Raw genomic sequence first — 103,640 nt, 5'->3', positions numbered from 1 at the left:
TCTCTCTTCTTTTGTGGGGTTTGGGGGGGTTTTTTTTTTTTTCACCCCGCCGGGGGGGGGGGGGGGGGGGGGGCCGCGGCGGCCGCCCCCCGGGGCCGGGGTGCCGGGTGGGGTCATCCCACTCTCACCGCCTTGGAGACGGTGCTGCCGTTGCCGTAACCGGACCGCTTCGCGGTGACCAGGACGGAGATCAGGTGCTTGCGGTCGGACTTGGTCAGGACGTACGACGAGTGCGTGGCGCCCTTGATGGTGTGGCCGTCACGCCGCCAGACGTAGCTGTAGGAGGTGCCCGACGGCTTCCAGGTGCCGACCTTGGCGGTGACGCGCTTGCCGACCTTGGCGGTGCCGGAGACCGAGGGCTTGGTGACGTTCTTGAGGGCCGGGCCGACGCCCACGGTCAGCGCGGGGCTGGTGGCCGTGGTCTTGCCCGTGCTGTTGGCCCCGGTCGGACGGCAGGAGATCTTGTGCTTGTAGTCCGTGGAGGTCAGGCCCAGGGTCTTGGCGGTCTTGCCGGAGACCGTCTTGCCGTCCTTCAGCCACGCGTAGGTCACCGAGGTGGCGCCGCCGAAGGTCACGGAGCAGGTGACGGTCGAGGCGACCTTGACGGTGCCGGTCACCTTGGGGGCCGTCACGACCGTCGGGGGCTTGATCTTGACGGTGTAGGACAGGGCCGCCGAGGTGGACGGCCCGTACGCCACCGTGTCGGCGGGGGTGAAGGCGGCCTTCAGCGAGTGGGTGCCCGCCTTGAGGGCGCTGGTGCTCAGGGACGCCGTGCCGGACGCCACGGTGACCGGAGAGCCGATCTGCGTCGCGCCGTCGAGGAAGCGGACGGAACCGGCGGCCCCGGCCGGGGCGACGGTGGCGGTCAGCTTCACGGCGGAGCCCTCGACGACCGGGCTCGCCGGGGAGGCGGCCAGGGTGGTCGTGGTGGCGGCCTGGGGCGGGGTGCTCTGGTACGTGGTGTTGGAGGTGAACCAGATCGGCGCGGTGAAGTCGCCGTAGGTGGTTTCGCCGAAGGGCCTGCGGCAGGTCACGGTGAAGTCGTAGCGGCCCTGCAGCGTCGTGATGCCCGCCTCGTTGGCGTAGTCGCGCATCGTCTCGCTCAGGGGCACCTCGAAGCCCTCGGACGTCGGGTTGTAGATGTCTATCGGCGAGTTGCCCACGAGGTTCTGGCCCTCTGCGGGGAAACCGGCGCCCTTCACCCAAAGGATGATGTTGGTCGCGGGCTCCGGGCAGAGGCCGTGGGTCTTCACGGACATGAGAGCGGTGTCGGACCCGGTGGCCGGGGTCACCGTCATCGTTCCCAGGACCTCGGCGCCGGCACCCGAGGTGCCGAGGACGAGCGCGCCCGCGGCGAGCAGGGTGGCGACACCGGCCGACAGGCAGCGGCGTGCGGTGGTGGACATCATGGTCGTCTCCGGCCTCAGTCGTTCGGGGTGTCGTGGAAGGTGAGCAGTCCGCGCCGGCGCGCGATCCGCACCGCGGCGAATCCGGCCGCGACCAGGGCGGCGGCGGTGCCGCCGAGAATGGCCGCGTTGGCGCCGGTGGCCGCGAGGGCGCCGCCGCCCGAACCGCCGCCGCTCACGTCGGTGGAGATGCCCTCGGTGCCGCCGTCCGCGGAACCCCCGTCCGTGGAACCGCCGTCCGCGGAGCCGTCGGTCGGGGTGGTGGTGTCGGTCGGCTCGCCGGTGTCGGTGGGCTCGCCGGTGTCCGTGGGCTCCGGGGTGTCGGTCGGCTCCGAGGTGTCGGTCGGAGTCGCCGTGTCCGTCGGCGTGGTGGTCGGCGTCGTGCTGGGCGTCGTGCTCGGCGTGGTGCTCGGGGTCGTGCTGGGCGTCGTGCTCGGACCGGCCGGGTCGTTGGCCTGGTACGTGGTGTTGGAGGTGAACCAGATCGGCGCGGTGAAGTCGCCGTAGGTGGTGTCGCCGAAGGGCCTGCGGCAGGTCACAAAGAAGTCGTAGCGACCCTGCAGCGTCGTGATGCCCGCCTCGTTGGCGTAATCGCGCATCGTCTCGCTCAGGGGCACCTCGAAGCCCTCGGACGTCGGGTTGTAGATGTCTATCGGCGAGTTGCCCACGAGGTTCTGGCCCTCGGCGGGGAAGCCGGCGCCCTTCACCCAAAGGATGATGTTGGTCGCGGCCTCCGGGCACAGGCCGTCGGTCTTCAGGGACATGAGCGCGGTGTCGGACCCGGTGGCCGGGGTCACCGTCATCGTTCCCAGGACCTCGGCGTGGGCGGTGGTGGCGCCCAGCAGGCCCACAGCGCCCCCGGCGAGTACCAGGGCCCCGAGGCCGGCCGCTGCCGTCCGGGACAGGCTTCTGATCGGCACGATCTTCTCTCCTCTTGCGTAGAGCTTCCGATGTGGTGACAGGCGCTCAGTCGTCCGAACCGGCGCGGGCGGCGCGGCCCTTGCGGCCGCGCGCCCACTGGGTCGCACCGGCGGCGACCACCAGGAAGGCGACGACGAAGCCCGCGAGCGACCAGGCGACGAGCGCGGAGTGCGAGCCGGATGTGTCCGCCGCGGCGACCAGAGGGGCGTCGGAGGTGCCGCCCTGAGCGTTCGACACCGCGGAGCCGGCCGGCGCGCCGCTCGGCGCGCCCGTGCTCTGGCCGGCGGGGGCGGCGGGGGCCGACGGTCCGCCCTGGCCCGTGCCGCCCTGCATGCCCTGCACCTCCTGGCCGCCGCCGGGCGTGCCCGCGGCGGGGTTCTCGGGCTTGGCCTGCGTGCCGTCGCGGTAGGTGTCCCTGGAGACGAAGCGCACCGACCCGGTGAAGTCCCGCAGGCCCTTCTCGTCGAAGGGCGCCTTGAGGCAGGTCGCCGTGAAGGTGTAAGTGCCGTGCAGGGCGCGGAAGCCGGCCGTGGCGGCGTAGTCCTGCATGGTGAACGTGAGCGGGATCGCCAGGCCGCCGCCGGGCCCCTGCGGGTACGTGGTGAGCGGGGCGTTGCCGACGACGTTCTGGCCGTCCTTGGGGAAGCCGGCTCCGTGCACCCGGACGATGACGTACGTGGCGGCCGCCGGGCAGGGGGCGGCCGCGGTGAGCGTGATCGGCTGTGTGGCGACGCCGCGGGCCGGCGTGACCGTGAGGCCGCCGGGCGCGGCCGCGGCGGCGCTCGGGGCGCCCGCCCAGCTCACCATCGCGGCCAGCACCATGGCCACCGGCGCGGCGGCCTTCGCCGTGGGCGTCCGCTTGGTCTTGCCGGACTTGGTGCTGACGGGACCCCGCACCGCGGCGGTCGGGCCCGGACGGCGGCGGCGCCGGCGGCGGATCCAGGCGACCAGGACGGTGCCGGCGACGGCCAGCACGACGGCCGCCCAGATCCACGGCACGGCCCAGAAGCCCTGGGTGCGGGTCACGCGGGGCAGGATGGGGTGCTTGATGTCGCCGCGCACGGAGACCGGGTCGATCTGCACGGTCGCGGTGCCGCGCACCGTGGGCAGGACGCCGGTGGCCTTGGCGGTGAACCGCAGCGAGGTACCGGGCAGCAGCTCCGCCATGTCGTGCACGCCGGAGATCTTGGCGGTGCCGCCGAACAGGTCGCGGACCCGCACGATCTGACGGGCACCCAGCCGCACGTTCCCGATGTTGCGCACGGTGTACGTGACGGTGGCGGAGCCGGTCCCGAAGGGGTTGGCCGTGCCGTGGTAGCTGGTGTGCACGCCCTCCACGGTCAGCTGCGGCTTGAGCTCGCCGGCCACGCGTACGTAGACACGGGCGCCGACCCGCTGGTCGACCTTGACCCGGTCGCCCTTCTTGTCGGTGCGGACCCCCGCCAGCGACGCGACGATGCCGGCGACGTGGTCGCCGGGGGTCACGGTGGCCGGGACGGTCAGGGTGAAGGGGACGATGACCCGCGAGCGGCGCGGAATGGTCACCCGGGTCTTGCCGATCTTCACCCACGATCCGGCGTCCTTGGACTTGGCGCCGCCCGCGAGCAGGTCGAAGCCGCCCTCGGCGGTGTTGATGGCGTCGGCGGCGTACACGCTCACCGTGAGCGGATCGTTGCCGTAGTTCCACACGGCGATGTGGTCGCGCACGGCGGCGCCCGGGGTCACGCCGTACGAGAAGTTCGGCCGGGCGTCGGGCTTCTTCGCGGACGAAGGCTGGACGCCGAAGGTGGTGCGCCCGTGGGGGTCCGCGGCCGGCCGTGCGTGGGACGGCTGTGCGGGGGCGGCCGAAGCGGCTTCGGCGGCCGGGAGGACGGCGAGGAGGCAGGCGGCCAGGACGGCGGCCAGCCGGCGGGCGGAACGAGTGATCATGTCAGGTCGTCCGTTCGGGCGCGGGCAGTACGGGAGGAGTGAGGGCGGCCGGAGGCCGGGACGGGCATCGCTGCCCGTCCCGGCCCGGGGGCGGCCCCGGGGGGCGGCACCGCCCCATGACCATCTGCCAGCTCAGATGGCCGTCAGGGTGAGGGTCGCGGTGTAGGTGCCGGCCACGGTCGAGGTCGGAGCGTTCAGGGCGAGGTCCGCCCCGAAGTGCGCCGTGCCGAGACCGGTGCCGATCGCCAGCGAGCGGGAGGACTTCAGACCCGCCGTACCCGCGTCCTCGGGAGAGGCACCGTGCGCCGGGTCGACCGCGGAACCGGCCGTCACGGACTGCGCCGGGGAGTGGTCGATGACGTTCGGGGTCCAGCCGAGGTTCTGGCCGTTGATGGCGTGGGTGCCGCCGTCGGAGAAGTCGGTCACCTGGCCGCTGGCGGACCAGCCCGGGTTGCCGGCGCGGGTGTCGGTCAGCGTGACCGGGTTGATCTTGCCCGCGGTGGCGAGCAGGTCACCGTCGGCGTTGAGCACCGGCGACGGCAGCGTGACGTGCGGGTTGTCCACGCTGATGACCAGCGCACCGGACTCGACGGTGGTGGTGATGTCCTCGGAGGCGGAGACACCGCTGAAGGCACCGATCACGTAGGGGATCGCGCCGGAGTCCGAACCGAGGTAGTCCGCCGTGTCGGCCGGGACGAAGGTCGCCGAGAAGGCGTGGTCGCCCTTGGGCAGGCTGCTGGTGGTGAAGGAGGCCTCGCCACCGTTGACCGGCACCGTGGCCAGCGTGGAGGTGGTGCCGCCCACGGTGTCCTGGAACTTCACCGAGCCGGCCGCGGCGGCGGGCGCCACCGTGGCGCTCAGCTTGACCGGGCTGAACTGCGGCGCCGTGCCGGACGGGGAGACCGCCAGCGAGGTGGTGGTGGACGTCGCCGGGGCGGCGTTCACCTGGTAGTCGACCGCCGAGGAGTGCGACGCGGCGTAGGCCGTGTCCGACGGGGTGAACTCGGCCGTCAGCGAGTGGCTGCCCGAGGACAGGTTGCTCGTGGTGAGGGTCGCGGTGCCGCCCGTCACGGACTTCGGGGTGCCGAGGGCGGCGCCGTTGTCCTTGAACTGCACCTCGCCCGCCACGCCGGCCGGGCCGACGGTCGCGGTCAGGGTGACCGGGGTGCCGGCGGTGGCCGGGCTGGACGGGGAGACCGCCAGCGCGGTGGTCGTGTCCGTCTTCACGTCCGGGTCGGTGCTCTGGTACGTCGTGTTGGACGTGAACCAGATCGACCCGGTGAAGTCACCGTAGGTCGTGTCACCGAAGGGCTTGCGGCAGGTGACGGTGAAGGAGTACTCGCCCTGAAGCGTGCTGAAGCCCGCCTCGTTGGCGTAGTCGCGCATCGTCTCGGTCAGAGGCACCTCGAAGCCGCCCTCGGGCGTCGTCGGGTAGATGGCGACCTCGGAGTTGCCGACGACGTTCTGGCCCTCGGCGGGGAAGCCCTCGCCCTTCACCGACATGATGATGTTGGTGGCCGGCTCCGGGCAGGAACCGTTGGTGATGAAGCTCATGCTCTGGGTGTCGAAGCCGCGCGCGGGCGCGGCCGTGAGGCTACCTATCTCTTCGGCGTGCGCCGCGGGGGCTACCAGCAGCCCGGCCGTCAGCACGGCCACCGTGCCCGCGAGACCGCCCGCCAGGGCTCGCGAGATCTTGTTCTTCAACACAGTCGTGCTCTCCCTCTGGGAAGGATGAGAAAGTGGCGAAAGCGATGGTTCGGACATCCATGGGGGGATGAGAAGCGACCGCGTCAGGGGGTCTGCTTGCTGGTGTCACCGCAGTTCGCGTTGGCCGCGAAGCCGTAGGTGTTGATCACGCTGGTCTGCTGGCAGACGAGCGAGTTCGACCCGACGAACACGGTGCTCCAGGGCGCCGTGCCGATCTTGCTGGTCGGGATGACGTTGTAGACGTCGCGCTTCACACCGAAGTTGGTGTTGAGCACGGTCGGGGCGAGCCCGTCGATGGTGCCCAGGATCGCCCGGCCGCGCAGGTCGGCGACGGTCTGCGACGACTGCGAGTTGTACTGGGCGATGGAGAACGGAACGATCGACTTGTCGTCGAGCACACGACCGTCGTGCTCCTGCACCGGGGCGCCGGCCTTGGTGTCCTTGATGCAGGGGTAGACGCCGGCGACCACGTCGGCCTCGGTGATGCCGACCTGGGACTCCCAGAAGGAACGGGTGCCCGAACCCGCCTGCGGCAGGAGCGCCGTCAGCTTGAAGTTCGGGGCGGTGCCCACGAAGTCCTTGTCACAGTGGTAGATCGCCTTGAGGTCGGCCAGGCCGAGCTTGCGCGGCACGGTGCTGCTGGGGGTGATCGCGTAGCTCACACCGTCCACGGCGAACGGCACGTAGGTCAGACCCGGGTTCGCGGCGGTCAGCGTGAGGCTGGAGGAGCGCGCGAAGTCCAGGCAGCCGTTGCCGGCCTGCAGCGAGGTCAGCAGGGTGGAGCGGCCGGCGCCGGAACCGTTCGGGCGGGGAAGGGTGCAGCCCGGGGTCGTGGCGGGGTCCTTGGTCGTGATGTTCGCGGTGCCGGTGGCGTTGTACGAGCCGATGACCTTGACACCGTTGATGGTGACGGCGTTGGCGATGCCGTTCATCACGTCCTGGGTGGTGTCGGAGCCCACACCGGACAGCTGGCGGAAGGCCGGCGAGCCGGACGGGTCGGCAACGGCGACACTGCCGCAGATGGTGCCGGTGAGAAGGCCGGCGGCACCGATGGCCGCGACGACGATCTTTCGGATGTTCACTTGACATTACCTCTCGGCTAGGCTTGTGCCGGGTGATGCCCGGCGCGATGGTTCAGACAGTTCGTTGGCGCGGACCTGTCGATGAGTTGAGTGCGGGCATCACCCCTTTCCTTGGGGCGGGTTCGGGCCACCCCTCGTGAGCAGGGCCCGGACACCGGTCGCGGCCCTCGGTGCCAATCTCGGCAGCAGGGGGCCGCAGACGGCCGCGACAAGGCCGGCCACGAGGGCGATCAGGAGGGCGAAGCGCGTAGCGCCGAGCGCCCAGTCGGGTGTGGGCGGCAGCGGACTGCCGGCGGCCACCGGAGCGACCGAGGGAGGCGCGCCGGAGGGCGCGGCGGGCGCCGAGGGCGCCGGCGAAGCGGACGGAGTGGCGCTGTCCACGGGGGTTCCCGGCACGCCGGCGCCGCCGTCACCGCCGCCGTCACCGCCGCCGGACCCGGATGTGCCCCCGCTCCCGCCGTTGCCGCCCGTGCTCCCGCCGGTACCGCTGCCGGGGTCGGGATCGGGGGTCGTGGCGCCCGACCTGGAGACGATCTCGGAGGCCACCTTCAGGGTCTGGGAACGCAGGGCCTGCGGCAGCGGAGCGTAGCCGTCCGGCAGCGTGCCGGCGGAGACACCCGGGCGCTGGCCCGAACCGGCCGCGTACCGCAGCAGTTCGGCGTACTCCCGGCCTTCCGCCTTCCCGAGCTTCTCGGGCACGGTGGCCGCGTAGTTGAGCAGCGGGATCGGGTAGGCCGCCGGGTCCTTGGAGGCCGGGTCGTTCTCCAGCACGCCGGTGACACTGCTGGGCTTCATCGCCTTCTGCGCCGCCAGGAGGGACTCGGTGGTCGGCGCCACGAATCGGCCCGCGGCGTTCTGCAGGGCGGCGGTCACCAGCCCGTAGCGGTGCGCGGTCGCGGTGTCGGTCACCGCGAGGACGGCCCGCTGACCCGTGGACTGCGGGAAGTCCTTCTTGTAGGCGGGCGGGTGGGTGGTCCCGTCCCAGGTCGTGCGGGCCAGGGTGTCGCCGCGCGCGGCGGCGCGGGCGCCGGCGTGCATGTCGGTGGCGTAAGGGTGCTTGTCCTGGATGCACAGGGGGTTGTCCGGGTGGTCGGCGAACTCCTGGCAGAAGGGGTCGCTCTTGGGGAAGTCGCTGATGGGCAACTTGATCCCCTTGTAGTGCGGGTTGACGGTCATCCCGGAGAAGCCCGGTTCGCCGTGGGCGCCGGTGTTGTCGGCGGTGCCGTCCAGGAACTCCCGGGCGGCCGGGTCCTGCTCCACCCAGTTCCACAACTGCCACGTGGCGTCGGAGAGCGGCTCGGCCACGAGGGCGTCGCCGAGCGCGCTGACGAAGTCGAGGTCGGCGTAGTCAGGGTTGTACTTCTGGAACTCCGGGTCGACGGCCAGGTTGACGGGGTTGTTCTTGGTGCTCTCCGCCAGGCGGGAGTTGCCGTTCTGGTAGGACTCGGTGAGGAGTTTGGCGACCAGCCGGGGGGTGAGATTCAGCGAGGTGAGCCGGGTTCCGTTGCGGGCCTTGACTTCCGCGGGGGCACTGGTGCCCGCCTGGCTCTCGATGAAGTAGCCGAAGGTCAGCCCCGACAGGGCCACCGGCGCGTAGACCGGCCGCTGGTCCGCGGGGACCTGGTCGCCGGTCGGCGGACGGTTGAGGAAGACCATGCCGGGCTTGCCGGACACCAGCTTGGCGCGGGCCGTGTCATCGGTGATCTGCGCGTAGCCGTAGATGGTCTTGGAGCCGCTCTGGCACAGCGTGGGCTGCCAGCGCACGATCGCCTCGGCGACGGCCTCGCCGCCGAGCGTGCCGCGCTCGTCGGCGCCGATGGGGCAGAAGTTGCCGATCGACTCGAACTTCAGCGGGACGACGATGCGCTGCTTCCAGTTGGTCGCGCTGAGCGGCGAGGACTGCAGCAGGCCGCTGGACTGGGCGAGGTACCCGCTGCCGTCCACCTCGGTCTCGCCGCGCGGCACGACGACCAGCCAGCAGCTGCGGCCGGTGGCGGCGGTGTGGCCTTCGGGGACTTCGCCGCAGCCGAGGCCGGGGGCCTCCAGCGCGGTCTGGGTCTCGAAGAAGACCTCGCCCGTGCCGCTCGGGCCGCTGCGGGCGTAGGGAATCTCGTTCGAGGTGCTGACGTCGTAGAAATCGTTCCAGTTCCCGGGCAGGCTCGGATCGCCGGTCACCGAGTGGAAGGGAACGTAGTAGTTGCCCGACTCGGTCGGCGGTGGCATCTGCTGATCGGGGTCCTTGAGCAGCGCGCCGTAGTTGAGCTGGCGGGTGTTGGTGTACGCGCCGGCGGTCTGGTTGCCCGTCCCGGCGCCGAGCGCGGAGGAGCCGCCGAACTGGCACTGCTCGGGGTCCGGCCCGGTGGACGCGTCGCCCCAGCACTGCATGATCTGCAGGTAGTCGGCCGCGTAGTTGGTGTCCGAGATCGTCGGGGTGGCGCCCGTCCAGGAGACCTTGACCACCTGGTTGACGAGGTCCTTGGTCTGGCTGACCGTCACCTTGAGGTCGGCGAAGGCGTCATGGCCGGAGACCGTCACCTGCGACCCGGACCCCGCGGCCGCCATCGGGACGGAGGCCGGGGCCGCGGCCCCGGTGAGCGCCAGGGCGAGCACCGCGAGCAGACCGGCCAGCGGCCGGCGGAAGGCGGTCATGACCGCCCCTTGCGGCCGAGGCGGGAGTTGAGCAGCGGCGGCACGATGGTGAGGGCCAGCAGCAGCACCGCGGCCAGGACCATCAGGGTCGTCTGCGTCCCGTTACCGATGTCGCTCGCGGTCGTCACGGGCATCGGATACGCGCCGTTGCCGCCGTCGGCCGCGGCCGCGCCGTTGTCGATCACCTGACCGGTGTCCGGGTCGCGCGAGGGCGAGGCGCTGCCGCCGCCCGTCGCGCCGCCGGCGCCGCCCGTGTCACCGCCGCCGGTGCCGGACGTGCCCCCGCTGCCACCACTGCCGCCACTGCCGCCCGTGCCACCGGAGCTGCCACTGCCGCCGGAGCCGCCGGAGCCACCGGAGCCGCTTCCACCACCGCTGCCGCTCGTGCCACCCGATCCGCCGGAGCCACCGGAACCGCCGACGTTGGTCGGGGTCTTCGCGCCGCCGGTGCCGGTGGCGCACTGCGTCGCGCCCTTCTTGTCACAAGCGGGCGGGTACGGGGCGGTCTTGGCGAGGGTGTTGGTGCCGTTGGTGGAGAAGGTGGGATTGTGGCAATTCTTGATGTCGATCGACTCGACGCTGACGCCGGGGATCTTGCGGACCTGCTTCAGACCGGCCTTGACGAGGTTGATCGGCAGCGGCGAGTAGCCGAGGTCGGCGACGCTCTGCTGGCCCTGGCAGAGGAAGTAGTACGCGAAGGCCCCGAGCGTCTTGCCCTTCTGGGCGTTGAACTTGTACTCGATCCCGGTCGGAATGATCATGTAGCTGTAGCTCGACAGCGGATAGGTGCGCCGGTCGCCATCGGTGTAGACCTGGTCGAGTCTCTGCGTGAGGTCCGGGTTGATCTGCGCCTGAAGCAGTGCCACCGCGACGTTGGTGGCCTTCGGCTCGACGTAGTAGCCCGCCGCGTTGAGCACCTTCACCACCGGGAAGCCGGTGGTGTACACGGCGTACGAGTACTCGACATAGGTGATCGTGCCGACGTTGCCCCCCTGGGCGACGTAGCCGGAGACTCCGTTGGAGCCCGCCTGGGCGACGAAACGGCTGCCGGGCACCAGGGGGAAGTTGGAGGTCTGCCCGCAGGGGGTGCTGCGGCCGGCCTTGCGGCAGTAGTCGTCCCACAGCGAGCCGTACCGCTTGGCCATCCAGGTCGTGAACTGCGCCGTGGTGCCGGATCCGTCGGAGCGGACCACCGGGACGACGGGGAGCGCGGGAAGGGCCCTGGCCAGCGCGGGGTTGTCGGCCTTGATCGCCGGGTCGTTCCAGGTCTTGATGACCCCGGTGAAGATCTTGGTGATGACGTCGCCGGACAGCCGCAGATTGGTGACCCGGCGGCCACCGATCTTGAGGTTGTACATGAAGGAGGTGCCGCCCGCCACGATGGGCATGTAGGCGTACTTGCGCGAGGGCGGCGGGTCGACGACGCCGGAGTCCTTGATGCCGTAGGGGATCTCGGAGACGCCGTAGTCCACCGTGCCGTTGCGGTACTGGTTGCGGCCGTCCGAGGAGCCGGTGCCGTTGTAGTTCACCGTCATGCCGTACTGCTTGACGTTGGCCCGCCACTGGTCGAGCGCGTTCTGGCTCCAGGTGGATCCGGCGCCCGAGATCGGGACGTACGTCACGGCGGCGGCGTTGTCGGGCGTCGGCAGCACGGCCGTGAACAGCAGGGCGGCCAGCAGCGCGAGGAGTCTCACGGCTCGGGAACGGGAACGTGCGGGCGGTGCCGGACGGGCTCCGGACATGACGGGCGGCTCCTGATCGGTACGGGTGGTGCGGTCTGGGCGGCGGGGTGTCACAAGTCGGCCGCATCGGGATCGGTGGGAGCGGCGGCGGGCTCCGGGGCCGGCGGCCGGCGGGCACTCATGCGCGCCACGTCCCGCTGGGAGGCCAGCACGCGCCGGTGCTGCTGACCGCGGCTCAGCTCACCCGGGCCGCGGCCGCCGATGGCGCGGGCCAGGACGAAGAGGAAGACGACCAGGGCCATCAGCAGCGCCGCGGCACCGAATCCGCGGGCGATCAGGTTCGGCTGGGGCGACCCGACGAGCGAGAAGGTCGCCAGCGGCAGCGAGATCTGCGCGTCCTTCAGCGGGTTGGTGTTGAGGCTGGCGGTGAACCCGGCGGTCAGCAGCACCGGCGAGGTCTCGCCGATACCGCGGGCGGTGCCGAGGATCACCGCGGTGGTGAGGCCGGACCGCGCGGTCGGCAGCACCACGGTCCACACCGTGCGCCACTGGCCGGCCCCGAGCGCGTACGACGCCTCGCGCAGCGAGCTCGGCACCAGCCGGATGACCACGTCGGCGGCGCGGATGATGATCGGGAGCATCATCACGCTCAGCGCGAGCGCGGCGGCGAAGCCGGACTTCTCCAGGCCGAGGATGAGGATGACGGTGGCGTAGATGAACAGGCCGGCGACGATCGAGGGCAGGGCCGTCATCGCCTCCACGATGGTCCGCACGAAGCGCGCGTAACCGCCCGGCACCTCGTTGAGGAACACCGCGCAGGCAAGGCCGAGCGGCACCGTGATGGCCAGGGCGATCGTGATCTGCTCCAGGGTGCCGACGATGGCGTGCAGCACACCGCCCTGGGTGAGCGGCTCGAGCGGACCGGTTTCGGACAGGTCCTCGGTGAAGAACTTCGGGTGCACCAGGGCCCGGTGGCCGCGCCACAGGGTGTAGCAGACCACGAAGACCAGCGCGGCCAGGAGCAGCAGGGCCAGGCTCTGCCACACCACCGCCGCCACCCGGTCCCGTACCGCCGCGGCGTTCTGGTCGAAGGAGACGAGCACGGCGTACAGGGCGAGGAAGCACACGTACGTGACGGCCACGAAACCCAGAAGGGAATCGAAGGGGGCGACCCAGAAGAACAGCAGCGAGGTCAGGGCCACCGCGCCGACGAGCGCTCCGGCCAGCGCCAGCAGGTCGGTCAGATGCACGCCGGAGGTGTTGCGCCGGATCTCGGCGGGCTCGTCGGAGCGAGCGGCCGGGGCCGTCCGCTCCTTGGTGAGGAGGTCGCTCATCTCAGGCCTCCACCCCCGCGCCGGAGCGACTGCGCGCCACGATCGAGGAGGCGATGAAGTTGACGACCAGCGTCATGAGGAACAGGGCCAGGCCGGCGGCCATGAGGGCCGACATGCCGAAGGTGCTCGCCGAGCCGTAGCGCAGGGCGATCAGCGCCGAGACGGAGTTGGCGCCGTTCTGCAGGATGTGCGGCTGAATGGCGAAGACCGGGGAGATGATCATGTACACCGCGATCGTCTCGCCCAGGGCCCGGCCGAGGCCGAGCATCGTGCCGCCGATGATGCCGCCGAGCCCGAAGGGCAGGACGACGGTGCGCACCATGCCCCATTTGGTCGCGCCGAGCGCGTACGCGCCCTCCCGCTCGCCCACGGGTGCCTGGGAGAAGGCCTCCCGCATCACCGAGCAGGCGATCGGCGTCACCATCAGCGCCACGACCATCCCGGCGATGAAGGTGGAGGACGTGAAGACCGTGGCCGAAGCCAGCGGGTCTTCGAGCTTGGTCCGCACCTTGAAGATCGGGATCCAGCCGAAGTACGTGGCCAGCCACCGGGACAGTCCGACGACGTGGGCCTGGAGGAAGAAGGCCCCCCACAGGCCGTACACCACGCTCGGCACGGCCGCCATGAGGTCCACGAGGCTGATGAGCGTGCGCCGCAAGCGGCGCGGCGCGTACTCGGAGATGTACAGCGCGGTGCCCACCGCCAGCGGCAGCGCGAAGGCGATCGCCGTCAGGCCGATCAGCACCGTGCCGGTGAGCACGGCCGCGATGCCGAAGTGATGGGAATCCGGCTCCCAGGCCGCCGTGGTGAGGAACGAGAAGCCGGCGACACTGAGCGCCTGCCACGCCCGGTAGGTGAGGAAGACGCCGACCAGCAGCATGATGACGAGCACCGTGGCGCCGCTCCCCCGCGCCACGGTGCGGAAGGCGAGGTCGGCGGGCTCGGCACTGCCGCGGATGTCACGGGGTGCGTCGTCCGTCGGGTCGGGACGGGGCTCGGGCCGGCGCCCGAATCCGGGAATCGCGAGGGTCATCGGATCCCCGCCCCGGCGCGCAGCCCGGTGGGCGGCGTGGTGTCCCGCGGACCCCGGGCGACCTGACGGTCGCGGGCGTCGCGGCTGTCACGGCTGTCACGGGCGTCACGGCTGTCACGGGCGTCACGGCTGTCACGGGCGTCACGGCTGTCACGGGCGTCGTCGGAGTCTTCTCGCGTAGACCCCGGCTGAGCTGCGGCACGCAGACCACGCAGCCGCGGCCGGTGGGCCGTCCCCTCGGTCATCTCCGCGACCGTGACAGCCGCCAGGAACAGGCCCAGGTTCTGCTGGCACTCACGCTGGCGCTGGTAGGTACGGCCGGACACGGCGACGTCCTTGCCGCCGAGCGTGACCCGCCACGTCCAGGCGCTGCCGGCATCGGCCATCGCCAGCTGCGCGCGGACCTGCCCGATGTGCTCGCGAAGCCGGAGCACGGCGGCCTGACACTCGGTCAGGGAACCGTACACGCGGGCGCTGCGGCCCAGTTCACGGTTGTTGGCGCCGACCAGGCGCCAGCCGACCGCGGCAGCGCGGTCCTCGGAATGCTCCGGCCGCTCGGGCCGGTCCTGTCTCTCGGGTCTTGCCGGTCTTTCGGGTCTATCGGGTCTATCGGGTCTTTCGGGTCTTTCAGGTCTCGCGGTACGCGGTGACCCCTCCGGGGAGAGGCCCGGGTCTCCCGGATTCCCCGAACGCACATGCTGCGCCCCTGGCAGGTACCTGCCATCCCCCTGGGCCAACATGTACAGAACGCGCGGCCGGACCATAGGGCCGACCTCCCTCCCCTTTGTGTTTCGCGCAACAGGCCGAAATACATCCCCAAGCGGTCCTGACAGTCGCGGCACATGAGGGGGTTGCGTTCAAGGACGAGCGAACGCCGAACGGATGGAAAATGAACGAGACGTGCAGATCCACGCAAGGTGATGATGATCAAGGCCGCAGTGACGCTCCGCTCTTTCAGCCACGGCATGGCGCAGGGGATCTCGCGCAGAAGCGGTAGACATCGAGCGGCACTTGCATCAGAACAGTCGTCAACAGTGCTCATGGGGACGACAGTTGAGACCAGAGGCGCGGGATCACGCCAGTAGGCACCGGCCGCGCGGCGCGCATGCGGAACCTGTTCAGAGGACGTTTCTCGCCAGTTCGCCGACCGCCGCGAGGCGTTCACGCCGCGGTCCGGCACATTTCCCGGCCCGGTCCGTCAGCCGTCCCATCCGGCGCCGCGGAGCATGATCCGGCGCGCGCCGAAACACCGCCGGCGCGCCATCCGGACGGAATACCCGCGGCTCCCGGCCGCGGGTCCGCAATGCGAAACGGAGTCACCGGCGTCGAAAAGGCCGGCGAGAATGGCCGCCTTGGCCATTCCCTCCGGCGGCGTGTCAGTTCGCCGGGGTACGGCCCACTTCGACCACCTTGCAGGTGATCTCGCCCACCGCCGGTTCGGATCCCTGTGCGCTCTCCTCCGCGGACTCCCCCGCGGCCAGTCCCGTGGTCGTCGCCACGCCCTGGGCGATCCGCGTCCCCGACGCGTCACTGAAGTCCACGCGCACCTGGTAGTCGGCGGCCCCCTTCCCGCGGTTGGTGATGGTCACCTCGGCGTCGGGCGACTTGGTGAAGTCCGCGAGCCCGCAGGAGGTGACTTTCACGTCGGCCTTGAACTGCTCCTGCGCGATGGCGTCCTGCGTCGGGGAGGTGCTCGCCGCCGGGGCGTTTCCGCCGGACTTCCCGTCGTCGCCGGTGTGGAGCGCGAAGGCGACGCTGCCGGCTATCACGACGAGGATGGCGACGATGCCGAAGCCGAGTATCTTCCCGGCACCCGGCTTCTTCGGCGGCTGGACCCAGCCGGGTCCTTGGGACGGGTGCGAACCCGGTGGTTGCGTGTGCGACGACTGTGTCACAGGAGCCCCCTGAGGCTTGAGTGTGGGGGACACCGTGACACCACCCTCACGGTCCGCGCAGACATGCGAGCGGTCCGTGATGTTGCCGTGACCGATCCGGTACAGATCATTCCCCTGGTCCACACCAACTCACCGCCGGACGTTTCCCAAGGCACACTGGGGACCCGTGGCCGCGCGACGCCCGACCGGAGGAGCCATGTCCTCGTACGAGCAACTGGCGGTGCTGGCCGCGCTCCTGGACGAGGCGGTGGCCGCCCAGCCGGAGGCCGACCGCCTGGTGGCGGCATGCGGCGAGCCGGGCCCGGTACCCGCGGAAGTGGCCCGTGACGGCAGCCGGCAGGCGGCGTTGCTCCAGGGCATCGCCCAGCGGCTGCGGGAGCTGCCCGTCGGCCGGGAGCAGGTGGACGTGCGCGACGAGGCCGTCCGGCTGCTGACGTACGACCACTGGATGGTGCGTCAGGCGCTGAATCTGGCCTTCACCGGCAACGCCGACACCCGCACGGAGGCCGCCCGCCTGAGTCTCAACGGACTGGGCGCCCCCGCCGACCGGCTGCGGGCGCTGCGCGAACGGGTCCGAAGGGCGGCGGAGGCGGCGGCCGACCGCGGCACGGGGCCGGGCTGACCGGGCGGCCGGCTCCTCAAGCCCCGTGATGGATCAGGCGGGCGTGCGGATCGGGGAGGCCGGCCGCCGGGGCCGGATCGGGATGGACGAGGGCGGCGCTCAGCCGGGGAACGGCGTGCAGCAGGGCGTGCTCGGCGTCCACGGCGACCTGGTGGGCCGCTCGCAGGTCGAGCGAACCGTCCATGACGACGGCGACTTCCGCCCGCAGCCGGTGGCCGATCCAGCGCAACCGCAGTTCGGCGACGTCCAGGACACCGGGCCGGTCCCGCAGCGCACGCTCGGCGGCGTCGACGAGCGCGGGGTCGACGGCGTCCATGAGGCGGCCGAACACCTCGCGCGCCGCGTCGCGGAGCACGAGCAGGATGGCGGCGCCGATGAGCAGCCCGACAACCGGGTCGGCCCCGCGCCAGCCGAGCGCCGCGCCGCCCGCGCCGAGCAGCACGGCGAGCGAGGCGAAGCCGTCGGTGCGGGCGTGCAGCCCGTCCGCGACGAGCGCGGCGGAACCGATCCTGCGCCCGGTGCGGATGCGGTAGCGGGCCACCCATTCGTTGCCCGCGAATCCGGCGAGGCCCGCGGCGGCGACGGCCGGCAGATGGGAGACGTCCCGCGGGTCCAGCAGACGGTCGACCGCCTGGTACCCGGTGACGACGGCGGACGCCGCGATCGTGGCGATGATGACGATCCCCGCCAGGTCCTCGGCCCTGCCGTAGCCGTAGGTGAAGCGCCGGGTGGCGGCGCGGCGCCCGAGCAGGAACGCCAGGCCCAGCGGGAGGGCGGTCAGCGCGTCGGCGGCGTTGTGCACGGTGTCGCCGAGCAGGGCGACCGATCCGGACAGCACGACGACGGCCGCCTGCGCGGCGGCGGTGGCGCCGAGGACCGCGAGGGAGATCCACAGGGTACGGATGCCCTCGGCGGAGCCTTCGAGGGCGCGGTCGAGCTTGTCGGTGGCGGTGTGGGAGTGGCGGCGGGAGCGGGTGTGGCCGTGGCCGTGGTTGCGGTTGTGGTCATGGCCGTGACCGTGGTCGTGCGCCTGGCCGTGACCGTCCTGCGGGTGGGGGTGCCGGTGCTCGTCCATGCCTGCCATTATGTGCGTATGAGCGCACGCATGCACCTATCACCTGCACAGGATGCGCACCCGCGAGAGCCGGGCGCCGAGCAGTACGCCCTCGCCGCCGAGACGCTCGGGCTGCTCGCCGACCGCACCCGGCTCCGCCTGCTGCACGCGCTGGGGCGCCAGGAGGCGGACGTCGGCACGCTGACCGGGCTGTGCGGTGCGGCCCGCCCGGCCGTCAGCCAGCACCTGGCGAAACTGCGGCTGGCGGGACTGGTGACCGTGCGCAAGGAGGGCCGCCGCATGATCTACGGGCTGGCCGACGGGCATCTGCGCCGGGTGGTCGACGAGGCACTGAACCTCGCCGACCACCGCCTCAGCGGGGCACGGCCGCACGACTGACCCGGCGGCGCCTCGGCCGGCTCCTCCTCGGCCGGGCCCCCTCGGCCGAACCCTCCTCAGCCGGCCAGGCCGCGGCGGGTCAGCAGCGGCCCGATCTCCGGAGCCCGTCCCCGGAAGCCCTCGAAGGCCGCGAGCGAGTCGACGCTGCCGCCACGCGAGAGCAGTTCGCGCCGGAAGGTGTCGCCGTTCTCCCGCCGCATGCCGCCGTTCTCCTTGAACCACTCGACGGTGTCGGCGTCCAGTACCTCACTCCAGATGTAGGAGTAGTAACCGGCGCTGTAGCCGTGGGCGAAGATGTGCGCGAAGTAGGTGGTGCGGTAGCGCGGCGGGATCGCCGGCAGGGCGAGCCCCGCCTCCTTCAGCGCGGCCGCCTCGAACTCCTCGGCGTCGCCCGGGTCGTGGCCGGCCGGGATGGAGTGCCAGGCCCAGTCGAGCACGGCCGCCGCCAGGTACTCCACCGTGCGGTAGCCCTGTCCGAAGCGCTCGGCGGCCTCCATGCGGGCCACCAGGTCCGCGGGCATCGGCTCGCCGGTCTCGTGGTGGTGTGCGTAGTGGGCCAGCACCTGCGGCCAGGTCGCCCACATCTCGTTGACCTGGGAGGGGTATTCGACGAAGTCGCGCGGGACGGCGGTGCCGGAGAAGAAGGGGTACCGGACGTCGGAGAGCAGCCCGTGCAGGGCGTGGCCGAACTCGTGGAAGAGGGTGTGGACCTCGTCGAAGGTGAGCAGCGCCGGTTCCCCCGCGGCGGGCTTGGTGATGTTGAGGTTGTTGACGACCACGGGCTTGCGGCCGAACAGGTGCGACTGCTTGACCAGGCTGTTCATCCAGGCGCCGCCGCGCTTGGAGGCGCGGGCGAAGAAGTCGCCGAGGTAGAGGCCGAACGGAGTGCCGTCGGCGTCGGAGACCTCGAAGACCCGTACGTCGGGGTGGTAGCCGCGCAGGTCGGGGCGCTCGGTGAAGCTCAGCCCGTAGACCTGGCCCGCGGCGTGGAAGACGCCGTCCTTCAGCACCCGGTCGAGCTCGAAGTACGGACGCATCTCGGCGGCGTCGATGTCGTAATCGGCCTTGCGGACCTTCTCCGACCAGTACGACCAGTCCCATGCGGCGAAGTCCGCCAGGCCGGAGGCGGCGGCCAGAGCGGCGGCCTCGCGCTCGGCGTTGGCGACGGCGGCCGGGACGAGACGGGCCAGCAGGGTCGTGACCGCCTCGGTGCTGCCCGCGGTCTGGTCGGCGACGACGTACGCGGCGTGCGAGGGGTACCCCAGCAGTGCGGCGCGATCGGCCCGCAGCCGGGCGAGCCTCACCACCAGGGCGCGGTTGCTGGTGAGGCCGCGGCCCAGGGATGCCTCCAGGAGCCGGCGGCGCAGGACGCGGTCCTCCAGGGACGCCAGTTCGGTCTGGTTGGAGAAGTTCTTCAGGCTCAGCACATAGCGGCCGTCGTGGCCGAGGGCGGTGGCGTTGGCCGCGGCCGAGGCGATGGCGTCCGCGGACAGGCCGGCGAGTTCGTCCGCGCTGTCCAGGACGATCGCGGCGCCCTTGGTGTCGGCGAAGAGGTTCTGCTCGAAGGCGGTCGAGGCCTCGGCGATCTCGCCGTTCAGCTCGCGCAGCCGCTCGCGGCCCTCGGCGGTGAGTTCGGCCCCGGCGCGGACGAAGCGGGTGTGGTACCGCTCCAGCAACCGCAAAGACTCCGCGTCCAGGCCGAGTTCGTGCCGGGTGTCGTGGAGCGCCTTGACCCGCGCGAAGAGGTCCGGGTCGAGGTGGATGGCGTCGGCGTGCGCGGCGAGCTCGGTGTTGACGCGCGCCTCGATCTCCTGCACGGTCTTGCTGGTGTCGGCCGCGGTGCGGTTGAAGAAGACGCTCGAGACGCGGCCCAGCAGGTCGCCGGAGCGCTCCAGGGCGACGATCGTGTTCTCGAAGCCCGGCGGCTCCGGGTCCGCGGCGACGGCCCGCGCCTCGGCGAGTTGCTCGGCCATGCCCTGCTCGAAGGCCGGAAGATAGTGCTCGTCCCGGATGTCGGCGAACGGCGGCAGCTCGTAGGGGAGGGTGCTCGGGCTGAGGAAGGGATTCGTCGAGGTCACGCGCTCGACCCTACGCCTGCCGCATTCCGGGCGGACGAGACCTTTCGTAGGATGGCCGGGTGACAGCCCCCCGTACGGACAACCGGGTCCGGCGCGGCAACGAGACCCGCCGCCTGGTCCTGAGCCGCACCACGGCCCTCGCCTCGGTCGAGGGCCTCGAAGGGCTGTCCCTGGGCCGGCTGGCGGCCGAACTCGGGCTGAGCAAGAGCGGGGTGTTCGCCCTCTTCGGCTCCAAGGAGGAACTGCAACTGGCCACCGTCCGGGCGGCCCGCGAGCTGTACGTCGACCATGTGGTGCGGCCCCCGCGCGAACTGCCCCCCGGTATCGCCCGGGTGTGGCGGCTGTGCGAGGCATGGCTGGAGTACTCCCGCAGCCGGGTGTTCCCCGGCGGATGCTTCTTCCTCGCCGTCGCGGCCGAGTTCGACGCGCGGACCGGTCCGGTCCACGACCTGGTCGCCGACGCCCGCCTGGAGTGGATCACCTACGTCGAGATCACCCTGGAGAAGGCCCGCCGGACAGGGCAGTTGCGGGCCGATCTGGATGTGCCTCTGCTGGCCTTCGAGCTCATCGCGCTGATGGAGTCCGGCAATCTGCAGTCGGTGCTCTTCGACGACTCCTCCGCGTACACCCGGGCGGGCACCGCCATCCTCGCGCGACTGCGCGCCGCCGCCTCGGCGGAAGCGCCGCCCCTGCCCGCCAGGTTCGGGAACTGAGGGCACTTCCTGCCTACGTCGGGGCGGCGTCGCGGTGGGCGTCGCGGTCGGCGTTTCGCACACCGTCGCGGCCCCCTCCGCCGGACGGGTGTCCGATCATCACCCCCTCAGCCAGGTTTGTCACCGTTACGCGGGCTTCGCGTAACAGCTGATCAACAGGCCCTTTCACCGGTCATCCCATGTCGTTGACCCGGCGAGGCTGACCGCTCGAAGCCAGCGCGAGGAGGTGTGTGTGAGATGACGGATCGGACCCTCTGGTCGTACGCCGAGATCGCCGCTCACATCGGGGTCCAGGTCGACACGGTGCGCTCGTACCGGAAACACGGGCACCTGCCGCCGCCCGACGTCGTGGAGGCCGGCAAACCCTTCTGGTACGCGGACACCATCCGCCTGTGGAGCTCCCGGCGGCCGGGCAACAGGGGCCGCCGGGAGCTCGGCTGACGCTCAGCCGGTGGCGGCGGGCTCCGGGTCCCGCGCGGGCTCCTCCCGCGGCGGGGCCCCGGCCGGCCCCTCCCCCTCGCTCAGCCCGAAGCGGCAGTGCAGCCGCTTGAGCGGCCCGGGGGCCCACCAGGTCGCCCGTCCCGTCAGCCGCATCACGGCCGGGACGAGCAGCGTGCGCACGACCATCGCGTCCATCAGCACGGCCAGCGCGATCCCCAGGCCCAGCATCTTGGTGTTGGCGACCCGCGAGGTGCCGATGGCCACCATCACCACCGCCAGGATCACCGCGGCCGCGGTGATGAGCCCGCCGGTGCGGCGCACCCCGAAGACCACGGACGACCGGTGGTCACCGGTGTGGTCGTACTCCTCCTTGATGCGCGACAGGAGGAAGACGCCGTAGTCCATCGACAGCCCGAAGGCCACACAGAACATCAGCACCGGCAGGGTGGTCTCGATGCTCCCGGTCGCGGTGAAGTCCAGCACCCCCGACAGGTGGCCGTCCTGGAAGACCCACACCACCGCGCCGAACATCGCGGTCAGGCTCAGTGCGTTGAGCAGCACCGCCTGCAAGGGTATGACCACGGATCCGGTGAGCAGGAAGACCAGCAGCAAAGTGACCGCCGCGATCATCCCCGCCGCCAACGGCAGACGGTCCGCGATGACGTCCTTGGTGTCCACCAGTTGGGCGGCCGTACCGGTCGCCGAGGTCTTGAAGGGGGCGTGCACCGCCCTGACCCTGCCGACCAGGTCCTGCCCGGCCGCGTCCACCGCGGCCGCCTTCGGCAGCACCGTCAGATAGGCCGCGCCGCCGGCCTGGCGGGCCGCCTCGGCCGGGCCGGGCGCCGCGCTGCGCTCGCCGGCCGTGTACTGCCCGGCGGGGCCGTCGACGACGACCACTCCGGGCAGTTCGGACAGCCGGCTGCTGTAGGCGCCGAGCTGGGCGGCGGTGGGGCTGCCCTCGGCGAGCACGGTGATCTCGTCGCCCGGGTTGCCCGGGAAGTCGTCGCGGATGTGCTGCTGCACGACGTGGGCCTCGGCCGTCGCCGGGAGCTGGCGGTCGTCCGCCGTGCCGAACTGCACTTGCAGGAAGGGGACTCCCAGCAGCACCAGTCCCGCGATCGTGCCGACCGCGAAGAGCGGCGCCCGGCGCATCACCAGGGTGGCGAGCCGCGCGTACCCGGCGCCGGGCTCCCGTGCGGCCCGCCTGCGCGGCAGGATCCTGCGCAGGTCGAGCGCGTTGACCCGGTGCCCCAGCAGCACCAGCGCCGCCGGCAGGATCACCAGGGCGGCACCCGCCGCCAGCAGCACCACCGCGATGCCCGCGTAGGCGAACGAGCGCAGGAAGTACTGGGGGAACAGGAACATCGCCGCCAGGGCGGCGGCCACGGTGAGCGCCGAGAAGAGCACCGTGCGGCCGGCCGTACGGAGCGTCGCGCCCACCGCGGCCCTCGGGTCGGCCCCGGCGTCCAGTTCCTCCCGGAAGCGCCGCACGATGAACAGCGCGTAGTCGATGGCCAGTCCGAGCCCCAGGGCGGTGGTGAGGTTCTGGGCGAAGATCGAGACGTCCGTGAAGGCGGTGATGCCGCGCAGTACGGCGTTGGTGCCCAGGATCGCGACGATGCCGACACCGAGCGGCAGCATCGCCGCCACGGCGCTGCCGAAGACCATCACGAGCAGCAGCAGGGTCACGGGCAGCGCGATGATCTCGGCGCGGGCCAGATCGTCCTGGATGGTGGTCTGCAACTCGTGCCGGAAGGCGGCCATCCCGCCGACCCTGACCTCCACCGGGCCGTGCTCCCCGCGGTATTCGGGGGCGAGGCGCTCGACGGTGGCGGCTATCGCGTCGTCGTCGCCGGCGATGCGGGCGGCGATCATGGCCTCGCCGCCGTCCTCGGCGCGCAGGGCGGGCGCCGAGGTGGTCCAGTAGGAGGTGACACCGCTGATGTCCTTGTCCGCGGCGAGCCTGCGGCCGAGTTCACGGCCTTCGGCGGCCACGGCCGGGGAGTCCACCCCGGCCCCGCGGCTGTCGACGAGGAGGATCAGATTGGGCTGGGAGTCCGGGAAGTACTTCTCCAGGGCCGCGCCGGCGTACGTCGACTCGGAGCCGGGCGCTTCCCAGCCTCCGCTGCGCAGCCGCTCCGCGACCCCGCTGCCCGCGACCACGGCGAGAGCGGTGAACAGCAGCGCGAGGAGCAGGGTGAGCACCGGCCGGGCGGTCGTCGCCCGGGTCCAGCCCCCTGGCGGGCGCCCGCGGTTGACATCGGACATGACAGAGGTGTCCCCTCCCATGGAGAACAGCCGTAAACTGGCCAACACGAGCGATCACTCGCGTTTCTTCAGAATGCGAGCGGCCACTCGCGTTTGTCAACAGTGATTGGGGAGTACACGTGCCCGAGGAGCAGAGACCGCGCCGCCGTCAGGCGCGCGGGGAACGGCGCGTGGCACAGCTGCTGGAGGCCGCCGCGGACGTCTTCCGCAAGGTGGGCTACACGGCGGCGAGCACGAACGCCATCGCGCGTGAGGCGGGTGTGTCACCCGGCACGCTCTACCAGTTCTTCCCCAACAAGGAAGCCATCGCCATCGAGCTGGGCAGCGCCCTCAACCTGCGGATGCGCGAGGCCCACGGCGAGCTGTTCACGCCGGAGAACGCCTCGCTGCCGCTGCGCGAGATGCTCGACGTGATCGTCGATCCGATAATCGACTTCAACTGCGAGAACCCGGCCTTCCTCGCCCTCGTCCACGACAGCGACATCCCGGGGACGGTCGCCTCGGAGCACGACGCCCTGCACGGCTCCCTGCTGGAGCGGGTCGAGACGCTGCTCGGCCTGCGCGCCCCGGACCTGTCCCCGGCGGAGCGGACGCAGGTCGCGGCCATGGCCTTCGGCCTGTTCAAGGCGGGCCTCGCCTTGGCCGTCGGGCACGAGGGCACGGAGCGGGACGCCTACACCGGCGAGCTGAAGAACGCCTTGTTCGGCTACCTCGCGCCGCGCGTCGGCACCGGACCCGTCGATGTGACGGCGGCGGCCGCGGCGGCCGGGCTCAGCGGTACGCCCGACGCGAGCACCGGCGCGGCCCCGGCCGGCTGAACCACCGGGCGGCGCCCGGCGGCTCAGGAACTCACGGTGCCCCGGCGTCCCGCACCCGGCCCGGTCCCGCCGGTCGCCCCGCGCCCGCCCTTCGCGCCGAGCCCCTCCTCGTCACTGACGCGCGGCCCGGGAGGGGCCGTCCCTCCGGACGCCACCACCCGCCCGGCGACGGCGGCGTTCTCGGCGGCCGCGCGGCGACCGGACACCACCTGAGCCAGGCTGCCGATCCCGGCCACCAGCAGCGAGACACCGAGCCCGAGCCCGACCGCGTACAGGGAGTTGGACATGGCCAGCCCGCCGAAGTAGCCGAGCCCCACGGAGTAGGTCGCCCACACCCCTTCGGCCACGCCCGCGCCGATGAGATAGCGCCGCGCCGGGTAGCGGACGATCCCGGCGGCCAGCCCGCCGATCACCCGCCCGCTGGGCAGGAATCGCACGCCGATCACGAAGGGCACGCCATGGCGCTGTATGCGGGTGCTCGCCCACTCCAGCAAGGCACGCCGCCGGGGCCTTCGGTACAGACGCGTCAGGACGCTGCCGCTCACCGCCCGGCCGGTCCGGTGGATCACCATGTCGCCGAGGACGGCACTGCCCGCGACCACCAGCAGCACCAGCCCGATGTCCAGCCGCCCTTGGGCCGCCAGCACTCCGCCGGTCACCAGCAGCGCGGCATTGGGCACCAGCGGGGGTGCGGTCGTGGCCGCGAGCACCCCGTACGCCCACAGGACGTGACCGTCGCGCAGGTAGCCGTCGAGGCCCGCGGTGAAGTCAAGGGCCGACATAAATCGTGAAACGTCCATACGGCCGCCCCTCTTCCCGCCGGACCCGGTTTTCGCCCCGCCCTGTCCCGGTTCCACGCTGGCAGCACCGCTCAGGCGGGGGCAACCCGGTTTCACCGGGATCGGGGGGCTTCCCGGGGTTTTCCGGGGGGGAGCGTCATCCTCAGGGAGGGGGTACGGCGTCCGGCTCCCACCAGGGGAGTACGGGCGGCGGCGCGTGGCTCAACGGCCGAGCAGTTCTCCGCCGTTGCACTGCAGGATCTCGCCGGTGATGAAGCCGGCCTCCTGGGAGGCCAGGAAGACCACCGCCGCGGCGACGTCGTCGGGGCGCCCCACGCGGCCGACGAGGGTGCGCCCGGCCCGCCGGGTCAGCTCGGCGGCGTCCAGCCGCGCGCCGAAGAACTCGGTGCCCGCCACCGTGCCCGGGGCGACGATGTTGCAGGTCACGCCGAGCGGGCCGAGCTGGGCCGCCAGGGAGTGGTTCCAGGCGTGCAGGGCGGCCTTGGAGGCACCGTAGGAGCCCCCGCCGCGCAGCGCGGCCACCGAGGTCACGGTGATCACCCGGCCGCCCTCGGGCAGCCGGTCCCGCAAGGATTCGGTCACCAGGACCGCGGTCAGCACATTGCGCTCGAAGTCGCCGCGCCAGCGGGCCAGGACGCCGTGCGGACCGGCGCCGATCGCCAGTTCCCGGCTGCCCGCGTTGTTGACCAGAACGTCCACGCGCCGGGGCAGCCGCGCGAGCGCCGCCTCGACGTCGTCGGGGTCGGCGAGGTCGCAGGCGACGGGGGTGACGTCGAAGCCGTGCTCGGTGCGCAGTTCCTCCGCGGTGGCCCGCAGCACCTCGCGGCGCCGGCCCACGATCGTCACGTGGTCGCCGGCCTCGGCGAACCTCGTGGTCACCGACCGGCCGATGCCCGTTCCCCCGCCGGTCACCACGACGTTCCGGCCCACACTTGCGTTCTGCGACATCACGCTCCGCCCCTCAAGGTGGGACAGCACGTTACGGGACGGGGCCCGCGCGACCGACACGGGGGTCGTTCCTGATGCGGATGGCGTAGAAAGACGTAGGCGAGAGCTAGATCACACTGGCTGGAACGTAACCTTTTGGTTTACCTGGGGGTCTAACCGCGAGAAGACACCGGGCTCCCGGCGGACTCGGTGAGATGATGAGCGGGTTGTCTTTGGGGGACAGCCCGGTCGTCACGCCTGGACGCACTGCCCGGAGAGCTTTGAGCGGCCCTCCCGGGCGGCGCGCTCCGGTGAGGCGAACGCACCCAAAGAACGCCCGGTACGGACCCGTGGGGGGATCCGCTCCGGGAAACGGGAGCGCCCCGTGTCGAACCCGTGGGGGGATTCGGCGCGGGGCGTTTCTCTTTGCTCCGGCATGCCCCGGCGCCCCGCCGGAGCGGGACGCCGGAGGCGCGGGATCAGCGGCTCTCGACCGGCACGTAGTCGCGCTCGACGACGCCCGTGTAGACCTGGCGCGGGCGGCCGATGCGGGAACCGGGCTCGGTGATCATCTCGTGCCACTGGGCGATCCAGCCGGGGAGCCGGCCGAGCGCGAAGAGCACGGTGAACATCGTGGACGGGAAGCCCATGGCCCGGTAGATCAGGCCGGTGTAGAAGTCCACGTTCGGGTAGAGGTTGCGCGAGACGAAGTAGTCGTCGCTGAGCGCGTGCTCCTCCAGCTTCAGGGCGATGTCCAGCAGCTCGTCGGACTTGCCCAGGGCGGACAGGACGTCGTGCGCCGCGGCCTTGATGATCTTCGCCCGGGGGTCGAAGCTCTTGTAGACCCGGTGGCCGAAGCCCATGAGGCGGACGCCGTCCTCCTTGTTCTTCACCTTGCGGATGAAGGCGTCCACGTCGCCGCCGTCGGCCTGGATGGCCTCCAGCATCTCCAGCACGCTCTGGTTGGCGCCGCCGTGCAGCGGGCCCCACAGGGCGTTGATGCCCGCGGAGATCGACGCGAAGAGGTTGGCCTGGGAGGAGCCGACCAGGCGGACGGTGGAGGTGGAGCAGTTCTGCTCGTGGTCCGCGTGCAGGATCAGCAGCTTGTCCAGGGCGTCGACGACGACCGGGTTGAGCTCGTACTCCTCCGCGGGGACCGCGAAGGTCATGCGCAGGAAGTTCTCGACGTAGCCGAGGTCGTTGCGCGGGTAGACGAAGGGGTGGCCGATCGACTTCTTGTACGCGTACGCGGCGATCGTCGGCAGCTTGGCGATGAGCCGGATAGTCGAGAGGTAGCGCTGCTTCTCGTCGAACGGGTTGTGGCTGTCCTGGTAGAACGTGGACAGCGCGCTGACCACGGAGGACAGCATGGCCATCGGGTGGGCGTCGCGCGGGAAGCCCTGGAAGAACCGTTTCACGTCCTCGTGCAGCAACGTGTGCTGGGTGATGTCGCCCCGGAAGCCGGCGAGCTCGTCAACGGTCGGGAGCTCACCGTTGATCAGGAGGTACGCGGTCTCCAGGAAGCTGCCACGCTCGGCGACCTGCTCGATGGGGTAACCGCGGTAGCGGAGGATGCCCTGCTCGCCGTCGAGGTAGGTGATCGCGGACTTGTAGGCCGCGGTGTTGCCGTAGCCGCTGTCCACGGTGACCAGGCCGGTATCGGCGCGGAGCCTGCCGATGTCGAAGCCGTCGTCCCCAACGGTGCCCTCGATCACCGGGTAGCTGTACTCGCTGTCCCCGTACCGCAGTACTACAGAGTTGTCGCTCACGTCATTCCCTCACCGACGTCGTGCCTCTTCTTCGAGGTTTCGAGGTGCCCTGACCTACCCCTACTGTCCCCCATTTGGCGTGGCCACGTGCACTCGGGGTCGGCCATAGGACCGAAAGGTGGCACCCAGTGCCTATTTTGCCGCCAGGGACAGCCGGTGGTCGAGAGCCGTGAAGCGCCTGCCTGCGGAGACGGTGCGGACCGCCTGCCCGATGGCCTTGCGCGAGCCCACGAGCACGACCAGGCGTTTCGCCCGGGTTACGGCCGTGTAGAGCAGGTTGCGCTGGAGCATCATCCACGCCCCGGTGGTGACCGGGATCACTACGGCGGGATACTCGCTCCCCTGCGAGCGGTGGATGGTCACCGCGTACGCGTGGGCGAGCTCGTCGAGTTCGTCGAAGCCGTAGGGGATCTCCTCGTCCTCGTCGGTCAGCACCGTGAGCCGCTGCTCCACGGTGTCCAGGGAGGTGACCACCCCCACAGTGCCGTTGAAGACGCCGTTCGCGCCCTTCTCGTAGTTGTTCCTGATCTGGGTGACCTTGTCGCCGACGCGGAAGGTGCGGCCGCCGAAGCGGCGCTCGGGCAGATCGGGGCGGGCGGGGGTCACCGCCTGCTGGAGCAGTCCGTTGAGGACGCCCGCGCCGGCCGGCCCGCGGTGCATCGGGGCCAGCACCTGGACGTCGCGGCGCGGGTCGAGGCCGAATCTGCGCGGGATGCGATGGGCGGCCACGTCCACGGTGAGCCGGGCCGTCTCCTCGCCGTCGTCCTCCACGAAGAGGAAGAAGTCGTCGAGCCCCTGAGTCAGCGGCGGGACGCCGGAATTGATGCGGTGCGCGTTGGTCACCACCCCGGACTCCTGCGCCTGCCGGAAGATCCTGGTCAGCCGCACCGAGGGGACCGGGCCCCGCTCGTCCAGCAGGTCGCGCAGCACCTCGCCGGCGCCGACACTGGGCAGCTGGTCGACATCGCCGACGAAGAGCAGATGGGCCCCCGGCGGCACGGCCTTGACCAGCTTGTTGGCCAGCAGCAGGTCCAGCATGGAGGCCTCGTCGACGACTACGAGATCGGCCTCCAGCGGCCGGTCGCGGTCGTAGGCGGCATCCCCGCCGGGCTTGAGCTCCAGCAGTCGGTGCACGGTGGACGCCTCGGCCCCGGTCAGCTCCGCCAGCCGCTTGGCGGCCCGCCCGGTCGGCGCGGCCAGGACGACCTTGGCCTTCTTGGCCTGCGCCAGGGCCACCACGGAGCGCACCGTGAACGACTTGCCGCAGCCCGGCCCGCCGGTCAGCACCGCCACCTTCTCGGTCAGCGCCAGGCGCACCGCCTGCTGCTGCTCGGGGGCGAGGTCCGCGCCGGTGCGCTCGGCGAGCCAGGCCAGCGCCTTGTCCCAGTCCACGTCGCGGAAGGCGGGCATCCGGTCCTCCGGGCCGCGCAGCAGCCGCAGCAACGAGCCCGCCAGCGAGATCTCGGCCCGGTGGAAGGGCACCAGGTAGACGGCCCGCACGGACTCCCCGCCGTCCGGGCCGGGCACGGGCTCGATCACCACTCCCTCCTCCGCCGCCAGTTCGGCCAGGCAGTCGATGACCAGCCCGATGTCGACCTGGAGCAGCTTCACGGCGTCGGAGAGCAACTGCTCCTCCGGCAGGAAGCAGTTCCCGTTGTCGGTGGCCTGGGACAGGGCGTACTGCAGCCCGGCCTTCACGCGCTCCGGGCTGTCGTGCGGGATGCCGACCGCGCGGGCGATGCGGTCCGCGGTGAGGAAGCCGATGCCCCATACGTCGGCGGCCAGCCGGTAGGGCTGGTTCTTCACCACGGAGATCGAGGCGTCCCCGTACTCCTTGTAGATCCGCACCGCGATGGAGGTGGACACCTCGACGCTCTGGAGGAAGACCATGACCTCCTTGATGGCCTTCTGCTCCTCCCAGGCGGCGCCGATCAGCCGGGTGCGCTTGGGGCCGAGGCCGGGGACCTCCACGAGGCGGGCCGGCTCGCGTTCGATGACGTCCAGGGTGGCGGTGCCGAAGTGCTCCACGATCCGCTCGGCGATCCGCGGGCCGATGCCCTTGATGAGCCCTGAGCCGAGGTAGCGGCGGATGCCCTGGATCGTGGCGGGCAGCACGGTCGTGTAGTTCTCCACCGTGAACTGACGGCCGTACTGCGGGTGGGAGCCCCAGCGGCCCTGCATGCGGAGCGACTCGCCGGGCTGCGCGCCGAGCAGGGAGCCGACCACGGTGAGCAGATCGCCGCCGCGGCCGGTGTCGACACGGGCGACGGTGTAGCCGTTCTCCTCGTTGGCGTACGTGATGCGTTCCAGGACACCCGTCACCTCGGCCGGCGCGGGGCGGTGTGACTCTCGCGACTGCCGCACCTCGCCACCCCCCGCGGAAGCCTCGCCGGCGTCCCTCGCGGAGCGGGTCGCGGGCACGGGCGCGGACAGGGGTGCCGGCCCCGACAATTGCCCCGATTCCCCCATGACACGGGCCTCCTCCCCCGTCCGGCGATGCGATCCGGTGCTGTGATCCGAAGGTACCGTCCCGCGCCGACAGCACCGCCGGGCCTGTGGACAACTCCACCTCCACGGGGACCTGGAATGTAACGATCCGGTTTCGTGCTCTTGTCGTGGCGCATGTAATCGTTTCCAATCCTCCTTGTAATCGATTCCACGAGGAGGTGGGACGGTGGCGAGCATCAAGGACGTGGCATCCCGCGCCGGCGTATCCGTCGCGACGGTGTCCCGCGTGCTCAACGACCACCCCGCGGTCCGCCCGGACACCCGCACCCGGGTGCTCGAGGCCGTGGCCGAACTCGGCTACCGCCCCAACGGGGTGGCCCGGTCGCTGCGGACCGATCAGACGCGGACGCTCGGACTGGTCATCAGCGACGTGCTGAACCCGTTCTTCACCGAGCTGGCCCGCTCCGTCGAGGACGAGGCCCGGGCGCTCGGCTACAGCGTGATCATCGGCAACGCCGACGAGCGGCCGGACCAGCAGGACCACCACATCCGCACGCTCTTGGACCGCCGCATCGACGGGCTGCTGGTCAGCCCCACAGACGGCGGCTCGCCGCTGATCATGGACGCGGTGCTCGCCGGCACCCCCATGGTCTTCGTCGACCGGTGGATCCCCGGCATCGGCAACGACGTGCCCGTGGTCCGCACCGACGGCTGCGACGCGGTCCGCGACCTGGTCGCCCACCTGCACGCCCTCGGGCACCGCCGGCTGGCGATCATCTCGGGCCCGGCCGCGACCACCACCGGCCGCGAGCGCGTGCGGGCCTTCCGCGACGCGCTCGAGGCATTCGGCCTCGCCCTGCCCGGTGACTACATCGGGCAGGGCGATTTCCAAGCGGACAGCGGCCGCCGGGCCACCGCCCGCTTCCTGGACCTTCCGGTCCCGCCGGACGCGGTCTTCGCCGCGGACAACCTCATGGCGCTCGGCGCCATGGACGAGATCCGCGCCCGCGGCCTGCGCGTGCCGGAGGACATCGCGCTCGCCGCGTTCGACGACATCCCGTGGTTCGTCCACACCGATCCGCCGATCACGGCGATAGCCCAGCCCACGGGCGAGCTCGGCCGGGCGGCCGTGCGCTCGCTGATCGACCGGGTGGAAGGCAGACCGGCGCCGTCGGTCACCGTCTCCGCCCGCCTCGTAGTGCGCCGTTCCACCGGCGCGTCCGAAGGGAGCCCCCGTTGAGCACGACCAGCCCCGAGATCCTCCGCATGGAGGGAGTCCGCAAGGTCTTCCCCGGCGTGGTCGCCCTCGACGGCGTCGATTTCGACCTGCACGGCGGCGAGGTGCATGTCCTGCTCGGCGAGAACGGCGCGGGCAAGAGCACCCTGATCAAGATGCTGTCCGGCGCCAACCGCCCGGACGGAGGGCGCCTGCTCGTGGACGGCCAGGAGGTCCGCATCCACGGCGCACAGGACGCGGAACGGCTCGGCATCGCCACCATCTACCAGGAGTTCAACCTCGTCCCCACGTTCAGCGTGGCCGAGAACATCTTCCTGGGACGCCAGCCGCGCCGCTTCGGCCTGCTGGACCGCAAGAAGATGAACACCGACGCCGCCGCGCTGCTGGAGCGCGTCGGGGTGGCCGTCGACCCGCGCACCCCGGTGGGAGAGCTGGGCATCGCCCGCCTGCAGATGGTGGAGATCGCCAAGGCGCTCAGCCTGGACGCCCGGGTGCTGATCATGGACGAGCCGACCGCGGTCCTCACCAGCGAGGAGGTCGAGAAGCTCTTCGCCATCGTGCGCCAGCTGCGCGCGGACGGCGTCGGCATCGTCTTCATCACCCACCACCTGGAGGAGATCGCCGCGCTCGGCGACCGCGTGACGGTCCTGCGCGACGGGCGCAGCGTCGCCCAGGTCCCCGCCTCCACGCCCGAGGACGAGCTGGTCCGGCTCATGGTCGGACGCAGCATCGACCAGCAGTACCCGCGCGAGCGCACCGACGCCGGCGCCCCGCTGCTGAAGGTCGAGGGCCTCACCCGCGGCGGCGTCTTCCAGGACGTGAGCTTCGAGGTGCGGGCCGGCGAGGTGGTCGGCCTGGCCGGGCTCGTCGGCGCCGGGCGCACCGAGGTCGTGCGCGCGGTCTTCGGCGCCGACCCCTACGACTCCGGGACCGTCGAGGTGCTCGGGAAGCGGCTGCGCCGGCACGACGTCAACGCCGCCATGGACGCGGGCATCGGCCTGGTGCCCGAGGACCGCAAGGGCCAGGGCCTGGTCCTGGACGCCAGCGTCCAGGAGAACCTGGGCCTGGTCACCCTCGGTCGCGCCACCCGCGCCGGTTTCATCGACCGGGCGGGCCAGCGCAAGGACGCCGACCGCATCTCGGGGCAGCTCAAGGTGCGCATGGCCGGCCTCCAGCAGCACGTCCGCACCTTGTCCGGCGGCAACCAGCAGAAGGTCGTCATCGGCAAGTGGCTGCTGGCCGACACCAAGGTGCTGATCCTCGACGAGCCCACCCGAGGCATCGACGTCGGCGCCAAGGTGGAGATCTACCAGCTCGTCAACCAGCTCACGGCCTCCGGCCACGCCGTGCTGATGATCTCCAGCGACCTCCCCGAGGTGCTGGGCATGAGCGACCGCGTCCTGGTGATGTCCCAGGGCCGGATCGCCGGCGAACTCCCCGCGGACCGGGCGACCCAGGACTCCATCATGGCCCTCGCCGTCGGCTCGGGCACCGCGGACAACGACAACGGCAACACCACTGCGACGAAGAAGGATGTGGAGGGCTCCCGTGGCCACTGACACGCTCAAGAAGACTACGGACACGGGCGGCGTCGCCGCGGCTCGCCGCGTGCTCCTCAACAACGGCGCCCTCAGCGCCCTGGTCGTCCTGCTCGTGGCGCTGTCGTTCATGTCGGGCGACTTCCTGAGCACGCAGAACCTGCTCAATGTCGGCGTCCAGGCGGCCGTCGTGGCGATCCTCGCCTTCGGCTCCACCTTTGTGATCGTCGCGGCCGGCATCGACCTGTCGGTCGGCTCCGTCGCGGCGCTCTCGGCGACGGTGCTGGCCTGGAGCGCGAGCTCGGCAGGGCTGCCGGTGTGGCTGGCGGTCGTGCTCTCCGTGGCCACCGGTGTGGCCAGTGGCCTGCTCAGCGGCCTGCTGATCTCCTTCGGCAAGCTGCCGCCCTTCATCGCCACCCTGGCGATGCTCTCCATCGGCCGCGGCCTGACCCTGGTCATCTCCCAGGGCAGCCCGATCGCCTTCCCCGACTCCGTCTCCCACCTCGGCGACACCATAGGCGGCTGGCTGCCCGTGCCCGTCCTGGTGATGATCGTCGCGGGCGTCGCCACGGCCGTGATCCTGGGCCGCACCTACATGGGCCGCGCCATGTACGCGATCGGCGGAAACGAGGAGGCGGCCCGCCTCTCCGGCATCCGCGTCAAGCGGCAGAAGCTCGTCATCTACGGCCTGTCCGGCCTCTTCGCGGCCGTCGCGGGCATCGTCCTGGCCTCCCGGCTCGCCTCGGCGCAGCCGCAGGCGGCCTACGGCTACGAACTGGACGCCATCGCGGCGGTCGTCATCGGCGGCGCCAGCCTCTCCGGCGGCGTCGGCAAGGCCTCCGGAACCCTGATCGGCGCGCTGATCCTCGCCGTGCTGCGCAACGGCCTGAACCTACTGTCGGTCTCCGCCTTCTGGCAGCAGGTCGTGATCGGCGTCGTCATCGCCCTGGCGGTCCTCCTGGACACGCTGCGCCGCCGCGGCTGACGCCGCGCCCCGCACTACCGCACCTCCGCACACCAGCCTCATCACACCCGCAAGGAACCACCGATGCGTATCAAGAAGATCACGGTCACCGTCGTCGCCGTCAGCGCCCTCGCCCTCACCGCCGCCGCGTGCAACTCCGGCTCCGGCTCGTCCTCCGGCACCAAGGTCGGCCTGTCGGTCTCCACCCTCAACAACCCCTTCTTCGTCCAGCTCAAGGCGGGCGCCCAGGCCGAGGCGAAGAAGGAGGGCGTGAGCCTGACCGTGACCGACGCGCAGAACGACGCGTCGCAGCAGGCGAACCAGCTGCAGAACTTCACCAGCCAGAACGTGAAGGCGATCATCGTCAACCCGGTGGACTCCGACGCGGCCGGCCCGTCGGTCAAGGCCGCCAACAAGGCGAACATCCCCGTCGTCGCCGCCGACCGCGGCGTCAACAACGCGGACCTCGCGACCACCGTCGCCTCCGACAACGTCGAGGGCGGCCGGCTGGCCGCCAAGACGCTGGCCGATTCCCTGGGCGGCAAGGGCACCGTGGTCGTCCTCCAGGGCACCGCGGGCACCTCCGCCGCCAATGAGCGCGGCCAGGGCTTCAACGAGGGCATCAAGGCCTACCCCGGCATCAAGGTGGTGGCCCAGCAGGCCGCCGACTTCGACCGCACCAAGGGCCTGGACGTCATGACCAACCTGCTGCAGGCGCACTCCGACGTCACCGGCGTCTTCGCCCAGAACGACGAGATGGCCCTCGGCGCCATCAAGGCGCTCGGCTCCAAGGCCGGCAAGACCGTCAAGGTGGTCGGCTTCGACGGCACCCCCGACGGCCTCACCGCGGTCAAGGCGGGCACGCTCACCGCGTCCGTGGCCCAGCAGCCCAGCGAACTGGGCAAGCTGGCCGTGCAGAACGCCGTGAAGGCCGCCAAGGGCGACAAGCTCCCGACCCTGGTGAAGGTGCCGGTCAAGGTCGTCACGGAGAAGAACGTCGCGGGCTTCACGTCCTGACGCGACGCACCGTTACGGCCGAATCCGCGAAGGGAACACGAAGATGCACGGCTACGACCTGCTGGTCGTAGGGTCGGCCAACGCCGACCTGGTGATCCACGTCGACCGGCGCCCGGCGGCGGGCGAGACCGTCCTCGGCTCCGACCTGGCCACCCACCCGGGTGGCAAGGGCGCCAACCAGGCCGTCGCCGCGGCCCGCCTGGGCGCGCGCACGGCACTGCTGGCGCGGGTCGGCGACGACGCGCACGGGCGGCTGCTGACCGGGTCGCTGAGATCGGCCGGCGTCGACACCTCCGGCATCCTGATCGGCGACACCCCCACCGGGGTCGCGCTGATCACGGTGGACCCCTCCGGGGACAACAGCATCGTCGTCTCGCCGGGCGCCAACGGGCGTCTGGGGACGGCCGATGTGGCGGGGGCGCACGAGCTGCTGGCCGCCGCCCCCGTGGTGTCGCTGCAGCTGGAGATCCCGGCCGCGACCGTGGCCGCCGTCGTGGCGGCGGCCGCGGAGGCCGGGACGCGGGTGGTGCTCAACCCGTCGCCGCCGGCGGCGCTGCCGACGAAGGTGCTGGAGGGCTGCGATCCGCTCGTGGTCAACGAGCACGAGGCGCGCTTCCTGCTCGGCGAGGACGCCGGGGCCACCCCCGAGGAGTGGGCGCGGGCACTGCTCGCCCTCGGGCCGCGCTCGGTGGTCGTCACCCTGGGCGCCGGAGGCGCCCTCGCGGCGACCGCAGACGGTGCGGTGCACGTGCCCAGCGTGCGTGTGGAGGCCGTCGACACCACGGGGGCCGGTGACGCGTTCACCGGGGCGCTGGCCTGGCGGCTGGGCGCCGGCGACGACCTGGAGACCGCCGTGCGGTTCGCGGTGCGCGTCGGCGCCGTGGCCGTGACCAAGGCGGGCGCGCAGGAGTCCTTCCCCACCCTCGACGAGACGGAACAGCTGTGAAGAAGTCCGGAATCCTCAATCGCCACCTGGCGGGCGCGCTCGCCGCGCTCGGCCACACCGATCTCGTCGTCGTCTGCGACGCGGGCCTGCCGATACCGCCCGGCCCCGTCGTCGTCGATCTGGCCTTCCGCGCCGGGACGCCCACGTTCGCCGAGGTGCTGGACGGGCTGCGCGAAGAGCTGGTGATCGAGGGCGCCGTCGCCGCCGAGGAGGTGCGCGACCACAACCCCGAGGTCACCACGCAGCTCCAGGAGGCCTTCCCGGACCTGGAGCTGGTCTCCCACGAGGACTTCAAGGCCCGCACCCACCAGGCCAGGCTCTTCGTCCGCACCGGGGAGGCACGCCCGTACGCGAACGTCATCCTGCGCTGCGGTGTCCCCTTCTGAGCGGCGTACATCCGGTACATCCGTCCGGATGCGGTCGGCGGGCCTCGCGGGCGTTTCGCAACTAACGTCCGGAACATGAGCGATCGACCGCTGAAGGACGAGGTGCTGGAGGAGCTGGGCGAGGACCGGCTCCGCGAGATCGCCGCGCTGCTCGGTGCCGACGCCGACGAGACGCGGCAGGTCGTGGGTGGTTCTGTGGCCTCGGTCACAGGTGTGCTGACCGACGACGCGGTGACCCCCGGCGGCACGGCCGAACTGTGCCAGGCCATGGAGCAGGCCGCGAACGAGACCGAACCGCTGCCGGCCGCGGCCGTCGGCTTCGCCGGCGTGCGGGGCGGGGCGAAGGGCGGGAGCGGCGGTGACGCCCTCGCGGCGGTCCTGGCGAAGGTCGCGGCTCCTGCGGCGCGGGCGGTGGCCAAGCGGACCGGGCTGCCGGTGGAAGCGGTCGCCGGAGCACTGGAGTTGATCATCCCGGTGATCGCGGCGGTGCTGGCCCGACGGGCGCGCGAGAAGCGCTGACCCCCTCGGGGACTCGTGGTGTGTGCGGGGGCCGAACGCCCCCGTGAAAGGCGTAAGGGGTCCGGCTCAGCCGGACCCCTTAAGCGTTCCCCTCCCTCTGCGTGGCACCCCGAGCCCCCTCCAGGTGCCGCGCTCTCCCCCTCACTCAAGACCCGTACGAGGCCCCCCTCAGGGTCTTGACGCTAAATAGACCCGCGAGGCCGGGGGATGGTTGTACGCCCGCGGGAAGAAATTTCAAGGTTTTCCGATCGCTTGCCGAAGCCCGTTTCACAGCACGTGGACGCGGTATCTTGCGATGGTTTCGTCCAGTACGCCCCTGCCGTCACGGGCCCAGAGCGCCGGGTTGAAGATCTCGACCTCGACGGGCCCGGCGAATCCGGCGGCGTCCACCCGTTCGCGGAACCCGCGCAGATCGACACAGCCGTCGCCGAGTTGCCCGCGTCCCAGCAGCACCCCTTCGGGCAGCGGCGTGATCCAGTCGGCGACCTGGAAGCAGGCGAGGCGGCCGCCGGCTCCCGCCCGCGCGATGTCCAGGCCGGCGCGGTCGTCCCACCACAGGTGGTAGGTGTCCACGACGACGCCGACCTGATCGGCGGGGAAGCGCTCGGCGATGTCCAGGGCCTGGGCGAGGGTCGACACGACGCAGCGGTCCGAGGCGTACATCGGGTGCAGCGGCTCGATCGCGAGACGGACACCCCGCTCGCTCGCGTACGGGGCGAGTTCGGCCACCGCGTCGGCGACGCGCTCACGGGCCGCGGCGAGGTCGCGTTCACCGGCCGGCAGGCCGCCGGAGACCAGTACGAGCGTGCCGGTGCCCAGGATCGCGGCCTCGTCCACCGCCGCGCGGTTGTCGGCGATCGCGGCGGCCCGCTCCCCGCGGTCGGAGGCGGTGAAGAAGCCGCCGCGGCACAGCGAGGTGACCGTGAGTCCCGCGTCGCGGACGAGCTTCGCGGCGGCTTCCACGCCGTACTCCCTGACCGGTTCGCGCCACAGCCCGACGCCCGGTACGCCCAGCGCGACCAGGCTCTCGGCCAGTTCGGGAAGGGCGAGTTGGCGCACGGTCTCCTGGTTGACGCTGAGCCGGGCGAGATCGTCCGGGGGTCGATTGTCAGTACCCACTGTCACACTCCGTACACGGAGAGAAAGTTCCGCATGCGGGACTCGGCGAGCACCGGGTCGGGGAACAGGCCGATGCGGTCGGCCAGTTCGTACGCGCGGGCCAGATGGGGGAGGGAGCGTGCGGAATGGAGACCATCGAGCATGGTGAAGTGCGACTGGTGGCCGGCCAGCCAGGCGAGCAGGACGACGCCGGTCTTGTAGTGACGGGTGGGCGGTCCGAAGAGGTGCCGGGACAGCTCGACCGTCGGGTCGAGCAGGGAGCGGAAGGCGGCCGTGTCACCGCGGTCCAGCGCGTGGAGGGCGTGGGCGGCCACGGGCGCGAGCGGGTCGAGGATGCCGAGGAGGGCGTGGCTGAAGCCTTGGTCGTCCCCGGCGATCAGCCCGGGGTAGTGGAAGTCGTCGCCGGTGTAACAGCGCACGCCGTCCGGGAGAAGGCGGCGCAGCCCGATCTCGCGTTCCGCGTCGAGCAGGGAGATCTTGACGCCGTCGACCTTGCCGGGATGCGCCGCGACCAGTTCCAGGAAGGTGTGGGTGGCGGCGTCCAGGCCGGTGCTGCCCCAGTAGCCCTCCAGCGCCGGGTCGAACATCGGCCCGAGCCAGTGCAGGACGACGGGCTGCGCGGCCTGCCGCAGGAGATGGCCGTACACCTCCAGATAGTCCTCGGGTCCCTTGGCGACCGCGGCGAGGGCGCGGGAGGCCATCAGCACGGGCCGGCCGCCGGCGTCCTCGGCGAGCGCGAGCTGCTCCTCGTAGGCCCTGCGGACGTCGTCCAGGCTGTAGGGGTAGCCGATCTCGGTCACGGGGAGCTGGTCGGTGCCCACACCGCACACGATGCGGCCGCCGGACGCCCGGGCCTCGGCGCAGGAGCGGCGGATGAGCTCGGCCGCGGCCGCCCAGTCCAGGCCGGAGCCGCGCTGGGCGGTGTCCATCGCCTCGGCCACCCCGAGTCCGTGGGACCACAGGTGGCGGCGGAAGGCGAGGGTCGCGTCCCAGTCGACGGCCGCCGGCCGGCCGGTTGCGGTGCGGAAGGGGTCCGCGACGACGTGTGCCGCCGCGTACGCCGCGCGGCTGCGCGACGGGGCCGCGCCGGCCGGGACGGAGAAGTGACCGGCGGGCGCGGTGCGCGGCTGATACGGCCGCAACTCCCCCGATTCGTCCGGGAGGTGGATGGTCGTCACAGGGACAGCTCCGGTACGTCGAGACGGCGGCCCTCGGCCGAGGACCGCAGGGCCAGTTCGGCGAGCTGCACCCCGCGGGCGCCGGCCAGCAGGTCCCAGGACCAGGGCTCGTCGAGGAAGACGTGGCGCAGGAAGAGTTCCCACTGTGCCCGGAAGCCACCCGCGAAGCCCCGGTCACCGGTGTTGTCCGGGACCTGCTGCCACTGGTCGCGGAAGACCTCGGTGGCGGGTGCGTCGGGGTTCCAGACCGGCTTCGGGGTGGCGGAGCGGTGCTGCGCGCGGCAGTTGCGCAGGCCCGCGACGGCCGAGCCCTCGGTGCCGTCCACCTGGAACTCCACCAGCTCGTCGCGGTCGACACGGACGGTCCAGGAGGAGTTGATCTGGGCGACCACGCCGCCCTCCAGCTCGAAGATGCCGTAGGCCGCGTCGTCGGCGGTGGCGTCGTAGGGCTTGCCCCGCTCGTCCCAGCGCTGCGGGACGTGGGTGGTGGCGAGCGCCTGCACCGTCAGGATCCGGCCGAACAGCTCGTGGAGGACGTAGTCCCAGTGCGGGAACATGTCGGCCACGATGCCGCCGCCGTCCTCGGCGCGGTAGTTCCAGGACGGACGCTGCGCGGACTGCCAGTCGCCCTCGAAGACCCAGTAGCCGAACTCGCCGCGCACGGACAGGACGCGGCCGAAGAAACCGCCGTCGAGGAGGCGCTTGAGTTTGAGGAGACCCGGGAGGAAGAGCTTGTCCTGGACGACGCCGTGCCGGACGCCTGCGGCGGTGGCCAGCCGGGCGAGTTCCAGCGCGCCCGCCGACCCGGTGGCGCTGGGCTTCTCCGTGTAGACGTGCTTTCCCGCGGCGATGGCCTTCCTGACCGACTCCTCGCGCACGGCGGTGGTCTGGGCGTCGAAGTAGATGTCGACGGCCGGGTCGGTGAGCACCGCGTCCAGGTCGGTGAAGACCAGGGCCGGGTCCAGGCCGTGCCGTTCGGCGATGGCGCGCAGCGCGTCCTCGCGGCGGCCGACGAGGACGGGTTCGGGCCACAGCACGGTGCCGTCGCCGAGGTCGAGACCGCCCTGCTCACGCAGGGCGAGGAGGGAGCCTACGAGGTGCTGGCGGTAGCCCATGCGGCCGGTGACGCCGTTCATGGCGATCCGCACTGTCCTGCGGGTCACGGGGAGTTCCTCTCTCCGGCGGCGGTCCGCCGAGGGCGGCAACGAACGACAGCAAGCGCTTTCCCGTTCTCACGCTAGCCATCGCCACGACAATCGACAAGAAGCACCACCTTCCGACAGACAGCGCTTGCCGTCCTCCGGACCGGGACGGACCCGCTCCCCGTACGGCCACGAAGTGAGAGCATGTGCCGCCACGGGCGCAGGGCCCGGGGGCGGACCGACCCGGAGGAAGCAGAAGCATGGCAGTGACCCTGGCCCACGTCGCGGCGCACGCCGGAGTGTCCGCCGCAACCGTGTCGCGCGTGCTGAACGGCAACTACCCGGTCGCCGGGAACACCCGCGAGCGGGTCCTGCGGGCGGTGGACGACCTGGACTACGTCGTCAACGGCCACGCCCGCGCGCTCGCCGCCGCCACCTCCGACCTGGTCGGCGTGCTCGTCAACGACGTCGCCGACCCCTTCTTCGGGCTGATCGCCAGCGCCGTCCAGGGCGAGATCAGCGGCGGCCCGGAGGCCCCCGCCGCGATGTCCGCGGGCGCCGGGAAGCTCGCCGTCGTCTGCAACACCGGGGGCTCGCCCGAGGCGGAGCTCAACTACCTGACCCTGCTCGAACGGCAGCGCGCGGCCGGGGTCGTGCTCACCGGCGGCGCCGTGGAGGGCACCGAGCACTCCGCCGCCGTGGCCGGCAGGCTGTCCAGGCTCGCCGCCTCCGGCACGCGGATCGTCCTGTGTGGCAGGCCTCCACTGCCCGAACTCGCCGCACTCCCCGGCGCCGCGGGCGACGCCGTGGTGACCGTGGCCTTCGACAACCGCGGCGGCGCGCAGCGGCTCACCGAGCACCTGCTCGCCCTCGGCCACCGCACCATCGGCTACGTCGCGGGCCCCGCCGACCGCACCACCACGCGGCACCGGCTGGAGGGCCACCGCGCGGCCCTCGCGGACGCCGGTCTCGCCGGCTCCGCCGCGGAGCTCGACCGCCTCACCGTGCACGGCTACTACGACCGTTCCTCCGGATACGACGCCGCTCACGAACTGCTGCGCCGCGAGCCCCGTCTCACCGCGGTCCTCGCCGCCAACGACAGCGTCGCACTGGGCGTCTGCGCCGCCCTGCGCGAGCGCGGGCTGCGCATCCCGGAGGACGTCTCCGTGGCCGGTTACGACGACCTGCCCTTCAGCGCCGACGCCTCTCCCGCGCTCACCACCGTGCGGATCCCGCTCCAGGAGGCCGGGGCCCGGGCCGGACGGCTGGTCATGGGGCGTCAGTCGCCTCCGCCCGGGGGGCTTGCGACGGTCCGCACGGAGCTCATGGTGCGGGCCTCGACCGCGCCACCGCGAAAGGACGCGTAGCGGCCGGCCCAGAGCGGACGCGGCGGCGTACCGCACGAACCTGGCGGAGTACCGCGCGGCGACTTATCTTTGACTGGGTCAAAGATTTTCCGCGGGGAGAGGCACGAAACACCGTGACCGTTCAGGAGATCAGGGCGTTCAACCGCTTCTACACCAATCTCATCGGGGCGCTGGACTACAGCCGCCATCTGCACACCCCGTACACGCTCACCGAGGCCCGCGTCCTGTACGAACTCGCCCACGCCGACGGGCTCGACGCCGCCGATCTGCGGGCGGCGCTTTCCGTGGACGCCGGCCAGCTCAGCCGCATGCTCGCGGCCTTCGAGCGGCGCGGGCTGGTGACCCGGACGGCCTCGGAGCGGGACGCCCGGCGGCAGCGCGTGGAGCTGACACCGGACGGCCGGGCGGCGGCCGGGCTGCTGGAGGAACGCTCGCGCGAGGCGGTCTCGTCCATGGTGGGCGGGCTGGCCCCGCGCGACCGCGAGCGGCTGACCGGCGCCATGCGCACGGTCCGCGAGGTCCTCGACGGCACCTCCGCGCCCGCACCCGCACCCGTACCCACCCCGCGAGCCGAACGGGTCCGGCTGCGCGGGCTGCGCCCGGGCGATCTGGGCTGGGTGGTGCAGCGCAACGCCGAGGTCTACGCCGAGGAGTTCGGGTGGAACGCCGAGTACGAGACGCTCGTCGCCCGGATCGTCGCCGACGGACACGCGCGGGCGTGGATCGCCGAACTGGACGGCGAACGGGCCGGCTGCGTCTTCTGCGTACGCGACGAGGCACCCGGCACGGCCCGGCTGCGCCTGCTGCTGGTGGATCCGGCGGCCCGGGGCCACGGCATCGGCCGGGCCCTGGTCGACGCCTGCGTGCTGTACGCCCGCGAGGCCGGTCACCGCGAGCTGGTGCTGTGGACGAACGACGTGCTGACCTCGGCCCGCCGGATCTACCAGGCGGCCGGATTCGAGCTGACCGGGCAGAAGCCGCACCACAGCTTCGGCAAGGATCTCGTCGGGCAGGACTGGCGACTGGTGCTGTAACGTCCGGAAAGTGAAGCTCGCGTTCTCGACCCTCGGCGTGCCCGGGCTGCCCATGGCGGACGTGGCCCAGTTGGCGGCCGAGCACGGCTGGCACGGCGTGGAGCTGCGAGCCGGTCACGACGAGCCGGTGCACGCCGGCCTGACGGAGCGCGAGCGGGCCTCGGTGCGCGAGGAGTTCGGCTCCGCGGGGATCGCGATCGTCGCGGTCGCCTCCTATGTGCAGGTGGCCGCACCCGGCGATGACGAACCCGTGCTGCGCGCGCTGCGCGACCACGTACGGCTCGCCGCGGGCCTCGGGGCGCCGCATCTGCGGGTGTTCCCCGGCGCGGGGAACGGGTCGCAGCCGGACACCGCGGACACCCGCGCGGCCCGCCGCCTGGCCGCCGTGGCGCCGGAGGCGGCGGACCTGGGCGTACGCATGCTGCTGGAGACCCACGACTCGCACCGCACCGGCGCGGACGTGGCCCGGATCCTCGGCTTGGTGGGCCATCACAGCGCGGGCGCACTCTGGGACGTGCTGCACCCGTGGATCGCCGGGGAACAGCCGGAGTACACCTACCCGGTGCTGGCGCCGTACCTGGGCTACGTCCAGGTCAAGGACGTCTCCTCGGCGCAGGACACCACCCCGGTGCCGCTCGGCCACGGCACGGTCCCGCTCGCCGGGACGGTGGAGGTGCTCAGCCGGGCGGGCTGGGACGGCTGGCTGTGCTGGGAGTACGAGCGCCGCTGGTATCCGCAGGTGCGGGCGCTGCCGGAGCTGCTGTCGCGGGGCCGCTCCCATCTGCTGGGCCTGCTCGGCGAATCCGCCTGATCCCGCCACCGCCCGGTCGCGGGCGAGAGGCCGCGGCGCGAGTGGCCCGCGTCACCCCGCCCCGGCGTCGGCCGCCGTATCCTTCGGCGACGGCGACTCTTCAGCAATACGACCGCCGCCGGGCGATCCGATGCAGAATCCCTGAACGGCGAGGTGGACGGATGCTGGACCTGGCCAGGCTGCGCGCACTGCACGCGGTGCATGTGCACGGCTCCGTCGGCGCGGCGGCGACCGCCCTCGGCTACACCGCCTCCGCGGTCTCCCAGCAGATCACGAAGCTGGAGCGGGAGACCCGCACCACGCTGCTGGAACGGCAGGGCCGGGGGGTGGCGCTGACCGAGGCGGCGCAACTGCTGGCCGAGACGGCACAGGAACTCATGGCCATCGTCGAGCGGGCGGAGGTCGCCCTGGAGGAGCGGCGCGGCAAGCCCACCGGGCGGCTGACGACGGTGGCGTTCCCCACCGCCGCGCGCGGGCTGATGCCCGGCGTGCTCGCCGAACTGGCCGCCGCCCACCCGTCGCTGGAGCTGCGGCTGCTGGAGGAGGGCGCGCATCTGGCCGTCGACCTGGTCGCGCGCGGCGTCGTCGACCTGGCCGTGGTGCACGACTGGGACATCGCGCCGCTGCCCGCGCCCGAGGGACTGGAGCGGGTGGTGATCGGCGAGGACCGCTGCGACGTCCTGGTGCCCGCCGGGCATCCGCTCGCGGCCCGCGGCCCCCTGGCGCGCGAGGACCTGACCGATCAGCGGTGGATCTGCCAGCCGCCAGGGCACGTCTGCCACGAATGGCTGGTGCGGACCCTGCGGGAACTGGGCAGCGAGCCGGACCTCGCCTTCCAGGTCACCGAGTACCAGACCCAACTGGAGCTGGTGGCCGCCGGACTCGGGATCGCGCTCGTGCCCCGGCTCGGGCGCGGGCCGGTGCCCGCCGGGGTGGCCGTGGTGCCGCTGGAGCCGGCACCGGTGCGGCGGCTGTACGCCTTGTGGCGCACAGGAGCGTCACGACGTCCCGCCATCAGTGAGACGGTCCGCGTGTTGCGGGCTCGCTACCCGCAGGTCGTTGCCCGACGATAGGCGGATGTCCTCCACACGCAGGGAACCGTTCCGGGCAGCGTCCCGTCCAACCCACGTGCTGCTGGTGAGTCTCCGCAAAGCGGTGTCGGTCACGCTGCTGGCTGCGTCGCTGACAACCCTCTCCGCCGCCTGCGGCCGGCAGCAGCCCGCCACCGGTGCGCCCCCCTCCGACAGCACCGGTGGCGGCCCCGCGTCGTCCGCCATCGTCTCGCCGACGTCCGATCCCAAGCCCCCCGCGTCCTCCCCCGCCTCCTTTGTCACGGCATCGCCTTCGGCATCGCGGCAGGGCGGGATCGCCTCGCGGCGGGTGTACTTCTCGTCGACCGTCCGGGCCCCGGCGTTCCACACCGTGCTGAACGACGAACGCGATCTTTCCCGGTTCCCGGGCTGGTTCGCCGCGTCCGATCCCGCGGCGGGTGCCGAGATCGCCAAGCGCACCGCCGCGACGGACTTCTCTCGGTATGCACTGGTCGCGTGGAGCCGCACCACGGGCTGCAGTGCCGCGAGGGACGCGCTGCTCTTCCGCGGCGGCGACCGGCTGGTGCTCGGGATCGATCAGCCGCCCCCGCCGGGCGAGTGCTTCGCGGCCCATCAGGTCGTCACCGTCTTCGAGGTGCCCCGCGACCGGATGCCGGCGCGTCCGCGCTTCGCCCAGGAGCCGAACCCGCAGCCCGACCCGGCCGGACCGGGCCGGACCGTGGCCTTCGGCCGGCTGGACGGCGGGGAGCCGGCGCGCGGCGCCCGGAACGCCGAGGTGACCTCCGCCCGGCAGCTCGACGCCTTCCTCGCGAAGCTGCCGCTCAAGGACGCCAAGACCGTACGCAAGCAACTGGCCGGACACGCCGTCCGTCCGGGCGAACGGCGCTTCGCCTTTCTGCTGACGGGCTGCCGGCCCACCGATGCCTGGCTGATGATCAGCCGTCAGGATCTGTCCGCCTCCACGACCGGCGACGAGACGGTCCGCTGCGTCCAGGCGCAACGCTGGGCGGCGGTCCTCGCGGTGGCGTCCTCGATGGTGCCGGAGCGTGCCCGCCTCATTGACTGACAATAACTTTCCGGCTAAGCGTGTCTGCTTGAAGGTTTCTTTCAGCCCTGCCTTCGGCGTGCCCCACCTCCTCCTGCCGGAAGGAGTCCGTCATGCACAGCCCCCACCGTCCGTCCCGCCGTGCCGTCCTCGGCGCCGCCGCGGCCGCCTCCACCGCCCTCGCCCTCGGCGTCCCGGGCACCGCGAGCGCGGCCGCGGCGAACGACCGCAGACGCGTCCGCGCGATCATCGACCGGATGAGCATCGAGGAGAAGATCGGCCAGCTCTTCGTGATGCGGGTGTACGGCCATTCGGCCACCGCGCCCGACCCCGCCGACGTGGCGGCCAACCAGGCCGAGATCGGTGTCTCCGACGCCGCCGAGCTCATCGCCAAGTACCACGTCGGCGGCATCATCTACTTCGCGTGGGCCCACAACACCCGTGACCCGCACCAGATCGCCGACCTGTCCAACGGCATCCAGCGCGCCTCCCGCGTCCCCCTGCTGATCTCCACCGACCAGGAGCACGGCGCGGTCACCCGGGTCGGCTCGCCCGCCACGCTCTTCCCCGGCGGGATGGCGCTCGGCGCCGCCGGGAGCGTGCGCGACGCCCGCACCGCGGCCGCCGTCGCGGGCGCCGAACTGGCGGCGATGGGCATCAACCAGGACTACGCGCCGGTCGCCGACGTCAACGTCAACCCCGCCAACCCGGTCATCGGCGTACGGTCCTTCGGCGCCGACCCCGAGGCCGTCGCCGCGCTCGTGGCCGCCCAGGTGGCGGGCTATCAGGGGGCCGGGGTCGTCGCCACCGCCAAGCACTTCCCCGGGCACGGCGACACCGGCACCGACAGCCACTTCGAACTGCCGGTCATCACGCACTCCCTGGAGCAGTGGCGGCGCCTGGACGCACCGCCCTTCCGGGCCGCCGTCGCCGCCGGCATCGACTCGATCATGACCGCGCACATCCTGGTGCCCGCCCTCGACGACTCCGGTGACCCCGCGACACTCTCCCGGCCGATCCTCACCGGCATCCTCCGCGAGGAGATGGGCTACGACGGCGTGGTCGTCACCGACGCCCTCGGCATGGAGGGGGTCCGCCAGAAGTATGGGGACGACCGCGTCCCCGTGCTCGCCCTCAAGGCGGGCGTCGACCAGCTGCTCAACCCACCGCTGCTGGACACCGCGTGGCAGGGTGTGCTGGCCGCGGTGCGCTCCGGCGAGCTGACCGAGGAGCGCATCGACCGGTCGCTGGTGCGCATCCTGACCCTCAAGGCGCGCAGGGGCCTGCTGGACCACCCGTACGTCACCCACCGCGGCGTGGACCGGGTCGTCGGCACCCGTGCCCATCTCGCCGCCGCCGACAAGATCACCGACGGCACCGTCACGCTGCTGGCCAACGACGGCACGCTGCCGCTTCCCGCCCGGCGCCGCCTCCTGGTCGTCGGCGCCGATCCGGCGGCGCCCTCGGGCACCGGAGGGCCGCCCACCGCCGTGCTGGCGGCCGCGCTCACCGCGCTCGGACACCACGCGCAGGCGCTGCCCACCGGGACCGCACCCGACCAGGCGGCGATCGACCGGGCGGTGGCGGCCGCACAGGCCACCGACGCGGTGGTCGTGGCCACGTACAACGTCGCCGGGGCCGCGGACCGGCAGATCGCCCTGGTGCGGGCACTGGCCGCCACCGGCGTGCCGGTGGTGCAGATCGCGATCCGCAACCCGTACGACATCGCGCGGCTGGACGGGACGGCGGCGGCGCTCGCCACCTACGGGTGGACGGACGTGTCGATGCGGGCGGCGGCACGGGTCCTGGCGGGCCGGGTGCGGCCGGCCGGGAAGCTGCCGGTGGCGGTGGTCCGGGCCGACGATCCGACGCGGGACCTCTATCCCGTCGGGTGGGGTCTGGGGTACTGAGGTGGAGCGCGCACGGCGGCCTCTCCCGGAACCGGGCCCGACCCCTTATCCTCCCCGAAGGGGGCGCGTCGCCCGGGGGAAGTCGTGGGGGGCCGCCGTGCGTATTCAGACGATCTCTGGCCAGCTGCTGGGCGCGGCGTGGCTGCTCGCCGTGGTGCTGGCGTCCTGCACACCGAGCCCGGGCGGGACCGGCAGCAGCGCCGCCGGCCCGAGTGTCACGCCCACCACCCAGGACGGCGTCTTCCTCACCCAGGACGAATGCGCGACCAGCGACCCGGTCGGTTCCTACCACGAGATACCGTGCGACGACCCGGCCGCCCTGGCCCGTGTGGTCACCCGGCTGTACGGGCTGCTGCCCGCCTCGCCCTCGCCGTCGCCCTCGTCCAAGGACGCCGCGCGGCCCGGCGACCGCTGCCCGGCGAACACCGACTTCCTCCTGACCGTCACCGCCGCGCGCCCGCAGGGTTACGCCTGCATGCGCAACCTGATGGCACCTCACCCGGGCGACCCGGGCGAAGGCGGCGGACCGCGGACCGTCGCGGGCGACTGCGTCTACACCTCACGGCACCGCGAGGTGAAGGAGACCAACTGCGACGGCTCCGCGGCGCACAAGCCGCAGTACCGGGTGACGCGGCTCGCCGGCACCCGGGCGGCCTGTCCGAAGGACACCGTGCTGTACGTCCGGGTGGGCGGCGGACCGGCGGGCGTGGGGTGCGCCCGCCGGCTGTGACGCGCGCGCCGGTCAGGGCCGCAGCGTGCCGCTCTCGGCGCCGGTGCGCCGGTCGAGCCGCGCGTCGTACGCCGCCAGCGGCTTCGCCCTGCCGGGGTCGGCCTTGACGGCGGCGGGGGCGACCCCGGCCCACCGGAGCACCTTGGCGGTGGCCTTCGCCTTGTCGGCCGCGCCCAGTGCGCCGATCACCGCGCCGTGGTTGGCGCCAGGTGCCCACATCACGTACGCGTCGTGCGTTCCCCTGCCCGGACGGAAGGGCTCGGCGCCCCACGGATCGTTCTGCCCGTAGACGAAGAGCATGCTGTCGGCGTGCTGCCGCACCCAGCGGTCGACGTCGCGCATGGCGTGCCGCTGGAAGCGCATCGGGATGGACCGCGGCACGTACGAACGCGGCTGGTAGATGCCCGGGTAGCGCAGCAGGCCCTTCAAGTGCGGGGTGGCGAAAGTGGGTGCGCCTAGCTGGGTGCCGGCCTGGTAGTAGTACGGCGTGTAGTACTCCAGGCCTTGGTCGGTGTAGAAGTCGAAGCCGGAGACGGAGTCGACGAAGGCGTAGATCGCGTCGGTGGACGCGGTCGGCGCGGGGACGTCCGCGCACTCGGACGCCAGGTGGTACTGCCAGAACGCCCACACCAGGTCGAGGACGACGTTCTCGTAGGCCTTGTCCGCGCTGCCCACGGTGGTGAACGTCAGCCCGTTGTCGTCGGCGTACTTCTGGTAGTGGGCCACGATCTCGTCGCGGCGCACCAGCGCCTCGCGCTGCACGGCGTTCAGGCGGGCCCGGCAGTCGGCGGTGCCCACGGTCCGGAAGAACCGGGTGTAGGCCGAGTCCTCGTCGTCGACCACGTCGTTCGGGGCGACGTAGGCGACCGTGCCGGCCATGTCGTGCGGGTAGAAGCGGCGGTAGTAGGTGGCCGTCATCCCGCCCTTGCTGGCGCCGGTGGCGAGCCAGTGCCGGGAGTAGACGGTCCGCAGGGCGCGGTAGATGCGGTGCTGGTCACTGGCGGCCTGCCAGATGTCGAGCGTGGACCAGTCGGCGGGCTCGGGGCGGGACGGGGTGAAGAACCGGTACTCCATGGAGACCTGGTTGCCGTCGACGATCTGTGTCGGCTCGCGGCGCGAGGGGGTCGTGGAGAGCCCGTAGCCGGAGGTGTAGAAGACGGTCGGCCGGTCCTCGGACTTGTGCAGCACGGTGATGCGCTGCTGGAAGGTGCCCCTGGACGGATGCCGGTGGTCGACCGGCTGGGTGTAGTTCAGGACGAGGAAGCGGTAGCCGGTGACCGGCTTCTCCTCGATGAGGCTCATCCCGGGTATCGCCAGGATGCGGTCCTTGATGTCGGGGATACCGGGCTCGTCGGCGGTCGCGGTGGCGACTCCACCACTGACGGTGCCGATGAGCAGCATGAGCGCGAGCAGCCATCTGAGCGCGTTGCGCATGCCCCCTCCTTCGGGGTCGACGGGCGTCGCCCGTGAACCTATGAGGAGGAACTCGTCTGCCGCCAGGGGGCGTTGACAACCGAAGCGGCCCGGACCACAAGGGTCCGGGCCGCTTTCGTGCGGGCGGTCGGAGGCCGGCGGGGACCGGCGCGGGCCGCCCGCCAAGGAATCAGGCCGCGGCCTCGCTGCTCGCGTCCTCGCCGACGAAGGTGCGCCACAGCGCGGCGTACCGGCCGTCGGCGGCCAGCAGTTGCTCGTGCGTGCCGTCCTCGACGACCCGGCCGTGGTCCATGACGACGACCCGGTCGGCGCGGGCCGCGGTGGTCAGCCGGTGGGCCACCACCAAAGTGGTGCGGCGCACCGCCAGACGGTCGGCGGCCTGGTTGACCAGGGCCTCGGTGGCCAGGTCCAGGGCGGCGGTCGCCTCGTCGAGCAACAGGACGTCCGGGTCGACCAGTTCGGCGCGGGCCAGAGCGAGCAGCTGACGCTGCCCGGCGGAGAGGTTGCGCCCGCGCTCGGAGACGGTGTGCAGATAGCCGCCGTCGAGCGTGGCGATCATCTCGTGGGCGCCGACGGCGCGCGCGGCGGCCTCCACCTCGGCGTCGGTGGCGTCCATGCGCCCGTAGGCGATGGCGTCGCGGACCGTGCCCTCGAAGAGGTACGCCTCCTGCGGGACGACGCCGAGCCGCTGCCGGTAGCCGGTCAGGTCCAGTTCGCGGATGTCCTGGCCGTCGACGAGGACCGCGCCGGAGGTGGGGTCGTAGAAGCGGGCGACCATCTTGACCAGGGTGGACTTGCCCGCGCCGGTCTCGCCGACGAAGGCGACCGTCTGCCCCGCGGGTATCCGCAGGTCGATGCCGGCCAGTGCCTCTGCGGCGTCCTCGGCGTAGCGGAAGTGCACGTCGCGGAAGGCGATCTCGCCGCGCAGCCGGCCCACCGCGCGCGGTGCCTGGGCGGGCGGGGTCGTGGTCGGGGTGCGCAGCAGCTCGCGGATGCGGCCCAGCGACACCGACGCCTGCTGGTAGCCGTCGAAGACCTGGGAGAGCTGCTGCACGGGAGAGAAGAACAGGTCGATGTAGAGCAGGTACGCCACCAGGGCGCCGGCGGTGAGGGTGCCCGCGCCGATCCGGTGGGCTCCCACGATCAGCACCAGGGCGGCGGCCACGCTGGACAGCAGCTGCACGAAGGGGAAGTAGACGGAGATCAGCCACTGGCCGCGGACCCGCGCCTGACGGTAGGCGTCGCTGCGGCCCGCGAACCGCTTCGCCCCGCCGCGCTCGCCGCGGAAGGCCTGCACGACGCGGAGCCCCGCGACGTGCTCCTGAAGGTCGGCGTTGACGACGCTGACCCGCTCACGGGCCAGTTCGTACGCCTTGACCGACCTGCGGCGGAACACCCAGGTGGCGACCAGCAGCACGGGCAGCGTGGCGAAGACGATCAGGGCCAGCTCGACGTCGATCGCGAGGAGCGCCACCAGGATGCCGAAGAAGGTGAGCAGGCTGACCAGGGCGGTGACCAGGCCGGTCTGCAGGAACGTCGACAGGGCGTCGACGTCGGTGGTCATCCGGGTCATGATCCGGCCGCTCAGCTCGCGCTCGTAGTAGTCGAGCCCGAGCCGGTGCAGGTGCGCGAAGATCTTCACGCGGAGCGTGTAGAGCACGCGCTCGCCGGTGCGGCCGGTGAGACGCGTGGAGCCCCATTGCGCGGCCCACTGCGCGGCGACGATGGCGAGGCCGAGCAGTGCGGCCGTCCAGACCGCGCCGAGCGCGGCCTGCCGGACGCCGGAGTCGATGCCGTGCCGGATCAGGACCGGCAGCAGCAGTCCCGCCAGCGCGTCCACGGCGACCAGCAGCAGGCTGAAGAGCAGCGGGCCGCGGAAGCCGCGCAGCATGCTGCGCAGACCGAAGTCCTTGTCGACGCCCGCGGCGGCCTTCTCGTCGATCTCCGGGACGTCGTCGGCGGGCGGCAGCGCCGCGACCTGGGCGAGGAGTTCCGGCGTGGCGGGCATCCCGGCCATGGCCGAGGCCATACCGCTCGGACCGCCGCGGGCGGCGGCACCGGCGGGCACCGCGCTCCTGCGGTCGGGGGTCTCGTCGCGGTGCCGGCGGTCCTCGGGCCACAGCTGCGGGGTCACGCCGCCGGCCCGCGGCGTGGCCGGGGTGGCGGGACGGTCGAGCACACCGGTGATGGCGCCCTCACCCGGCCACTGGGACGCGGCGGCCGAGATGTCACCGGCCGGGTCGTGGGTCACGACGTCGGCGCCGAGCTCTTCGGGGTCGGTCAGCAGCCGCCGGTACAGCGCGCAGCGGTCCTGCAGTTCCTCGTGGGTGCCGATGTCGACCAGCCGGCCGGCCTCCAGGACGGCGATGCGGTCGGCGAGCGCGAGGGTGGAGCGGCGGTGCGCGATCAGCAGGGTGGTGCGGCCCGCCATGACCTCGCGCAGCGCGTCGTGGATCTCGGCCTCGACGCGGGCGTCGACCGCCGAGGTCGCGTCGTCGAGCACGAGCAGCCGGGGGTCGGTGAGGATCGCGCGTGCGAGCGCCACGCGCTGGCGCTGGCCGCCGGAGAGGGTCAGGCCCTGCTCGCCGACCACGGTGTCGTAGCCCTGCGGCAGGGCCGAGATGAACCCGTGGGCCTGGGCGTGCCGGGTCGCGGCGAGGACCTGCTCGTCGGTGGCGTCGGGGTGGCCGTAGGCGATGTTGGCGCGCACGGTGTCGGAGAACAGGAAGCTGTCCTCGGGCACGAGGCCTATGGCGTCGCGCAGCGAGTCGAAGGTCAGCTCGCGCACATCCCGGCCGCCGACGCGCACCGCGCCGCCCGTGACGTCGTAGAAGCGCGGCAGCAGCAGGGAGACGGTGGACTTGCCGCTGCCCGAGGCGCCGACGACCGCCACGGTCTCGCCGGGGGCGACGCTGAGGGAGAAGTCGTCCAGCACCGGGCGCGCCGGGTCGTAGCCGAAGCTGACGTGGTCGAACTCGACGGTGGCCGCCGCCTCGCGGGGCAGCTCCCCGGAGCCCTCGCGCAGGGTGGGCCGGGTGTCGATGAGTTCGGTGACGCGCTCGACGCCGGCCCGGGCCTGCTGGCCGACGGTCAGCATCACGGTGAGCATCCGCACCGGGCCGGTCAGCTGCGCGAGGTAGGTGGAGAAGGCGACGAAGGTGCCGAGCGTGATCTGGCCGCGCACCGCCATCCATCCGCCGAGCGCGAGCATGCCGACCTGGCCGAGCGAGGGAACGGCCTGCAGCGCCGGGCTGTAGCGCGCGGTGAGCCGGATCGTGCGCAGCCGGCCGGCGAACAGCCGCTCGCTGACCGCGCGCATCTTGGACATCTCCTGCTGCTCCTGGCCGAAGCCCTTGACCACGCGCACGCCGGTCACCGAGCCGTCGACGATCCCGGCGACGGCCGCCGCCTGCCCCTGGGCGTACCAGGTGGCGGGGAAGAGCGTCCGCCGGCTGCGGTCGGCCAGGAACCACAGGGCGGGCGCGACGGCCAAGGCGATCACCGTCAGCAGGGGCGAGAGCACGAGCATGACGACGAGCGACATCACGAACAGCAGGACGTTGCCGATCATCATGGGGGCCATGAAGAGCAGGCCCTGGATGAGCTGGAGGTCACTGGTGGCCCGGCCGACGACCTGCCCGGTGTTGAGCTCGTCCTGGCGGGCCCCGTCGAGCCGGGTGAGCGAGTGGAACATCTCCGTGCGCATGTCGTGCTGCACGTCGAGGGCGAGCCGGCCCCCGTAGAAGCGCCGCACGAAGGTCAGCAGGTACACGACGACGGCGGCGGCGATCAGCACGCCGGCCCACGGCGCGAGCGGCTTGTCGTGCTTGACGATCACGTCGTCGATGATGATCTTCGGCACGAGCGGCACCAGGGCCATCACGGCCATGCCGCCGAGCGACGAGCCGAGTGCGAGCAGCACGTTGCGCCGGTACCGCCAGGTGTAACCCATCAGCCGGCGCAGCCATCCCGGCCCGGCCCCGCCGCTCTTGCCCTCGTCGTCCTTCGCCGCCACCACGGTCCTCTCGTCGGTCCTTCTCCGCCAGAGGATCACAACGCCCCGATGTGCGGATTTCATCCCCTTGAAACAAAGCTACGACGAGGGTCCGACAGCGGTCGGGCCCGCGGACCGGCCCCGCGGGGCGCGGAGCCCGGCGAGGAAGTCGTCGACGAGCGCGGCCTGCCGGGCGGGCGGGAGGGCCGCCGGATCGAAGAGGGCCTGGACGACCAGGCCGTGCACGAAGGCGACCGCGGTGGCCGCGAGCCCGGCGGCGTCGGCGTGCGGGGGCAGTTCCCCCAGCGCGACGGCCTCGTCGAGATGGGCACGCAGCGCGTCCCGCATACGGGTGTACCGGTCGGCCTGGTCGCGGCCGAGGCCGTCGTCGGACAGGGCGACGTCCCAGGAGGCGACCCAGATGCGGTTGCGGTCGGCGCCGTCCGGGGTGAGCGGGAGGATGTCCAGGAGGACGGCGCGCAGGGAGGCCAGGCCCGGGGAGGGGCGTTCCCGCCGGGGACGCTCGGCCGTGCGCTTCTCCAGGATGTCCAGGGCGTGCGCCACCAGCGCCCGCTTGGTCGGGAAGTAGTGCATCAGCAGGCCGGTGGAGGCGCCCATCTCGGCGGCGACGGCGCGGAGCGTGAGCCCGGCGAAGCCCTTGGCGGCGAGCACCTGCCACACCGCCTCCGAGACGTCCTGGCGGCGGGCTTCATGGTCTCCACGGGCTGGCGGCACCGGTGTAGCTTACCTACCGAACGCTCGTTACGTACGCCGGAAAGGCCGCCCATGTTCGCGATCCCGCTCACCGACGACGCCGTGCTCCGCCCCTTGGAGCCGTGGCGGACCGAGGAGTTCCTCGCCCACATCGACCGGGCCCGGGCGAACGTCGACCCCTGGATCCCGTGGGCGACGCGCAGCACCGACGCGGACTCCGCGCGGGCGGTCCTCCAGCGCTACGCCGACGGCCAGGCCAGGGACGACAGCCGCATCTACGGCATCTGGCTGGACGGCACCCTGGTGGGCGGCGTGATGTTCGTGTCCTTCGACGCCGCCGCGGGGCGTTGCGAGATCGGCTGCTGGCTGGAAGCCGCCGGCGAGGGCCGGGGCCTGGTCACCCGGGCCGCGCGGGTGCTCCTGGACTGGGCGTTCGGCGAGCGCGGCCTGCACCGCGCCGAATGGTGGGCCGCCGCGGGCAACGAGCGCAGCGTGGCCACCGCCCGGCGGCTCGGCATGACGCGGGAGGGAGTGCTGCGGCAGCACTCCCCCTACCGCGGCGTGCGCCACGACTACGAGGTGTGGGCCGTGCTCGCCGACGAGTGGCCGGCGACGACCGGGGACGGGGTGCCCGCACCGGCGGGGAACACCGCCGGGTGATCCGGCACATCGTGCGCAAGGGGCGCGCCTTGTGCACGATGTGCCGTTCCTCTCCGCGGCCCGTTCCTAGAGGTGCGTCGGCGCGAACATCCGCAACAGCGCCGGGAGGACCACCACGGACGGACCGGGGGCGGCCAGCACCTCGGCGAGGTCCTCGCGCAGCCGTTCCGGTGTCGTACGGACCGCGGGGACGCCGAAGGACTCGGCCAGGGCGACGAAATCGGGCCGGGACAGCTCGGTCGCGGTGGCCTCGCCGAAGGCGTCGGTCATGTACTCGCGCAGGATGCCGTAGCCGCCGTCGTCCACGATGAGCCAGGTGACGGGCAGGTCGTACTGCCGGGCCGTGGCGAGCTCCGCGATCGAGTACATGGCGCCGCCGTCGCCGGAGACGGCCAGCACGGGCCGGCCGCGGCGGGTGGCGACGGCCGCGCCCAGCGCGGAGGGGAAGCCGTAGCCGAGGCCGCCGGCGCCCTGGGCGGAGTGCATCGCGCCGGGCCACGCCGACCAGGCCCAGTAGGCGAGGATCGTCATGTCCCAGAAGCTGGGGGCGTGCTCGGGCAGGGCGTCCCGCACGGCGGCCAGCACACGCTGCTCCAGGCCGAGGTCCTGACCGCCGATGCGCGCGCTGACCCGCTCCAGCACCGCGGCCACCACCTGGGCGGCGCCCGGGTCGCGCCGCTCACCGGCGGCTTCGGCGAGCGCGCCCAGGGCGAGGCGTGCGTCGGCGTGGATGCCGAGCGCCGGGTGGTTGGACTCCAGCTTGCCGGGATCGGCCTCGATCTGGATCACCCGGCCGCGCGGGCGGAACGTGTGGTAGTTGGAGGAGAGTTCACCGAGTCCGGAGCCGACGACCAGCAGGACGTCGGCGTCCTCCAGGAAGTCGGTGGTGTGCCGGTCCTCCAGCCAGCTGCGCAGCGACAGCGGGTGCTCCCAGGGAAATCCGCCCTTGCCGCCGAAGGTGCAGGCCACGGGGGCGTCCAGCTTCTCGGCGAGCGCGAGGAGCTCCCCTTGTGCGCCGGACCGCACCACACCGCCGCCGGCCAGGACGACGGGCCGTTCGGCGCGCGACAGCAGCGCGGCCGCCTCCGCGATCAGCTCCGGACGCGGGCGCGGCGGCCGGGGCTCGATCTCGAGTTCCGCGACCGGCGGGACGGTGACCGGGGCGAGCAGCACGTCCTGCGGGATCTCCACCCACACCGGCCCGCAGGGCGCGGTGAGGGCCGACTCCCAGGCCGCCGCGAGGGCCGAGGGGATCTGGGAGGCGGTGCGCACCGTGTGCACGGACTTGACGATGTCGCGGAACGACGCCTTCTGGTCGGCCAGTTCGTGCAGATAGCCGTGGCGGCCGCCGCCGAGCCCGGCGACCGGCACCTGGCTGCCGATGGCCACGACCGGCACGGACGCGGCGGCCGACTCCTGGAGCGCGGCGAGCGTCATCAGCGAGCCGGGGCCGGTGGATACCAGCAGCGGTGCGGGGGCGCCGGTGACACGGGCGTACGCGTCGGCCGCGAAGCCCGCGTTGTTCTCCATGCGCAGGCCGACGTAGTCCAGCTTCGAGCGCCGCAGGGCGTCGAAGGCGCCGAGCGCGTGCTGCCCGGGCAGGCCGAAGACGGTCGTGGCGCCGAGTGCCGTCAGGGACTCGGTGACCAGGTCGCCGCCGTTGCGCTCGCTCATGCGCGGGTCGCCGCGATCTGCCGGGTCATGATCGTGGTGAGCTCGTACGCGGTGTGGGAGGCCGCGACGCTGGTGATCTCGGCGTGGTCGTAGGCCGGGGCGACCTCGACGACGTCGGCGGAGATCAGCCGGCAGGACGCCAGGCCGCGCAGGATCTCCAGCAGCTCGCGGGAGGTGATGCCGCCGGCCTCGGGGGTCCCGGTGCCGGGCGCGTGGGCGGGGTCGAGGACGTCGATGTCGATGGAGATGTACAGCGGGCGGTCGCCGATGCGCTCGCGCAGCTGCTGGGCGACCTCGTCGGCGCCGCGCCGGTAGACATCGGCGGAGGTGACGATGCCGAAGCCCATCTTCTCGTCGTCGGTGAGGTCCTGCTTGCCGTAGAGCGGGCCGCGCGTGCCGACGTGGGAGAGCGCGGAGGTGTCGAGGATGCCCTCCTCGACGGCCCGGCGGAACGGCGTGCCGTGGGTGTACTCGGCGCCGAAGTAGGTGTCCCAGGTGTCGAGGTGCGCGTCGAAGTGCAGCAGCGCGACGGGGCCGTGCTTGCGGGCCATGGCGCGCAGCAGCGGCAGGGAGATGGTGTGGTCGCCGCCGAGGGTCATCAGGCGGGCGCCGGTGTCGAGCAGGTCGTCGGCGGCGGCCTGGATGGTCTCGACGGCCTCGTTGATGTCGAACGGGTTGGCGGCGATGTCGCCGGCGTCCGCGACCTGGGCGAGCACGAAGGGCGAGGCGTCCTGCGCGGGGTTGTAGGGGCGCAGGAGGCGCGAGGCCTCGCGGATCGCGTTGCCGCCGAAGCGGGCGCCGGGGCGGTAGGACACACCCGCGTCGAAGGGCACGCCGACCACGGCCACGTCGGTGGTGCCGACCTCGTCGAGGCGCGGCAGCCGCGCGAAGGTGGCGGGACCGGCGTAGCGCGGGATACGGGAGGAGTCGACGGGGCCGCGCGGCTCGCTGCTGCTCATGAGTAACTCCCTGTTTTCATACGCTTCGTGCGTTCTGTCGCTCTATGACTGCATTCAACCGCGACGGTCCGCTCGCTGGGCCGGACGGCGGTGCTTCGTCCGTGGCGACACTAGGTGGCCCGTAAGGCGCCCAGAAGTGTACGTTTCCTCCACATGCACCGGTCCGGATGGAGGGAACGCACATGACGTCCCCGCGACAGGACCTGGTGCCGCCCGGCCCCCGGATCCCGCTGTCCGCACTGCTGGCCCTGCCGGACCTCGGACTGCGGCAGGTGGCCGGGCCGCGGGCGGCCGAACAGGACGTACGGGTCCAGTGGGTGCACACCAGTGAGATGGAGGACCCCGTCCCCTATCTCCTCGGCGGCGAACTGCTGCTCACCGCCGGGGTGCACTTCACCGCCGCGGCCGGCACCGGGGCGTACCTGGACCGGTACGTGGGGCGCACCGTGGAGGCCGGCGCCGCCGCGCTCGGCTTCGGCCTCGCCCCGGTCCACGACGAGACGCCGGCGGCACTGATCGAGGCCTGCGACCGCCATGGGCTGCCGCTGGTGGAGGTGCCGCCGCACACCCCGTTCACGGCCGTGGCCCGCGCCGTCTGGCAGGCCATGGGCGAGGCGCGGAACCGTGAGCTGCGGCACGTCACCGAGGCGCAGCAGGCGCTCGCCGCCGCGGCCGCCCGCCCCGACCCCGTCCCGGCGGTGCTGCGCGGGCTCGCCCGGCGGCTCGGCGCCTGGGCGGCGCTCGTCGCACCGGACGGCACAGAGGTGCACGCGGCCGGCACCGCGCCGGACGCCGGAATCCGCGAGGCCGCCCACCGGCTGGCCCGCGTGGTCGGCCCCGCCGCCTCCGCCCGTCCCCCGTCGTCCGCCACCGACACGCTGGGCGGGACGCGGCTGTCCGCCTACGGCCTCGCCGGCGGCGGCCAGGACGGGCGGCCGGCGCTCGTCCTGGCCTGCCCGCACCCCGACCCGGCCGACCACTCGGTGGCCAATGTCGCCGCCGTCCTGCTGTCCCTGCTCACCGGGCCGCACCTGGGGACGGCGGAGGCCGCGCGGTCGGCCGCGCTGGTGCGGCTGCTGCTCGGCGCGGCGGCGGAGGAGGTCGCCCCCCTGCTGGGCCCGGACGGACCGTGGATCGTGGTGCACGCCCTGCGCCGCGGCGCCCCCGGCGACCTGCCGGCCGCCGCCGCGCTCGGCGCCGCCCTGGGCACCGCCCTTCTGGAGACCGGGGACGAGGCCGTCCGCCTGCTGCTGCCCGCGGACCGGGAGGTCGTGCCGCAGCCCGGCTGGACGCTCGGGGTGAGCGCCCCGGTGCCCGCCGCCGCGCTGGCCGACGGCGACCGCCAGGCGGCGGGAGCGGCGCGGCGTGCCGTCGCGGGCCGGAGGGCACTGGTGCGGCACCGGGGCGGGGGCAGCGGGATGGCGGGCCTGGTCGCCCCGGACGACGCCAGGGCGCGGGCCCTCGAGGTGCTGACGCCCATCGCGGGCTCCCCCGCCCTGGTGGAGACGCTGCGCACCTGGATCGGGCTGCACGGCAGCTGGGACCGCACCTCCGTCGCCCTGGGCGTGCACCGCAACACCGTGCGGCAGCGGATCGGCCGCGCCGCCGCCGCGCTGGACGTGGACCCGGACGACCCGGACGTGCGCATGGAACTGTGGTTCGCGCTGCGCTGGCTGTGAGCGGACGCCGGCGCCGGGGATGCCCGGCGCGCCCCGGTTTCTGACGCCCCGACAGGAGGTCACGCATCGGCGTCGATCGTCTCCCGGCCGCACGGACCTTCGACGGCACGGGAGAATGAGGTCATGCTGCCCCATGTCACCGTGCCCTCCCGCCAGGAACTCGCCGACCACCTCGTTGCCACGCGCATAGCGGGCGACGTCGCCACTCCCCGCGAGAACAACCGCTCCCACTACGCCAGGCTCGCCGCGGGCGACCGCCACTACTGGCTCGGCCTGGAACTCGGGGACCGGTGGACGGACGAGGAGGCGGTGCTCGCGGTCATGGCCGAGCGCTGCGGCGTCGTGGCCGACCCGGAGTTCCGCTCCGGGCAGGACACGATCGACCCTGAACTCACCATCAGCGCTCTGGACCGGGCCGCCCGCGTGCTCTGCAAGGCCGTTGAGGACGGGCAGCGGGTGCTGTTCGCCACCGGCCACCCCGGCGGTCTGCTGGACGTCCACCGCACGCTGGCCGCCGCCCTGCGCGCCGCCGGCTGCGAGGTGATGGCCGTCCCCGGCGGCCTGTCCACGGAGGAGGGCGGGGTCTTCCAGTTCTGCGACGTGACGATGCTGGAGCGCGGCGCCACCCTGTGGCACACCCACTCCCCCGCCCCCATGGCGGCGGTCCTGGACGCGCTGGCCGCGCAGGACCTGCCGCTGCCCGACCTGGTCGTCGCCGACCACGGCTGGGCGGGATGCGCCGGGCAGCGCGGCATCACCGCGATCGGCTTCGCCGACTGCAACGACCCCGCGCTCTTCCTGGCCGAGGCCGAGGGCACGGTGTCCGTCACCGTCCCCCTCGACGACCACGTCACCGACCCGCGCTTCTACGACCCGATGACCGCCTACCTCCTGGACGCCGCGGGGCTGAACCGCCCGGCGTGACGGCGCGTCCCCCGCGGGCACATGGTGCGGCTGCCCGCGCGGAAGCGGCGCGCGGCGCCGACGATCGTGCGTAGCCACGCACACACGTCGCCGTCGGGCTTCCACGACCCCTGACGGCATCCCGCCGACAGGACGCCCGGCCGAAACGCGGCACATGGCGCAGCCACGCACACAGGTCGCCCTCCGCAACGCACCCTGCGGCGGCACGGTCGCGACGACTTCCTGCCGGAAGTCACGCCCCGGCCGAAACGCGGCACGAGGTGCGGCTGCCCGCGGGTGGCTGACCAGGGCTCCTGCCCGGCACCGGCACGGCGTGCGAGGCACCGACGAGCGCGTGCGGCCGCGCACACACGTCGCTGGCGGCGGCACGGCCCGCGCTCCCACGCCGCCGCCAGGCGGATGCGACCCCCGGCGGCCTCCCGCCGACAGGACGCCCCAGGCGAATCGCGGGCACATGGTGCGGCTGCCCGCGCCGCCGTCGGGCGGGCGCGGGCCCGCAGGCCTGCTCGAAAGCGCGCCCGATTCGGCGACACCCCGCACGCGCCGGACAGGACGCCCCGGCCGAGGCAAGCGCCCGCGCCGGAGCCGGAGCCGGTGCGCGCCGCGCTGCCGCCGACCGCCGCCCCGGCGCGGCTAGGACGGGCGCGGGACCCGGACGAGGCCCTCCTGGATGACGGAGACCGCCAGCCGTCCGTCCTGGGTGTAGATGCGGGCGGTGCCGAGGCCGCGGCCGCCGGAGGCGGACGGGCTCTGCTGGTCGTAGAGCAGCCACTCGTCGGCGCGGAAGGGCCGGTGGAACCACATGGCGTGGTCCAGGCTCGCGCCGACCACGTCGCCGAGCGCCCAGCCGCCGCGCCCGTGCGCCAGGAGCACGGAGTCCAGCAGCGTCATGTCCGACACATAGGTGGCCAGGCAGACGTGGAGCAGCGGATCGTCGGCGAGCTTGCCGTTGGTGCGGAACCACACCTGGGAGCGGGCTTCGCGCGGGCCGCGCTCATGGGCGAGGAACGGCGGCTCGTCCACGTAGCGCAGGTCGACGGCGGCACGCGCCTCCAGGAGGCGGTCCACCACCGTGGGGTCGGGGAAGCGGCCGGCGTGCGGCCGCAGCAGTTCCTCACCGGTGGGCAGGGACTCCGGGTCCGGGGCGGCCGGCATCGGCTCCTGGTGCTCCAGCCCCTCCTCGTACGTCTGGAAGGACGCGGAGAGGTGGAAGATCGGCTGCCCGTGCTGCACCGCCACCACCCGCCGGGTGGTGAAGGAGCGGCCGTCGCGTATGCGGTCGACCTGGTAGACGATCGGCGCGCCGGGGTCGCCCATGCGCAGGAAGTACGCGTGCAGGGAGTGGGCGTCGCGCCCCTCGGGCACGGTGCGCCCGGCCGCCACCAGCGCCTGGGCGGCGACCTGGCCGCCGAAGACGCGCGGGACGACGGCCGAGCGGCTGGCGCCGCGGAAGATGTCCTGCTCGATCCGCTCGAGGTCGAGCAGATCGAGCAGGGACTGCAGGCTTGCGTTGGTCACGGTGCTCTCTCGGGCCGGGCGGCGGACCGCTCGGTCACAGGCCCATCGACTTGGCGATGATCGACTTCATGACCTCGCTGGTGCCGCCGTAGATGCGGTGCACGCGGTTGTCCGCGTACAGGCGGGCGATCGGGTACTCCAGCATGTAGCCGTAGCCGCCGTGCAGCTGGAGGCAGCGGTCGATGACCTTGGCCGCGGTCTCCGTGCAGAACAGCTTGGCACGGGCGGCGTCGGCGGCGGTGAAGTCGCCCTGCTCGTGGGCCTCCAGCGCGCGGTCGACGACGGCCTGCATCGCGTCCACGTCCGAGGCGCACTCGGCGAGCACGAACTTGGTGTTCTGGAACTCGGCGACGGCCTTGCCGAAGACCTTGCGGTCGCGCACGTACTGGGTGGCGAAGCGGACGGCGGCGTCGGCCTGCGCGTAGGAGCCCACCGCGATGGCGAGGCGCTCGACCGGCAGGTTGTGGGCGAGGTAGGAGAAGGCCTTGCCCTCCTCGCCGAGCAGGTCCTCGACGGGCACCTTGACGTCGGTGAAGGACAGCTCCGCGGTGTCGGAGGTGCGCAGGCCGATCTTCTCCAGCTTGCGGCCGACCGCGTAACCCTCGCTCTTGGTGTCGACGACGAGGATCGACAGGCCGCCGCGGCGGTCCTCCGGGGTGGCGGGCGCGGTGCGGCAGACCACGAGCACGCGGTCGGCGACGACGCCGCCGGTGATGAAGGTCTTGGCGCCGTTGAGGACGTAGTGGGTGCCGTCCTCGGAGAGCTTGGCGTTGGTGGTCATGCCGGCCAGGTCGGAGCCGGTGCCCGGCTCGGTCATGGCGATGGCCGTCATCATGTCGCCGCTGATGAAGTCCGGCAGCCAGCGCTTCTTCTGCTCCTCGTTCGCGAACTCCAGGAGGTACGGGAGCACCAGGCCGGTGTGCACGCCGCTGCTGCCGAAGCTGACGCCGGCGCGGGCGGTCTCCTCGGTCACCACGGCGCTGAACTTCCAGCCGGTGACGCCGGCGCCGCCGTACTCCTCCGGCACCTCGATGCCGAAGATGCCCAGCTCGCCGAGGCGGTTGTAGAACTCGCGGGGCGGGTAACCGGCCTCCTCCCACTGGGGGTAGACCGGGACGACCTCACGGGCGATGAAGTCCCGGACGGTCTCCCGGAACGCCTCGTGGTCCTCGTTGAATACCGTGCGACGCACTTGGCGCCTCCTCTGCAGACCGAGCGAAATAAGCAAGCGCTCAGTAAGTTACTTCCCGGTCGCGCGGACTGTCCAGAGCGGCAAAGGCGCCCAGGGCCAGCCGGTGCAGCAGCACGGCGGTCGCCGCCCGCCCGGGCAGCCCGCCGTGCGGACCGAGGTGCGGCGTGGAGTTGAGCAGGCCGAAGACGGCGTGCACGGCCGCCCGCGCCTCGGCCTCCGCGGCCCCGGGGTGGACCTGGCGGACGACCGTGACCCACTGCTCGACGTACTGGCGCTGCAGCTGGCGCACCAGCTTGCGGTCGGAGTCGCGCAGCCGGTCCAGCTCCCGGTCGTGCAGGATGATCAGCGCCCGGTCGTCCAGGGCGAAGTCGATATGGCCCTGCACCAGCGCGTCCAGGGCGGCGGCGGGGTCGTCCGCCTCGGCGACCCGCATCCGGCCCGCCGAGTGCAGCCGGCCGCTGATGCCGACGAGCAGCTCGGCGAGCATCGCGTCCTTGCCCGCGAAGTGCCGGTACAGGCCGGGGCCGCTGATGCCGCAGGCGGCCCCTATCTCGTCCACACCGACGCCGTGGAACCCGCGTTCGGCGAAGAGCCTCGCGGCCTCCTGCAGGATCTGGTCGCGTCTGCCGCTTGCCGCCCTCGCGGCCGTCCTCGTGGGCTCCACACCGCACCTTTCCGGGCGGCGCCCGGCGTCCGGCCGCCCCCGCGATCTCTTGGTCCTCACATTCTAGACAGCCGTGTTAACGAGCGCTAACGTAGGCGACATCACAGTTAACGACCGCTAACACCCCGGGGGCCCGCGACATGGAAGCACCCGTCCTCGCCAGCGCCGCGGATCCGGCGGGCGAGGCCTTTCACGCCAACGCCAAGGCGCACGCCGAGCTGTCCGCGCAGCTGCGCGAGAAGCTCGCCGCGGCCGCTCTCGGCGGCGGGGAGAAGGCCCGCGCCCGGCACACCGCGCGCGGCAAGCTGCTCCCCCGCGACCGCGTGGACGGACTGCTCGACCCCGGATCGCCCTTCCTGGAGCTGGCGCCGCTGGCCGCCGACGGGATGTACGACGGGCAGGCCCCGGCCGCCGGCGTCGTCGCCGGGATCGGGCGGGTCTCGGGCCGGGAGGTCGTGGTCGTCGCCAACGACGCCACGGTCAAGGGCGGCACGTACTACCCGATGACGGTCAAGAAGCACCTGCGCGCGCAGGAGATCGCCCTCGACAACCGGCTCCCCTGCGTCTACCTCGTGGACTCCGGCGGCGCCTTCCTGCCGCGCCAGGACGAGGTCTTCCCCGACCGCGACCACTTCGGCCGGATCTTCTTCAACCAGGCCACCATGTCCGCGCGCGGCATCCCGCAGATCGCCGCCGTGCTCGGCTCGTGCACGGCGGGCGGCGCCTATGTGCCCGCGATGAGCGACGAGGCGGTCATCGTGCGCGGCCAGGGCACGATCTTCCTGGGCGGGCCGCCCCTGGTGAAGGCCGCCACCGGCGAGGTGGTGACCGCCGAGGAACTGGGCGGCGGCGAGGTCCACTCCCGTGTCTCGGGTGTCACCGATCACCTGGCGGAGGACGACGCCCACGCCCTGCGCATCGTGCGGAACATCGTGGCGACCCTGCCCGCCCGCGGCGCGCTGCCCTGGACGGTCGCGCCCGTCGAGGAGCCCGCCGTCGACCCCGCGGGCCTCTACGGCGCGGTCCCGGTCGACTCGCGCACCCCCTACGACGTCCGCGAGGTGATCGCCCGCATCACCGACGGCAGCCGCTTCGCGGAGTTCAAGGCCGAGTACGGCACCACCCTGGTGACCGGTTTCGCCCGCATCCACGGCCACCCGGTCGGCATCGTCGCCAACAACGGCATCCTCTTCTCCGAATCCGCCCAGAAGGGCGCGCACTTCATCGAGCTGTGCGACCAGCGCGGCATCCCGCTGCTCTTCCTCCAGAACATCTCCGGCTTCATGGTGGGCCGGCAGTACGAGGCCGGCGGCATCGCCAAGCACGGCGCGAAGATGGTGACCGCGGTCGCCACGACCCGCGTGCCCAAGCTCACCGTCGTCATCGGCGGCTCCTACGGCGCGGGCAACTACTCGATGTGCGGGCGCGCCTATTCGCCGCGCTTCTTGTGGATGTGGCCCAACGCCAAGATCTCCGTCATGGGCGGCGAGCAGGCGGCCTCCGTGCTGGCCACCGTCAAGCGCGACCAGATCGAGGCGGCGGGCGACACCTGGGCGCGGGAGGACGAGGAGAGCTTCAAGTCCCCGATCCGCGCGCAGTACGAGGAGCAGGGCAACGCCTACTACGCGACGGCGCGGCTGTGGGACGACGGCGTCATCGACCCGCTCCAGACCCGCCAGGTCCTCGGGCTCGCCCTCACCGCCTGCGCCAACGCGCCCATTCCGCAACGCGATCCCGAGGCGCCCGGCTACGGCGTCTTCCGGATGTAGGGGGACGACCGTGACTGAGCAGATGTTCGACACCGTCCTGGTCGCCAACCGAGGCGAGATCGCCGTCCGGGTCATCCGCACCCTGCGGCGGCTCGGGGTGCGTTCGGTCGCCGTCTTCAGCGACGCGGACGCCGACGCCCGCCATGTGCGCGAGGCCGACACCGCCGTGCGCATCGGCCCGGCGGCCGCCGCCGAGAGCTATCTGTCCGCCGAGCGGCTGCTGGAGGCGGCCGCGCGCACCGGGGCTCAGGCCGTCCACCCCGGTTACGGCTTCCTCGCCGAGAACGCCGCCTTCGCCCGTGCCTGCGAGGACGCCGGGCTCGTCTTCATCGGCCCGCCCGCCCGCGCCATCGAGCTGATGGGCGACAAGATCCGCGCCAAGGAGACCGTGCAGGCGGCCGGGGTGCCGGTGGTGCCCGGCAGCAGCGGCAGCGGCCTGACCGACGCCCAACTGACCGCCGCCGCCCTGGAGATCGGCACCCCTGTGCTGCTCAAGCCGTCCGCGGGCGGCGGCGGCAAGGGTATGCGCCTGGTGCGCGACGAGGCGATGCTCGCCGAGGAGATCGCGGCCGCCCGGCGCGAGGCCCGCGGCTCCTTCGGCGACGACACCCTCCTGGTGGAACGGTGGATCGACCGCCCCCGGCACATCGAGATCCAGGTGCTCGCCGACGGCCACGGCCACGTCGTCCACCTCGGTGAGCGCGAATGCTCGCTGCAACGCCGCCACCAGAAGGTGATCGAGGAGGCCCCCTCCGTCCTGCTGGACGAGGAGACCCGGGCCGCCATGGGCGCCGCCGCCGTGCAGGCCGCGCTGTCCTGCGGCTATGTCGGCGCGGGCACGGTCGAGTTCATCGTCCCGGGCGCCGACCCGGCCGCGTACTGCTTCATGGAGATGAACACCCGGCTCCAGGTCGAGCACCCGGTCACCGAACTCGTCACCGGGCTGGACCTGGTGGAGTGGCAGGTGCGGATCGCCGCCGGCGAACGGCTGCCCCTCGCCCAGGAGGACATCGCGCTCAGCGGCCACGCCGTCGAGGCGCGGATCTGCGCGGAGGTCCCCTCCCGGGGCTTCCTGCCCTCCGCCGGCACGGTGCTGGCGCTGGCCGAGCCCGTGGGCGAGGGCGTCCGCGTCGACTCAGGCCTGACCGCGGGCAGCGAGATCGGCACGTCCTACGACCCGATGCTGGCCAAGGTCATCGCGCACGGCCCGGACCGGGCCACCGCGCTGCGCCGGCTGCGGGCGGCGCTGGCCGGCACGAGCGTGCTGGGCCTGGAGACCAACACCGGTTTCCTGCGGCGCCTGCTGGCGCACCCCCAGGTCGTCTCCGGCGAGCTGGACACCGGGCTGATCGACCGCGAGCTGGCCGGGCTCGTGCCGTCCGAGGTGCCCGCGGAGGTCTACGCGGCGGCGGCGCTGCTGCGGCACGCCGCTCTGGAGCCGGCGGCGTCGCCGGGGGCGTGGACCGACCCCTTCTCGATGCCGAGCGGCTGGCGGCTGAGCGGCGAGTCCGCGTGGACGCCGCACTGGCTGCGCGTCGCCGGACGGGAGCCGGTCGCCCTGCGTGTGCGCGGCCGGGCAGGAGAGGCGCAGGTGCGGGTCGGTGACGCCCCCGCCGTGCGGGCCCGGCTGGTCGCCGGGGCGGGCCCACGGGTCACCGTGGAGTGGGACGGCGTCACCCACGCCTTCGACCACGCCGGCGAGTGGCTCGGCCGGGACGGCGACGGCTGGCACGTCCAGTCGTACGACCCCGTCGAGGCGGCGCTGCGCGGCGGCGCGGGCGCCGGCGGGGTGGACACCCTCGCCGCGCCCATGCCCGGCACGGTGACCGTGGTCAAGGTCGGCAAGGGCGACGAGGTCATCGCGGGCCAGAGCCTGCTGGTGGTCGAGGCGATGAAGATGGAGCACGTCATCACCGCCCCGCACGACGGCACGGTCACCGAGATCGACGTGAGCCCTGGCAGCACGGTCGCCATGGACCAGGTGCTCGCCGTCGTCACCCCGCATCAGGCACCCGACCGGGAAGAGGCGAAGTGATGGCCGGCGAACGCCTTGGACTGCCCATGTCCGTGCCGCTGGACGGGCTCCCGCGCCGCGTGCGCATCCACGAGGTGGGCGCGCGCGACGGGCTGCAGAACGAGAAGACCACGGTGCCGACCGAGGTGAAGGCGGAGTTCGTGCACCGCCTGGCCGACGCCGGGCTGACGACCATCGAGGCGACGAGCTTCGTGCACCCCAAGTGGGTGCCCCAACTGGCCGACGCCGAGCAGCTGATGCCCCTGCTGGACGACCTCGGCGAGGGCGTGCGGCTGCCGGTGCTGGTGCCCAACGACCGCGGCCTGGAGCGGGCGCTCGCCCTGGGCGTGCGCGAGATCGCCGTCTTCGGCAGCGCCACGGAGTCCTTCGCCAAGGCCAACCTCAACCGGACGGTGGACGAGTCCCTGGCGATGTTCGCGCCGGTGGTGGCCCGTGCCCGCGAGGCGGGCGCCCGGGTCCGCGGCTATCTGTCGATGTGCTTCGGCGACCCCTGGGAGGGCGCGGTGCCGGTCGACCAGGTCGCCTCCGTCGCCCGCCGCCTGTACGAGCTGGGGTGCGACGAGCTGAGCCTCGGCGACACCATCGGCGTGGCGACCCCCGGCCATGTGGTGGCCCTGCTGGACGCCCTGACCGGCCTCGGCGTGCCCGTCGACCGGCTCGCCGTGCACTTCCACGACACCTACGGCCAGGCGCTGTCCAACACCTTGGCCGCGCTCCGGCACGGCGTCGGCGTCGTCGACGCCTCCGCCGGCGGTCTCGGCGGCTGCCCGTACGCCAAGAGCGCCACCGGCAACCTCGCCACCGAAGACCTGGTCTGGATGCTCGACGGCCTCGGCATCGAGACCGGCGTCGACATCGGCCGTCTCACCGCCACCAGCGTGTGGATGGCCGGCCAACTGGGCCGACCCAGCCCGTCCCGTACCGTCCGCGCCCTCTCCCACCAGGAGTGATCACTGCCATGACGACCGCCCACCGGCTCCCCGCCGAGTACGAGGAACTCCGCCGCACGGTCGAGGAGTTCGCGCACGACGTCGTAGCTCCGAAGATCGGCGAGTTCTACGAGCAGGACGAGTTCCCCTACGAGATCGTCCGCGAGATGGGCCGCATGGGCCTGTTCGGGCTGCCCTTCCCCGAGGAGTACGGCGGCATGGGCGGCGACTACTTCGCCCTCTGCCTGGCCCTGGAGGAACTGGCCCGGGTGGACTCCTCGGTGGCCATCACCCTGGAGGCCGGTGTCTCCCTCGGCGCCATGCCGGTCTTCCGCTATGGCACCGAGGAGCAGAAGCGGACCTGGCTGCCCCGCCTGACCGCGGGCGAGCAGCTGGGCGCCTTCGGCCTGACCGAGCCGGAGTGCGGCTCGGACGCGGGCGGCACGCGGACCACCGCGCGCCTGGACGAGGCGACCGGCGAGTGGGTGATCAACGGCACCAAGTGCTTCATCACCAACTCCGGCACGGACATCACCGCCCTGGTCACGGTCACCGCCGTCACCGGACGCGGCGAGGACGGCCGCCCGGAGATCTCCTCGATCATCGTGCCCTCCGGCACGCCCGGCTTCACGGTGTCCAAGAAGTACAGCAAGGTCGGCTGGAACGCCTCCGACACCCGCGAGCTGTCCTTCGCCGACTGCCGGGTGCCCGCCGCCAACCTGCTGGGCGAGCGCGGCCGGGGCTACGCCCAGTTCCTGCGCACCCTGGACGAGGGCCGGATCGCGATCTCGGCGCTGGCCACGGGCCTGGCCCAGGGCTGTGTGGACGAGTCGCTGGCGTACGCCAAGGAGCGGGTCGCCTTCGGCCGCCCGATCGGCACCAACCAGGCGATCCAGTTCAAGATCGCCGACATGGAGATGCGCGCCCACACCGCCCGGCTGGCCTGGCGGGACGCGGCCGCCCGGCTGGTGGCCGGCGAGCCGGTCAAGAAGGAGGCGGCCATGGCCAAGCTCTTCTCCTCCGAGAGCGCGGTCACCAATGCCCGCGAGGCCACGCAGATCCACGGCGGCTACGGCTTCATGAACGAGTACCCGGTCGCCCGCATGTGGCGGGACTCCAAGATCCTGGAGATCGGCGAGGGCACCAGCGAGGTCCAGCGCATCCTCATCGCGCGCGAGCTCGGCCTTCCGGCGTAGTTTTCGCTGTCGCCTGCCCGATATCGGGCAGGATTCTTGCAAACCCTCCCACCCCTCCCGCAGTATCGAGCGGTGCTCGAACGCCGGACGCCTCATGACGACCTGGTGGACCACCTGGTGCGGACCACGCCGCTGAGCCGCGGCGAGGCCGCCCGGGTGGTCCTCGACGTCCTGGCGTACTTCGACGAGACGGCCGAGGACTTCGTACGGCGACGCCACCGTGAGCTGCAGTCCAAGGGGCTGCAGAACGCGGAGATCTTCGAACGGATCACCGCCGAGCTGCCGCACCGCGCGGTGGCCCCACCGGAGTTCTCGCTGCGGCAGCTGCGCCGCATCGTCTACGGCTGACTCACCGGCGCCCCACGGCGCACGGGCCGCGCCACGACCGGGAGGGACAACGACCATGTGCGGAATCGTCGGATACATCGGCAGGCGGGACGTCGCGCCGCTGCTGCTGGAGGGCCTGCAAAGGCTGGAGTACCGCGGGTACGACTCGGCGGGCATCGTGATCACGGGCAAATCCGGCGGCCTGAAGGCCGTCAAGGCCAAGGGCCGGGTCCGTGAGCTGGAGGCCCGCATTCCCAAGCGCTTCGCGGGCACCACCGGCATCGCCCACACCCGCTGGGCCACCCACGGCGCCCCCAGCGACGAGAACGCCCACCCCCACCTGGACGCCGAGGGCAAGGTCGCCGTCGTCCACAACGGCATCGTCGACAACGCCGCGGAACTGCGCGCCAAGCTGACCGCCGACGGCGTCGTCTTCGCTTCCGAGACCGACACCGAGGTGCTGGCCCACCTGATCGCGCGCTCCGAGGCGGCGACGCTGGAGGAGCGGGTCCAGCAGGCCCTGTCGCGCATCGAGGGCACCTACGGCATCGCCGTCCTGCACGCCGACTTCCCGGACCGCATCGTGGTCGCCCGCAACGGCTCCCCCGTCGTGCTCGGCATCGGCGAGCACGAGATGCTCGTCGCCTCCGACGTCGCCGCCCTGGTCCGCCACACCCGCCAGGTCGTCACCCTGGACGACGGCGAGATGGCCACCCTGACCGCCGGCGACTACCGCACGTACACCACCGCCGGCAGCCGCACGTCGCCCGAGCCCACCACCATCGAGTGGGAGGCCGAGAACTACGACCTCGGCGGCCACGACACGTACATGCACAAGGAGATCTCCGAGCAGCCGGACGCGGTGGACCGCGTGCTGCGCGGCCGGATCGACGACCGCTTCTCCACCGTCCACCTGGGCGGGCTGAACCTCGACGCCCGCGAGGCGCGGGCGGTGCGCCGGGTGAAGATCCTCGGCTGCGGCTCGGCATTCCACGCGGGCCAGATCGGTGCCCAGATGATCGAGGAGCTGGCCCGCATCCCGGCCGACGCCGAGCCGGCCTCGGAGTTCCGCTACCGCAACCCGGTGGTCGACCCGGACACGCTCTACATCGCCGTCAGCCAGTCCGGCGAGACGTACGACACCCTGGCGGCCGTCCAGGAGCTCAAGCGCAAGGGCGCCCGCGTCCTGGGCGTGGTCAACGTGGTCGGCAGCGCCATCGCCCGGGAGACCGACGGCGGCATGTACGTGCACGCGGGCCCCGAGGTGTGCGTGGTGTCCACCAAGTGCTTCACCAACACCGCCGTCGCCTTCGCGCTGCTCGCCCTGCACCTCGGCCGGATCCGCGACCTGTCGGTCGCCGACGGCCGGCGCATCATCGCCGGCCTGCGGCGGCTGCCGGAGCAGATCGCGGAGATCCTGGCGGGCGAGGAGGAGATCCGGAAGCTCGCGGCGGAGTACGCGAACGCGCGGAGCATGATGTTCGTCGGCCGGGTGCGCGGCTACCCGGTGGCCCGCGAGGCCTCGCTGAAGCTCAAGGAGGTCTCCTACGTCCACGCCGAGGCGTACCCGGCCTCGGAGCTCAAGCACGGCCCGCTGGCGCTCATCGAGCCCGAGGTGCCGACGGTGGCGATCGTCCCGGACGACGAGCTGGTGGACAAGAACCGGGCCACCCTGGAGGAGATCAAGGCGCGCAGCGGCCGCATCCTGGCGGTGGCGCACCAGGAGGAGGCGAAGGCCGACCACACCATCGTCGTCCCGCGCAACGAGCCGGAGCTCGACCCGGTGCTGATGGGCATCCCGCTGCAACTGCTGGCGTACCACTCGGCGCTGGCGCTGGGCCGGGACATCGACAAGCCGCGCAACCTGGCGAAGTCGGTCACGGTGGAGTAGCGCGAACGGGCGCCCCGGGGCGCCCCAAGCGCCCCCGCGCGCGAACGGACAGGCCCCCCACGCCCTGCGGCGCGGGGGGCCTGCCTTCTGCCGGTGGGTCAGGCCGCGTGCCCGCGGTGCGGGACGCCCAGCCGCCATCCGTCCGCCAGGGCCCGGCGGCCCCAGGCGGCGTTGGTCAGCAGTGCCGTACCGCCGTACCAGGCGACCACGCCGGCCGCCAGGCCGATCCATCCGGCCACCTTGCCGAGGCCGCCGTTGGAGGCCAGGGCGGCGAAGCCGGACAGCGCGGCGGAGACGGTCAGCAGCCCGAAGGCCGCCTGCGCCACACCGCCCATCTGCCAGGCGGCCATCGTGAGGGTGAGTGCCAGCAGCGCCCACAGGAGCATGAACAGCCCGACGACCTCCTTGCTCGCACCCGCGCCGGATCCGCCCGACCAGGTCACCCAGAAGGCGCCCAGTGAGGCGAACGCGGTGCCCGTGAAGCCGTTGCCGCCGTAGAACTCCCACATGCCGGCGACGAATTGGGTGATGCCGCCGACAAAGAGCGCGAGCCGCGCGGCGTCCGCCGCCGCGGCGTTGTCGATGACGCCCGTACTGAACAGCCCGTAGGCGATCAGTGTCAGGCCGAGTGCCAGATATCCCAGAGCCGCTGCGCCGGCTCCCGCTGAACGTGCCGTGGAGACGTCGTTGTCCACCGCCGGCCCCCTTCGTGTTCGAGGGAAGAAACTGCAGGTGAGATACCCTTCACAAGGGCACAAGCAATCCCGTGGAGCCGACATTCACGGCAACTGGCGCCGAATCGTTATGGAATGACCACGACAGGCCGCTGCGCACGCCGGGCGAGGCGTCCGGCGACCGAGCCGAAGATCTTGCCGATGATCCCGTGCGTCCCGCCCACCACGATGGCGTCGGCCTCGTACTCCCGGCCGACCTCCTCCAGCTCGTGGCAGATGTCCCCGCCGCGCTCGACGAGGATCCACGGCACCTCCGACAGGTGGTCGGCGCAGGCGAGTTCCAGGCCGAGCACCTCGGTGCGGTGGTCGGGGACGTCGACGAAGACGGGGGGTTCGCAACCGGCCCACACGGTGGCCGGCAGGCGGTTCGCGACGTGGACGATGATCAGCGCGGAACCCGACCGGCGGGCCATCCCGATGGCGTACGCGAGCGCCCGCTCGCTGGACAGGGAGCCGTCGAAACCGACCACCACCCCGTGCCGGAAGGCGGGGTCGCAGGCAGCGCGCGGCTCGGAGTCCGCCTGCGGTACCGCCGCCGATTCGGCGAGCGGCTTTCCGTCGGCGGGCTCGGGGAGCTCGTAACCGGCCATGATGCGGTTTCTCGGCAAGGTCGGCGCCGGTGGCACCGAGTGGGCGGACAACAACAGTGCGGGGGCCGCGGGACCGGCCGGATTTCGGCCGGTAAGGGGCTGCCCTTCCCGCTGACTCCAGAGTACGGCGGCGCCAGGCCACTGCACAGAGGTGCGCGGACCCTCACAGCGTCCCCTTACCCCGGAGTTTCCAGGAGAATGCCGGAGCGCGGCGCCGAGCGCAACGCCACGTCGCCAACCGGACAAGTCGCCCCTCCTTCCCCCGTCCCGGGCTGTCCGCCACCGGCCATATCCGGAATCGTCCTCAGGGCCCCTCCGGGGCTTGGGGGCGCACTCGTTCATCGGCCACCCGGGGGGCGCACGACGGGGCGCTGACCTGGGGCGCGCGCAGTGATTCCCCTCATTTTCAGCCAACTTCACTGTGGCAAAGGCCACTTGGGACACACCACCGCCAACCGCCCAGCCACCGCCGGGGAACCGGAATGAGGGGGCGCACAGCCCTTGTGCGCCTGTCCACCGCTTCGAGGCACACTTCACGAGTGGAACGCTTCGTGATCGAATGCTTCACGCCACGTGGTCATGTCGACATACCGCCAGGTGATGAACTTGCCATTGCGGATGCAACTGACCCAGTAGATTCGATCTTGAGCAACGACGGCGGGGGATCCGTGCAGGACCGAGAGGACGAGTCGACCGAGGGGGGCCCCAGCTCCATGAACCAGGAGTCCAGGACCGGCACCATGGCGGAGATCCAGTCGGCCGCCGGCATGTCCACCGCACCGTCCGTGTCTTCGGGGGCTTACGTGTCGTCGGGGCCTTCGGGCACTTCCGGCGCTCACAGCCTCCCGAACGTCCCGGGAGTTCCCGCACCGGCCGTCGTCAGCTCCGCGGCCGGCGGCCCGTCCGCCGCCTCGGCGGCCGGACGCGCGCCACGCAAACTGTCGGCGCGCCGCCGTCAGGAGGTCGTGGCCGTCATGCTGTTCAGCGGCGGCCCCATCTTCGAGAGCTCGATTCCCCTGTCGGTGTTCGGCATCGACCGCCAGGACGCCGGAGTGCCCCGCTACCGGCTGCTGGTCTGCGCCGGCGAGGACGGCCCGCTGCGCACCACCGGCGGCCTCGAACTGTCCGCGCCCTACGGGCTGGAGGCGCTGTCGCGCGCCGGGACGGTCGTCGTCCCCGCCTGGCGCTCCATCTCGCAACCGCCGCCTCCCGAGGCGCTGGACGCCCTGCGCCGCGCCCACGAGGAGGGTGCGCGCATCATCGGCCTGTGCACCGGCGCCTTCGTGCTCGCCGCCGCCGGGCTGCTGGACGGCCGCCCGGCCACCACGCACTGGATGTACGCGCCGACGCTGGCCAAGCGCTACCCCTCCGTCCACGTCGACCCCCGCGAACTCTTCGTCGACGACGGCGACGTACTCACCAGCGCCGGCACCGCCGCCGGGATCGACCTGTGCCTGCACGTGGTGCGCACCGACCACGGCAGCGAGGCCGCCAACGCGCTGGCCCGCCGGCTGGTCGTACCGCCGCGCAGGGGCGACTGGGGCGGCCAGCCCCGGCACCTGGACCGCTCTTTACCGGAGGAGATCGGGGGCGATCCCCTCGCCGAGGTCGTCGCGTGGGCCCTGGAACACCTTCACGAGCAGTTCGATGTGGAGACCCTCGCCGCGCGCGCCTACATGAGCCGCCGCACGTTCGACCGGCGCTTCCGCACCCTGACCGGAAGCGCGCCCCTCCAGTGGCTGATCACCCAGCGCGTGCTGCAGGCACAGCGGCTGCTGGAGACCTCCGACTACTCCGTGGACGAGGTCGCGGCCCGCTGCGGCTTCCGCTCCCCCGTCGCGCTGCGCGGCCACTTCCGCCGGCAGCTCGGCTCCTCCCCCGCCTCCTACCGGGCCGCCTTCCGCGCCCGGCGCCCCCACGAGGAAACGGACGCGCCCGCGGCCGCCAAGGACCCGCGCGGCCACGAGCCGGCCGGCGGCCCCGTGCCCGCCCCGCGCCGCGGCTCCCCGCCTGCGGCCGAGCGCACGGCCGGCGGCGTGCTCATCCCCGGACAGGGCGGCCCGGCGGCCGGTCCCGGCATCGTCAAGCCCGACCCCGACACCTACGCGGCCCGCATACCCGAGCAGGCCGGCAGCCGTTTCGACGCCCGCGAGGTGCACCCGCTGCGGCGGCCCCGCGACGGCCGGGACGCACGTGGCAGGAACGCGGGTATGCCTGCTCCGCGGGATCGCCCCGTAGGGTGAGACGTATGAACGACCGGATGGTGTGGATCGACTGCGAGATGACCGGGCTCTCCCTGGGCCAGGACGCTCTGATCGAGGTGGCGGCGCTCGTCACCGACTCGGAGCTCAACGTGCTCGGGGAGGGGGTCGACATCGTCATCCGCCCCCCCGCGGAGGCGCTGGAGACCATGCCCGACGTCGTCCGCACGATGCACACCGCCTCGGGGCTGCTGGAGGAGCTGGACGGCGGCGTGACCCTGGAGGAGGCCGAGAAGCTCGTCCTGGACTACGTGCGCCAGTACGTCGCCGAGCCCCGCAAGGCGCCGCTGTGCGGCAACTCCGTCTCCACCGACCGGGGCTTCCTCGCCCGCGACATGCCGACGCTCGAGCAGTACATGCACTACCGCATCGTGGACGTCTCCTCGGTCAAGGAGCTGGCCCGCCGCTGGTACCCGAGGGCCTACTTCGCCAGCCCCGAGAAGAACGGCAACCACCGCGCGCTCGCCGACATCCGCGAGTCCATCGCGGAGCTGCGCTACTACCGCGAGGCCGTCTTCGTCCCCCAGCCGGGACCCGACACGGACACCGCCCGAGCCATCGCCGCGAAGCACGTCCTGCCTGCGGAAACGGCGAAGTGACCGACCCGCGGGAAACATAGGCGCGAGCACCCTCTCGGACCCTGTACACTTTTTCTCGGCCGGTGCGAAGGAAACACAAGCGCCGGTCATGGTGGGTGTAGCTCAGCTGGTAGAGCACCTGGTTGTGGTCCAGGATGCCGCGGGTTCGAGTCCCGTCACTCACCCTGATTGATCAAGGCCCGGTCTGCGAAAGCAGGCCGGGCCTTTTTCATGCCGGGGGCCGGCGACGAATGGCGTCGCCCCTTCGGGCCTCTGAACCGCGCGGACGCGGTTCAGAGGCCCGTCGGAGCGGCCCGGCGCCCCGCGGCTACGCCTTGCGGGCCACGCCGCCGTAGAAGCCGATCTCGCCGGAGCGCGGCGACGGCTCGGTGTCCGGGCGCCAGAAGGGGACCTGGACGAGGCCGGGCTCGACCGGTTCGAAGCCGTCGAAGAAGCTCTCGACCTCGGCCCGGGAACGCAGGTTCAAGGAGGCCGTGGCCTTCTTGTAAACGGCCTGGGCATCACTGCGGTCGGCGAAGTCACCCGTGGCGTGCGAGAGCACCAGGAAACTGCCGGCCGGGAGCGCGTCGCGCAGGGTGGCGACGACCTCTCCGGGCTTCTCCGCGTCGGTGAGGAAGTGGAGGACGGCGACGAGGAGCAGGGCGACCGGCTCGTCGAAGTCGATGACCTTGCGGACCTCGGGGTGGTCCACGACGGCCCGCGGGTCGCGCAGGTCGCCGAGCACGACGCTGGTGGCGCCCGAGCGGCTGAGCAGCGCGTTGGCGTAGGTGTTCACGATCGGGTCGTTGTCGACGTACGCGATGCGCACGTCCGGGGCGGCCTCCTGCGCGATCTCGTGCACGTTCGGCGAGGTGGGCAGCCCGGTGCCGATGTCGAGGATCTGGCGGACGCCGCTGCCGACGACGTAACGGACGGCACGCTGCAGGAAGCCGCGGTTGGCCTGCACGCCGATCCTCACCTCGGGTGCCGCCACGGCGAGTTCGTCGCCGGCGTGGCGGTCCACCTCGTAGTTGTCCTTGCCGCCCAACAGGTAGTCGTAGATCCGCGCAGGGTGTGGCCTGCTGGTGTCTATCTCCTCGGCGCGGAAGCCGTCCTGTCTCACGCTGCGCTCCTCTCGACGACCGTCCCGGCTCCCGGCCCGCGGACGGCAGACGACAGCTTCGCACATCAACATCACCGGATTCGGACCTGGTTGATCACCAATGGTCAGGCAGGGACCGCTCAGATCTTCCAGTGGTACTTGGCACCACCGACCCAGCGCACGACCGCAGGGTCGTCGAGGTCCACATGATCGATGCCGGACTCGTGGGCGATGCGGACGACGTCGAGGAGGTCGTAGGCGATGCCCACGGTCTCACCGCCGATCTGGACGACGCGGAACGGCGGGTCCCCCTCGTGGACGGGGGAGACGACGATGGGGGTGTCGGTCACCTCTCCAGCTTGCGGCAGACCCCGGCCGGGCGCACCCGCCGTCCGCCCGCCCGGCGCAATGGCCTGCCCAGGCGGCCCGCGATTGGACCGGGCGGCAGGGCGGCGGCCTGCCTACGGTTGAGGTCATGAGCACCGCAGACTCCTCCCCCACGCCGCTCGCCGCCCGGCTGCGCGCACTGCACGTCCCCGGCCGTCCGCTGGTCCTGCCCAACGTCTGGGACGCCGCCTCCGCGCGTGTGGTGGTCGACGCCGGATTCCCCGCCGTCGCCACCGGCAGCGCGCCCGTCGCTGCGTCCCTCGGCCACCCCGACGGGGAGGTCGTACCGGTGGCGGAGATGCTGGCCGCGGTCGCCCGCGTCGTGCGCGCGGCCGGGGTCCCGGCGACGGCGGACATGGAGCGGGGCTACGGGCTCGGCCCGGCGGAGTTCGCCGAGCGGCTGGCCGCCACCGGGGCCGTCGGCTGCAACCTGGAGGACGTCGATCCGCGCACAGGCCGTCTCGTGGACGCCGGGGAGCAGGCGGCCTTCCTCGCCGCCGTCCGCGCGGCCGATCCGGATCTGGTGGTCAACGCCCGTACCGACGTCCTGGTACGGGCAAAGACGCCGGCGCGGGAGCGGCGGGCCGAGGCCGCACGGCGGATGCGGCTGTACCTGGAGGCGGGCGCGGACTGCGTGTACCCCTTCGGCCCGCTGGACGAGGAGACCACGGCGGCCGTGGTCGCGGCCGCCGGCGGACGCCCCGTCAACGTCCTGGCCTGGCCCGGCGGTCCCGCGACCTCCCGGCTGGCGGAGCTGGGGGTCGCCCGGATCAGCTACGGCCACCAGCTCCACACCGCGGCCCTGCGGCACTTGGGGGAACTGGTCGCGATCGTGCGCGACGGCGGCAGTCCCTTCGCGGCGGGCTGACCGGGCTTCAGGGGCTCAGCACTCCTCGCGCGGGGGCCCGTCGTCGTTGCCGCGCCGCAGGGTGCGCACGGGGCGGCCCGGCCGCCAGACCTCCAGCACGATGTCGGGGTCGTCGACGTACGTCCGCACGACCTCGGTCAGATCGGCGGCGAAGAGGTGGAACGGGCCCTCAGGCACGGTCACCTCACCGGTGAAGCGGGCGATGCCGGCGGGGTCGGTGACCTCTACGGCGCGGCCGCTGATCCGGATGTCGCCGCCGTCCATGGAGGTGCCAGGACCGGGGTTCACATGCAGCGAGAAGCGCGGGTCGCGGCGCAGGTCGAGGGCTTTGCGCGAGTTCGGCATCATGCCGATCCACAGTTCGCCGAGCCGGAACTCGGCCTCGATGCCGGAGACCCGCGGGGAGCCGTCGGCCCGCAAAGTGGCCAGCACATGGTGCTTGTAAGGACTGAATCGTGTCGTCACGGCCTCGGCGAGGCCGGGTTCGGCCGCCTCGAAGTCCGCCCAGCGTGTCGTCATACGACGATGCTCCCCGGCATACCCGACATCCTGTGTCGGCATTGCCGGGGAGGTTTTACTCCTCGCCCTTGTGGCCGTGCGTGTGGCCACGCCCGTGGCCCTGGCGGGCGGCCTGCCAGATCGCCCGCAGGCGGTCCAGCTCGGCCAGTTCGGCGCGCGACCAGGTACGCCGGCCCGCCACGTACCGCCGTATTGCTTCGTTGGCGGCCTCGACGATTCGACGGTCCAAAACGGTCGGTGACATACCCGTGATGTTATCGGCCGGGTCCGACAGCGAGCCCCGGCACATCCCCTCGCCGGGCGATATCACACCGTGACCCTTCTCACTGTGGCGGGGGTCACCACCGGGCCCGCGGACCGGCCGACCGGGCTCAGGCCGAATCGCGGCGCACCAGCTCCGTGGTGAGGACGACGTGCCGCCGGGTCGCGGTGGCGGCGCCGATCTCCTCCAGCAGGACCCGGGCCATCGTGCGGCCCATCTCCTCGATGGGCTGGCGCACGCTCGTCAGCGGCGGGTCGGTGTGCCGGGCGACGGCGGAGTCGTCGAAGCCGATCAGCGCCACGTCGTCCGGCACCCGGCGGCCGTACTCGCGCAGCACCTGGAGCGCGCCGCTCGCCATGACGTCGGAGGCGGCGAAGACGGCGTCGACGTCGGGCCGCCGCTCCAGCAGGGCGCGCATCGCGGCGCGGCCGCCCTCCTCGGTGAAGTCGGCGCGGGCGACCAGGGCGTCGTCCGGGACCAGCCCGGCGTCCCCGATCGCCTGGCGGTAGCCGTCGAGGCGGCAGCGGGCCACGTACATGTCCAGCGGCCCGGTGATGGTGGCGACCGACCGGCAGCCGCGGGCGAGCAGGTGCCCCACCGCCGAGCGGGCGCCGCCGACGTTGTCGGAGTCGACGTACGCGACCGACTCCCGGTCCGAGCGGCGGCCGCTGAGCACCGTGGGCATCTCCATCTGCTCCAGGAGGTCGGGCAGCGGGTCGTTCTCGTGGACGGAGACCAGCAGGACGCCGTCCACCCGGTGGGCGCCGAGATACTGGGCGAAGCGCTGCCGCTCCTTGGGGGTCCGCAGCAGCGTGAGCAGCAACTGCATGTCGGTGTCGGCCAGTTCCGCGCCGACGCCGCGAATGATGTCGGAGAAGTACGGCTCCGCGAAGAGCCGGGTCTCGGCCTCCGGGATGACCAGGGCGATGGCGTCGGTGCGGTTGCCCGCCAGGGCCCGGGCCGCGCGGTTGGGCACATAGCCGAGCTCGGCGATGGCAGCCTCGACGGCGGCCTTGGCGCGGTCGCTGACCCGCGGCGACCCGTTGATCACCCGGGAGACCGTGCCGCGACCCACGCCGGCCCGCGCGGCGACCTCCTCCAGCGTCGGCCTGCCGCTGTGCCGTCCGCCCATCACCATTGCGGCCTCCCAATCACGAGGTGGTAACTGCGCCAACTTAGAGCGTCTGCTCCCTTGACACCTCATCGGGGAATCGAGACTCTTCAACACATCACGTGTGGGAGCGCTCCCACACTAGCGAACACCTTCACTTCCCGCACGTACCCGGAGGACCCGAATGCGCACGACAAGGAAGTCGTACCGGCCACGAGGCCGTACCGCAGCCGTCGCACTGACCGCTGTGGCCGCACTGGGAGTGAGCCTGCTCTCCGGCTGTTCCAAGGACAGCGACGACTCGGCGGGCAGCGGAGGCACGTCGCAGGGCGCGGACAAGGGCGGCAAGCTCACGCTCACGGTCGGCACCTTCGGTGTCTTCGGCTACAAGCAGGCCGGTCTGTACGAGGAGTACGAGAAGGCGCACCCGGGGATCACGATCAAGGAGAACGTGATCGAGCGGAACGACGCCTACTACCCGCAGCTCCTCACCCACCTCGCCGCCGGCAGCGGCCTGAGCGACATCCAGGCCATCGAGGTCGGCAACATCAACGAGGTCGTCACCACCCAGGCGGCGAAGTTCGAGGACCTGTCGAAGGCGCCCGGCGTCGAGAAGTCGAACTACCTCGACTGGAAGTGGGCCCAGGCCACCACCACCGACGGCAAGACCGTGGGCCTCGGCACCGACATCGGCCCGATGGCGATCTGCTACCGCAAGGACCTGTTCAAGAAGGCCGGTCTGCCCACCGACCGCGAGGCGGTCGGCAAGCTGTGGGCCGGCGACTGGCAGAAGTACCTCGACGCGGGCAAGGCGTACACCAAGAAGGCGCCCAAGGGCACGACCTTCCTCGACTCCTCCGCCGGCCTCTACCAGGCCGTCAGCAACGGTGCCTCCGAGCGCTACTACGACAGCAGCGGCAAGGTCATCTACAAGACCAGCCCCGCCGTCAAGGACGCCTGGAACCTCGCCATGGAGGCGGCCACCGGCAAGATGACCGCCAAGCTGAAGCTCTTCGACAAGGCCTGGGACCAGGGCTTCGCCAACGCGCGCTTCGCTTCCCTCCCCTGCCCGTCGTGGATGCTCGGCTACATCCAGGAGAAGTCCGGCGACGCGGGCAAGGGCAACTGGGACGTCGCCGCCGCGCCGAAGTCCGCCAACTGGGGCGGTGCCTTCGTCGGCGTGCCCTCGGCCGGCAAGCACAAGGAAGAGGCCATCAAGCTGGCCACCTGGCTGACCGCCCCCGAGCAGCAGGCCAAGGTCTTCGCCAAGCAGGCGAGCTTCCCGAGCGCGCCCGGAGCCTATGACCTGCCCGAGGTCAAGGACGCCAAGCTCGCGTACTTCGACAACGCCCCGATCGGCACGATCTTCGCCGACGCCGCCAAGGGCATCCCGACCCTGGTGATCGGCCCGAAGGACCAGCAGATCTACACCGCCATCACCGACGTCGGCATCCTGCAGGTCGAGCAGCAGGGCAAGTCCCCCGAGCAGGGCTGGGCGGCTGCCGAGAAGGAAATCGACAACGCGCTGGACCAGTGACCCGCATGACCTCGGAACTCTCCGGTACGACCGCAGTGACCGCGCCCCCCACCCAGGGGGGCGCGGCCCCGCGCGACGGCTCCGGCCACCCGCGCGACGCCCGTGACGAGCGGCGCAACCGCTGGCGCAGCCGCCGCTACCGGTGGGACGTCAAGGCGATGCCGTACGCCTTCGTCTCGCCGTTCTTCCTCTTCTTCGCCGCCTTCGGGCTGTTCCCGCTGATCTACACCGGCTGGTCCTCCTTCTACCGGGTGGAACTGACCAACCTGGACCAGCGGGAGTTCGTGGGCTTCCACAACTACACCCGCCTGCTGGAGGACGAGTTCTTCTGGAACGCCCTGAAGAACACGTTCACCATCGGGGTCATCTCCACCGTCCCGCAGCTGCTGCTGGCGCTGGGCCTGGCCCACCTGCTCAACTACCGGCTGCGCGGCTCGACCTTCTTCCGGGTCGCGATGCTCACCCCGTACGCCACGTCGGTGGCCGCCGCGACGCTGGTCTTCACGCTGATGTTCGGCACCGACTACGGCATGATCAACTGGGCGCTGGAGCACATCGGGTTCAGCCACCACATCGACTGGCGGGCCGGCACCTGGTCCTCCCAGATCGCCGTCTCCTCGATCGTGATCTGGCGCTGGACCGGCTACAACACCCTGATCTACCTGGCCGCGATGCAGTCCGTGCCGCACGATCTGTACGAGTCGGCCGCGCTGGACGGCGCCTCGCGCTGGCAGCAGTTCCGGCATGTGACGGTCCCGATGCTGCGGCCCACGATCCTCTTCACGATCGTGGTCTCCACCATCGGCGCGACCCAGCTGTTCGGCGAACCGTTCCTCTTCGGCGGCCCCGGCGGCGAAAAGGGCGGCGCCTCCCACCAGTTCCAGACGCTGGGCCTGTACCTGTACGAGCAGGGCTGGACGAACTACCACCTCGGGCGGGCCTCGGCCATCGCTTGGGCGATGTTCCTGCTCCTGCTGCTGATCGCCGCGATCAACGGGCTGGTCGCCCGCTGGCTGCGCAAGAGCCACGAGGGGTGACGCCGATGGCCACCGTCGCGACCGACCCGACGGAGCAGGGGGCGGCCGGTACGCCGGGCAAGCCCCGCAAGGCGGCGCGGCGCGCACCCGGCGCGCCCAAGGCCGGACGGCAGATGCACGCCGGGCCGTTCACCTACGTCGTGCTGATCGTCTTCACCGCGATATCGCTCTTCCCCCTGGTGTGGACGGCGATCGCGGCCTCCCGCACCAACACGCGGCTGGCGCAGACCCCGCCGCCGTTCTGGTTCGGCTCCAACCTCTTCAAGAACCTGCAGACCGCGTGGACGGACGCCAACCTCAGCACGGCGCTGCTCAACACCGTCATCGTGGCGGGCTGCATCACCGTCGGCACGGTGCTGTTCTCGACCATCGCCGGCTTCGCCTTCGCCAAGCTCCAGTTCCGCCTGAAGACGTTCCTGCTGATGCTGACCATCGGCACCATGATGGTGCCGCCGCAGCTCAGCGTCGTGCCGCTCTTCCTGTGGATCGCCGACCTCGACTGGACCAATCACCTCCAGGCGGTCATCCTGCCGACCTTCGTCAGCGCCTTCGGTGTCTTCTTCATGCGGCAGTACCTCTCCCAGGCGCTGCCGACCGAGATCATCGAGGCCGCGCGGGTCGACGGCGCCAGCAGCCTGCGGATCATCTGGCACGTGGTCTTCCCGGCCGCCCGCCCCGCGATGGCGGTGCTGGGCATGCTGACCTTCGTCATGGCCTGGAACGACTTCTTCTGGCCGATCATCGCGCTCACCCAGGAGAACCCCACCGTGCAGGTCGCGCTGACCAGCCTGGGCCGCGGCTACATCCCCGACGAGTCGGTGATCATGGCCGGCGCGCTGCTGGGCACGCTGCCGCTGCTGCTGGTCTTCGTGGTCTTCGGCAAGCAGATCGTGGGCGGCATCATGCAGGGCGCGGTCAAGGGCTGAGCCTTCCCCGGCCGGCCGCGCCTCCTTATTCCTTCCTCTTGTTCACTCGTTCCGATGGGAGCGCTCCCGAATGACAGCGTCCGACACCCGCCCCGCAGAGAGCGGCACCGCCGCCGCGAACGGCCGTCAGTTCCCGCCCGGCTTCCTGTGGGGAGCGGCCACCGCCTCCTACCAGATCGAGGGCGCGGCGGCCGAGGACGGGCGCACCCCGTCGATCTGGGACACCTTCAGCCGCACCCCGGGCAAGGTCTTCGAGGGGCACACGGGCGACGTGGCCGCGGACCACTACCACCGCTTCCGCGACGACGTACGCCTCATGGCCGACCTCGGCCTGGGCGCCTACCGCTTCTCCGTCTCCTGGTCGCGCGTGCAGCCCACCGGACGCGGGCCCGCGGTCGAACGCGGCCTGGACTTCTACCGCGCCCTGACCGACGAGCTGCTGGAGCACGGCATCCAGCCCGTCGTCACCCTCTACCACTGGGACCTCCCCCAGGATCTGGAGGACGCCGGCGGCTGGCCCGCCCGCGACACCGCGGACCGTTTCGGCGAGTACGCGCGCATCGTCGCCGACGCCCTCGGCGACCGGGTGCAGATGTGGACCACGCTCAACGAGCCCTGGTGCAGCGCCTTCCTCGGCTACGGCTCCGGTGTCCACGCCCCCGGCCGCACCGACCCGGTCGCCGCCCTGCGCGCCGCGCACCACCTCAACCTGGCCCACGGGCGCGCCGCGGAGGCCCTGCGCTCGGTGCTCCCGGCCCGCGCGCAACTGTCCATCACGCTCAACCTGCACCAGGTCCGGGCCCTCACCGAGTCCGCCGCCGACCTCGACGCCGCCCGGCGCATCGACGCCGTCGGCAACCGGGTCTTCACCGGCCCGCTCCTCGACGGTGCCTACCCGCAGGACCTCATCACCGACACGCAGCGGCTGACCGACTGGTCCTTCGTCCAGGACGGCGACCTGGCGGCGATCGGCCGCCACCCGCTCGACGCGCTCGGCGTCAACTACTACACGCCCACCCTGGTCTCCGCCGGTGCCGCGCCCGAGGGCCCGCGCAGCGACGGCCACGGCGCCAGCGAGCACTCCCCGTGGCCCGGCGCGAACGACGTGACCTTCCACCAGCCCCCCGGCGAGCGCACCGCCATGGGCTGGTCCGTCGACCCGACCGGCCTGTACGACCTGCTCGCCCGCGTCTCCCGCGAGCACCCCGGCCTGCCGCTCCTGATCACCGAGAACGGGGCGGCCTACGAGGACGCCGTCGGCCCGGACGGCACCGTGGACGACCCCGAGCGGATCGCGTACCTCCACGGCCACCTGGACGCCGTGCTCAAGGCGGTGGAGAGCGGCGTCGACGTGCGCGGCTACTTCCTGTGGTCCCTCATGGACAACTTCGAGTGGTCCTACGGCTACAGCAAGCGGTTCGGCGCGGTCTACGTGGACTACGACACGCAGGTGCGCATCCCCAAGTCCAGCGCCCACTGGTACGCAGGCGTCGTCCGCACGGGAAGCCTTCCTGTGGAGCCCACGACGGCCTGACCGTCAGGCGGGGCGCGGCGGGTGGGACCCGGGGGAGCCGCCGCGCCCCGTCGCCACGGCGGAGACGAACTCCGCCCACGCGGCGGGCGTGAACGCGAGCGTGGGACCCTGCGGGTCCTTGGAGTCCCGCACGTGGACGGCGTCGGCGCCGGGCGCGACCTCGACGCAGTCGCTGCCCTCGGTGTCGCTGTGGGTGGACTTCCGCCAGGAGAGGGCGACTTCGACACAGTTCCCGCCCTGGTCGTCGCTGTAGCTGGACTTGAACCACACCAACTGTGCGCTCACGTCGCCTCCGCCACTCGCCCGATGAACTGCGCCGACTCCTCGACCCCGAGAGCCTGCATGCGGATGATGCCATGCCGCTGGGAAAGCGTGCTGACCCGTGCGGGCTCCGAGTACAGCGCACTGGTCTCCTGGCCCTCCACGTAGGCGTAGTGCTCGTGCTCCTCCGTCTCCAGCAGGACCAGCGAACCGCTGAGTGCGGGATAGGCGGCGCGGTCGACCGGCAGCACTTGCACAGCAACGTTACGCAGGGCGCCGACGTTCAGCAGGTGACGCAACTGGCCCCTCATCACTTCGGGGCCGCCGACCCCCGTACGCAGCGCGGCCTCATAGATGACGAAGCCGAACAGCACTGTCGGCTTCTGCTGAAGCCTCTCCTGACGGGTCAGGCGAGCTGTGACGCGTTCATCGATGGTCTCGTCGTCGAGAGGCGGACAGCTGTTGCCGATCAGCGCGCGGGCATAGGCCTCGGTCTGCAGAAGGCCGGGAATCAGCAGGGGCTCGTAGCCGTGCACTGCGATGGCCTCGGCCTCCGCCTGCATGAACTCCCGCGTCCGCTCGGGGAACTTCTCCGGTTTCAGGTACTCCTGGGCCGCCACCAGCTTGCCGCCCGCGCCGCACAGTTGGTCCGCCACCTGAAGCAGCCGCGGCATGGGACGCCGGCGGCCGAGCTCCATGGAGCGCACCGTCTCGACGCCGTAGCCCGCCTCGTCGGCCAACCGCTCGCGCGTGACGCCCGCTTGCTCACGCCAGAGCTTGACCTGGTTGCCGCAGTACCGCCAGGCCATCGGCGGCTGGGTCACCTCGCCGGTCATCCGCACACCCCCCACACACTCCGTGATCACAAGACTACGGAAGGGCACCGCCAGTCGCGTCCGAAGCTGTGGAAAACATCGACGGCACCGTTCATCGCCGCTCACCTTCGGCCCGGTAGCGGAACTGGATATGCTCACCAACCGTCAATACCGTTGCTGCCAAGTACCAGTAGAGACACGGGGGTGTCCGCGGTGGGCGTAGTGCTGCCTGACGAGCTGGCGTACGTGCTCGACCTGATCGGCATCGCCTGGCCGAACGTGGACGAGGACGACTACCGCGAGATGGCCACGTCGCTGCGGGACTTCGCGGACGACATCGACGGCGGCGCGATGGACGCCCACACCGCCGTGCAGGAGTTGCTGGGCGCGAACGCGGGCGCCGCGATGGACGCCTTCGAGGCCCACTGGGGCAAGGTCAAGGGCACACATCTGGCCAATCTCGGCGAGGCCGCGCGGATGGGGGCGATGGCGCTCGACGGGGTGGCGATCGCGATCGAAGTCGCCAAGGTCGCGGCGATCGTCCAACTCGGCATCCTGGCGGCCGAGATAGTCGCGACCATCGCCTCCGCCCCCTTCACCCTCGGGCTGTCGAGCTTCGCCGGGGCAGCGGCGACGCAGGCGACCCGGATGATCGTCAAGAAGATCTTCCGCGAGGTCATCAACCAGGTCGTCGACCAGCTGATGTCCATCGCCACCGCGCCGATCTACGCCGCCTTGGAGTCGATGGCCGCCGACCTGATCATCCAGGTCGGTTCCAACGCCCTCGGCCTGCAGAAGGGCGTCGACCTCGGCCGGACCGCCAACGCCGGCAAGGAGGGCTTCGGCGACGGCGTCGACGGTGCCAAGAAGCAGGCCGACAGCTTCACCCTCGCCAGCGCCGGAGGCGGCGGAGGCGGGGGCGGAGGTGGCGGCGGCACCGGTGGCGGAGGCGGCGGTCACTTCCAGAGCGACGGGGACAGCTTCGACCGGATCGACACCCAGCTCGACGGGATCACCGGCTCCCTGCACAGCAAGTCGAAGGGCCACATAGGCCGGGCCCGCGACGCCAAGGGCCGCACCGGCGGCCGCGGCGAGATCGCCGAGCACGTCATGCCGATCGCCACGAAGATCGTGGACGGCATCGGCGAGGCCGCCGAGAAGGCCGTGGGCCACATGCGCAACGACATGCGCAAGGGCCTGAAGCAGATGCACCAGAACCACCGGGACAACGACGACCACATCGCGACCGAGCTGCAGCAGCTGCAGAAGACGGGCAGGGGCAAGCCGGTCTACGTCCTGGAGTCGGACGGACAGATAAGGCGCCTGGACGACCAGGGCAGGCTCGTGGACCTGACCGACGAGGACAAGAAGTCCGGCGTCACGCGCCTGCTGGAGGACCGCGACGGCAACACCACGGACCGGACGAGCGTCCCGCAGCCGGGCCGGCGGACCGTGGGCCAGCTGCCCGGCGGCAAGCCCGCCAAGAAGAAGGAGTCCACCGAGGTCCCGCTGTCGTCCACCCCCCTGGCGGACGCCACCCGCAGGGCGCGCCACGCGAAGGGCCACTACGGGACGTACGAGAGGCCGGGCACCGACGACGAGACCTTCAGCAGCAACAACTACGCCGCCGCTCACTACCGCGACGAGGCGAACGACCACGAATTCGTCCTGGTCACCTACAGCGAACGCCCTTACCACTCGGAAAAACGATTGGCGACACCGTTCATGGACCGGGGGATGGACGGAAACGTCACGCACATGTACACGGAGCGCGAGCCGTGTTACGACAAATCACCCACCTGCGCCTACTGGCTGGAGGGGTACATGCCGCATGTCGATGTGAGCCACAGCGTGGAGTACGGGGACACGGCGTCCCAGGACAGGGGCAACGCGATCATGAAGGACTATCTCGACGACCTCAGGGCGGGCCGCCGGTAGGATCAGCAGCCCATGGTCGACCGCCCCCACAGCCACGACGCGCAGGAGATGGCATCATGCCGCCGACAGTGACACGCGACATGCTGGAGTCCGTTTTCCCTCCCGGTGCGCTGGTCACCCTGGACGACCCGGCGATGGACCTGATCACCCACGGACCCACGCGTGAATTCCTGCGGAACGTCGGCCTGCCGCTCCAAGAGAGCGGCCTCTTCGTGATGGACCCGGAATTCCCGGCGCACATGTCGACCATTCACGACTGGTACCTGGGGGACGACGCCCCTCCCGGCGCCGCGGATTTCCTCTACGTGGCCCAACTGCATTACGACCACGTGGTCCTGGACGGGGTGTCGGGGCGCGTATGGGCGCTCCCCGAGGCGGAACCGGGCCTGTTCCCCCTCCACAAGGACCTGGGGTCGCTCGCGTACTTCCTCTGGGCCGCCGAGCGCGAACGCCACGCCTACGACCCGCAGTTCCCCGACGCCGCCGAACGGGCGGCGCACTGGGACCCGCGGGGGGCGGCGGACAGGCTTCTCGCGGAGCTCCGCCCTCTGGAGCCCATGGCGTTCGAGAACGAGAACAGCCCGTGGTCGCAGTTCCTCCAGGACGCCTCGAAGGGCTTCGACGGCATCGCCGGCTAGGGCGGCACCGGGAGAACCAGCGAACCGGCGGGACACCCACGAGAAGGGGACGACAGGCTATGGACGGCCGCCAAGAGGTGACGGCGCGCATGGTGGCCCGGTTCGGCGACGGCGGGGTCCGGCGGTTCGGGACGGCACCGGAGGTCGCCGTGCCGCTCCAGGTGGGGCCGTACTTCACGACCTCCCCCGAGGATCCGGAGTCCTTGGCCGCCTTCGCGGACGCGCTGGAGCAGGGGGTGCCTGACCGGACACGGGAGTACCTGCGCCTGGGCACCGACCGGGGGTACGAGATCTGCCTCGCCCCGGACGGCGCCGTGCGCGGGGTCCTGGTCGGCTACGACGAGCCCGAACGGCATGTGAACGGCACGGCGGAGGAGTTCGCCCGGAGCCTGGTCGCGCTGGACGAGGCCCTCGCGGCGATCGCGGGCACCGACCGGCCCGAGGCGGCTTCGCAGGCGTTCGCGGCGCTGGAGGCCCGGCTGCGGGAACTCGACAGGACGGCGTTCGCGGACCGCGAGGACTGGTGGCCGCAGGTGCTGGACGACATCCGGGACACCGCGAGCGCGGAGTGGTTCGCGGCGTTCGAGGTCGTCGACGCCGACGGGGAGGCGAAGATCCTGACCTCCTCGGGCGGGATCTGCGTGCACCCCGAGGAACGGCTGTGGGCGAACCTGCGGGCGGCCGGGGTGGAGCCGGAGCAGGTCAGGCGCATCCACACCGAACTGGAGTCGTGCTTCATGCCGGGGCACTACTGCTCGATGATGCTCGCGGACCTCTTCCCGGAGGCCGAGCTGACGCACAACTTCCCCTACGGGGAGACGGCCGAGTCCCGGGCCGCCGGCATCCGGAAGCTGCGCGAGACGGCGGCACAGGAGGACTGAGGGACATGACGGGGGAACTGGGGATGTCGGACCTGCCCGCTCTCGGGGCCGGCCGGGGGCCCGCCGGGCGGCGGGTCCTGGAGTGGGCGACGTCGGGCACCAAGGCACCCCTGGCGGTGACCGGTTCCGCCGGGGCCGGCAAGAGCCATCTGCTGGCGTGGTTCGCAGCCGGCGCGCACCGGGACCCCGGCACCATGGTGCACGGGCTCGCCCCCGCCCACGGTCTGACCGCGGACGCCGTGTCCTGGGAACTCGGGCGGCAGCTGGGGTACGGGCCGCTCTCCCCGGAGGGCCTGCTGGGGCGGATCCTGGCCGACCCGCGTCCGCTGACCCTCGGCTTCGCCGACCTGCACCGCGCCCGGCCGGGTTGCCGCGAGGCCCTGGTGGATCCCCTGCTGGGCTTCCCTCACGTGCGCGTCCTGCTCGAAGCGGGGGATGCCGGGAGCGTTCCGGACGGCGCGTTCGTGGTCGACCTGGACGACCCCGCACTCACCGATCACGCGGAGTTCGCCGCCTGGTACGCCGAACAGGCCCCCGCCGGCGTGGCCTTCGCCGCGGACCAGGTGTTCCCGCACCCGGCCACGGCCCTGCTCGCCGCGACGATCCCCGGGCCGCCCGCCCAGGGGGACGTACCGGCCACGTGGTGGGCGCGGCTGCCCGACGCGGCCCGTCCCGCGCTGCACACGCTGGCCGCACTGCGCGGACCGGTCGCCACGGACGTCTGGGAACTGCTGCACGTGCACCTGACCGGGGACCCGGCGGCACGCGAGTCCGTCGCCACGGCCGTGTCGCGGCTGCCCCGGGGAGCGGTGTACGAGGTACCGCCGGGCGGCCCCGTCGTGGAGCGACCGGACGCGCGCATCGTGGACGTCCTCAAGTCCCAGGCCCTGACCAGTTCCTACGCCCGCGAGCACGTGCTCGCCCACGCCTTCGCCGCCGGTACGGCGGACCGGTTGCTGCGCGACGCCGGCTTCCTCGTCCACGGCTCCGCGACCGCCGTGACCTCGGCGCTCGCCGACCCGGCCGGCGCGGCGGCGGCTCCCGGTGCGCTGGCCGCCGTGTGGCGCCGCGCGGCGCCCGTGCTGTCCACCCCCGCGATGAGCGACCCCGAACGAGCCGCCGCCCTGCACACCGCCGCGCTCGCCGACGCGCCGCAGATGGCCGCGGTACTGCGCCCCATCGCCGAGCGGCACGTCTGGACCGCGGAGTGGTTCCGGCCCGAGCGGACCTTCACCGCCCTCGGCCCCGGCCCGGTCGGCGGTGAACTGCTCGCCGCGGATCCGCTCGGCCAGGTGCACGCCCTCGACCCCGCCACCGGCGCCGGACTGCGCAGACTGCCCTCCCCCACGACCGTGCGGCCGTCGGCCCTGGCCGCCCTCGGCAACGGCCTGTTGCTCCTCGACCGCGAGCAGGTCCTGCACTCCTTCCCGGCCGACACGGTGGTCTTCGGGGAGGCCCCGCACCGCCACAACCCGGACGTCCCCTGTGCACTGGCCGCGTCGCCCGCCTCCGGTCTCCTGGCCGTCGGCGACGCCTCGGGCCGCGTCCACGTCTGGCGCTCCCCCGCGTACGACCCCGAGCCCGTGAGCCGCACCTTGCACCAGGCTCCCGTCTCGGTGGTCGCCCTGGTCCACTCGGCCGGGTACGACCTGTCGTTCTGCCTCAGCGGAGGACTCGACGGGACCCTGCGCCTGTGGGCGATCTCCGACGAACCGATGCCCGGTCCCGTCGAGCGGCGCGACAGCGTCATCACCGCCCTGGCCGCCGCCGACACCCCGGTCGCCGGCCCCGTCGCAGTGGCCGCCTGGGCCGACGGCCGGGCGCACGTCTGGAGCCTCGTCGACGCGCGGGTCCGCCCCCTGCCGCTGCTGCACCGCGCGGACGGGCTCGCGCTCACACCGGACGGCGTCCTCACGGTCACGGGTCCCGGGGGCACGTACGGGCTCCGGCTGCGCCTCGATCTGCTCTGGGGATAGCGGCGGCCGAGCCGTCCGCGTGGCGCGGCTCGGTTCAGGCGGTGCGCGACTCCGCCTGCCGGCGCAGGAACCCGGCGACGTCGGGACGGCGTGCGTACGGCTGGAGCGTCTGGGCGGCGGAGGCGAGCATGCCCCGTACGCGAGGCGACTGGACCCGGCCCAGCAGGTCCAGCACCCGGGCGCCGGTGGCGGCGGCTTCGTCGACGCGGTGCGCGCAGGCCAGGTTGGTGGCGAGTTCGGCGGTGTAGAGCGCGATGTTGCGCGTGAAGTGGGGGGCCTGGAGCCCGATGGCGCGGCGCGCGTGCTCCACGGCGCGGTGGTGCTCGCCGAGGGCGGCCCAGGACTGGGCCTCCAGGCCGGCGAGTTCGGCCTCGCCGTAGAAGGTCATCCACTGCGGGTCGGCGTCGCGCGGGCCGCGTCCGAAGAGCGACTGGGCGCGCAGCAGGGCGCGTTCGCAGCCGGAGCGGTCGCCGAGGCCGGCCCGGCCGCCGGCCTCGCGCAGGGCCAGCAGGGAGAGCAGCCGGGGGGAGCCGAGGTGGCGGGCGGCCTCCTGGGCGGCCTGGGCGGCGCGGACGGCTTCGCGGGGGCGGCCGGCGTCGCGGGCGAGGAAGGAGGCGTTGCAGAAGGCGTGCGCCTCCAGGGCGGGGTCGCCGGCCATGCGGGCGGTCGCGAGGGCCTCGCCGTAGTAGGAGCGGGCCTCGGCGTGCCGGCCGGAGTCGTGCGCGAGCCAGCCGACGGAGATGGCGAGTTCGCCGGCGCCCGCGTGCAGGTCGTCGGCGACGGCCTGGCCGTAACTGCCCTCGTCCAGCAGGCGGTAGGCGGCGCCGAGGGAGTGGCCGGCCTGGCGGTAGAGCGCGCCGGCGCCGTGCCGGTCGTCGTGCAGCCGGATCTCGCGGACGGCGTCCTGGACGGCACGGACCTGGGATCTGCCGACCCGGTGCACCGGCTCCGCCGCGGCCGGAGGCCCCAGCACCAGGGTGGTGGCGATGGCGGCGGGGCCGCCGGTCATGAACGCGCGACGCAGCACGTCGCTCTCCTCATCGGTTTCGGGCTCGCGGGGGGTGGCCGCCACCGGGAACGGCGGCGCCAGGGTGCCGGCGGCTCGCCGGCCGCGGACGGACTCGCGGGGCTCGAAGCCCATGTCGGCGAGGCCGAGGCCGGGGAACATGTGCCGGAAGACCCGTTCGTACGCGTAGTTGGGACATCGGATCTCCCCCGACTCCACGCGTCCGATGTAGCGGGCGTCGCAGCTGACCTGCTCACCGATCTCCCGGGCCGCGCGCCGGACGGCGGCGGCGAACTCGCCGGGCGACCGGTCCGCGCGCAGCAGCCGGAAAGCGGCGTTGGGTGTGGTGGGGGTGGAAGGTGACGAGGGCATCGCCGGACTCCCGGGAGCGATCGGTGCGGAGCGTTGTTGTCGCGCTGCGCCGCCGGGCGGCAGCGGAGCGTAGCGGCGCGACGACCGTACTCGGTGCCGGGAGGGGCAGAGCGCCGGTTTGGCTACAAAAGGGATATCTCACCCACCATCCGCCATGAAACGCCACCCTCCCGGCGTCACGCGGGCGTAGCCGTTGACGTAGTGCGCGCGTTGGACAACAGGCAACCAACCGTGCGTCCGACTCCTAGGAGGACCCGCCTTGTTGGACGAGCCATGGGACCTGGTGACCGTCCCGGCCCGGCAGGGACTGGAAGCCGTGGACATCCTGCGCCTGCGGACCGGCCCGGTGCCGGGTCTGGGGCCCGTGCTGCACGACAGCTCGGACGACAGCCTCGGCTTCCTCGTGCCGCCGGGCACGGCGGCCGGCTGGGACGTGCCGGGCAGCGCCTGCACGCAGACCTCGGGAGGCGGCTTCGCGATCCCCGGAGAACTGCGTGAGCCACCGGTCACGGGCACCGACTGGCTGGTGCCGCCGCACACCGACGCCCCCGTCACGGACCCGGCGGTGCTGCGCGCCGCGCTGGGCGAGGCGGCCCGGATGATCGAGCTCGCGGACCGGTTCTGACCTGCGGCGGTGCCGCGCCCATACTGGGTGCATGGCACAGCGCAGGACGAAGGACCCGGAAGGGATACGCGAGCGGGTCGGCGGAGGTCTCGCCGAGCTCGTGCCGGACCGGGACCGCCCGCGCGGCCGCTCGCTGCTGATCGACGGCGCCCCGCAGTCGCACGTCGACCTGGACGACCCGGCGTACCTGGACTTCGCGTACCAGCGCCGGCTGGGCCACGTCATCGACCTCGCCGCGCCGCCCGGCCGCCCGCTGCGCGTGCTGCACCTCGGCGGCGGCGCCCTGACGCTGGCCCGCTACACGGCCGCCACCCGGCCGCGCTCGACCCAGCAGGTCGTGGAGGTGGACACCGCGCTGGTGGAGTTCGTCCGGCGCGAGCTGCCCTGGGACCGCACATGGCGGATCAAGGTGCGCGGCGGCGACGCCCGGGCGGGACTGGCCAAGGTGGCCGAGGGCTGGGCGGACCTGGTCGTCGCGGACGTGTTCAGCGGGGCGCGCACCCCCGCCCATCTCACCAGTACGGAATTCCTCACCGAGGTACGCCGCGTGCTGGCGCCCGGCGGGCTGTACGCGGCCAACGCGGCCGACGGCGGGCGGCTGGAGTTCCTGCGCGGGCAGATCGCCACCGTCGGATCCTGCTTCCCGCACGCCTGTCTGGCGGCGGACCCCGCGGTGCTGCGGGGGCGGCGGTTCGGGAACGTGATCCTGGTAGCGGGCGACGGGGACCTGCCCATCGCGGAGTTCACCCGCCGGGTGGCCTCGGACCCGCATCCGGGGCGGGTGGAACACGGGCGGGAGCTGGACGCCTTCGCGGGCGGCGCGTTGCCGGTCACGGACGCGACGGCGGCGGCCTCGCCGGCTCCCCCGGAGTCCGCGTTCCGTTAGGCGGTACCCGGCGGGCGGCGCCGCCCTACTGGCTCCCGGCCGTGTACGTCTCGACGGTCGGCGGGTGCCCGTTCCAGGTGCAGAACAGCGAGGACGTGGTGCTCCCGGAGGTGAAGTCGACGCGGATCCAGGCGGATTCGGACTGGTTCCAGACCTTCATCTCCCAACCGGGTTCAGGCGTCGCGGAGACCAGGGTGGCCGAGGTGGCGTCCAGGTCCAGGACGACCCGGCCGCCCTCGACCGGATAGCTGTGGACGTCACCGGTGGCGCCGGGGGCGGACGCCGCGGGAGTCGGGCTGCCCGGCGGGCGGGCAGGCGCCGAGGCCGACCGCCCGGCGGCGGGCGGCGTGGCCGGATCCGTGGCGGTGGGCGTGCCGGAGGGCGTGCCGGTGGGGGCCTTCGGCCGGTGCCCGGCGGAGGCCGAGGGCGAGGACGGCGGCGAGGGCGGGGGCGCCGACGCGGCAGCCGGCTCCGCGAGGGGCAGCGCGCGTGGCGGGTCGTACGCCGTGCCCGCCAGCACGTGGTGGACGCCGAACCAGGACAGCGCGACGGCGGCGCTCGTCGCGAGTGTCCACGCTCCGGCGTGCGCCAGTCCTCTTCGCATGCGCCCATACTGCCGGACGCGCCCCTTCCGCGGAGTTGAGGGTTGCGCACGCGGCCCGGACGTGCTCGGACCCGCCCGTGGCATCCCCCGGATGGGCTAAGTTGCGGCCCATGGCAAGTGTGCTCGTCGTGGAGGACGACCAGTTCGTGCGCTCCGCCCTCATCCGGCACCTCACCGACGCCGCGCACTCCGTACGGAGCGTGGGCACGGCCCTGGAGGCGCTGCGCGAGGTGGCGCAGGTCGGCTTCGACGTGGTGATCCTGGACCTCGGCCTGCCGGACCTGGACGGGGCCGAGGCCCTCAAGATGCTGCGCGGCATCACGGATGTACCGGTGATCATCGCGACCGCGCGGGACGACGAGTCGGAGATCGTCCGGCTGCTCAACGCCGGTGCCGACGACTACCTGATCAAGCCGTTCTCGGTCGAGCACCTGTCGGCCCGCATGGCCGCCGTGCTGCGCCGCTCGCGTGCCCGCGAGGCCGCGGAGGTGATGCGGGTGGGCGGGCTGCAGATCGACGTACTGCGCCGGCAGGCCGTCCTCGACGGCGCGGCGCTGGACCTGACGCGGCGTGAGTTCGACCTGCTGTCCTTCCTGGCGGCCCGGCCGGGTGTGGTGGTCGGGCGGCGCGAACTGCTGTCGGAGGTCTGGCAGCAGTCGTACGGCGACGACCAGACCATCGACGTCCATCTGTCCTGGCTGCGGCGGAAGCTGGGCGAGACCGCCGCCCGCCCCCGGTACCTGCACACCCTGCGCGGGGTGGGCGTGAAACTGGAGCCGCCGTTGTGAGATGGGCCCTGGTCAAGGTCTGCGTGGCGGTCACGGCGATGGTCGTGGTGGCCTTCGCGGTGCCGCTGGCGCTGACGGTCAAGGAGATGGCGCGCGACCGGGCGATCGGCAACGCGGAGCGCCAGGCCGCCGCCATCGGCCCGGCGCTGGCGATCACCACGGACCGCACGCAGCTGGAACGCGCGGTCGCCTCCACCCAGGCGGGCGCGGACGGCCGGATCGCGGTGAGCGTGCCGGCCACGGAGCGCACGGACGGCGTGCGGATCGGCCGCTCGCACGCGCCGGACGCCGAGGTGGAACGGGCGTCGCAACTGGGCCGGGCCGCCACGGTGCCGGTGCCCGGCGGGTACGCGCTGCTGCAGCCGACCGCCGTCGGCTCCGGCTCGGTGGCGGTGGTGGAGGTCTTCGTCCCGGACGGCGAGGTGACCCGCGGGGTCACCACCGCGTGGGCGGTGCTCGCGGCCGTGGGCGTGGGACTGATCATCGGCGCGGTCGCGGTCGCCGACCGGCTGGGCACCCGGATGGTGGGCCCGGCCAAGCGGCTCGCGGACGCGGCCGACGGGCTCGGCCGCGGTGACCTGACGGTGCGTGTGCCGGAGGACGGGCCGCCCGAACTGCGTTCGGCCGCGGTCGCGTTCAACGCGATGGCCGACCAGGTGGTGCAACTGCTCGCCAACGAACGGGAACTCGCGGCCGACCTCTCCCACCGCCTGCGCACCCCGCTGACCGTACTGCGGCTCAACGCCGCCTCCCTCGGCGAGGGCCCGGCCGGCGAGCAGACCCGGCACGCGGTGGCCCAGCTGGAGCGCGAGGTCGACCAGATCATCCGCACCGCACGCGCCCAGCAGGCGCAGGACAAGCCGGTGGCGGTGGGCTGCGACGCGGCCGCCGTGATCCGCGAGCGGATGGCCTTCTGGTCGGCGCTGGCCGAGGACCAGGGCCGCGAGGCCCGCACGGCCGGAGTCGAGCGCCCGGTACGCGTCCCGGTGGCCCGGGCCGACCTGGTGGCCTCGCTCGACGCCATGCTCGGCAACGTCTTCCGCCACACCCCGGAGGGCACCGCCTTCGCGGTGGACGTGCACAGCGGCGAGGACGCGGTGATCGTCCTCGTCTCCGACGCGGGCCCCGGCATCAACGACCCCGCGGCCGCGATGCGCCGCGGCCAGGGCGCGGGCGGTGACGGTTCGACGGGACTCGGGCTGGACATCGTGCGCCGCCTCGCGGAATCCACCGGCGGCGACGTCCGCATCGGCTCCTCCATGCTGGGCGGCGCCGAGATCCGCGTCTGGATCGCCCTGCGCCCCTACGCGTCGGGCGGCAAGCGCACCCACCGCGTGGTCCGCCGCCGCCGCGGCAAGCGGCCCCCGGCCCGCTCACAGGCCTGACCCCTGGTGCGGAAGCGTGCGCCTGACGCGGTCGGGGTAATGCCGGCCGACGGGTTTCCGGTGCGCGGCGCGAGCGCCACCAGGCTCAGGGTGCCCCCTGTGCCGCGGACGACGAAGGCGCCGTGACGGCCCGCCGCGGCCCCACCCGGTGTCCCGCTCCGATTGACACAAACATGTTCACGAGATTCGCTGCGAGGGTGACTTCGTACCTCCTCGCCCCGCGCCGCGTCCCCCTCGCCCTGCTGGTCACGACGCTGGCCGTCGCCGGCTGCCAACAAGCGCCGTCCGCTCCGGAGTCCGTGGTCGCCCCCGGGCGCGCCGCGGCGACCTCCGCCGCGAAGACGTCCTGCGTGGACCGGGTCCTGGCGGGGATGAACGACACCCAGCGGGTGGGCCAGCTCTTCATGGGCGCGGCAAAGCTGCCGACGCCGCCGAAGGCGGACCTGGACGCGATGCGCACGTACGCGGTCGGGTCCGTCTTCCTCGCGGGCCGCAGCACGGCCGGTGTCAAGAAGACCCGGACCCTGGTGGACAGCCTGCAGAAGTCGCTCGGGAAGACGGTGGCGGGGCAGCGGGTCGGCCTGCTGGTCTCCACCGATCAGGAGGGCGGCCAGGTGCAGGTCCTCAAGGGCCCCGGCTTCTCGACCATCCCGAACGGCAAGACGCAGGGCACGTGGTCCACCGCCACGCTGCGTACGCGCGCACAGGGCTGGGCGAAGCAGCTCAAGAGCGCGGGCGTGAACGTGAACCTGGCGCCCGTCGCCGACATCGTGCCCGCCTCGATCGGCACGGCGAACATCCCCATCGGACGCTACGGACGCCAGTTCGGCTCGACGTCCGCCGTGGTGTCCCCGCACGTCACGGCGTATGTGCAGGGCTCGAAGTCGTCCGGCGTACTGACCACGCCCAAGCATTTCCCGGGCCTCGGCCGCGTCAAGGGCAACACGGACACGACGGCCTCGGTGACGGACACGACCCTGACCCGGACGGGCAGCAACATCGCCCCCTTCCGCGCGGGCATCTCCGCCGGCGCGGGTCTGGTGATGGTCTCACTGGCGACGTACAAGCGGATCGACCCCAAGCACAAGGCCGCCTTCTCCTCGCTGATCGTCGATCAGACCCTCCGCCGTGACCTGGGCTTCAAGGGCGTCATCATCTCCGACGACCTCGGACAGGCGGCCTCCGCCCAGTCCGTGGCGCTCCTCCAGCGGGCCCTGACCTTCCTCCGCGCCGGCGGCGACCTCACCCTCACCGTCACCCCCAGGGGCATCCCCACGATGGCCGAGGGCATCCGCTACGCCATGCGCCACGACCCGAAGGTGCGCACCCTGGTCCAGAACAGCGCCCGGCGCATCCTGACGGCCAAGCAGGCCGCGGGCGCGCTCAGCTGCACGAGCTGACGCACCCTCCCGACGGCGCGTGGACAGGCCTGTGCCGGTCGCGCAGCCGTCCCGCACCGGCCCCGCGTCATCTCAGGCGTCCTCCTCGCCACGCTGGAAGAAGGTGCCTCCCTCGAGCTTCCGGTAGGCAGGCTCGGCTCTCGCCATCCATGCGTCCACATCGGCCGCCATCGAAGGAAACCTCGCCTTGAGAGGCCCGGCCAGTGCGGCAATCTCCACCCAGGAATCGGCAAGGTAGGTCTCGTTCTCCAGACCGATCGCGACGGCCACCCGGAAGGAGTCGTCCGACCTCAGCCATCGCTTTGCCACTTCGACGATGCGGTCGGCGTCCTGGGCGTCGATGATCCACGACATGGAGAGCAGCTGCTCCGAGATGTACCCCGGAGTGACGCCAGGGGCCCTGTGGTCGACGAGAAAGGCCATCACGTCCTCAACGCTCACCATCACGACCCCCTGCGCGCAAGCCACTCGTGCTGTCCGCCGATGTCCGCAGCGGAACTCACCCGTATGTGACTTATGATCAGGGCCCACCCGATCCACGTCGAGCGATGGCGTCGTCGCACCGCGCTCACCTCGGCCTCAGGCCGCCCTTAGCCGCACCTTAAGTGCGCCATAAGAAATCGAACGCACGCCCGGCTCAGGTCATTTGTCCGAATGCCGCTCGCTAGCGTGCCGGTCCATGAGGAACTCACATCGTCGTCGCCCCACGCGCAAGGTCGCCCTTCTCGGCGGCCTCACCGCGGGCGCGGTCGTCGCGGCCGGTGCCTTCGCTCTCGCGGGGTCGGCCCAGGCCGCCACCGTCGGTGCCGCGTACAGCATGACCAGCGACTGGACCACGGGGTACACCGGCCAGTACGAGATCAGCAACTCCTCGGGGTCGACGCTGTCCGACTGGACGCTGACGTTCGACCTCCCGGCGGGCACCAGCATCAGCTCGCTGTGGAACGCGACCTGGACGGCGTCGGGTCAGCACGTGACCGTGCGGCCCGCGAACTGGAACAAGGACATCGCCGCCGGGCAGTCGGCCCAGGTGGGCTTCGTGACGAAGTCCTCGGCGACGGCGGGCGATCCCGTCAACTGCCTGATCAACGGCGTGAAGTGCTCGGTGGACGACGGTGCGACCGCCTCCCCCAGCGGCCGCCCCACCGCGACCGCCACCCCCACCCCCTCCCCCACCCGGACCGCGACGGCGGCCCCGACCGCCACCCCGACCGCCACCCGGACCGCCACGCCCACGGCCACCGCCACCCCCACCGCGACCGTGCCCCCGGCCTCCGGCGCGGCCGCCGGCTTCGCCCCGTACGTGGACACCTCGCTCTACCCGGCGTTCGACCTGCTCGCGCACTCCAGGGCGACGGGTGTGAAGCAGTACAACCTGGCGTTCGTCACCGACGGCGGCGGCTGCACCCCCAAGTGGGGCGGTGTGACGGACGTGGCGGCCGACGCGGTGGCCGCCCAGATCGGCGACCTCCGCAAGGCCGGCGGCGACGTCCGCGTCTCCTTCGGCGGCGCGTCCGGCTCGGAACTGGCGACCACCTGCTCCTCGGCCTCGGCGCTCGCCGCCGCGTACGGCAAGGTGGTCGACACCTTCAAGCTCACCAAGGTGGACTTCGACGTCGAGGGCGGCGCCATAGCCGACGCGACCGCCAACTCCCGGCGCGCCCAGGCCATCGCGCAGCTCCAGGCGAGCCACAGCGGCCTGGAGGTCTCCTACACGCTGCCCGTCATGCCGACCGGACTCACCCAGGACGGCGTCAACCTGCTCGCCGACGCCAAGGCCAACCGGGTGCGCATCGCCGCCGTCAACATCATGGCGATGGACTACGGCGCCTCCTTCAGCGGTGACATGGGCGGTTACGCCATCGACGCCGCCACCGCCACGCAGGCGCAGATCAAGAGCGTGCTCGGGCTGTCGGACGCGACCGCCTGGAAGACCGTCGCCGTGACCCCGATGATCGGCGTGAACGACGTCAGCACCGAGGTCTTCAAGGTCGACGACGCCTCGCAGCTGGTGGCCTTCGCCAAGTCCAAGGGTCTTGGCTGGCTGTCGATGTGGTCCGCGACCCGCGACAAGCAGTGCCCCGGTGGCGCCAAGAACTCCGCGGACGCCACCTGCAGTTCGGTCGTCCAGGACACGGGCGCGTTCTCGAAGGCCTTCGCCGCCTACAACGGCTGACCCCGGGGGACCGCCCCGGGAACGCCAGCCACCTCACCAGCCATCTCCCGATCCCCCCACACGAGCGCCCCGGCCGGCAGTTCACTCCCGCCCCGGCCGGGGCGCTCTTTCATGTGCGCGGCAGCGCGGGCCCGTTCAGCAGCCCGGCCAGCAGCGCGGTCAGGCCGGCCTCGTACTGCGCACGGCCGGAGTCCTGCGCGGCGCTGAGTTCGGGGGCGAGACCCGTCAGCGACGGGTAGCTCTCCGGCGGGAGTTCGGCGAGGCGTTCGCGGATCTTCTCGCGCAGATTCACCTCGGCGTCGCACTCGGCGCGCTTGCGGCGGACGGCCCACATGGCGGAGCCCACCGTGTACTGCATGAGCGCGACCTGCCCGGCGGCGGCCGCGGCGGGCTCCAGCCCAGCGCTGCGCAGCAGGCAGAGCATCCGGTCGATCACGGACAGCGCCTCGTCACCGCGCAGCGGGCGGCTCGCCAACAACTGGAGCGCGGCGGGGTGTTCACTGAAAAGTCGGTACACCCCCACACAGAGTTCAATAAGCTGCTCGCGGGGCGCGCCGGCGTCCGGGGGAATCTCGATCTCACCGAGCAGCCGCTCGTTGACGGCGTCGTTGAGTTCCTCCTTTCCCTTGAAGTGCGAGTAGACGGCCATCGTGCCCACGCCCAGTTCCTGGGCGAGCGCGCGCATGGTGAAGGCCTCGGGCCCGTCACGGTCGAGAAGCGCGACGGCCGCGTCGAGGATGCGGTCGGGGTTGAGGGTATTGCGGGGGACGCGGCGCCGTGGGGAGCGGGCCGGCGGGGTGACAGTCATGAGGGATGCGTGTCCGGTCATGGGAGCGGTCGGTGAGCGGTTTCCTTGATTCTCCCGCGTCCACGGGCAACCCATGACGGTCGTGCGGCGTCTTTTCGCACGCGTTCACGAGCACACACTGTTGAACCTCGGACGAACCAGGAGTTACCGGAATAGGCGGGGGTGGTGTTCAGGTTGCCTAGCGTACGTCGTACGGTAGTCCGCATGAACTCTCACAGGGAGAGAACGGGGAGAACGGCCCGATGACCATGACCACCACCGCGCCGCGGCCCGCCACCTACAGGGGCGGCCTGCGCTGGTGGACCGAGCTGCCGCTGATCGCGGTGGTGTACGGCCTCTACACGACGGGACGCCTCCTGGTACGCGGGGACGTGGGGCGAGCGGTGGACCACGGCATCGCCATACTCCACCTGGAGACGGCACTCACCCTGGACCCCGAACGCTGGCTGAACACCCTCTTCAGCCGTTACCGGGCGCTCGGCATTCCCGCCGACTTCTGGTACGCCTCCCTGCACTACCTGGTCACCCCCACCGTGCTGATCTGGCTCTGGCGGCGGCGGCCGACCGTCTACCGCTTCGCCCGCACCTGGCTGATGACCTCCACCCTCATCGGGCTGATCGGCTTCACCCTGGCGCCGACCGCCCCGCCGCGGCTGCTGGCCGGCGGGCACGGCTTCGTCGACACCATGGCGCAGTACGGCTCCTACGGCTGGTGGGGCGGCGACGCGAGCGCCCCGCGCGGCCTGGGCGGGCTCACCAACCAGTACGCGGCCATGCCCAGCCTGCACGTCGGCTGGTCCCTGTGGTGCGGCATCGTGCTCTGGCGCTACGGGCGCACCCGCTTCGTGCGGGCGCTCGGCATCGCCTATCCGCTCGGCACCGCCCTCGTCGTCATGGGCACGGCCAACCACTACTTCCTCGACGCGGTCGCCGGCGCGGCGGTCATGGGCCTCGGCTTCCTGCTCACGCGGCCCTTCCTGCGTGCCGTGGACCGCGCGCGGGAGGCGGTCGCCGCACGGTTCGCCCGCCCGGCCCGGAACGTTCCCTCCACCGTCATCGCCTCCTCGCGCGACGCCGCCCCGGCCGAGCCCCTCGCCGCCCACCGGTCCGGGCAACGGTCCGGCCACCCGGCCGTCCCGGCGCAGCGCGGGGTCCGGCCACCGGCCCGGGATGCCGGCGGCTGAACCGCGGTGGCCCACGTTGTCGGTGGGGGGTGCGAGACTTGCGCGGGTGAGCACTACGCACGATCTGCGAGAGCGGTTGGCGGGGCTGCGCGGCCCGGGAACCACGCCGCGCGCGATGGACGCGCGGGCACTGGCGGCGCTGGCGGCGAATCCGGGCTGCCGGCGCCGCGCGCTGCTGGACGCCGCGGGGGTGGACAAGGCGGCCGTGGCCGGCGTGCTGGGCAACCCGGCGCCGTTCGGGCAGTCGCAGTTCGCGTTCATCCGCGGCCACGCCTTCGAGGCCCGGGTCAAGGGGAACGGCTGCGCCGAGCTGCTGCGTCTGCTGGGCACCCCGGAGGACGCCGAGGTCACCCTGCCCGATCTGACCGCGCACGGCCCCGAGGGCCGCGTGGAGCGCACCCGCCTCGCGCTCAAGGAGGCCACCGCCGCGGGCCGTTGGGCGCTGCTGGACCATCCGCTGCTCGCCCTGGATGTGGCCGGCTCCCCGGCCTTCCTGGAGCCGGACGCCATCGCCGTGCGCCCCGACGGGTCGTGGACGGTGATCGAGGTCAAGTCCTTCCCGATCCTGGACGGTTCGGCGGACGCCGTGAAGGTCGGCGCCGCCGCCCGGCAGGCCGCGGTCTACGTCCTGGCCCTGGAACGGCTCGGCTTCGGCGCCCCGGACCACCGCGTGCTGCTGGTGTGCCCCAAGGACTTCTCCAACCTCCCGGTGGCCGAGGTCGTCGACGTCCGCAAGCAGCTGTCGGTCACCCGACGGCAGCTCGAGCGGCTCACCCGGATCGAGGAGATCGCCGACACCCTGCCCGAGGGCACGACCTTCGACCTGCGGCTCGCCGACGACCGGCGCACCCCCACCCGGCCCGGGCCCGAGCTGCGCGCCGCGGTGGACCTGCTGCCGGCGGCGTACGCCCCCGAGTGCCTG

General features: G+C 72.4%; 87 protein-coding genes, 1 tRNA gene and 2 pseudogenes (1 of these 90 running past the window's edge). 48 read left to right on the top strand and 42 right to left on the bottom strand.

Features of this window, described 5'->3' with window-relative positions:
* Positions 1-113: 113 nt before the first annotated feature.
* From ACFWVC_RS02360 to ACFWVC_RS02310, 11 genes are all read right to left on the bottom strand, one after another.
* Positions 114-1,409 (bottom strand): Ig-like domain-containing protein, encoded by a 1,296-nt coding sequence (locus ACFWVC_RS02360; RefSeq protein WP_384274528.1) that lies wholly within the window; start codon positions 1,407-1,409, stop codon positions 114-116.
* A 14-nt stretch (positions 1,410-1,423) separates the two neighbouring features.
* Positions 1,424-2,326: a hypothetical protein gene (locus ACFWVC_RS02355; protein WP_384274521.1), complete on the bottom strand. Its 903-nt coding sequence runs from the start codon at positions 2,324-2,326 to the stop codon at positions 1,424-1,426.
* Between the two features lie 46 nt (positions 2,327-2,372).
* Positions 2,373-4,256: a hypothetical protein gene (locus tag ACFWVC_RS02350; protein WP_384274514.1), complete on the bottom strand. Its 1,884-nt coding sequence runs from the start codon at positions 4,254-4,256 to the stop codon at positions 2,373-2,375.
* A gap of 132 nt (positions 4,257-4,388) precedes the next feature.
* Positions 4,389-5,963: an Ig-like domain repeat protein gene (locus ACFWVC_RS02345; RefSeq protein WP_384274509.1), complete on the bottom strand. Its 1,575-nt coding sequence runs from the start codon at positions 5,961-5,963 to the stop codon at positions 4,389-4,391.
* Positions 5,964-6,046: 83 nt separating this feature from the next.
* Positions 6,047-7,045: a hypothetical protein gene (locus ACFWVC_RS02340; protein ID WP_384274503.1), complete on the bottom strand. Its 999-nt coding sequence runs from the start codon at positions 7,043-7,045 to the stop codon at positions 6,047-6,049.
* A 99-nt stretch (positions 7,046-7,144) separates the two neighbouring features.
* Entirely contained in the window at positions 7,145-9,694 is a 2,550-nt protein-coding gene (locus ACFWVC_RS02335) for a hypothetical protein (protein ID WP_384274495.1), read from the bottom strand.
* Positions 9,691-11,388, bottom strand: a complete 1,698-nt coding sequence (locus tag ACFWVC_RS02330; RefSeq protein ID WP_384274487.1) for a phosphate ABC transporter substrate-binding protein PstS — start codon at positions 11,386-11,388, stop codon at positions 9,691-9,693. The genes ACFWVC_RS02335 and ACFWVC_RS02330 overlap by 4 nt, the downstream gene beginning before the upstream one ends.
* A 98-nt stretch (positions 11,389-11,486) precedes the next feature.
* The gene (gene pstA, locus ACFWVC_RS02325; RefSeq protein ID WP_384274481.1) at positions 11,487-12,710 is read right to left on the bottom strand and encodes a phosphate ABC transporter permease PstA; all 1,224 of its coding nucleotides are present in this window, start codon (positions 12,708-12,710) and stop codon (positions 11,487-11,489) included.
* A 1-nt stretch (position 12,711) separates the two neighbouring features.
* A complete protein-coding gene (gene pstC / locus ACFWVC_RS02320; RefSeq protein ID WP_384274476.1) occupies positions 12,712-13,743 on the bottom strand; it encodes a phosphate ABC transporter permease subunit PstC in 1,032 nt (343 codons plus the stop codon).
* Positions 13,740-14,177 (bottom strand): hypothetical protein, encoded by a 438-nt coding sequence (locus ACFWVC_RS02315; RefSeq protein WP_384274470.1) that lies wholly within the window; start codon positions 14,175-14,177, stop codon positions 13,740-13,742. Before ACFWVC_RS02315 ends, pstC begins: the two co-directional genes overlap by 4 nt.
* A 942-nt stretch (positions 14,178-15,119) precedes the next feature.
* Positions 15,120-15,638, bottom strand: coding sequence for an FxLYD domain-containing protein (locus ACFWVC_RS02310; protein ID WP_384274465.1), 519 nt, complete (start codon positions 15,636-15,638; stop codon positions 15,120-15,122).
* A 196-nt stretch (positions 15,639-15,834) separates the two neighbouring features.
* Between ACFWVC_RS02310 and ACFWVC_RS02305 the strand changes: the two genes are divergently transcribed.
* Positions 15,835-16,260 (top strand): hypothetical protein, encoded by a 426-nt coding sequence (locus tag ACFWVC_RS02305; protein ID WP_384274457.1) that lies wholly within the window; start codon positions 15,835-15,837, stop codon positions 16,258-16,260.
* 16 nt (positions 16,261-16,276) lie between these two features.
* Here ACFWVC_RS02305 and ACFWVC_RS02300 read toward each other — a convergent pair whose 3' ends face one another.
* Positions 16,277-17,335: a cation diffusion facilitator family transporter gene (locus ACFWVC_RS02300; protein WP_384274453.1), complete on the bottom strand. Its 1,059-nt coding sequence runs from the start codon at positions 17,333-17,335 to the stop codon at positions 16,277-16,279.
* A gap of 18 nt (positions 17,336-17,353) precedes the next feature.
* Here ACFWVC_RS02300 and ACFWVC_RS02295 point away from each other — a divergent pair, with 18 nt between their 5' ends.
* Positions 17,354-17,713 (top strand): ArsR/SmtB family transcription factor, encoded by a 360-nt coding sequence (locus tag ACFWVC_RS02295; RefSeq protein WP_384274445.1) that lies wholly within the window; start codon positions 17,354-17,356, stop codon positions 17,711-17,713.
* A 56-nt stretch (positions 17,714-17,769) separates the two neighbouring features.
* Here ACFWVC_RS02295 and ACFWVC_RS02290 read toward each other — a convergent pair whose 3' ends face one another.
* Positions 17,770-19,791: a M3 family metallopeptidase gene (locus ACFWVC_RS02290; RefSeq protein ID WP_384274440.1), complete on the bottom strand. Its 2,022-nt coding sequence runs from the start codon at positions 19,789-19,791 to the stop codon at positions 17,770-17,772.
* A 59-nt stretch (positions 19,792-19,850) separates the two neighbouring features.
* Here ACFWVC_RS02290 and ACFWVC_RS02285 point away from each other — a divergent pair, with 59 nt between their 5' ends.
* Positions 19,851-20,504, top strand: a complete 654-nt coding sequence (locus ACFWVC_RS02285; RefSeq protein ID WP_384274434.1) for a TetR/AcrR family transcriptional regulator — start codon at positions 19,851-19,853, stop codon at positions 20,502-20,504.
* Between the two features lie 237 nt (positions 20,505-20,741).
* Positions 20,742-20,945: a MarR family transcriptional regulator gene (locus ACFWVC_RS02280; protein ID WP_319661490.1), complete on the top strand. Its 204-nt coding sequence runs from the start codon at positions 20,742-20,744 to the stop codon at positions 20,943-20,945.
* A 3-nt stretch (positions 20,946-20,948) separates the two neighbouring features.
* Here the strand turns inward: ACFWVC_RS02280 and ACFWVC_RS02275 are convergent, their stop codons facing one another.
* Entirely contained in the window at positions 20,949-23,213 is a 2,265-nt protein-coding gene (locus ACFWVC_RS02275; protein ID WP_384274423.1) for an MMPL family transporter, read from the bottom strand.
* Positions 23,214-23,383: 170 nt separating this feature from the next.
* Here ACFWVC_RS02275 and ACFWVC_RS02270 point away from each other — a divergent pair, with 170 nt between their 5' ends.
* Positions 23,384-24,031 (top strand): TetR/AcrR family transcriptional regulator, encoded by a 648-nt coding sequence (locus tag ACFWVC_RS02270; protein ID WP_384274417.1) that lies wholly within the window; start codon positions 23,384-23,386, stop codon positions 24,029-24,031.
* A 23-nt stretch (positions 24,032-24,054) separates the two neighbouring features.
* Here ACFWVC_RS02270 and ACFWVC_RS02265 read toward each other — a convergent pair whose 3' ends face one another.
* The 4 genes from ACFWVC_RS02265 to ACFWVC_RS02250 all read right to left on the bottom strand — a co-directional run bounded on the left by ACFWVC_RS02265 (position 24,055) and on the right by ACFWVC_RS02250 (position 29,996).
* Positions 24,055-24,813 (bottom strand): DedA family protein, encoded by a 759-nt coding sequence (locus ACFWVC_RS02265; RefSeq protein ID WP_384274410.1) that lies wholly within the window; start codon positions 24,811-24,813, stop codon positions 24,055-24,057.
* 219 nt (positions 24,814-25,032) lie between these two features.
* Entirely contained in the window at positions 25,033-25,779 is a 747-nt protein-coding gene (locus ACFWVC_RS02260) for an SDR family NAD(P)-dependent oxidoreductase (RefSeq protein ID WP_384274403.1), read from the bottom strand.
* 458 nt (positions 25,780-26,237) lie between these two features.
* Positions 26,238-27,527 carry a citrate synthase gene (locus ACFWVC_RS02255; protein ID WP_384274396.1) on the bottom strand — a complete coding sequence of 430 codons (1,290 nt, stop codon included), beginning with the start codon at positions 27,525-27,527 and terminating at the stop codon, positions 26,238-26,240.
* A gap of 132 nt (positions 27,528-27,659) precedes the next feature.
* Positions 27,660-29,996 (bottom strand): ATP-dependent RecD-like DNA helicase, encoded by a 2,337-nt coding sequence (locus ACFWVC_RS02250; protein WP_384274388.1) that lies wholly within the window; start codon positions 29,994-29,996, stop codon positions 27,660-27,662.
* A 205-nt stretch (positions 29,997-30,201) separates the two neighbouring features.
* On the opposite strand from ACFWVC_RS02250, the gene ACFWVC_RS02245 reads away from it, so the two are divergent.
* The 7 genes and pseudogenes from ACFWVC_RS02245 (at position 30,202) to ACFWVC_RS02215 (ending at position 36,582) form a co-directional block, all read left to right on the top strand.
* Entirely contained in the window at positions 30,202-31,215 is a 1,014-nt protein-coding gene (locus tag ACFWVC_RS02245) for a LacI family DNA-binding transcriptional regulator (protein ID WP_384274379.1), read from the top strand.
* A gap of 26 nt (positions 31,216-31,241) precedes the next feature.
* Entirely contained in the window at positions 31,242-32,771 is a 1,530-nt protein-coding gene (locus ACFWVC_RS02240; RefSeq protein WP_384274988.1) for a sugar ABC transporter ATP-binding protein, read from the top strand.
* Positions 32,761-33,729 (top strand): annotated as a pseudogene (locus ACFWVC_RS02235) (ABC transporter permease); the annotation flags it as partial. The gene ACFWVC_RS02240 and the pseudogene ACFWVC_RS02235, both read left to right, overlap by 11 nt.
* A gap of 138 nt (positions 33,730-33,867) precedes the next feature.
* Positions 33,868-34,731: pseudogene (locus tag ACFWVC_RS02230) on the top strand (D-ribose ABC transporter substrate-binding protein); the annotation flags it as partial.
* Between the two features lie 43 nt (positions 34,732-34,774).
* Positions 34,775-35,677, top strand: coding sequence for a ribokinase (rbsK, locus tag ACFWVC_RS02225; protein WP_384274372.1), 903 nt, complete (start codon positions 34,775-34,777; stop codon positions 35,675-35,677).
* Positions 35,674-36,063, top strand: coding sequence for a D-ribose pyranase (gene rbsD / locus ACFWVC_RS02220; protein ID WP_384274367.1), 390 nt, complete (start codon positions 35,674-35,676; stop codon positions 36,061-36,063). Before rbsK ends, rbsD begins: the two co-directional genes overlap by 4 nt.
* 75 nt (positions 36,064-36,138) lie before the next feature.
* Entirely contained in the window at positions 36,139-36,582 is a 444-nt protein-coding gene (locus ACFWVC_RS02215; RefSeq protein ID WP_384274363.1) for a DUF937 domain-containing protein, read from the top strand.
* Between the two features lie 267 nt (positions 36,583-36,849).
* Here ACFWVC_RS02215 and ACFWVC_RS02210 read toward each other — a convergent pair whose 3' ends face one another.
* Genes ACFWVC_RS02210 through ACFWVC_RS02200 form a run of 3 tightly spaced genes read right to left on the bottom strand, consistent with a single transcriptional unit; the run spans position 36,850 to position 40,042 of the window.
* Positions 36,850-37,701 (bottom strand): sugar phosphate isomerase/epimerase family protein, encoded by an 852-nt coding sequence (locus ACFWVC_RS02210; protein ID WP_384274360.1) that lies wholly within the window; start codon positions 37,699-37,701, stop codon positions 36,850-36,852.
* A gap of 2 nt (positions 37,702-37,703) precedes the next feature.
* Complete coding sequence (locus ACFWVC_RS02205; protein ID WP_384274357.1) at positions 37,704-38,879, bottom strand: dihydrodipicolinate synthase family protein; 1,176 nt, start codon at positions 38,877-38,879, stop codon at positions 37,704-37,706.
* Positions 38,876-40,042: a Gfo/Idh/MocA family protein gene (locus ACFWVC_RS02200; protein WP_384274353.1), complete on the bottom strand. Its 1,167-nt coding sequence runs from the start codon at positions 40,040-40,042 to the stop codon at positions 38,876-38,878. The genes ACFWVC_RS02205 and ACFWVC_RS02200 overlap by 4 nt, the downstream gene beginning before the upstream one ends.
* A 239-nt stretch (positions 40,043-40,281) precedes the next feature.
* Here ACFWVC_RS02200 and ACFWVC_RS02195 point away from each other — a divergent pair, with 239 nt between their 5' ends.
* The 7 genes from ACFWVC_RS02195 to ACFWVC_RS02165 all read left to right on the top strand — a co-directional run bounded on the left by ACFWVC_RS02195 (position 40,282) and on the right by ACFWVC_RS02165 (position 47,970).
* Complete coding sequence (locus ACFWVC_RS02195; protein ID WP_384274345.1) at positions 40,282-41,388, top strand: LacI family DNA-binding transcriptional regulator; 1,107 nt, start codon at positions 40,282-40,284, stop codon at positions 41,386-41,388.
* A gap of 113 nt (positions 41,389-41,501) precedes the next feature.
* Complete coding sequence (locus ACFWVC_RS02190) at positions 41,502-42,422, top strand: GNAT family N-acetyltransferase (RefSeq protein WP_384274338.1); 921 nt, start codon at positions 41,502-41,504, stop codon at positions 42,420-42,422.
* 10 nt (positions 42,423-42,432) lie between these two features.
* Positions 42,433-43,233: a sugar phosphate isomerase/epimerase family protein gene (locus ACFWVC_RS02185; RefSeq protein ID WP_384274330.1), complete on the top strand. Its 801-nt coding sequence runs from the start codon at positions 42,433-42,435 to the stop codon at positions 43,231-43,233.
* Between the two features lie 161 nt (positions 43,234-43,394).
* Positions 43,395-44,306, top strand: a complete 912-nt coding sequence (locus tag ACFWVC_RS02180) for a LysR family transcriptional regulator (RefSeq protein WP_384274323.1) — start codon at positions 43,395-43,397, stop codon at positions 44,304-44,306.
* Between the two features lie 4 nt (positions 44,307-44,310).
* The gene (locus ACFWVC_RS02175) at positions 44,311-45,351 is read left to right on the top strand and encodes a hypothetical protein (protein ID WP_384274316.1); all 1,041 of its coding nucleotides are present in this window, start codon (positions 44,311-44,313) and stop codon (positions 45,349-45,351) included.
* Positions 45,352-45,443: 92 nt separating this feature from the next.
* Complete coding sequence (locus ACFWVC_RS02170; protein ID WP_384274309.1) at positions 45,444-47,240, top strand: glycoside hydrolase family 3 protein; 1,797 nt, start codon at positions 45,444-45,446, stop codon at positions 47,238-47,240.
* A gap of 97 nt (positions 47,241-47,337) precedes the next feature.
* Positions 47,338-47,970 (top strand): hypothetical protein, encoded by a 633-nt coding sequence (locus ACFWVC_RS02165; protein ID WP_384274302.1) that lies wholly within the window; start codon positions 47,338-47,340, stop codon positions 47,968-47,970.
* Positions 47,971-47,982: 12 nt separating this feature from the next.
* Here the strand turns inward: ACFWVC_RS02165 and ACFWVC_RS02160 are convergent, their stop codons facing one another.
* The 3 genes from ACFWVC_RS02160 to ACFWVC_RS02150 all read right to left on the bottom strand — a co-directional run bounded on the left by ACFWVC_RS02160 (position 47,983) and on the right by ACFWVC_RS02150 (position 54,133).
* A complete protein-coding gene (locus tag ACFWVC_RS02160; protein WP_384274298.1) occupies positions 47,983-49,404 on the bottom strand; it encodes a S28 family serine protease in 1,422 nt (473 codons plus the stop codon).
* A 169-nt stretch (positions 49,405-49,573) separates the two neighbouring features.
* The gene (locus ACFWVC_RS02155; protein ID WP_384274982.1) at positions 49,574-53,356 is read right to left on the bottom strand and encodes an ABC transporter transmembrane domain-containing protein; all 3,783 of its coding nucleotides are present in this window, start codon (positions 53,354-53,356) and stop codon (positions 49,574-49,576) included.
* Positions 53,357-53,497: 141 nt separating this feature from the next.
* Entirely contained in the window at positions 53,498-54,133 is a 636-nt protein-coding gene (locus tag ACFWVC_RS02150; protein WP_384274293.1) for a TetR/AcrR family transcriptional regulator, read from the bottom strand.
* A 51-nt stretch (positions 54,134-54,184) separates the two neighbouring features.
* On the opposite strand from ACFWVC_RS02150, the gene ACFWVC_RS02145 reads away from it, so the two are divergent.
* Positions 54,185-54,772, top strand: coding sequence for a GNAT family N-acetyltransferase (locus ACFWVC_RS02145; RefSeq protein WP_384274289.1), 588 nt, complete (start codon positions 54,185-54,187; stop codon positions 54,770-54,772).
* A gap of 66 nt (positions 54,773-54,838) precedes the next feature.
* On the opposite strand, the gene ACFWVC_RS02140 is transcribed toward ACFWVC_RS02145, so the two are convergent.
* A complete protein-coding gene (locus tag ACFWVC_RS02140) occupies positions 54,839-56,446 on the bottom strand; it encodes a thiamine pyrophosphate-binding protein (protein WP_384274285.1) in 1,608 nt (535 codons plus the stop codon).
* Positions 56,443-57,405: an agmatinase gene (gene speB / locus ACFWVC_RS02135; protein WP_384274281.1), complete on the bottom strand. Its 963-nt coding sequence runs from the start codon at positions 57,403-57,405 to the stop codon at positions 56,443-56,445. Before speB ends, ACFWVC_RS02140 begins: the two co-directional genes overlap by 4 nt.
* 182 nt (positions 57,406-57,587) lie before the next feature.
* Between speB and ACFWVC_RS02130 the strand changes: the two genes are divergently transcribed.
* Positions 57,588-59,084 (top strand): PucR family transcriptional regulator, encoded by a 1,497-nt coding sequence (locus ACFWVC_RS02130; protein ID WP_384274275.1) that lies wholly within the window; start codon positions 57,588-57,590, stop codon positions 59,082-59,084.
* 123 nt (positions 59,085-59,207) lie between these two features.
* A complete protein-coding gene (locus tag ACFWVC_RS02125; RefSeq protein ID WP_384274268.1) occupies positions 59,208-60,008 on the top strand; it encodes a phosphatase in 801 nt (266 codons plus the stop codon).
* 633 nt (positions 60,009-60,641) lie between these two features.
* On the opposite strand, the gene ACFWVC_RS02120 is transcribed toward ACFWVC_RS02125, so the two are convergent.
* The 3 genes from ACFWVC_RS02120 to ACFWVC_RS02110 are packed head-to-tail and all read right to left on the bottom strand — an operon-like array spanning position 60,642 to position 63,382.
* Positions 60,642-61,526: an acyl-CoA thioesterase gene (locus ACFWVC_RS02120; RefSeq protein WP_384274264.1), complete on the bottom strand. Its 885-nt coding sequence runs from the start codon at positions 61,524-61,526 to the stop codon at positions 60,642-60,644.
* Between the two features lie 34 nt (positions 61,527-61,560).
* On the bottom strand, positions 61,561-62,718 hold the full coding sequence (locus ACFWVC_RS02115) for an acyl-CoA dehydrogenase family protein (RefSeq protein ID WP_384274257.1): 1,158 nt from the start codon (positions 62,716-62,718) through the stop codon (positions 61,561-61,563).
* Between the two features lie 40 nt (positions 62,719-62,758).
* The gene (locus ACFWVC_RS02110) at positions 62,759-63,382 is read right to left on the bottom strand and encodes a helix-turn-helix domain-containing protein (protein WP_384274251.1); all 624 of its coding nucleotides are present in this window, start codon (positions 63,380-63,382) and stop codon (positions 62,759-62,761) included.
* 140 nt (positions 63,383-63,522) lie between these two features.
* On the opposite strand from ACFWVC_RS02110, the gene ACFWVC_RS02105 reads away from it, so the two are divergent.
* The 6 genes from ACFWVC_RS02105 to glmS all read left to right on the top strand — a co-directional run bounded on the left by ACFWVC_RS02105 (position 63,523) and on the right by glmS (position 71,529).
* Complete coding sequence (locus ACFWVC_RS02105) at positions 63,523-65,151, top strand: carboxyl transferase domain-containing protein (RefSeq protein ID WP_384274242.1); 1,629 nt, start codon at positions 63,523-63,525, stop codon at positions 65,149-65,151.
* Positions 65,152-65,173: 22 nt separating this feature from the next.
* Positions 65,174-67,186 carry an acetyl/propionyl/methylcrotonyl-CoA carboxylase subunit alpha gene (locus tag ACFWVC_RS02100; RefSeq protein ID WP_384274975.1) on the top strand — a complete coding sequence of 671 codons (2,013 nt, stop codon included), beginning with the start codon at positions 65,174-65,176 and terminating at the stop codon, positions 67,184-67,186.
* Positions 67,186-68,136, top strand: coding sequence for a hydroxymethylglutaryl-CoA lyase (locus tag ACFWVC_RS02095; RefSeq protein ID WP_384274234.1), 951 nt, complete (start codon positions 67,186-67,188; stop codon positions 68,134-68,136). The genes ACFWVC_RS02100 and ACFWVC_RS02095 overlap by 1 nt, the downstream gene beginning before the upstream one ends.
* An 8-nt stretch (positions 68,137-68,144) precedes the next feature.
* Positions 68,145-69,311, top strand: coding sequence for an acyl-CoA dehydrogenase family protein (locus ACFWVC_RS02090; protein WP_319661521.1), 1,167 nt, complete (start codon positions 68,145-68,147; stop codon positions 69,309-69,311).
* 72 nt (positions 69,312-69,383) lie between these two features.
* A complete protein-coding gene (locus ACFWVC_RS02085) occupies positions 69,384-69,659 on the top strand; it encodes a hypothetical protein (RefSeq protein ID WP_360905948.1) in 276 nt (91 codons plus the stop codon).
* A 55-nt stretch (positions 69,660-69,714) separates the two neighbouring features.
* Entirely contained in the window at positions 69,715-71,529 is a 1,815-nt protein-coding gene (gene glmS / locus ACFWVC_RS02080) for a glutamine--fructose-6-phosphate transaminase (isomerizing) (protein WP_384274220.1), read from the top strand.
* 98 nt (positions 71,530-71,627) lie between these two features.
* Here the strand turns inward: glmS and ACFWVC_RS02075 are convergent, their stop codons facing one another.
* Complete coding sequence (locus ACFWVC_RS02075; protein WP_384274213.1) at positions 71,628-72,224, bottom strand: acetate uptake transporter; 597 nt, start codon at positions 72,222-72,224, stop codon at positions 71,628-71,630.
* A gap of 107 nt (positions 72,225-72,331) precedes the next feature.
* Entirely contained in the window at positions 72,332-72,853 is a 522-nt protein-coding gene (locus tag ACFWVC_RS02070) for a universal stress protein (RefSeq protein ID WP_360905951.1), read from the bottom strand.
* A 740-nt stretch (positions 72,854-73,593) separates the two neighbouring features.
* Between ACFWVC_RS02070 and ACFWVC_RS02065 the strand changes: the two genes are divergently transcribed.
* From ACFWVC_RS02065 to ACFWVC_RS02055, 3 genes are all read left to right on the top strand, one after another.
* The gene (locus tag ACFWVC_RS02065; RefSeq protein WP_384274970.1) at positions 73,594-75,096 is read left to right on the top strand and encodes a helix-turn-helix domain-containing protein; all 1,503 of its coding nucleotides are present in this window, start codon (positions 73,594-73,596) and stop codon (positions 75,094-75,096) included.
* Between the two features lie 5 nt (positions 75,097-75,101).
* Positions 75,102-75,713, top strand: a complete 612-nt coding sequence (gene orn, locus ACFWVC_RS02060; RefSeq protein WP_384274200.1) for an oligoribonuclease — start codon at positions 75,102-75,104, stop codon at positions 75,711-75,713.
* Positions 75,714-75,804: 91 nt separating this feature from the next.
* Positions 75,805-75,877, top strand: a tRNA-His gene (locus tag ACFWVC_RS02055).
* A gap of 143 nt (positions 75,878-76,020) precedes the next feature.
* On the opposite strand, the gene ACFWVC_RS02050 is transcribed toward ACFWVC_RS02055, so the two are convergent.
* Together ACFWVC_RS02050 and ACFWVC_RS02045 are read right to left on the bottom strand one after the other, a co-directional pair.
* Positions 76,021-76,815, bottom strand: coding sequence for an SAM-dependent methyltransferase (locus tag ACFWVC_RS02050; RefSeq protein WP_384274191.1), 795 nt, complete (start codon positions 76,813-76,815; stop codon positions 76,021-76,023).
* 119 nt (positions 76,816-76,934) lie between these two features.
* Entirely contained in the window at positions 76,935-77,144 is a 210-nt protein-coding gene (locus ACFWVC_RS02045; protein WP_384274187.1) for a hypothetical protein, read from the bottom strand.
* 125 nt (positions 77,145-77,269) lie between these two features.
* On the opposite strand from ACFWVC_RS02045, the gene ACFWVC_RS02040 reads away from it, so the two are divergent.
* A complete protein-coding gene (locus ACFWVC_RS02040; protein WP_384274182.1) occupies positions 77,270-78,049 on the top strand; it encodes an isocitrate lyase/phosphoenolpyruvate mutase family protein in 780 nt (259 codons plus the stop codon).
* A gap of 15 nt (positions 78,050-78,064) precedes the next feature.
* Here ACFWVC_RS02040 and ACFWVC_RS02035 read toward each other — a convergent pair whose 3' ends face one another.
* The 3 genes from ACFWVC_RS02035 to ACFWVC_RS02025 form a co-directional block, all read right to left on the bottom strand.
* Entirely contained in the window at positions 78,065-78,568 is a 504-nt protein-coding gene (locus ACFWVC_RS02035) for a pyridoxamine 5'-phosphate oxidase family protein (RefSeq protein ID WP_384274174.1), read from the bottom strand.
* 55 nt (positions 78,569-78,623) lie between these two features.
* On the bottom strand, positions 78,624-78,812 hold the full coding sequence (locus ACFWVC_RS02030; RefSeq protein WP_384274167.1) for a hypothetical protein: 189 nt from the start codon (positions 78,810-78,812) through the stop codon (positions 78,624-78,626).
* A 127-nt stretch (positions 78,813-78,939) separates the two neighbouring features.
* The gene (locus ACFWVC_RS02025; RefSeq protein ID WP_384274159.1) at positions 78,940-79,968 is read right to left on the bottom strand and encodes a LacI family DNA-binding transcriptional regulator; all 1,029 of its coding nucleotides are present in this window, start codon (positions 79,966-79,968) and stop codon (positions 78,940-78,942) included.
* Between the two features lie 157 nt (positions 79,969-80,125).
* On the opposite strand from ACFWVC_RS02025, the gene ACFWVC_RS02020 reads away from it, so the two are divergent.
* The 4 genes from ACFWVC_RS02020 (at position 80,126) to ACFWVC_RS02005 (ending at position 84,975) form a co-directional block, all read left to right on the top strand.
* Positions 80,126-81,478, top strand: a complete 1,353-nt coding sequence (locus tag ACFWVC_RS02020; protein ID WP_384274152.1) for an ABC transporter substrate-binding protein — start codon at positions 80,126-80,128, stop codon at positions 81,476-81,478.
* Between the two features lie 5 nt (positions 81,479-81,483).
* On the top strand, positions 81,484-82,515 hold the full coding sequence (locus tag ACFWVC_RS02015; protein ID WP_384274144.1) for a carbohydrate ABC transporter permease: 1,032 nt from the start codon (positions 81,484-81,486) through the stop codon (positions 82,513-82,515).
* Positions 82,516-82,520: 5 nt separating this feature from the next.
* Positions 82,521-83,441: a carbohydrate ABC transporter permease gene (locus tag ACFWVC_RS02010; RefSeq protein WP_384274137.1), complete on the top strand. Its 921-nt coding sequence runs from the start codon at positions 82,521-82,523 to the stop codon at positions 83,439-83,441.
* A 70-nt stretch (positions 83,442-83,511) separates the two neighbouring features.
* A complete protein-coding gene (locus tag ACFWVC_RS02005; RefSeq protein ID WP_384274131.1) occupies positions 83,512-84,975 on the top strand; it encodes a GH1 family beta-glucosidase in 1,464 nt (487 codons plus the stop codon).
* Between the two features lie 3 nt (positions 84,976-84,978).
* Here ACFWVC_RS02005 and ACFWVC_RS02000 read toward each other — a convergent pair whose 3' ends face one another.
* The gene (locus tag ACFWVC_RS02000; protein WP_384274127.1) at positions 84,979-85,260 is read right to left on the bottom strand and encodes a DUF397 domain-containing protein; all 282 of its coding nucleotides are present in this window, start codon (positions 85,258-85,260) and stop codon (positions 84,979-84,981) included.
* Entirely contained in the window at positions 85,257-86,072 is an 816-nt protein-coding gene (locus ACFWVC_RS01995) for a Scr1 family TA system antitoxin-like transcriptional regulator (protein WP_384274121.1), read from the bottom strand. The genes ACFWVC_RS02000 and ACFWVC_RS01995 overlap by 4 nt, the downstream gene beginning before the upstream one ends.
* A gap of 192 nt (positions 86,073-86,264) precedes the next feature.
* Between ACFWVC_RS01995 and ACFWVC_RS01990 the strand changes: the two genes are divergently transcribed.
* From ACFWVC_RS01990 to ACFWVC_RS01975, 4 genes are read left to right on the top strand one after another with little or no spacing between them, the layout of a single operon-like run.
* The gene (locus tag ACFWVC_RS01990) at positions 86,265-87,989 is read left to right on the top strand and encodes a nucleic acid/nucleotide deaminase domain-containing protein (protein WP_384274118.1); all 1,725 of its coding nucleotides are present in this window, start codon (positions 86,265-86,267) and stop codon (positions 87,987-87,989) included.
* 56 nt (positions 87,990-88,045) lie between these two features.
* Positions 88,046-88,627, top strand: a complete 582-nt coding sequence (locus ACFWVC_RS01985) for an SUKH-4 family immunity protein (protein WP_384274110.1) — start codon at positions 88,046-88,048, stop codon at positions 88,625-88,627.
* Positions 88,628-88,686: 59 nt separating this feature from the next.
* Positions 88,687-89,508 (top strand): nucleic acid/nucleotide deaminase domain-containing protein, encoded by an 822-nt coding sequence (locus ACFWVC_RS01980; RefSeq protein WP_384274105.1) that lies wholly within the window; start codon positions 88,687-88,689, stop codon positions 89,506-89,508.
* 5 nt (positions 89,509-89,513) lie between these two features.
* Complete coding sequence (locus tag ACFWVC_RS01975) at positions 89,514-91,484, top strand: hypothetical protein (RefSeq protein ID WP_384274101.1); 1,971 nt, start codon at positions 89,514-89,516, stop codon at positions 91,482-91,484.
* A 34-nt stretch (positions 91,485-91,518) separates the two neighbouring features.
* Here ACFWVC_RS01975 and ACFWVC_RS01970 read toward each other — a convergent pair whose 3' ends face one another.
* Positions 91,519-92,862 carry a tetratricopeptide repeat protein gene (locus ACFWVC_RS01970; RefSeq protein ID WP_384274094.1) on the bottom strand — a complete coding sequence of 448 codons (1,344 nt, stop codon included), beginning with the start codon at positions 92,860-92,862 and terminating at the stop codon, positions 91,519-91,521.
* A gap of 259 nt (positions 92,863-93,121) precedes the next feature.
* On the opposite strand from ACFWVC_RS01970, the gene ACFWVC_RS01965 reads away from it, so the two are divergent.
* Together ACFWVC_RS01965 and ACFWVC_RS01960 are read left to right on the top strand one after the other, a co-directional pair.
* Complete coding sequence (locus ACFWVC_RS01965) at positions 93,122-93,487, top strand: hypothetical protein (protein WP_384274089.1); 366 nt, start codon at positions 93,122-93,124, stop codon at positions 93,485-93,487.
* A gap of 31 nt (positions 93,488-93,518) precedes the next feature.
* Positions 93,519-94,373, top strand: coding sequence for a spermidine synthase (locus tag ACFWVC_RS01960; RefSeq protein WP_384274083.1), 855 nt, complete (start codon positions 93,519-93,521; stop codon positions 94,371-94,373).
* A 25-nt stretch (positions 94,374-94,398) separates the two neighbouring features.
* Here ACFWVC_RS01960 and ACFWVC_RS01955 read toward each other — a convergent pair whose 3' ends face one another.
* Complete coding sequence (locus ACFWVC_RS01955; RefSeq protein WP_384274075.1) at positions 94,399-94,977, bottom strand: hypothetical protein; 579 nt, start codon at positions 94,975-94,977, stop codon at positions 94,399-94,401.
* A 110-nt stretch (positions 94,978-95,087) separates the two neighbouring features.
* Between ACFWVC_RS01955 and ACFWVC_RS01950 the strand changes: the two genes are divergently transcribed.
* The 3 genes from ACFWVC_RS01950 (at position 95,088) to ACFWVC_RS01940 (ending at position 98,550) form a co-directional block, all read left to right on the top strand.
* The gene (locus ACFWVC_RS01950) at positions 95,088-95,765 is read left to right on the top strand and encodes a response regulator transcription factor (RefSeq protein ID WP_384274070.1); all 678 of its coding nucleotides are present in this window, start codon (positions 95,088-95,090) and stop codon (positions 95,763-95,765) included.
* The gene (locus ACFWVC_RS01945) at positions 95,762-97,150 is read left to right on the top strand and encodes a sensor histidine kinase (RefSeq protein ID WP_384274063.1); all 1,389 of its coding nucleotides are present in this window, start codon (positions 95,762-95,764) and stop codon (positions 97,148-97,150) included. The genes ACFWVC_RS01950 and ACFWVC_RS01945 overlap by 4 nt, the downstream gene beginning before the upstream one ends.
* Before the next feature lie 197 nt (positions 97,151-97,347).
* A complete protein-coding gene (locus ACFWVC_RS01940) occupies positions 97,348-98,550 on the top strand; it encodes a glycoside hydrolase family 3 N-terminal domain-containing protein (protein WP_384274056.1) in 1,203 nt (400 codons plus the stop codon).
* Positions 98,551-98,622: 72 nt separating this feature from the next.
* Here the strand turns inward: ACFWVC_RS01940 and ACFWVC_RS01935 are convergent, their stop codons facing one another.
* Complete coding sequence (locus ACFWVC_RS01935; protein WP_384274050.1) at positions 98,623-98,994, bottom strand: hypothetical protein; 372 nt, start codon at positions 98,992-98,994, stop codon at positions 98,623-98,625.
* A gap of 235 nt (positions 98,995-99,229) precedes the next feature.
* Between ACFWVC_RS01935 and ACFWVC_RS01930 the strand changes: the two genes are divergently transcribed.
* Positions 99,230-100,726 (top strand): cellulose binding domain-containing protein, encoded by a 1,497-nt coding sequence (locus tag ACFWVC_RS01930; RefSeq protein WP_384274041.1) that lies wholly within the window; start codon positions 99,230-99,232, stop codon positions 100,724-100,726.
* Between the two features lie 109 nt (positions 100,727-100,835).
* Here the strand turns inward: ACFWVC_RS01930 and ACFWVC_RS01925 are convergent, their stop codons facing one another.
* Positions 100,836-101,534 carry a TetR/AcrR family transcriptional regulator gene (locus ACFWVC_RS01925; RefSeq protein WP_384274032.1) on the bottom strand — a complete coding sequence of 233 codons (699 nt, stop codon included), beginning with the start codon at positions 101,532-101,534 and terminating at the stop codon, positions 100,836-100,838.
* Positions 101,535-101,776: 242 nt separating this feature from the next.
* Between ACFWVC_RS01925 and ACFWVC_RS01920 the strand changes: the two genes are divergently transcribed.
* Both ACFWVC_RS01920 and ACFWVC_RS01915 read left to right on the top strand, forming a co-directional pair.
* Complete coding sequence (locus ACFWVC_RS01920; RefSeq protein ID WP_384274023.1) at positions 101,777-102,718, top strand: phosphatase PAP2 family protein; 942 nt, start codon at positions 101,777-101,779, stop codon at positions 102,716-102,718.
* Positions 102,705-103,640, top strand: partial view of a hypothetical protein gene (locus ACFWVC_RS01915; protein ID WP_384274018.1) — the 5' portion only. The gene runs 243 nt beyond the window's last position; the window shows 936 of its 1,179 coding nt (coding positions 1-936); it begins with the start codon at positions 102,705-102,707; its stop codon lies off the right edge, out of view. Before ACFWVC_RS01920 ends, ACFWVC_RS01915 begins: the two co-directional genes overlap by 14 nt.

The organism is Streptomyces sp. NPDC058691 (assembly GCF_042714775.1).
In the GTDB taxonomy this organism is placed as follows: Bacteria; Actinomycetota; Actinomycetes; order Streptomycetales; family Streptomycetaceae; genus Actinacidiphila.
The sequence above is the reverse complement of the archived record's forward strand: the minus strand, read 5'-3'. Positions and strand labels throughout refer to the sequence as shown.

Excerpts from the sequence above, each read along its gene's own strand:
- ACFWVC_RS02360 (WP_384274528.1), bottom strand. The coding sequence starts at position 1,409 with ATGATGTCCACCACCGCACGCCGCTGCCTGTCGGCCGGTGTCGCCACC.
- ACFWVC_RS02350 (WP_384274514.1), bottom strand. The coding sequence starts at position 4,256 with ATGATCACTCGTTCCGCCCGCCGGCTGGCCGCCGTCCTGGCCGCCTGC.
- ACFWVC_RS02335 (WP_384274495.1), bottom strand. The coding sequence starts at position 9,694 with ATGACCGCCTTCCGCCGGCCGCTGGCCGGTCTGCTCGCGGTGCTCGCC.
- pstA (WP_384274481.1), bottom strand. The coding sequence starts at position 12,710 with ATGAGCGACCTCCTCACCAAGGAGCGGACGGCCCCGGCCGCTCGCTCC.
- pstC (WP_384274476.1), bottom strand. The coding sequence starts at position 13,743 with ATGACCCTCGCGATTCCCGGATTCGGGCGCCGGCCCGAGCCCCGTCCC.
- ACFWVC_RS02305 (WP_384274457.1), top strand. The coding sequence starts at position 15,835 with ATGTCCTCGTACGAGCAACTGGCGGTGCTGGCCGCGCTCCTGGACGAG.
- ACFWVC_RS02300 (WP_384274453.1), bottom strand. The coding sequence starts at position 17,335 with ATGGACGAGCACCGGCACCCCCACCCGCAGGACGGTCACGGCCAGGCG.
- ACFWVC_RS02295 (WP_384274445.1), top strand. The coding sequence starts at position 17,354 with ATGAGCGCACGCATGCACCTATCACCTGCACAGGATGCGCACCCGCGA.
- ACFWVC_RS02280 (WP_319661490.1), top strand. The coding sequence starts at position 20,742 with ATGACGGATCGGACCCTCTGGTCGTACGCCGAGATCGCCGCTCACATC.
- ACFWVC_RS02275 (WP_384274423.1), bottom strand. The coding sequence starts at position 23,213 with ATGTCCGATGTCAACCGCGGGCGCCCGCCAGGGGGCTGGACCCGGGCG.
- ACFWVC_RS02265 (WP_384274410.1), bottom strand. The coding sequence starts at position 24,813 with ATGTCGGCCCTTGACTTCACCGCGGGCCTCGACGGCTACCTGCGCGAC.
- ACFWVC_RS02260 (WP_384274403.1), bottom strand. The coding sequence starts at position 25,779 with ATGTCGCAGAACGCAAGTGTGGGCCGGAACGTCGTGGTGACCGGCGGG.
- ACFWVC_RS02250 (WP_384274388.1), bottom strand. The coding sequence starts at position 29,996 with ATGGGGGAATCGGGGCAATTGTCGGGGCCGGCACCCCTGTCCGCGCCC.
- ACFWVC_RS02240 (WP_384274988.1), top strand. The coding sequence starts at position 31,242 with ATGGAGGGAGTCCGCAAGGTCTTCCCCGGCGTGGTCGCCCTCGACGGC.
- rbsK (WP_384274372.1), top strand. The coding sequence starts at position 34,775 with ATGCACGGCTACGACCTGCTGGTCGTAGGGTCGGCCAACGCCGACCTG.
- ACFWVC_RS02215 (WP_384274363.1), top strand. The coding sequence starts at position 36,139 with ATGAGCGATCGACCGCTGAAGGACGAGGTGCTGGAGGAGCTGGGCGAG.
- ACFWVC_RS02195 (WP_384274345.1), top strand. The coding sequence starts at position 40,282 with ATGGCAGTGACCCTGGCCCACGTCGCGGCGCACGCCGGAGTGTCCGCC.
- ACFWVC_RS02180 (WP_384274323.1), top strand. The coding sequence starts at position 43,395 with ATGCTGGACCTGGCCAGGCTGCGCGCACTGCACGCGGTGCATGTGCAC.
- ACFWVC_RS02175 (WP_384274316.1), top strand. The coding sequence starts at position 44,311 with ATGTCCTCCACACGCAGGGAACCGTTCCGGGCAGCGTCCCGTCCAACC.
- ACFWVC_RS02170 (WP_384274309.1), top strand. The coding sequence starts at position 45,444 with ATGCACAGCCCCCACCGTCCGTCCCGCCGTGCCGTCCTCGGCGCCGCC.
- ACFWVC_RS02160 (WP_384274298.1), bottom strand. The coding sequence starts at position 49,404 with ATGCGCAACGCGCTCAGATGGCTGCTCGCGCTCATGCTGCTCATCGGC.
- ACFWVC_RS02155 (WP_384274982.1), bottom strand. The coding sequence starts at position 53,356 with ATGGGTTACACCTGGCGGTACCGGCGCAACGTGCTGCTCGCACTCGGC.
- ACFWVC_RS02145 (WP_384274289.1), top strand. The coding sequence starts at position 54,185 with ATGTTCGCGATCCCGCTCACCGACGACGCCGTGCTCCGCCCCTTGGAG.
- ACFWVC_RS02140 (WP_384274285.1), bottom strand. The coding sequence starts at position 56,446 with ATGAGCGAGCGCAACGGCGGCGACCTGGTCACCGAGTCCCTGACGGCA.
- speB (WP_384274281.1), bottom strand. The coding sequence starts at position 57,405 with ATGAGCAGCAGCGAGCCGCGCGGCCCCGTCGACTCCTCCCGTATCCCG.
- ACFWVC_RS02130 (WP_384274275.1), top strand. The coding sequence starts at position 57,588 with ATGACGTCCCCGCGACAGGACCTGGTGCCGCCCGGCCCCCGGATCCCG.
- ACFWVC_RS02125 (WP_384274268.1), top strand. The coding sequence starts at position 59,208 with ATGCTGCCCCATGTCACCGTGCCCTCCCGCCAGGAACTCGCCGACCAC.
- ACFWVC_RS02105 (WP_384274242.1), top strand. The coding sequence starts at position 63,523 with ATGGAAGCACCCGTCCTCGCCAGCGCCGCGGATCCGGCGGGCGAGGCC.
- ACFWVC_RS02100 (WP_384274975.1), top strand. The coding sequence starts at position 65,174 with ATGTTCGACACCGTCCTGGTCGCCAACCGAGGCGAGATCGCCGTCCGG.
- ACFWVC_RS02095 (WP_384274234.1), top strand. The coding sequence starts at position 67,186 with ATGGCCGGCGAACGCCTTGGACTGCCCATGTCCGTGCCGCTGGACGGG.
- ACFWVC_RS02090 (WP_319661521.1), top strand. The coding sequence starts at position 68,145 with ATGACGACCGCCCACCGGCTCCCCGCCGAGTACGAGGAACTCCGCCGC.
- glmS (WP_384274220.1), top strand. The coding sequence starts at position 69,715 with ATGTGCGGAATCGTCGGATACATCGGCAGGCGGGACGTCGCGCCGCTG.
- ACFWVC_RS02070 (WP_360905951.1), bottom strand. The coding sequence starts at position 72,853 with ATGGCCGGTTACGAGCTCCCCGAGCCCGCCGACGGAAAGCCGCTCGCC.
- ACFWVC_RS02065 (WP_384274970.1), top strand. The coding sequence starts at position 73,594 with ATGGCGGAGATCCAGTCGGCCGCCGGCATGTCCACCGCACCGTCCGTG.
- orn (WP_384274200.1), top strand. The coding sequence starts at position 75,102 with ATGAACGACCGGATGGTGTGGATCGACTGCGAGATGACCGGGCTCTCC.
- ACFWVC_RS02040 (WP_384274182.1), top strand. The coding sequence starts at position 77,270 with ATGAGCACCGCAGACTCCTCCCCCACGCCGCTCGCCGCCCGGCTGCGC.
- ACFWVC_RS02035 (WP_384274174.1), bottom strand. The coding sequence starts at position 78,568 with ATGACGACACGCTGGGCGGACTTCGAGGCGGCCGAACCCGGCCTCGCC.
- ACFWVC_RS02030 (WP_384274167.1), bottom strand. The coding sequence starts at position 78,812 with ATGTCACCGACCGTTTTGGACCGTCGAATCGTCGAGGCCGCCAACGAA.
- ACFWVC_RS02025 (WP_384274159.1), bottom strand. The coding sequence starts at position 79,968 with ATGGTGATGGGCGGACGGCACAGCGGCAGGCCGACGCTGGAGGAGGTC.
- ACFWVC_RS02020 (WP_384274152.1), top strand. The coding sequence starts at position 80,126 with ATGCGCACGACAAGGAAGTCGTACCGGCCACGAGGCCGTACCGCAGCC.
- ACFWVC_RS02015 (WP_384274144.1), top strand. The coding sequence starts at position 81,484 with ATGACCTCGGAACTCTCCGGTACGACCGCAGTGACCGCGCCCCCCACC.
- ACFWVC_RS02010 (WP_384274137.1), top strand. The coding sequence starts at position 82,521 with ATGGCCACCGTCGCGACCGACCCGACGGAGCAGGGGGCGGCCGGTACG.
- ACFWVC_RS02005 (WP_384274131.1), top strand. The coding sequence starts at position 83,512 with ATGACAGCGTCCGACACCCGCCCCGCAGAGAGCGGCACCGCCGCCGCG.
- ACFWVC_RS01995 (WP_384274121.1), bottom strand. The coding sequence starts at position 86,072 with ATGACCGGCGAGGTGACCCAGCCGCCGATGGCCTGGCGGTACTGCGGC.
- ACFWVC_RS01985 (WP_384274110.1), top strand. The coding sequence starts at position 88,046 with ATGCCGCCGACAGTGACACGCGACATGCTGGAGTCCGTTTTCCCTCCC.
- ACFWVC_RS01980 (WP_384274105.1), top strand. The coding sequence starts at position 88,687 with ATGGACGGCCGCCAAGAGGTGACGGCGCGCATGGTGGCCCGGTTCGGC.
- ACFWVC_RS01975 (WP_384274101.1), top strand. The coding sequence starts at position 89,514 with ATGACGGGGGAACTGGGGATGTCGGACCTGCCCGCTCTCGGGGCCGGC.
- ACFWVC_RS01970 (WP_384274094.1), bottom strand. The coding sequence starts at position 92,862 with ATGCCCTCGTCACCTTCCACCCCCACCACACCCAACGCCGCTTTCCGG.
- ACFWVC_RS01960 (WP_384274083.1), top strand. The coding sequence starts at position 93,519 with ATGGCACAGCGCAGGACGAAGGACCCGGAAGGGATACGCGAGCGGGTC.
- ACFWVC_RS01955 (WP_384274075.1), bottom strand. The coding sequence starts at position 94,977 with ATGCGAAGAGGACTGGCGCACGCCGGAGCGTGGACACTCGCGACGAGC.
- ACFWVC_RS01950 (WP_384274070.1), top strand. The coding sequence starts at position 95,088 with ATGGCAAGTGTGCTCGTCGTGGAGGACGACCAGTTCGTGCGCTCCGCC.
- ACFWVC_RS01935 (WP_384274050.1), bottom strand. The coding sequence starts at position 98,994 with ATGGTGAGCGTTGAGGACGTGATGGCCTTTCTCGTCGACCACAGGGCC.
- ACFWVC_RS01930 (WP_384274041.1), top strand. The coding sequence starts at position 99,230 with ATGAGGAACTCACATCGTCGTCGCCCCACGCGCAAGGTCGCCCTTCTC.
- ACFWVC_RS01925 (WP_384274032.1), bottom strand. The coding sequence starts at position 101,534 with ATGACTGTCACCCCGCCGGCCCGCTCCCCACGGCGCCGCGTCCCCCGC.
- ACFWVC_RS01920 (WP_384274023.1), top strand. The coding sequence starts at position 101,777 with ATGACCATGACCACCACCGCGCCGCGGCCCGCCACCTACAGGGGCGGC.